Source organism: Bacillus sp. ISL-39 (genome assembly GCF_018613295.1).
In the GTDB taxonomy this organism is placed as follows: domain Bacteria; phylum Bacillota; class Bacilli; order Bacillales; family Cytobacillaceae; genus Mesobacillus.
Map to the genome: position 1 here is coordinate 1 of NZ_JAGGQM010000034.1, position 115343 is coordinate 115343.

At 38.2% G+C, this 115343-nt stretch carries 133 protein-coding genes, 6 pseudogenes and 1 other annotated feature (1 of these 140 running past the window's edge); of the genes and pseudogenes, 115 read left to right on the forward strand and 24 right to left on the reverse strand.

The window, feature by feature from the left end; genetic code table 11:
* Positions 1-375: 375 nt before the first annotated feature.
* Positions 376-564, reverse strand: a complete 189-nt coding sequence (locus J7E37_RS20855; protein ID WP_215026831.1) for a hypothetical protein — start codon at positions 562-564, stop codon at positions 376-378.
* Between the two features lie 153 nt (positions 565-717).
* Here J7E37_RS20855 and J7E37_RS20860 point away from each other — a divergent pair, with 153 nt between their 5' ends.
* From J7E37_RS20860 to J7E37_RS20885, 6 genes are all read left to right on the forward strand, one after another.
* Positions 718-1071 carry a nuclear transport factor 2 family protein gene (locus J7E37_RS20860; RefSeq protein ID WP_215026834.1) on the forward strand — a complete coding sequence of 118 codons (354 nt, stop codon included), beginning with the start codon at positions 718-720 and terminating at the stop codon, positions 1069-1071.
* 321 nt (positions 1072-1392) lie between these two features.
* Positions 1393-1815: a hypothetical protein gene (locus J7E37_RS20865; RefSeq protein ID WP_214783140.1), complete on the forward strand. Its 423-nt coding sequence runs from the start codon at positions 1393-1395 to the stop codon at positions 1813-1815.
* Between the two features lie 81 nt (positions 1816-1896).
* Entirely contained in the window at positions 1897-2304 is a 408-nt protein-coding gene (locus J7E37_RS20870; RefSeq protein WP_215026837.1) for a hypothetical protein, read from the forward strand.
* Positions 2305-2429: 125 nt separating this feature from the next.
* A complete protein-coding gene (locus J7E37_RS20875) occupies positions 2430-3638 on the forward strand; it encodes an MFS transporter (RefSeq protein WP_215026841.1) in 1209 nt (402 codons plus the stop codon).
* 124 nt (positions 3639-3762) lie between these two features.
* The gene (locus J7E37_RS20880; RefSeq protein WP_215027150.1) at positions 3763-4788 is read left to right on the forward strand and encodes a serine hydrolase domain-containing protein; all 1026 of its coding nucleotides are present in this window, start codon (positions 3763-3765) and stop codon (positions 4786-4788) included.
* Positions 4789-4942: 154 nt separating this feature from the next.
* Entirely contained in the window at positions 4943-5584 is a 642-nt protein-coding gene (locus tag J7E37_RS20885; RefSeq protein WP_215026844.1) for a hypothetical protein, read from the forward strand.
* 120 nt (positions 5585-5704) lie between these two features.
* On the opposite strand, the gene J7E37_RS20890 is transcribed toward J7E37_RS20885, so the two are convergent.
* The 4 genes from J7E37_RS20890 to J7E37_RS20905 all read right to left on the reverse strand — a co-directional run bounded on the left by J7E37_RS20890 (position 5705) and on the right by J7E37_RS20905 (position 9399).
* Entirely contained in the window at positions 5705-6493 is a 789-nt protein-coding gene (locus J7E37_RS20890; RefSeq protein WP_215026847.1) for an ABC transporter permease, read from the reverse strand.
* Between the two features lie 3 nt (positions 6494-6496).
* On the reverse strand, positions 6497-7279 hold the full coding sequence (locus tag J7E37_RS20895; RefSeq protein ID WP_215026850.1) for an ABC transporter permease: 783 nt from the start codon (positions 7277-7279) through the stop codon (positions 6497-6499).
* Positions 7276-8256, reverse strand: a complete 981-nt coding sequence (locus J7E37_RS20900) for an ABC transporter ATP-binding protein (RefSeq protein WP_215026853.1) — start codon at positions 8254-8256, stop codon at positions 7276-7278. The genes J7E37_RS20895 and J7E37_RS20900 overlap by 4 nt, the downstream gene beginning before the upstream one ends.
* 114 nt (positions 8257-8370) lie before the next feature.
* A complete protein-coding gene (locus J7E37_RS20905) occupies positions 8371-9399 on the reverse strand; it encodes an ArsR/SmtB family transcription factor (protein WP_215026857.1) in 1029 nt (342 codons plus the stop codon).
* Positions 9400-9664: 265 nt separating this feature from the next.
* Between J7E37_RS20905 and J7E37_RS20910 the strand changes: the two genes are divergently transcribed.
* The 18 genes from J7E37_RS20910 to ftsZ all read left to right on the forward strand — a co-directional run bounded on the left by J7E37_RS20910 (position 9665) and on the right by ftsZ (position 24620).
* Entirely contained in the window at positions 9665-10090 is a 426-nt protein-coding gene (locus J7E37_RS20910) for a nucleoside 2-deoxyribosyltransferase (protein ID WP_214783165.1), read from the forward strand.
* 289 nt (positions 10091-10379) lie between these two features.
* Complete coding sequence (locus tag J7E37_RS20915) at positions 10380-10523, forward strand: hypothetical protein (protein ID WP_214783168.1); 144 nt, start codon at positions 10380-10382, stop codon at positions 10521-10523.
* A gap of 430 nt (positions 10524-10953) precedes the next feature.
* Positions 10954-11430: a GNAT family N-acetyltransferase gene (locus J7E37_RS20920; protein WP_214783171.1), complete on the forward strand. Its 477-nt coding sequence runs from the start codon at positions 10954-10956 to the stop codon at positions 11428-11430.
* A gap of 67 nt (positions 11431-11497) precedes the next feature.
* Positions 11498-12127 (forward strand): alpha/beta hydrolase, encoded by a 630-nt coding sequence (locus J7E37_RS20925; RefSeq protein ID WP_251009804.1) that lies wholly within the window; start codon positions 11498-11500, stop codon positions 12125-12127.
* A gap of 373 nt (positions 12128-12500) precedes the next feature.
* The gene (locus J7E37_RS20930; protein ID WP_215026860.1) at positions 12501-12947 is read left to right on the forward strand and encodes a DUF3916 domain-containing protein; all 447 of its coding nucleotides are present in this window, start codon (positions 12501-12503) and stop codon (positions 12945-12947) included.
* A 57-nt stretch (positions 12948-13004) separates the two neighbouring features.
* Entirely contained in the window at positions 13005-13421 is a 417-nt protein-coding gene (locus tag J7E37_RS20935) for a DUF4279 domain-containing protein (protein WP_215026863.1), read from the forward strand.
* A 94-nt stretch (positions 13422-13515) separates the two neighbouring features.
* Complete coding sequence (locus tag J7E37_RS20940; RefSeq protein ID WP_215026866.1) at positions 13516-13941, forward strand: GNAT family N-acetyltransferase; 426 nt, start codon at positions 13516-13518, stop codon at positions 13939-13941.
* 37 nt (positions 13942-13978) lie between these two features.
* On the forward strand, positions 13979-14749 hold the full coding sequence (locus J7E37_RS20945; RefSeq protein WP_215026869.1) for an alpha/beta hydrolase family protein: 771 nt from the start codon (positions 13979-13981) through the stop codon (positions 14747-14749).
* A gap of 50 nt (positions 14750-14799) precedes the next feature.
* Positions 14800-15360 carry a GNAT family N-acetyltransferase gene (locus J7E37_RS20950; protein WP_215026872.1) on the forward strand — a complete coding sequence of 187 codons (561 nt, stop codon included), beginning with the start codon at positions 14800-14802 and terminating at the stop codon, positions 15358-15360.
* Positions 15361-15561: 201 nt separating this feature from the next.
* Positions 15562-15750, forward strand: coding sequence for a PspC domain-containing protein (locus J7E37_RS20955; protein ID WP_215026875.1), 189 nt, complete (start codon positions 15562-15564; stop codon positions 15748-15750).
* Between the two features lie 46 nt (positions 15751-15796).
* A complete protein-coding gene (locus J7E37_RS20960) occupies positions 15797-16138 on the forward strand; it encodes a hypothetical protein (RefSeq protein ID WP_215026878.1) in 342 nt (113 codons plus the stop codon).
* A 554-nt stretch (positions 16139-16692) separates the two neighbouring features.
* Positions 16693-17289, forward strand: a complete 597-nt coding sequence (locus J7E37_RS20965) for a protein kinase (protein WP_215026881.1) — start codon at positions 16693-16695, stop codon at positions 17287-17289.
* A gap of 203 nt (positions 17290-17492) precedes the next feature.
* Positions 17493-17951, forward strand: a complete 459-nt coding sequence (locus tag J7E37_RS20970; protein ID WP_215026884.1) for a GyrI-like domain-containing protein — start codon at positions 17493-17495, stop codon at positions 17949-17951.
* A 198-nt stretch (positions 17952-18149) separates the two neighbouring features.
* Positions 18150-19757: a putative polysaccharide biosynthesis protein gene (locus J7E37_RS20975; RefSeq protein WP_215026887.1), complete on the forward strand. Its 1608-nt coding sequence runs from the start codon at positions 18150-18152 to the stop codon at positions 19755-19757.
* 81 nt (positions 19758-19838) lie between these two features.
* Positions 19839-21833, forward strand: a complete 1995-nt coding sequence (locus J7E37_RS20980) for a S9 family peptidase (RefSeq protein ID WP_215026889.1) — start codon at positions 19839-19841, stop codon at positions 21831-21833.
* A gap of 285 nt (positions 21834-22118) precedes the next feature.
* Positions 22119-22469 carry a cell division protein FtsK gene (locus J7E37_RS20985; RefSeq protein WP_215026892.1) on the forward strand — a complete coding sequence of 117 codons (351 nt, stop codon included), beginning with the start codon at positions 22119-22121 and terminating at the stop codon, positions 22467-22469.
* 114 nt (positions 22470-22583) lie between these two features.
* Positions 22584-23012, forward strand: a complete 429-nt coding sequence (locus J7E37_RS20990; RefSeq protein ID WP_215026894.1) for a hypothetical protein — start codon at positions 22584-22586, stop codon at positions 23010-23012.
* Positions 23013-23375: 363 nt separating this feature from the next.
* Positions 23376-24620, forward strand: coding sequence for a cell division protein FtsZ (gene ftsZ / locus J7E37_RS20995; RefSeq protein WP_215026897.1), 1245 nt, complete (start codon positions 23376-23378; stop codon positions 24618-24620).
* Positions 24621-24948: 328 nt separating this feature from the next.
* On the opposite strand, the pseudogene ggt reads toward ftsZ, so the two are convergent.
* A pseudogene (ggt, locus tag J7E37_RS21000) lies at positions 24949-26721 on the reverse strand (gamma-glutamyltransferase).
* Positions 26722-27004: 283 nt separating this feature from the next.
* On the opposite strand from ggt, the gene J7E37_RS21005 reads away from it, so the two are divergent.
* The 5 genes from J7E37_RS21005 (at position 27005) to J7E37_RS21025 (ending at position 31095) form a co-directional block, all read left to right on the forward strand.
* Complete coding sequence (locus J7E37_RS21005; protein WP_215026900.1) at positions 27005-27397, forward strand: DUF4440 domain-containing protein; 393 nt, start codon at positions 27005-27007, stop codon at positions 27395-27397.
* A gap of 58 nt (positions 27398-27455) precedes the next feature.
* Entirely contained in the window at positions 27456-27971 is a 516-nt protein-coding gene (gene paiA, locus J7E37_RS21010) for a spermidine/spermine N(1)-acetyltransferase (RefSeq protein ID WP_215026903.1), read from the forward strand.
* A gap of 1020 nt (positions 27972-28991) precedes the next feature.
* Positions 28992-30125 (forward strand): M14 family zinc carboxypeptidase, encoded by a 1134-nt coding sequence (locus J7E37_RS21015; protein WP_251009805.1) that lies wholly within the window; start codon positions 28992-28994, stop codon positions 30123-30125.
* Positions 30126-30290: 165 nt separating this feature from the next.
* On the forward strand, positions 30291-30842 hold the full coding sequence (locus J7E37_RS21020) for a GNAT family N-acetyltransferase (RefSeq protein ID WP_215026906.1): 552 nt from the start codon (positions 30291-30293) through the stop codon (positions 30840-30842).
* Between the two features lie 67 nt (positions 30843-30909).
* Positions 30910-31095, forward strand: coding sequence for a DUF4177 domain-containing protein (locus tag J7E37_RS21025; RefSeq protein ID WP_215026908.1), 186 nt, complete (start codon positions 30910-30912; stop codon positions 31093-31095).
* A 334-nt stretch (positions 31096-31429) separates the two neighbouring features.
* Here the strand turns inward: J7E37_RS21025 and J7E37_RS21030 are convergent, their stop codons facing one another.
* The gene (locus J7E37_RS21030) at positions 31430-32374 is read right to left on the reverse strand and encodes an EamA family transporter (protein ID WP_215026910.1); all 945 of its coding nucleotides are present in this window, start codon (positions 32372-32374) and stop codon (positions 31430-31432) included.
* Positions 32375-32496: 122 nt separating this feature from the next.
* Here J7E37_RS21030 and J7E37_RS22675 point away from each other — a divergent pair.
* From J7E37_RS22675 to J7E37_RS21125, 21 genes and pseudogenes are all read left to right on the forward strand, one after another.
* Positions 32497-32684, forward strand: a pseudogene (locus J7E37_RS22675) (hypothetical protein); the annotation flags it as partial.
* Positions 32685-32769: 85 nt separating this feature from the next.
* Complete coding sequence (locus J7E37_RS21035) at positions 32770-33396, forward strand: histidine phosphatase family protein (RefSeq protein WP_215026912.1); 627 nt, start codon at positions 32770-32772, stop codon at positions 33394-33396.
* 87 nt (positions 33397-33483) lie between these two features.
* The gene (locus tag J7E37_RS21040) at positions 33484-34347 is read left to right on the forward strand and encodes a phosphotransferase family protein (protein WP_215026914.1); all 864 of its coding nucleotides are present in this window, start codon (positions 33484-33486) and stop codon (positions 34345-34347) included.
* 47 nt (positions 34348-34394) lie between these two features.
* Entirely contained in the window at positions 34395-34850 is a 456-nt protein-coding gene (locus tag J7E37_RS21045; protein WP_215026916.1) for a hypothetical protein, read from the forward strand.
* 84 nt (positions 34851-34934) lie between these two features.
* A complete protein-coding gene (locus J7E37_RS21050) occupies positions 34935-35450 on the forward strand; it encodes a hypothetical protein (RefSeq protein WP_215026918.1) in 516 nt (171 codons plus the stop codon).
* 62 nt (positions 35451-35512) lie between these two features.
* A complete protein-coding gene (locus tag J7E37_RS21055) occupies positions 35513-36277 on the forward strand; it encodes a class I SAM-dependent methyltransferase (RefSeq protein WP_215026921.1) in 765 nt (254 codons plus the stop codon).
* Positions 36278-36317: 40 nt separating this feature from the next.
* Positions 36318-36857, forward strand: a complete 540-nt coding sequence (locus J7E37_RS21060; protein ID WP_251009806.1) for an NUDIX hydrolase — start codon at positions 36318-36320, stop codon at positions 36855-36857.
* 382 nt (positions 36858-37239) lie between these two features.
* A complete protein-coding gene (locus J7E37_RS22565; RefSeq protein WP_215026927.1) occupies positions 37240-37476 on the forward strand; it encodes an SdpI family protein in 237 nt (78 codons plus the stop codon).
* A gap of 160 nt (positions 37477-37636) precedes the next feature.
* Complete coding sequence (locus tag J7E37_RS21070) at positions 37637-38560, forward strand: alpha/beta fold hydrolase (protein WP_215026930.1); 924 nt, start codon at positions 37637-37639, stop codon at positions 38558-38560.
* 138 nt (positions 38561-38698) lie between these two features.
* Positions 38699-39118 (forward strand): GNAT family N-acetyltransferase, encoded by a 420-nt coding sequence (locus J7E37_RS21075; protein ID WP_215026933.1) that lies wholly within the window; start codon positions 38699-38701, stop codon positions 39116-39118.
* Positions 39119-39185: 67 nt separating this feature from the next.
* Positions 39186-39353, forward strand: a complete 168-nt coding sequence (locus J7E37_RS21080) for a hypothetical protein (protein ID WP_214783235.1) — start codon at positions 39186-39188, stop codon at positions 39351-39353.
* Between the two features lie 71 nt (positions 39354-39424).
* Positions 39425-39601, forward strand: a complete 177-nt coding sequence (locus tag J7E37_RS21085; RefSeq protein ID WP_214783238.1) for an amino acid transporter — start codon at positions 39425-39427, stop codon at positions 39599-39601.
* A 100-nt stretch (positions 39602-39701) separates the two neighbouring features.
* A complete protein-coding gene (locus tag J7E37_RS21090) occupies positions 39702-39929 on the forward strand; it encodes a hypothetical protein (protein WP_215026936.1) in 228 nt (75 codons plus the stop codon).
* 20 nt (positions 39930-39949) lie between these two features.
* The gene (locus J7E37_RS21095; protein WP_214783244.1) at positions 39950-40657 is read left to right on the forward strand and encodes a class I SAM-dependent methyltransferase; all 708 of its coding nucleotides are present in this window, start codon (positions 39950-39952) and stop codon (positions 40655-40657) included.
* A 148-nt stretch (positions 40658-40805) separates the two neighbouring features.
* Positions 40806-41438, forward strand: a complete 633-nt coding sequence (locus J7E37_RS21100; RefSeq protein WP_215026939.1) for a hydrolase — start codon at positions 40806-40808, stop codon at positions 41436-41438.
* 68 nt (positions 41439-41506) lie between these two features.
* Positions 41507-41749, forward strand: coding sequence for a hypothetical protein (locus J7E37_RS22175; protein WP_251009807.1), 243 nt, complete (start codon positions 41507-41509; stop codon positions 41747-41749).
* A 29-nt stretch (positions 41750-41778) separates the two neighbouring features.
* A complete protein-coding gene (locus tag J7E37_RS21105) occupies positions 41779-42378 on the forward strand; it encodes an aminoglycoside phosphotransferase family protein (protein ID WP_251009808.1) in 600 nt (199 codons plus the stop codon).
* Positions 42379-42490: 112 nt separating this feature from the next.
* Positions 42491-43411, forward strand: a complete 921-nt coding sequence (locus J7E37_RS21110; protein WP_215026942.1) for a DMT family transporter — start codon at positions 42491-42493, stop codon at positions 43409-43411.
* 160 nt (positions 43412-43571) lie between these two features.
* Positions 43572-44396 (forward strand): VanW family protein, encoded by an 825-nt coding sequence (locus J7E37_RS21115; protein ID WP_215026945.1) that lies wholly within the window; start codon positions 43572-43574, stop codon positions 44394-44396.
* Positions 44397-44508: 112 nt separating this feature from the next.
* Positions 44509-45384 carry a proline iminopeptidase-family hydrolase gene (locus tag J7E37_RS21120; protein ID WP_215026947.1) on the forward strand — a complete coding sequence of 292 codons (876 nt, stop codon included), beginning with the start codon at positions 44509-44511 and terminating at the stop codon, positions 45382-45384.
* 75 nt (positions 45385-45459) lie between these two features.
* On the forward strand, positions 45460-45699 hold the full coding sequence (locus J7E37_RS21125) for a hypothetical protein (protein ID WP_215026950.1): 240 nt from the start codon (positions 45460-45462) through the stop codon (positions 45697-45699).
* 141 nt (positions 45700-45840) lie between these two features.
* Here J7E37_RS21125 and J7E37_RS21130 read toward each other — a convergent pair whose 3' ends face one another.
* Positions 45841-46020 carry a hypothetical protein gene (locus J7E37_RS21130; protein WP_214783266.1) on the reverse strand — a complete coding sequence of 60 codons (180 nt, stop codon included), beginning with the start codon at positions 46018-46020 and terminating at the stop codon, positions 45841-45843.
* A 349-nt stretch (positions 46021-46369) separates the two neighbouring features.
* On the opposite strand from J7E37_RS21130, the gene J7E37_RS21135 reads away from it, so the two are divergent.
* Positions 46370-47905, forward strand: coding sequence for a DUF4145 domain-containing protein (locus J7E37_RS21135; protein ID WP_251009809.1), 1536 nt, complete (start codon positions 46370-46372; stop codon positions 47903-47905).
* A gap of 150 nt (positions 47906-48055) precedes the next feature.
* Here the strand turns inward: J7E37_RS21135 and J7E37_RS22380 are convergent, their stop codons facing one another.
* Positions 48056-48181: a hypothetical protein gene (locus tag J7E37_RS22380; protein WP_285290392.1), complete on the reverse strand. Its 126-nt coding sequence runs from the start codon at positions 48179-48181 to the stop codon at positions 48056-48058.
* 203 nt (positions 48182-48384) lie between these two features.
* Between J7E37_RS22380 and J7E37_RS21140 the strand changes: the two genes are divergently transcribed.
* The 10 genes from J7E37_RS21140 to J7E37_RS21180 all read left to right on the forward strand — a co-directional run bounded on the left by J7E37_RS21140 (position 48385) and on the right by J7E37_RS21180 (position 54173).
* Positions 48385-48531 carry a hypothetical protein gene (locus J7E37_RS21140; protein ID WP_214783269.1) on the forward strand — a complete coding sequence of 49 codons (147 nt, stop codon included), beginning with the start codon at positions 48385-48387 and terminating at the stop codon, positions 48529-48531.
* A 141-nt stretch (positions 48532-48672) separates the two neighbouring features.
* Positions 48673-48876, forward strand: a complete 204-nt coding sequence (locus J7E37_RS21145; RefSeq protein ID WP_214783274.1) for a DUF3934 family protein — start codon at positions 48673-48675, stop codon at positions 48874-48876.
* Between the two features lie 168 nt (positions 48877-49044).
* Entirely contained in the window at positions 49045-49536 is a 492-nt protein-coding gene (locus J7E37_RS21150; RefSeq protein ID WP_215026953.1) for a DUF2975 domain-containing protein, read from the forward strand.
* A 10-nt stretch (positions 49537-49546) separates the two neighbouring features.
* Positions 49547-49762 (forward strand): helix-turn-helix domain-containing protein, encoded by a 216-nt coding sequence (locus J7E37_RS21155; RefSeq protein ID WP_214783281.1) that lies wholly within the window; start codon positions 49547-49549, stop codon positions 49760-49762.
* A 381-nt stretch (positions 49763-50143) separates the two neighbouring features.
* Positions 50144-50938, forward strand: coding sequence for a DUF2935 domain-containing protein (locus tag J7E37_RS21160; protein ID WP_214783284.1), 795 nt, complete (start codon positions 50144-50146; stop codon positions 50936-50938).
* A gap of 262 nt (positions 50939-51200) precedes the next feature.
* Positions 51201-51448: a binding site (T-box leader), on the forward strand.
* 65 nt (positions 51449-51513) lie between these two features.
* On the forward strand, positions 51514-52080 hold the full coding sequence (locus tag J7E37_RS21165; RefSeq protein ID WP_215026956.1) for a GNAT family N-acetyltransferase: 567 nt from the start codon (positions 51514-51516) through the stop codon (positions 52078-52080).
* A gap of 85 nt (positions 52081-52165) precedes the next feature.
* Positions 52166-53359, forward strand: a complete 1194-nt coding sequence (locus J7E37_RS21170; protein WP_215026959.1) for a hypothetical protein — start codon at positions 52166-52168, stop codon at positions 53357-53359.
* A 46-nt stretch (positions 53360-53405) separates the two neighbouring features.
* Entirely contained in the window at positions 53406-53531 is a 126-nt protein-coding gene (locus J7E37_RS22570; RefSeq protein WP_353050056.1) for a hypothetical protein, read from the forward strand.
* Positions 53532-53558: 27 nt separating this feature from the next.
* Positions 53559-53855 (forward strand): GNAT family N-acetyltransferase, encoded by a 297-nt coding sequence (locus J7E37_RS21175; protein WP_353050060.1) that lies wholly within the window; start codon positions 53559-53561, stop codon positions 53853-53855.
* A gap of 96 nt (positions 53856-53951) precedes the next feature.
* Complete coding sequence (locus J7E37_RS21180) at positions 53952-54173, forward strand: hypothetical protein (RefSeq protein ID WP_215026961.1); 222 nt, start codon at positions 53952-53954, stop codon at positions 54171-54173.
* Between the two features lie 367 nt (positions 54174-54540).
* On the opposite strand, the gene J7E37_RS21185 is transcribed toward J7E37_RS21180, so the two are convergent.
* Entirely contained in the window at positions 54541-54738 is a 198-nt protein-coding gene (locus J7E37_RS21185) for a hypothetical protein (protein WP_214783297.1), read from the reverse strand.
* Between the two features lie 333 nt (positions 54739-55071).
* On the opposite strand from J7E37_RS21185, the gene J7E37_RS21190 reads away from it, so the two are divergent.
* From J7E37_RS21190 to J7E37_RS21230, 9 genes are all read left to right on the forward strand, one after another.
* Positions 55072-55728 carry an ArsR/SmtB family transcription factor gene (locus J7E37_RS21190; protein ID WP_353050057.1) on the forward strand — a complete coding sequence of 219 codons (657 nt, stop codon included), beginning with the start codon at positions 55072-55074 and terminating at the stop codon, positions 55726-55728.
* A gap of 104 nt (positions 55729-55832) precedes the next feature.
* Complete coding sequence (locus tag J7E37_RS21195) at positions 55833-57059, forward strand: MFS transporter (protein ID WP_214783669.1); 1227 nt, start codon at positions 55833-55835, stop codon at positions 57057-57059.
* Between the two features lie 151 nt (positions 57060-57210).
* Positions 57211-57993, forward strand: a complete 783-nt coding sequence (locus J7E37_RS21200; protein WP_215026967.1) for a class I SAM-dependent methyltransferase — start codon at positions 57211-57213, stop codon at positions 57991-57993.
* A 144-nt stretch (positions 57994-58137) separates the two neighbouring features.
* The gene (locus J7E37_RS21205) at positions 58138-58977 is read left to right on the forward strand and encodes a nucleotidyltransferase domain-containing protein (RefSeq protein ID WP_215026970.1); all 840 of its coding nucleotides are present in this window, start codon (positions 58138-58140) and stop codon (positions 58975-58977) included.
* Positions 58978-59053: 76 nt separating this feature from the next.
* A complete protein-coding gene (locus J7E37_RS21210; protein WP_215026973.1) occupies positions 59054-59581 on the forward strand; it encodes a histidine phosphatase family protein in 528 nt (175 codons plus the stop codon).
* A 77-nt stretch (positions 59582-59658) separates the two neighbouring features.
* Positions 59659-59853: a hypothetical protein gene (locus J7E37_RS21215; protein WP_215026977.1), complete on the forward strand. Its 195-nt coding sequence runs from the start codon at positions 59659-59661 to the stop codon at positions 59851-59853.
* A 115-nt stretch (positions 59854-59968) separates the two neighbouring features.
* On the forward strand, positions 59969-60457 hold the full coding sequence (locus J7E37_RS21220; protein WP_214783312.1) for a hypothetical protein: 489 nt from the start codon (positions 59969-59971) through the stop codon (positions 60455-60457).
* Positions 60458-60550: 93 nt separating this feature from the next.
* Entirely contained in the window at positions 60551-60913 is a 363-nt protein-coding gene (locus J7E37_RS21225) for a hypothetical protein (RefSeq protein WP_214783315.1), read from the forward strand.
* 34 nt (positions 60914-60947) lie between these two features.
* On the forward strand, positions 60948-61301 hold the full coding sequence (locus tag J7E37_RS21230) for a YunG family protein (protein WP_214783318.1): 354 nt from the start codon (positions 60948-60950) through the stop codon (positions 61299-61301).
* A 547-nt stretch (positions 61302-61848) separates the two neighbouring features.
* Here the strand turns inward: J7E37_RS21230 and J7E37_RS21235 are convergent.
* On the reverse strand, positions 61849-63129 hold the full coding sequence (locus J7E37_RS21235) for an ATP-binding protein (RefSeq protein ID WP_251009811.1): 1281 nt from the start codon (positions 63127-63129) through the stop codon (positions 61849-61851).
* A gap of 693 nt (positions 63130-63822) precedes the next feature.
* On the opposite strand from J7E37_RS21235, the gene J7E37_RS21240 reads away from it, so the two are divergent.
* From J7E37_RS21240 to J7E37_RS21280, 9 genes and pseudogenes are all read left to right on the forward strand, one after another.
* Positions 63823-64257 carry a hypothetical protein gene (locus tag J7E37_RS21240; RefSeq protein WP_215026980.1) on the forward strand — a complete coding sequence of 145 codons (435 nt, stop codon included), beginning with the start codon at positions 63823-63825 and terminating at the stop codon, positions 64255-64257.
* Positions 64258-64686: 429 nt separating this feature from the next.
* Positions 64687-65631, forward strand: a complete 945-nt coding sequence (locus tag J7E37_RS21245; RefSeq protein ID WP_215026983.1) for an ABC transporter ATP-binding protein — start codon at positions 64687-64689, stop codon at positions 65629-65631.
* Between the two features lie 4 nt (positions 65632-65635).
* Positions 65636-66391: an ABC transporter permease gene (locus J7E37_RS21250; RefSeq protein ID WP_215026986.1), complete on the forward strand. Its 756-nt coding sequence runs from the start codon at positions 65636-65638 to the stop codon at positions 66389-66391.
* Complete coding sequence (locus J7E37_RS21255) at positions 66391-67176, forward strand: ABC transporter permease (RefSeq protein ID WP_215026989.1); 786 nt, start codon at positions 66391-66393, stop codon at positions 67174-67176. The genes J7E37_RS21250 and J7E37_RS21255 overlap by 1 nt, the downstream gene beginning before the upstream one ends.
* A gap of 90 nt (positions 67177-67266) precedes the next feature.
* A pseudogene (locus J7E37_RS22180) lies at positions 67267-67941 on the forward strand (DUF5694 domain-containing protein).
* A 103-nt stretch (positions 67942-68044) separates the two neighbouring features.
* On the forward strand, positions 68045-68533 hold the full coding sequence (locus J7E37_RS21265; protein ID WP_215026995.1) for an NUDIX hydrolase: 489 nt from the start codon (positions 68045-68047) through the stop codon (positions 68531-68533).
* Between the two features lie 118 nt (positions 68534-68651).
* On the forward strand, positions 68652-69275 hold the full coding sequence (locus J7E37_RS21270) for a phosphate signaling complex PhoU family protein (RefSeq protein WP_215026998.1): 624 nt from the start codon (positions 68652-68654) through the stop codon (positions 69273-69275).
* Between the two features lie 135 nt (positions 69276-69410).
* Positions 69411-70241 (forward strand): aminoglycoside adenylyltransferase domain-containing protein, encoded by an 831-nt coding sequence (locus J7E37_RS21275; protein ID WP_215027001.1) that lies wholly within the window; start codon positions 69411-69413, stop codon positions 70239-70241.
* 73 nt (positions 70242-70314) lie between these two features.
* A complete protein-coding gene (locus J7E37_RS21280) occupies positions 70315-70779 on the forward strand; it encodes a hypothetical protein (RefSeq protein ID WP_215027004.1) in 465 nt (154 codons plus the stop codon).
* 174 nt (positions 70780-70953) lie between these two features.
* On the opposite strand, the gene J7E37_RS21285 is transcribed toward J7E37_RS21280, so the two are convergent.
* The gene (locus J7E37_RS21285) at positions 70954-71370 is read right to left on the reverse strand and encodes a GNAT family N-acetyltransferase (protein WP_215027007.1); all 417 of its coding nucleotides are present in this window, start codon (positions 71368-71370) and stop codon (positions 70954-70956) included.
* A 414-nt stretch (positions 71371-71784) separates the two neighbouring features.
* Between J7E37_RS21285 and J7E37_RS21290 the strand changes: the two genes are divergently transcribed.
* The 3 genes from J7E37_RS21290 to J7E37_RS21300 all read left to right on the forward strand — a co-directional run bounded on the left by J7E37_RS21290 (position 71785) and on the right by J7E37_RS21300 (position 75353).
* Complete coding sequence (locus J7E37_RS21290; RefSeq protein ID WP_215027010.1) at positions 71785-73590, forward strand: S9 family peptidase; 1806 nt, start codon at positions 71785-71787, stop codon at positions 73588-73590.
* Positions 73591-73941: 351 nt separating this feature from the next.
* Positions 73942-74532: a type 1 glutamine amidotransferase domain-containing protein gene (locus J7E37_RS21295; protein ID WP_251009818.1), complete on the forward strand. Its 591-nt coding sequence runs from the start codon at positions 73942-73944 to the stop codon at positions 74530-74532.
* Between the two features lie 62 nt (positions 74533-74594).
* Positions 74595-75353, forward strand: coding sequence for an SDR family NAD(P)-dependent oxidoreductase (locus J7E37_RS21300; protein ID WP_215027013.1), 759 nt, complete (start codon positions 74595-74597; stop codon positions 75351-75353).
* A 78-nt stretch (positions 75354-75431) separates the two neighbouring features.
* Here J7E37_RS21300 and J7E37_RS21305 read toward each other — a convergent pair whose 3' ends face one another.
* Complete coding sequence (locus tag J7E37_RS21305) at positions 75432-75872, reverse strand: cell wall hydrolase (protein ID WP_214783672.1); 441 nt, start codon at positions 75870-75872, stop codon at positions 75432-75434.
* A 311-nt stretch (positions 75873-76183) separates the two neighbouring features.
* Positions 76184-76909, reverse strand: a complete 726-nt coding sequence (locus J7E37_RS21310; protein ID WP_215027017.1) for a hypothetical protein — start codon at positions 76907-76909, stop codon at positions 76184-76186.
* An 87-nt stretch (positions 76910-76996) separates the two neighbouring features.
* Here J7E37_RS21310 and J7E37_RS21315 point away from each other — a divergent pair, with 87 nt between their 5' ends.
* Positions 76997-77449 carry a DUF4362 domain-containing protein gene (locus tag J7E37_RS21315; RefSeq protein WP_215027020.1) on the forward strand — a complete coding sequence of 151 codons (453 nt, stop codon included), beginning with the start codon at positions 76997-76999 and terminating at the stop codon, positions 77447-77449.
* A gap of 74 nt (positions 77450-77523) precedes the next feature.
* A complete protein-coding gene (locus tag J7E37_RS21320; protein ID WP_214783376.1) occupies positions 77524-77901 on the forward strand; it encodes a VOC family protein in 378 nt (125 codons plus the stop codon).
* 160 nt (positions 77902-78061) lie between these two features.
* On the opposite strand, the gene J7E37_RS21325 is transcribed toward J7E37_RS21320, so the two are convergent.
* Positions 78062-78313 carry a hypothetical protein gene (locus tag J7E37_RS21325; protein ID WP_215027023.1) on the reverse strand — a complete coding sequence of 84 codons (252 nt, stop codon included), beginning with the start codon at positions 78311-78313 and terminating at the stop codon, positions 78062-78064.
* Between the two features lie 182 nt (positions 78314-78495).
* Between J7E37_RS21325 and J7E37_RS21330 the strand changes: the two genes are divergently transcribed.
* The 8 genes from J7E37_RS21330 (at position 78496) to J7E37_RS21365 (ending at position 83934) form a co-directional block, all read left to right on the forward strand.
* The gene (locus J7E37_RS21330) at positions 78496-79059 is read left to right on the forward strand and encodes an ATP-binding protein (protein WP_215027026.1); all 564 of its coding nucleotides are present in this window, start codon (positions 78496-78498) and stop codon (positions 79057-79059) included.
* Between the two features lie 66 nt (positions 79060-79125).
* Entirely contained in the window at positions 79126-79575 is a 450-nt protein-coding gene (locus tag J7E37_RS21335) for a hypothetical protein (RefSeq protein ID WP_215027029.1), read from the forward strand.
* 309 nt (positions 79576-79884) lie between these two features.
* The gene (locus J7E37_RS21340; protein WP_215027032.1) at positions 79885-80346 is read left to right on the forward strand and encodes a hypothetical protein; all 462 of its coding nucleotides are present in this window, start codon (positions 79885-79887) and stop codon (positions 80344-80346) included.
* Positions 80339-80575: a glycerol-3-phosphate acyltransferase gene (locus J7E37_RS21345; protein WP_353050058.1), complete on the forward strand. Its 237-nt coding sequence runs from the start codon at positions 80339-80341 to the stop codon at positions 80573-80575. The genes J7E37_RS21340 and J7E37_RS21345 overlap by 8 nt, the downstream gene beginning before the upstream one ends.
* 52 nt (positions 80576-80627) lie before the next feature.
* Complete coding sequence (locus tag J7E37_RS21350; RefSeq protein ID WP_215027035.1) at positions 80628-81359, forward strand: alpha/beta fold hydrolase; 732 nt, start codon at positions 80628-80630, stop codon at positions 81357-81359.
* A 184-nt stretch (positions 81360-81543) separates the two neighbouring features.
* Positions 81544-81945: a hypothetical protein gene (locus J7E37_RS21355; protein WP_215027038.1), complete on the forward strand. Its 402-nt coding sequence runs from the start codon at positions 81544-81546 to the stop codon at positions 81943-81945.
* A gap of 173 nt (positions 81946-82118) precedes the next feature.
* Positions 82119-82517, forward strand: coding sequence for a hypothetical protein (locus J7E37_RS21360; protein ID WP_215027041.1), 399 nt, complete (start codon positions 82119-82121; stop codon positions 82515-82517).
* 373 nt (positions 82518-82890) lie between these two features.
* A complete protein-coding gene (locus J7E37_RS21365; protein ID WP_215027044.1) occupies positions 82891-83934 on the forward strand; it encodes a hypothetical protein in 1044 nt (347 codons plus the stop codon).
* A 120-nt stretch (positions 83935-84054) separates the two neighbouring features.
* On the opposite strand, the pseudogene J7E37_RS21370 reads toward J7E37_RS21365, so the two are convergent.
* A pseudogene (locus J7E37_RS21370) lies at positions 84055-84894 on the reverse strand (tyrosine-type recombinase/integrase).
* A gap of 142 nt (positions 84895-85036) precedes the next feature.
* Between J7E37_RS21370 and J7E37_RS22680 the strand changes: the two are divergent.
* The 3 genes and pseudogenes from J7E37_RS22680 (at position 85037) to J7E37_RS21385 (ending at position 87090) form a co-directional block, all read left to right on the forward strand.
* Positions 85037-85889, forward strand: a pseudogene (locus J7E37_RS22680) (alpha/beta fold hydrolase).
* 83 nt (positions 85890-85972) lie between these two features.
* Positions 85973-86587 carry a hypothetical protein gene (locus J7E37_RS21380; protein WP_215027047.1) on the forward strand — a complete coding sequence of 205 codons (615 nt, stop codon included), beginning with the start codon at positions 85973-85975 and terminating at the stop codon, positions 86585-86587.
* Positions 86584-87090 carry a GNAT family N-acetyltransferase gene (locus J7E37_RS21385; protein ID WP_215027050.1) on the forward strand — a complete coding sequence of 169 codons (507 nt, stop codon included), beginning with the start codon at positions 86584-86586 and terminating at the stop codon, positions 87088-87090. The genes J7E37_RS21380 and J7E37_RS21385 overlap by 4 nt, the downstream gene beginning before the upstream one ends.
* A 290-nt stretch (positions 87091-87380) precedes the next feature.
* Here J7E37_RS21385 and J7E37_RS21390 read toward each other — a convergent pair whose 3' ends face one another.
* Positions 87381-88217 carry a DUF1206 domain-containing protein gene (locus tag J7E37_RS21390; protein ID WP_215027052.1) on the reverse strand — a complete coding sequence of 279 codons (837 nt, stop codon included), beginning with the start codon at positions 88215-88217 and terminating at the stop codon, positions 87381-87383.
* Between the two features lie 171 nt (positions 88218-88388).
* Between J7E37_RS21390 and J7E37_RS21395 the strand changes: the two genes are divergently transcribed.
* Entirely contained in the window at positions 88389-88595 is a 207-nt protein-coding gene (locus J7E37_RS21395; RefSeq protein ID WP_167830650.1) for a ChaB family protein, read from the forward strand.
* An 84-nt stretch (positions 88596-88679) separates the two neighbouring features.
* Here the strand turns inward: J7E37_RS21395 and J7E37_RS21400 are convergent, their stop codons facing one another.
* Complete coding sequence (locus tag J7E37_RS21400; protein ID WP_215027055.1) at positions 88680-89201, reverse strand: DinB family protein; 522 nt, start codon at positions 89199-89201, stop codon at positions 88680-88682.
* 201 nt (positions 89202-89402) lie between these two features.
* On the opposite strand from J7E37_RS21400, the gene J7E37_RS21405 reads away from it, so the two are divergent.
* Both J7E37_RS21405 and J7E37_RS21410 read left to right on the forward strand, forming a co-directional pair.
* Complete coding sequence (locus tag J7E37_RS21405; RefSeq protein ID WP_215027058.1) at positions 89403-89927, forward strand: sigma-70 family RNA polymerase sigma factor; 525 nt, start codon at positions 89403-89405, stop codon at positions 89925-89927.
* The gene (locus J7E37_RS21410; RefSeq protein WP_215027061.1) at positions 89920-91227 is read left to right on the forward strand and encodes a DUF4179 domain-containing protein; all 1308 of its coding nucleotides are present in this window, start codon (positions 89920-89922) and stop codon (positions 91225-91227) included. Before J7E37_RS21405 ends, J7E37_RS21410 begins: the two co-directional genes overlap by 8 nt.
* 127 nt (positions 91228-91354) lie before the next feature.
* On the opposite strand, the gene J7E37_RS21415 is transcribed toward J7E37_RS21410, so the two are convergent.
* On the reverse strand, positions 91355-92767 hold the full coding sequence (locus J7E37_RS21415) for a PQQ-dependent sugar dehydrogenase (RefSeq protein WP_215027065.1): 1413 nt from the start codon (positions 92765-92767) through the stop codon (positions 91355-91357).
* 273 nt (positions 92768-93040) lie between these two features.
* Here J7E37_RS21415 and J7E37_RS21420 point away from each other — a divergent pair, with 273 nt between their 5' ends.
* The 7 genes from J7E37_RS21420 to J7E37_RS21450 all read left to right on the forward strand — a co-directional run bounded on the left by J7E37_RS21420 (position 93041) and on the right by J7E37_RS21450 (position 99564).
* The gene (locus J7E37_RS21420) at positions 93041-93733 is read left to right on the forward strand and encodes a response regulator transcription factor (protein ID WP_214783409.1); all 693 of its coding nucleotides are present in this window, start codon (positions 93041-93043) and stop codon (positions 93731-93733) included.
* Position 93734: 1 nt separating this feature from the next.
* Positions 93735-94721, forward strand: coding sequence for a sensor histidine kinase (locus J7E37_RS21425; RefSeq protein ID WP_215027068.1), 987 nt, complete (start codon positions 93735-93737; stop codon positions 94719-94721).
* Between the two features lie 244 nt (positions 94722-94965).
* Complete coding sequence (locus J7E37_RS21430; RefSeq protein ID WP_215027071.1) at positions 94966-95730, forward strand: ABC transporter ATP-binding protein; 765 nt, start codon at positions 94966-94968, stop codon at positions 95728-95730.
* Positions 95720-97654 (forward strand): FtsX-like permease family protein, encoded by a 1935-nt coding sequence (locus tag J7E37_RS21435; RefSeq protein WP_215027074.1) that lies wholly within the window; start codon positions 95720-95722, stop codon positions 97652-97654. Before J7E37_RS21430 ends, J7E37_RS21435 begins: the two co-directional genes overlap by 11 nt.
* Before the next feature lie 218 nt (positions 97655-97872).
* A complete protein-coding gene (locus J7E37_RS21440; RefSeq protein WP_215027077.1) occupies positions 97873-98661 on the forward strand; it encodes a helix-turn-helix domain-containing protein in 789 nt (262 codons plus the stop codon).
* 42 nt (positions 98662-98703) lie between these two features.
* Positions 98704-99066, forward strand: a complete 363-nt coding sequence (locus tag J7E37_RS21445) for a VOC family protein (protein ID WP_215027079.1) — start codon at positions 98704-98706, stop codon at positions 99064-99066.
* 12 nt (positions 99067-99078) lie between these two features.
* Entirely contained in the window at positions 99079-99564 is a 486-nt protein-coding gene (locus J7E37_RS21450; RefSeq protein ID WP_215027081.1) for an SRPBCC family protein, read from the forward strand.
* A 657-nt stretch (positions 99565-100221) separates the two neighbouring features.
* Here the strand turns inward: J7E37_RS21450 and J7E37_RS21455 are convergent.
* Positions 100222-100551: pseudogene (locus tag J7E37_RS21455) on the reverse strand (redoxin domain-containing protein); the annotation flags it as partial.
* Between the two features lie 15 nt (positions 100552-100566).
* Entirely contained in the window at positions 100567-100743 is a 177-nt protein-coding gene (locus J7E37_RS21460; protein ID WP_215027083.1) for a hypothetical protein, read from the reverse strand.
* Between the two features lie 193 nt (positions 100744-100936).
* On the opposite strand from J7E37_RS21460, the gene J7E37_RS21465 reads away from it, so the two are divergent.
* Positions 100937-101719, forward strand: coding sequence for a manganese catalase family protein (locus J7E37_RS21465; RefSeq protein WP_215027086.1), 783 nt, complete (start codon positions 100937-100939; stop codon positions 101717-101719).
* Positions 101720-102069: 350 nt separating this feature from the next.
* Here the strand turns inward: J7E37_RS21465 and J7E37_RS21470 are convergent, their stop codons facing one another.
* A complete protein-coding gene (locus J7E37_RS21470; RefSeq protein ID WP_215027088.1) occupies positions 102070-102528 on the reverse strand; it encodes a J domain-containing protein in 459 nt (152 codons plus the stop codon).
* A 133-nt stretch (positions 102529-102661) separates the two neighbouring features.
* On the opposite strand from J7E37_RS21470, the gene J7E37_RS21475 reads away from it, so the two are divergent.
* The 5 genes from J7E37_RS21475 (at position 102662) to J7E37_RS21485 (ending at position 105336) form a co-directional block, all read left to right on the forward strand.
* Positions 102662-103186, forward strand: a complete 525-nt coding sequence (locus J7E37_RS21475; protein ID WP_215027090.1) for a DinB family protein — start codon at positions 102662-102664, stop codon at positions 103184-103186.
* Positions 103187-103372: 186 nt separating this feature from the next.
* Complete coding sequence (locus tag J7E37_RS22185) at positions 103373-103498, forward strand: DUF5662 family protein (protein ID WP_251009821.1); 126 nt, start codon at positions 103373-103375, stop codon at positions 103496-103498.
* 35 nt (positions 103499-103533) lie between these two features.
* On the forward strand, positions 103534-103794 hold the full coding sequence (locus J7E37_RS22190; protein ID WP_251009822.1) for a DUF5662 family protein: 261 nt from the start codon (positions 103534-103536) through the stop codon (positions 103792-103794).
* Between the two features lie 40 nt (positions 103795-103834).
* Positions 103835-104263, forward strand: a complete 429-nt coding sequence (locus tag J7E37_RS21480) for a GNAT family N-acetyltransferase (protein WP_215027092.1) — start codon at positions 103835-103837, stop codon at positions 104261-104263.
* Between the two features lie 182 nt (positions 104264-104445).
* The gene (locus J7E37_RS21485) at positions 104446-105336 is read left to right on the forward strand and encodes an acyl-ACP desaturase (RefSeq protein ID WP_214736285.1); all 891 of its coding nucleotides are present in this window, start codon (positions 104446-104448) and stop codon (positions 105334-105336) included.
* Between the two features lie 176 nt (positions 105337-105512).
* Here J7E37_RS21485 and J7E37_RS21490 read toward each other — a convergent pair whose 3' ends face one another.
* Entirely contained in the window at positions 105513-106451 is a 939-nt protein-coding gene (locus tag J7E37_RS21490; protein ID WP_215027094.1) for an acetamidase/formamidase family protein, read from the reverse strand.
* Positions 106452-106463: 12 nt separating this feature from the next.
* On the reverse strand, positions 106464-107399 hold the full coding sequence (locus tag J7E37_RS21495) for a DMT family transporter (protein WP_251009812.1): 936 nt from the start codon (positions 107397-107399) through the stop codon (positions 106464-106466).
* Between the two features lie 1209 nt (positions 107400-108608).
* Here J7E37_RS21495 and J7E37_RS21500 point away from each other — a divergent pair.
* The 4 genes from J7E37_RS21500 to J7E37_RS21515 form a co-directional block, all read left to right on the forward strand.
* The gene (locus J7E37_RS21500; protein WP_215027096.1) at positions 108609-112880 is read left to right on the forward strand and encodes a S8 family peptidase; all 4272 of its coding nucleotides are present in this window, start codon (positions 108609-108611) and stop codon (positions 112878-112880) included.
* A 201-nt stretch (positions 112881-113081) separates the two neighbouring features.
* Positions 113082-113498: a DUF4181 domain-containing protein gene (locus tag J7E37_RS21505; RefSeq protein ID WP_215027098.1), complete on the forward strand. Its 417-nt coding sequence runs from the start codon at positions 113082-113084 to the stop codon at positions 113496-113498.
* Between the two features lie 38 nt (positions 113499-113536).
* Positions 113537-114196: a hypothetical protein gene (locus tag J7E37_RS21510; protein WP_215027101.1), complete on the forward strand. Its 660-nt coding sequence runs from the start codon at positions 113537-113539 to the stop codon at positions 114194-114196.
* A 388-nt stretch (positions 114197-114584) separates the two neighbouring features.
* On the forward strand, positions 114585-115343 hold the 5' portion of the coding sequence (locus tag J7E37_RS21515) for a carbohydrate kinase family protein (protein ID WP_215027104.1). The gene runs 132 nt beyond the window's last position; the window shows 759 of its 891 coding nt (coding positions 1-759); the start codon lies at positions 114585-114587; its stop codon lies beyond the right edge, outside the window.

Genomic DNA, 115343 nt, shown 5'->3' on the forward strand with positions numbered 1-115343 from the left:
ACAAAACCAGGAAGATTTCTATCAAAGTTGTCCGAAGTAGCCCTGGCTTCGGACAAAACCAGGAAGATTTCTATCAAAGTTGTCCGAAGTAGCCCCAGGTTCGGACAAAACCAGGAAGATTTCTATCAAAGTTGTCCGAAGTAGCCCTGGCTTCGGACAAAATCAGGAAGATTTCCTTTAAAGTTGTCCGAAGTAGCCCTGGCTTCGGACAAAATCAGGAAGATTTCCTTTAAAGTTGTCCGAAGTAGCCCCATGTTCGGACAAAACCAGAAAGATTTCTATCAAAGTTGTCCGAAGTAGCCCCAGGTTCGGCCAATAACATAAAGAATTTCATCAAAGTTGTTCAGAGCCGCCCTCACATCAAGAGCTTTAAGATCATTTAAGTAACTTCTCAGGATTTTTCACCTTAATTGAAACCACTTCTCCACAAACTAAACAAACTGTATAAACCCTTTCGGATCCAATACTCATTTTTCTATCGACTGGCCGGAGATTGATATAATCCATTGCCTGGACGAAAGAGTTTCCGCCGCAGCTACTACATTTCATTTCCTTATTACTCATTAAATGTATCCCCTTTCTATATATTTCCTAATACGATTCAAATGTACAGAGGTTTCACTTTTTAACGAGAAATGGCATTCTTTTACATTTAAGAAGGATATTCGCTGTCTTTGTTGAATTAGTCTTCTATTGATTGTAAAGGAGATTTCATCTATGGATCTAAAAGAACATATTAAACATTTAGAGGAAAAATTATTAACGTCAGAAGTCCGTTCATCAAAAACGGAGCTGAAAAGGTTATTGGCCGATGAGTTCTTTGAGTTTGGCAGTTCTGGGAGAGTATTGCATAAAGATGAAAATTTTAAGGACGGCGGAATTGGTATGATCAAAGCTACAATAAGTAATTTCGATATTCATACTTTATCCGAAAATATTGTTCTGGCAACATACCGAACTTTTAATGAACAGACGAAACAGCATGCGTTACGGAGTTCTATTTGGAAACTAAATGAGGGTATTTGGAAAATGGTTTTCCATCAAGGAACGAAAACGGACCCATCATTTTAAAGCTTTGCGAAGAAAGATTAAACAATATATTGAGCAAAAAAGCAATCTGTGTAATAATAAAATGGAAATATTTTACTAACGAGGAGTAAGTGGGAATGGATGATTTAACAAAGAACTAAAGAGAATTACCAAAAAGTATCCGGCTCTTACTACTATATTCTTAACACTTTGGATTTGGTATGCTTCCTATCATCTGGGAGTCAATATGGGAGAGTTCTTCGCCAATATTAGGAATTGAGCATAAAAAGCCGAGCCGCCGGCATGTGAGATCGGGTATATATAGTATGGCACAACTGTCCTTAAGAGTTGAGGTGAAAGCGAGTGAAAAAATACATAGGTTTATTGATTTTAGTTTTGTTGATCCTTAACGCTTGTTCTAATAGTGATGAACCATACTGGGGATTAAGTGCTACTTTTACCAAGGATGGTAAGCACCTGTCCGGAACAGAGGATCAGTTTGGCATGACTAAAATGAACGGAGAAACCGATGAGCCTGAGTTTCCAGCAGGAAAAGGGAGACATTACAAGCTATATTTTCTGGACAATAGCAAAGATTTAACTGGTAAAAAGTATAAGATGATCGGAACACATAAAGATTCGGGTAAAAGTAGGGAACTTTACCAGCAGGAGATTATGAGTATGCAAAGCGAAGCAAAGTTTGGGTTTGACGAAAAAGGTCTTTGGAAGATTGATATATTTATTGATGATGAGGAATATAGCAGTTTCGTAGTAGAGGCAAGATAGTGATCTGGGCAGTAAAATTAAGCAAGTGCCAATCAAGGTGATTGCAAAATGGTTATTGATTGTAAATATTGAGGTATTCTTTTGGGTGAATTACTATACGGCAACGAGGAAATTTATATCATTGTTTATTGCTTTATTTTATTGTGGATCAATCTCGACTACATAAAGGATTATAGAAAGATAAAGACCGGTCTTGACGAAATATCTTCTGTCGAAGAGCTGGAAGTGAATCCAGAAGGCTTGTCTATGATTCTCATTGATTTAGTATTTAATTTTTTCAGAAGATGGTTATTGTATATCCTGGCGGTGTTAATCACTGGAGAAATATTCGTAATAGTCATCTCCGTCATTTTATTTGCAATAAGTTTATATGATGTCTTATTTAATTACAGTCTGGCAAGGTTGAAAAAATCAAACCTTAAGTTTTATCTTGCAGGCCTGGATACGACCTATGTTTCGATTTTTGTTTTTTATCTGTTTCTCTCTTAAATTCTTGTGATAAATCATCCCCCAGATTTATCCGTCATTGAAAGGAGTATTGATGTAGATGAATTGTCCAATTTAAATTTCCCTGCTGTTAAAATAAACGTTCAATTTTAAACGGGGGATAAGATATGAATTGGAATAAGAATTTCACATTATTGTTGACGGGTCAGTCTCTCGCCAATATGGGCGATGTACTATATATGGTAAGCGTGATCAGCACGATTTTTGTCTTAACGGAATCAGCAACGGCAGCGTCTTTTGTTCCATTTACGATCACATCCGCCATGTTCGTATCAAGCCTCTTGACACCGCTTTTGATCGGAAAAGTTAATTTGAATTGGTTAATGGCTGGAACTCAAATCGGGAAAACTTTTTTGCTTGTCTTACTTGGGGTAATTCTAATTGGATTATCAGCATCCGATTTTTACTGGATTTACGTATTGATTGGATTGATAGCCTTCCTGGATGGCTGTGCAAACCCAATCAGCCAGACATTGATTCCTCACTATGTAAAACCTGAGGACTTAGTGCAGGCAAACGGAATTACAGAAACGGTTGCGCAAATACTTCAGGCATTGATGTGGTTTATAGGCAGTTTGTTTTTGCTTGTGTTGAATCCACCGCAGCTAGTCTGGTTAGTTGGAGTCTTATTTGCTATCTCAAGCAGCCTCCTTTGCTTTTTGGAATCTGTCAACCTTACGACGAAAGAGTCGAAGGGGAAACTTGAGCAAATCAAAGAAGGATGGCGAACCTTAGCAGACACGAAAGTTCTGCGGAAAATTGGCTGGATCAATTTATACGAAACACTCGCTAGCACGGTATGGATTGCGGCCATATTATTGGTATTTGTCAGTGATGCTCTGCATACTGCCGAGAAATGGTGGGGTTTTATCAACGGTGCATTCTTTGCAGGCTTGATCCTGGGAAGCATCTATTGTATTAAATACTTCTCATTTATTGAGCGGAAATTAAGTGCTTTTATTTTCGCAGGTTCATTTGCAGGTTTCCTGGCAACGATCTTGTTCAGTCTAAACAGTGTGCCATCTATTGCCTTGGTTCTATCCTTTATAGTAGGAATTTCTGTACAGCTAAAAAGCATTCCTCAACAAACGGTCATCCAAACAAGTGTGCCGAAAGAACGGTTGGCAACAGTCTATACCTCTTTAGGGGCTATCGGAACAGGAGTGTTCGGGATAGGGTCACTTGTTATGGGCTTCCTTGCAGATTTGCTGGGGGTTAGATTCGTATTCATTATTTCAGGTTTATTGCTTATGGTGGTAAGCGTCATTGTTAATAAGAACAACCAGTTGTTTGTTAGAAATTTAATGGAACCATAAGGAAAAGGGAGGGTTTTGCTATTATTGCAAGATCCTTCTTTTTTAAAAAGCTCTGTTAGTATTCATTGTTGATATTTCAACGAAGCATTAAGAGTGAAATATAAAGGGGATAGTGGATTTGGAGATGAATGTAACCTTAAACAAAGATGCATTTAAAGATCTCACCTTAAATACAGAAAAAGTAAGAAGAGATATGAATGCATCAGGTTCTGCATTGGTTATTATGAAAGATAATAAAATAGTACATGAGTGGTATTCTGGAAGGCACCATTATGAGCAAGGTGCAATACAGATAAATAGCAATTCAAGATTCAATGTATATTCGGTTAGAGTTATTTATATTGGATTTGCCATTGCATTAGCTATATATGAAGGCTTATTAAACCTGGATGATAAATTAAGTGACTATTTAGATGATGAATATAATAAAGACACCCTTGGAGAGGCAACAATTAGACATTTGTTAACAAGATGTACTGGTCTAAAATTTGAAAATAGAACAGTTTACCGTGTCTTTGATCTGGGAACTAATATTGAGGGAAAGAGACCAGAAATATTAGCGAAGATCTTATACAAAGCTACTGGCAGGACAGTAAATGAAGTCCTATCAAACAGAGTGTTTAAGCCCTTGAATTGGACAAACACTGGATGGGTTACTGAAGGGAATAAAAATTTAGTCTGTGATATAGATACGTTAAAGAATTATCCTACATTAAGAATTGGCTCAAATATAGGTGATGAAAGAAATCTTTATGTAAGTGCCAAAGAATTAGCATTTTGGGGAAATTTACATTTAAACAAAGGGATATTTGAAAATAGGTCAATACTTCCACAAGAAATATTTGAACTAACTACTACGGTGCAAAGCCCTAATTCCTTACCCCATCAACTTCCGAAATTCGGGTTTCTATGGTGGGTTAAAGATGGTGAAGTATCTGTTGGTTACAATGAATTAGGTTCAGAATTACCAGCAGGTTCCTACCAAATACTTGGGGCATCTGGATGTTCCTGTACTGTCATTCCCGAATATAATGCAGTGGCCGTTAGAATGTATAATAGTTTAAATGCATACGAGAAATTAGGGTTTGATTATATAAAAGATATTCAAATGTTTGACAACCTGGTTATTTCGAATCTAAAAAACTTATAGAGTGGTAGCTATTGTAGTAACGGGGACGTTAAACAAAACAAACGATTAGGCTGTCATTATATGGCAGCCTTATTTAATAGTATAATCAACATTAAACGCTAACACAGCTTTTTAAAAAAGCTAGTTAAATTAAGTTTGAAATAGGAGGTTTGACATGCAGCAGGGTAAAATCGAGACTCTTGAAAAGAAATCTCGGGATTTTAATCCCTTTACACATTTTCATTCGCGGATTCAGGAGATGGAGAACAAGTCCGGTTATGGGAATGAAGTTGCCAGGAAGTGGACTGAGATTGTGAATGAAACTCTGACCAGTGAAACTTACCCAGTCATTCATCCAATCGGACAGGAGACATTTTCCTTGTATGCAGAGTTCCCAACAGGAGTGTTTGAATATGCTTTAGACATTGATGGGGCCACGGCTCTAATAAAAGATAAAGGGATTAGACCAGTAAAGTTTTCACCAATCAATATTATTAATTCAGTTGATCCTGGAAATATAAATCAAGATCCAAATCAAATAAAAACCAATCATAAAAATCCTGTCATGGTCCTTCAAAGTCAGTATCTAACGGATAATAAGGCTTATTGTATTAATGGGAATCACAGGATATACGAAGCCTATCGTAATAATGATCCGCTGATAGAAGTCTTTGTATTTAAAGAGTTTGAGTTTGCACCGTTCTTTTATGACCTTTTAAGCAAAGGGCTCTACTTTTTTGAAATAGATTACGTGAATGTTATGGCGGACCAGAGTGAAAAAGGCCCATTTGCCCACGAGTTTTATAGAAGTATATAGCCCGACTGTCTAGATAAAAAAAGTGTTCCAATGAAGGTTATTGGAACATGAAATTACAATCCAGTTATGAACACAACAAAAGGCATTGCACTTGCAATGCCTTTTGTTGTGTTCAATTAATCAATCAAATTCCATAGTTCCTTTTGATCTCGACTGGTATTCGGCGTATTTTAACAGTAAGAAGCTTATGGCAAAGAAAGCAATGCCTAACAGGATTTCTTCACCTAAAAGGACTGCCACATTTGAATAGTTTCCATCGTTCAATATGTCCTTTGAAAGTTGGACGCCTCTTGTCAAAGGTGTGAACTGCCCGAGGAGCTGCAGCCATTCTGGCATCCGGGAATAAGGATAATTAGCACCACTTAATAAAAGTAAAAGACTTGCCAGTAAGTTTGACCATAGGTGCATAGAAGGGGACCAGAGACAAAAGGTTCCAAGTATAAGGACAAGTCCAGCAGCAGAGAAGATCGAACAAAGCCAAATAATCAGCAGTACGAGACCTTCTTTTAAAGAAATCGTTAACTGAAAGAGGACGATTCCAAACAGCAGTCCGATAGCTGCGGTCACCAATCCATTTAGGACGTGCGCGATGGACCGTGATAGAAATAAGCTTACTTTATTGTAAGGTGTTGCCATGACAAGGGGAAGTGTCCCCATCCAGCGGTCGGAGGTGATTACAGACATAATACCAAACACTGCATTTAATACACAAAGCAGGAGAGCATTGGCTGCTACATAACCTAATAGATTTTCTCCCTTGTACACGTAGTTTACTAAAGTGGAAAAGAAAATTAGCTGGCTGAGAGGACTCAGCACCATTACGAATAAATATACCTTCGGATCCAGCCAGCCAAATAAAGCTTTATACGATAGAAAACCGTGACGTATAAATCGTTGAACAGCTTCCATTCTTTAATACACCCCCAATTTCCCGTGAAATCTAGCCTTTTTATCCATTAAACGATAGAAATACATCCCAATGAAAATGTATAGCGCTGTAAGAGAAACAAGGGCTGTAAAAGAAATCAGCACTGTTTGTGATGAAAGCGTTTCAGTCGTCACATCCCGTAAAAGTTGGATTGCCCAGGTAGGAGGCAAAACGTAAGAGATTCCTTGAACCCACGCTGGCAAATATGAAATCGGAAATAAAAAGCCGCATATTAGATAAATCGGGTACTCGATGAAATTCATCAACGCTTCCGCTTGCCTCGAAAGAGTAAAGGCGAGCGCAAGAAAGAAAGAGAAAACAGCCAGTGACAGCAGGACGAATAGTAATGCTGTTAAAAAGACCCACGGATGATAAAAGACAAGGTCTAATTGGAAGACAAATTTTAAATAAACAAAAGACAAAATCATTGAAAGAAGTCCCCATAATGTATTCGCTATGATTTTTCCTATCAGAGTGACCGCGAACGGAACTGGCGAGATAAAAATGATTTCGAGTGTTCCATAAAATCGTTCTCTGTTTACATCACTGGCCGATGAAAAAACGATTGAGGACCAGAGGGCCATGAATCCAGAGCCTAGCACCACATAATGGAACAAAGTTTCGGGTGAATCTTTCCCGTAAATAAAGATCGCTAATGTTGAATAAAAAAGCGGGGAAATCCAGATGATGAACTTAAACATTGGACGTGCAATCGATAGCTTCATATGGACAAGGATGGTGTGAAGAAGGGACGCAGCTAGATTCATGATGCATTCTCTCCAATCGTTCTTACATATACATCCTCAAGTGTTGGATTCGAAATCGTTAAATTGGTAATCACAGAATCTTTCATTGAATCATAAATAAATGGCACGACAAGCTGAGGTTCTGTTGTCTGGATCCGCAATGTCCAAGCAAAATCATCATGGTCAACTTGTATATGGTGAATACTTTTAAGATTCTTTATTAAATCAATTTGTGATGATAAAGCTCCCAGGAGCGAGCAGTCGATGATGGACAGGTTATCCACCTTTTTCTTCAGATTGGAGGGCGTATCGATGTCGATTATTTCCCCTTTATTAATGAAGGCAATGCGATCACATAATTCGTCTGCTTCATACATGTAATGAGTTGTCAGCAGAATCGTTGTACCTTGGTTATTTAGTTTTCGCAAATTCTCGCGAAGCTGCCTGGCGCTAACAGGATCAAGGCCGATAGAAGGCTCGTCAAGAAACAGAATCTCCGGATTGTTCACAAGCCCTCTAGCAATCTGTAATCGCTGCTTCATTCCTTTTGAGAAGGTCTCAACCTTTTGATGGGCAACATCATGAAGGCCAACGAGCTTCAGTAAATCTTCTATTCTACTTTTCTTGATAGATTGAGGAATTTTATAAAGGTCAGCAAAATACGATAGGTTGTCATAAGCCGATAGCCGCCAGTATAAGTTCCGTTCTCCTCCAAGTATAAAATTGATTTTTGGCCTCAAAAGTCGGTGATCTGCTGCCGGATCTAGCCCTAAGATGGACACATTACCAGAATGGGGGATCAGCATCGTAGACAATATTTTAATCATCGTTGTTTTACCAGCGCCATTAGGACCCAACAAGCCGAAGATTTCCCCTTTCTTCACTGCAAAAGAAACTCCTTTCAGTGCTTCTACCTTCTTCTTTTCTTTCTTGAAAACACCTACTTCCGTTGTGTAGGCTCGAGTAACATTTTTTACTTCAATTACATTTTGGTTCATGTCTTCGCCTCCGATGTAAGATGGTTATCTTATAAGATGATTATATTATGATGTTTGGTAAAGTCAACCATTTTTTGCATAAAAAAAGACTAATCCTTTATTGGGATTAGACTATTAATTCAGATTTATAAATTCTTGCAATTGTTTTAAAGTTGCTTCTGCATGTTCCCGGTTGTAAGAAAAATACTTAATCGTTCCTACTTTTTCTTCTTTCACAAAACCAGCTTTCTTTAAAAGTTCCAGATGGTGTGAGACGGTTGCCGTTGTAATTCCGAGGTACTCGGCAATTTTGGCACCGTATTCCTTATTCCGTGCAAGCATTCTTAAAATAAGGATTCGATTCCGGTCGGAAAGTGCTTTTAATTGCACTTCCAGTTCGGCACTTTTTTTCCGATAATCGACCAGTGGTGCATCAACTCCATAGATGATGATACATGTCTTGGAATCGAAAATCCTGATTCGGTTAGCGGCAAAGAAGTAGGATGGAATAAAGTAATACACTTGATATAAGCTTGTTCGCCTGAACGTTTTTCCCATTATGTATTGAGCTAACGCCAAAGGCTCCATGTCGATCGATTTCACTTTCTCGATGGAATTCTGGGCAGCATTGCTTATGTTTGCTAGTTCGTCTTTGAATGTGCGGGATTGAGAAGCATCTAACAAGAGAGATATAAAGCTTTTTCGAAAATTAGGCAGGTTGTTTAGAATTTCTTGCATCGTTGATTTTTTATCATCAGTTTCCCACCAGATCGTATCCTCGGCAGATTTAAGCTTCTTTGGATTTTTGATCAATTCTTTAATTTGCTTTTCAGGAAGAGACTCGCCAAAAAAGTGATACAAAAAATCAGGATCACTAAGAGTAGAGATCTTTTCAAGAAACAGTTCAACATCATGAAAATAAGGACAAGGCAGAAGGAAATTAAAAAGGAAGGTGAAACTCCAATCGGTTTTTGTTTCCCAAAAATCCAGGAATCCTGCAGAGTTTTTATCCAGTTCCTTGAGTAGTTGACCATATAAGCGGTCCTGTTCTTTTCTTGCATCAAGTAAAGATGAAGTAAAAGCAATATATTCCACAACAGTTGAGTGAAAATGCTCCACTACGACTTCATCAGCTTTTGAGCGGCTGTCCCACTCTAATGACATAACAACACCTCATTTCATACATGTTTATTATAAGGCAATCATCTAATAAAGGAAACATGAAAGGTTCGGAAACCTTGATTAAGGTTTGAATAGGCCTTATTAAGCAAGGCTAATCGGGTTTTTTTACCATAAATAAGCATTCGATACTCAGCTAATGTTAATTGGATTTCCATTTTTCGACATTCCAGAGGAGGATTAATGCTCTTTTTCTTGAATACTATGTATGTAGGAATGAGACGATTAGTTTATTTATAGGGAGAAGAGTATGGAGAAATTTTATATTGCCTCGAGTTTTCGAAATATTGATGCTGTGAACTTAGTGACGAAACAATTAGTAAATAAAGGCTATATGCATACATATGATTGGACGAAAAATGCCAAAGCAAGGGAAGAAAAGACGTTTACATTCCAAGATTTAAAAGAAATCGGGCAAAACGAGAAAGATGCCGTCATAGAATCTGATTTCATCGTAGTGTTACTCCCAGGCGGAAAAGGAACTCATATAGAATTAGGAATCGCGTTGGGCCTGGGAAAGAAAATCTTTCTTTACTCACCAGATGGAGCAATAAATCATTTTGAAACAACTAGCACATTTTATCATTTATCCGAAGTAGAAAAATGTTATGGGACACTGGATGAATTAGTAGAGAAAATCATCACTCAATTGCCTTTAAACCAACAGGTGTGTTAATTCATAATGGTTATAGCTGAAGGGCTGAAAAAGAAAGGAAGATGACCGAATTGACAAAAAACTTTCTTTAATTTTATTGGGGGTATTAGCCTTCGCTGCCTTATTTTCAACTTTTTTATTTTTCAAGACCATTTTTTCAAATCTAGTTCCAGAGTTTATGACAGCTGAAGCAATTCCTTTAGCCATTTTTTCAGGATTAACATGGGTTGCACTTGCTATAACTTTAAGGAGTCTAGAGAAGTAGTTTGCATGCGGTGGTAACATGGAATTTTTTTAGGGGTGATTAATATTGAAATTTATTGATGACTTAGCAGGCTCTATTTATGATATTTTTAAATTCATTATAAAGTCGCTTAGCTATTTTCTGGCAGGTATGATGATCGTAGCAATTCCAATGTACTTGATTGTTTGGGTATTTGGTTTTTTAAAATAGAAGCTGTTTCAGAATAGATTTTTCGATTACTTGTAAAAACAACTGACAACAAAAAGGGGTAGGTTAAGATCAAGAGTCCATTAAGTAAATTACTTTTGTTTGGTGCCTTGTTATCAGCGATTCTTTCTTTTATTCTTGGCACTAAACTCGCTTTACTGTCGGCGGGATTCCTTTTAGCTAATGCAGTATTGCTTCAATCTTTGAAAAAAAGAGAAGATGCAGGAAGGAGTTAAGTGCTTTGGAAAAAGTGAGAACGCACCCATTCATTACTTTTTCGTTAATCCCTAGCTCATTTACAATGACACTATATGCCTATCTATATTTTACTAATCAAGAAATAGAATAGTTTTTTCCTAATTGGATTGGCTCTTTATGGTTTTATAAGGAATCAAAAGATGGACACTAAGAATAGTGACGGTACGGGGGAGTTATGAATACTTACAAAACTGAAGATTTACCAAAAGATAAAATAATAGAGTTTTTTAAGTTGCATTGGGGATCTCCAGAAATGGTTATCTCAAGCGGCGTTTATGATTGCAGTACATTAGATGGTTTTGCCATCGTAAAAGAAAACAACATCATTGGCCTGATTACCTATGTCATTAAAGATTACGATTGCGAAATTATATCATTAGACAGTATTGAAGAGGGTAAGGGTATAGGAACATCGCTTGTTAAAGAAGTAGAAAACCTAGCTTTCGAGAAAAATTGTAAATTCATAAGACTTATAACAACAAATGATAATTTATTAGCATTAAAGTTTTATCAAAAACGAGGATTTGTCATTTCCAAAGTGATCAATAATGCAGTAGAGAAAGCTAGAAAGTTAAAACCAGAGATTCCTTTAATAGGTAATGATGGTATTCCGATAAGGGATGAGATTGAGTTAAAAAAATTATTGGACTAACGTTACGTTGACTGGAAGGGTTAACGCTCTTTCTGTTGAATTACTTTTGGACTAAGGTTGGTTCTTTTTGCTGAAAAAATTAGAGAGTAGTGAGAAAATGACTAAAAGCATCCCTTTTAGATTGATTGAACAAAAAGAAGGAACAGATAACTTAGTTATTGTTTTACCCGGAGCGGGTTACTCTACACATGCTCCATTGTTATACTACACAACAGGGTTATTTTACAATAAAGGCTTCGATGTATTACATATCAATTATTCATTTAGCAGGCAAGAGATTTCTTCTCTAAATGAAAGGGATTTGGCAAGAGATGTACAACTTGTAATCGACAACGCAACAAAGGACAAAAAGTACAGCAACTATTATATAGTAGCTAAATCGATTGGAACAAGAGTTTTAAGGTGTCTGATTGAGCAACCAGTGTTTAAAAATGCCAAATTAGTATGGTTGACTCCCTTGCTGCAAAATGATGACGTATTTAATGCATTGGTTAATAGTGATCATAAAGGACTTTGTATTTTTGGAGAAGAAGATAGTCCTTGCTTTATTGTGGAGCGATTTGAAAGGATGAAAAATAATCCAAATCTTATCTTAAAAGTTGTTGAGGGTGGAAATCACAATTTAGAGCTTGATGAAGATCCTATAAAGTCTATTGATATATTAAAAAGTGTCATTTCTGATATTAAGGAGTTTTAGACTAATCGGACCGTTGATCCAGTTAGGATTAACGATCTTTTTAATGTAGAAGTCTGTTTTTTAAAGGAACAGAGGTTGTTAAGGAGGAGCTTTATTGGAACAACTTAAAACGTTTTTGTTACCTATAATCGCACTTGGAGTTTTGTATATTGCTTTTATTTTAACTGTAAAACCATAGAACTTGTATAAAAGCCGTTGAATTCACTGAGTGAAGAAGAGGGTTATTGACTTCTTTTGCTTAGGGTGGATAATTGAATAAGAATTAATTGGTAGAAGGTGTTGAGCTATATGAATCGATGGAAATTCGAGAGTAAATCTAAGAAAAAGGTTAGAGGTCTAAGAAGAAGGAAAAGGGATTTAATGGATACCTTAAATGACTGAACAATTGCCTAACCCTAGTGATTATGGATTAGGTTATTGGCATTTACATTTACCTTTTGCACAAGAATATTTAGAGTCTGATAAACTTCCCATTAAATTTAGAAAAGAAATCATGCAAATATTGATTAATAGAGTCAGCCATTTGAAAAATTTAAAGACACCATTGCAGGAGCGATATAGAATTTATACTGTGATAAGTCTGCCAAACTTATTCGATTCCCAGATCGCAGTGATACCAGATAGAAGCTGGTTTAATGGATTTTTTGAAAGGGATACTTCAGAACAGAAGTGGCTGCCTTTGAACTTGCATAGAGACGTTATTAAAGAGTGGAAACTTAATCTGCCTCCTGGTTTAGAAGTGATGGGGTTTAAGGAGATAATTTCTGACGAGGATTATGACTATGAAGGAGAACTCTGGTTTATAGGTGAGATAAATTAAACATTTTAATTGATTTGCTAACAGCAAGGGGGAAAAATTCTGGATAAAACAAAGGTTATGGCTTACTTTAGTGCAGTAAGTGGTGAATTTCCATTGGAGGTAGTTACCGACGCACTTGGTATTGAGCCCACAGAAGCTTATAAAAAAGGAGATTTAATTGTAAGGCCAGCTATTGCTATTCATCCGGTATCTACCAAAAACAGATATAGAAAATATTCAGATTGGACTTTTTGTACTGGATACCAGGAATCATACGATATAAATAACCAGTTGAACATCATTCTAAAATCCCTCGAAGGGAAATCGGACCAATTAACATTCCTCAAACGGAAATATGGTTTAGAGTATCTTTTTATGGTAGTAATTCAGATTGAAAATAATGAATCACCCGCTATGTATTTAAAAAAAGAAATCATCGATTTTGCTAGTTTAATTCAAGCGGAGATTCATTTTGATTTATACATAGTTAGTTGATAACCGTTTTTGAATCGAGTACCTTATTGAACAAGCAGTTAATCAGCAAAAGGGATGGAAATATTAATTTATCGTCTTCTCGGAAGGAGAAAATATGATCATAACTCAACCATGGAATCAAGAAGATAATGAATACATTCGAAAGAAGGTAATTGAACATAACCTTTCTAAACTGCCTGATGATGTAAAACATCCAGTTAAGAAAATTAGCTTTATTCTTAGGAATGAAGGAGGAGAAATATTAGGTGGCATTACAGGAACAATTTTTTGGTTTAACCTACATATTGATTATCTATGGGTTGATGAATCAGTTAGGGGTAATGGATATGGGGTAGAGTTATTAAATCGTATAGAAGAAATAGCTAGAGAAAACAGGTGCAATCTAATTCAACTTGATACGTTCAGCTTTCAAGCCCCCAAATTCTATCAAAAAAACGGTTATGAGACAGTCGGTGTAATTGAAGAACATCCGAACAAAGGAAATCAGCAGTATTACTTAAAAAAGATATTAACTTATTGAAATATACAATAATCAAGTTTTTAAGGGGTAGTCTTTAATGTCTAATAAATTCAATATTTTTTATGGGGAACATCAGTCACAATTTGGTGTATTACGTTTGCCTGAAAGTTCAGATCCATGCCCAGTAATAGTCCTAATTCATGGGGGGTTTTGGCAATCGAAATATAACTTAGAAGAAAATACCCCAATCGCTGAAGATTTAACTCGACGGGGTTATGCAACTTGGAACATCGAATATAGAAGATTAGGTGAAGAACTAGAAGGATGGAAAAGCATTTTTAATGATGTTATTGCCGCTATAAATCATTTGTCAATTATTAAAGATTCGTATCATATTGACCTATCCAATGTAACTGTTATAGGTCATTCAGCGGGAGGCCACTTAGCCCTTTGGTTAGCTTCAAGGATTAACGCGTCGAAAACCGATAGTGTATTTCATGAACTTTCTATATCTATTCAAAAGGTATTAAGCTTGGCAGGAGTCACAGATTTACAACACATGTGGGAAATTCATGAGCAAAAGGGAATAAAAAGTCCTGTAGCTGCCCTTTTAGGTGGGGCACCACAGGAAGTTCCTAATCGCTATAAAATGTCTTCTCCAATAGAGTTATTACCATTTGAAGTCAATCAGGTTTTGATACATGGTGAGTTGGATCGTCATGTTCCTGTTGAATTAAGCAAGAATTATTACCAAAGTGCTTTAGAAAAAGGAGATAAGGTTAAGTTAGTTGTTCTGTCTGATATAGAACATTTTAAGATCATTGATCCATCTTCATCTGCTTGGGACATAGTTGTTGATTCAATCTGATTTAGTTTAAGAAGGATATTAGTAAATGAGAATTTTACGAGGGTATATATATGACTGTAATTAATGTTGTCGAAACTGAAAGGCTGATCCTTAGAGAACTTGGTGAAGATGATTTTGAAGATATATATGAATTTAAGTCCGATCCACAAGTTGTTAAATACTTAACTTGGGGGCCAAATAGTAGAGAGCAAACTCTCCATAGCCTTAGAAAGCAAATTGCTTTTCAAAACGAAGAAAACAGACAAATATATGTTTTAGCGGTTGTAATAAAAAGCACTAAAAAAGTTATCGGAAATGCTTTGTTTATGGTAAGAGATCAGGATTATAAAACAGTTGAAATCGGATATTTTCTTAACTCAAACTACTGGAAACAAGGCTATGGGATAGAAATTGTTAATGGCTTACTATTCTTAGGGTTTAATATTTTTGATGCACATAGGTTATATGCCGTCTGCGATGTGGAAAATGCGGGTTCAGTCAAGCTTTTAAGCAAATTAGGTTTCCGGCAAGAAGGGCATTTTATAAAACATTTAAAGGTAAAAGGACAATGGAGGGATAACTATTTATTCGCTATGTTAAGTGAAGAATACTTCAACCTAACCCGAAAATGAAGTGTCTAAATAAACTGGCTGCCAGATGGCAGTTTTTTTGTTTATAAGGGGCAGCGTTCCAGTAAGTAAACTTAATTTCATATTGATTTCAGGAGGATTAAGGGCATTTTTAAAAAATAATGCCGTAATGTTAACTATATGTATTGGTTATTTATGGTATTATTTACTTGGGTAGGCTCCGACATAGGAGGGGGAATTGAAGTGAAGAATAAGTTAAAAAAGTCTTCAACAGATAAGTCTATAAGTGGTGTTTGTGGAGGTATAGCTGAGTATTTTGGTATATCTTCTTTGGCGGTCAGACTAATATTTATTTTATTACCCGGCGCTAATATACTAATCTATTTAGTTCTTGTTAATACGATGGACGATAGTCCTCCCTCGTTATATTAAATGAATGGGTGTATTACTTGAAAAAATATTTGAAAGGGATTTTTCTTTGAAGAAATGGAAATTGCTTACGATACTTTTGACTAGCTTAATAATAGGTATATTACTTTATCACGATGCTCGAACTTTGAATCTTGATCCTTCTGATTTACCTGTCAATGATCAACTGGCGATTACAATCTCTCAACGTTACCTTGCTGGCTATTGGACACATCCAGTAAAGCTGCATTTAACACCTTACGAGAGTAAGAATGTGAAAGAAACAGCAGAAACTTATATTGTCGATATTATCGATGAAAGGGATACGCCACTTTGTAAGGGCTATCAGATAGTTGTTGAGAAGGATACCGGTAAAATTTTAGATAAAGAAGAGGCGGATTATTGCTATTAAAAGCAATAAAATTCCCAACAAATTGGAGCGATTATCCTGCAATAATTTGCGGCCCTTAAATATTAATTCCAAGCGAATCATTGGTAGACAGTTATGATAGAAATTCTTCTGAGGTGCTATAGGTGTGAGATTCATCGTAAGGAAGTTAGCAGTTTTAACACTGATTCTATTTATATCGTGCATTTTTGTTATCTCTACTGTTTTCTTTGACGGAAAAATGATACATACATATGAGGAGTTGGAAGAGAGTTTTCCAATGGCTATAGGATTTCCTATAGAATTTGGAGAACTAACATGGGTGAAAATTGACCCGCGCTTGCCCTATTTTTACGGAATAAGTTGTTGTGGGTCAACATGGCATCTCGATAAATTTCTACTGTCGGTGTTAACAGTGTTTCTCTTTTTATCGTTAATATCTTTAGTTTCCTATTTTGTAATAGTAAATGTTAAAAGAAAAAATTCCTTGGAGTAATGCCTGTTACCAGGATGCCTCTAGATAAGAAGATGAATTTATATTTTAATTACTCTATTAGAAGGGGGCGGTGGTAACTACAATGCTAAAGCCTATAATTCAAAACTGGAAAATGTACTGTAAGAACGAAAACTTTGCAGGGATAGGTTCGACACGGAAAGTATATAGAGTTGCAGATTATGTAATAAAAGTACATTTGCACCCTCTTGGATATAAACAATCGCAAAACGAATTAGAAATTTATACTTCAATGGTGGATAAAGGTTTAGATCCGTTACTCGCTCCGACATATTTCGTTGATGAATTTATATCTGTCCAACAATACTTCAGACCTTTAGAACTAAAGGATAATCAAACCTATGAGATAAAGGTACAAGAACATCAACATTTAATTCCCAATTTATACGAAGAAGTTTTGGCCATTTTAGATCAATATTTCGACTGTTTTGATTTAAAAGATAGTAGCAACTATGGATTGAACGAAGAATGTAAATTGGTCTTTACGGATTACGGAATGACCAAGAGCTTATATGAAAAGGAGTGGGTTCCTTTAGCAGAAGAGGGTATTCTTCCTCAAATACACTATGACTTTTGCAATGAATGTGGAATTGAAAAAGAGCTAAGGATGTACGGGAAAAATGACAAAGATAAACGCTGTTATGAATGCGGCAAGGAATAAGGTGAATATTAGGGTAGGTATTTGAAAAATCGACTTAAATATTGAGTAAGGTGATCCGAGAAGGATTAAACGCAATTTTTAGTAGGTAACTCCTCCGTGGTTGAAAAGGTCAGTAAAGAGCAAAAAAAGACAGGCAAGGTATGGTCAATCTTATTATACTAGACCCTAAGATTGCTCAGAAACTAGTTAATTGGGGGATTGCTATGAAATTTAAGGAAGTTATAAAAAATTCATTTGTTCTAGTAGGTTATAGTGCTGCTGGTAAGTGGGATGGTGAAATGGTTTATCCGATTCCGCAATTATGGGAGATGGCAAACAAATTCATCGATAGCAATATAAATGAAATAGTGGGGGTTTGTTTACCTCCAAGAAGTGACCATTACTTTTATACTTGTGGGATTGAAATCGAATCTGTTAATTTCTACAAAATAGAAAAGGGAATGACCTTACATACCTTTCCGGAACAAAAATATCTTGTATTTACACATGTAGGTCCAGCCAAGAAAATTCCAAACACGTATTGGAATTTATGGAGAGTCTTTGATGAGGAAGGGTATACAATAAAAGAGGGTATGCCTGAAATTGAAATTGTGAAAGTTAATATGATTGGAAAAGAAAAAAGCGAAGAATATGAGATGGAAATATGGGTTCCTGCTCAATGAAACTTGGAATAAATCCAATTAGTTGATGTGAATAAATAGTAAGTTGTAGTGTGCGCTGATCTTGGGAGGATTAGCGCACTTTTAGTTTAGTTGCTAATGAAACCTTAATGGATAAATATGTTAATATAGAGTTAATAAGAGAATCAGCGCAATGGGAAAGAATTGCTAAACATAGTTGTGATTAATTGAGGTGTTTCAGTGGAGAGTAAATTTATAAGAGGGACTTTCTTTTTGACGGCAGCCAGCCTGATATCCAAGATTCTGGGCTTTATTTATATTATCCCATTCACGGCTCTCGTAGGAACTCAAGGATATGTTTTATATAAATATGCCTATGGGCCGTACACGATCCTTTTAAGTATTTCAACAATTGGTCTTCCACTTGCCGTTTCTAAAATCGTTTCGAAATATAATGAATTAGGTAACTATAGAGTGGGTTTGACTCTATTAAGATATGGAATGTATTTAATGGTCATAAGTGGTATTATCTCATTTGCTGCTTTGTATTTATCGGCACCATTCTTAGCAAGTGTACTAATCGGGACTAATGATCAAACAGGTAATTCTGCAGAGGATGTTCAGTATGTAATTCGTCTCGTCAGTTTTGCTTTGTTAATTATTCCAGCAATGAGTATTTTCAGGGGATATTTCCAAGGAAGCCAATCAATGGGTCCTTCGGCATTAAGTACAGTGGTAGAGCAGGTAGTCAGGATTGTCTTTATCTTGGCAGGCGCATATATTACCATCCACATATTTAACCGTTCCGTTACCAATGCTGTAGGGATTGCCACCTTTGCCGCCTTTATCGGTGGGGTAGCAGGATTTTTAGTTTTATTATTCATTTTTTATAAACGAAGAGAATTAATAAAGAAACAAAGAGATATCAGTCCAAATAACAAAGACCTAAAAGTGATCTCAATGTTAAGGGAATTGATTGGATATGCAATTCCATTTGTCATTACAGGACTGGCAATCCCCATCTATCAAAATATTGATACCTTTACCATTAATAAATTGTTTCAGTCTATAGGATACAAGTTAAATGAAGCGGAAACTATTAATTCAGTTATTGGATTAGCGCAAATTCTCGTGATGATACCTGTGTCATTGGCTACAGCATTCGGCATGTCTTTGATACCGGGTATAACCTCAGATTTTATTGGAGAAAGAATACTAGAAGTGCGGAATAAGATTTCTGAAACCATCCAAATAATTGTGTTCTTTACTCTTCCAGCTGCTATGGGCCTATGTATTCTCGGCAATCCAATTTATATCATGATTTTTGGGGTTGAAAACAGTCCTGAGCTAGGCGGGAATCTTTTGCAATGGTACTCTTTAGCCGCAGTATTTTTTGCTATGTTTACAGTAACAGCTGCTATTATGCAAGGAATAAATGAACAAAAGAAATTAATCATAGGAATCCTTTTGGGAGTTTTTTTGAAGATCGTTTTAAACTATATACTCGTACCATATTTTAAGGAAGCAGGCCCGATTTTAGCGACTTACTTTGGCTTTATGATCTCTATTCTATTCAACATTTTCATCATTAAGAAAGCAATTCAATTGAAGTTATCACCTTTACTTAAAACCTTAAAGGGAATTTTCTTATTAGTTTTGACGATGTCAATGGCTGTCTGGTGTGTAAAGCTTTTTTCAGAACTATGGTTGCCAAAAGGTTTGAGTATATATTCTCGTGCTGCAGTAACTTCAATCATCTCCATTTCTACGGGGGTATTCGTTTATTTAGGTATAGGCTACAAGCTAAATTTAGTAAAGAGATTTTCACTGAGAAGTAAGAATAAATAGTAATGCAAATAGCCAGTTAAAATTCTATATAGCTATCATCCAAGTCTTGGACAATAGCAATAAAGATTAGGAGATTTATTAATGACAATGAATGAAAAATCATATCTTACAATAGAAGAGCTTATTTCATTACCAACCTTATCAGGCATAAACATAAGTGAAGATGGCAAAAACGTCGCCTTTGTCAAAAATACAGCTGACTGGGAAGGTAATAAATATAGGAATCACATATGGATATATGAAAAAAGTCAGGGGAAATGTTACGCATTAACAACCAACGGTTTAGAGGGTACATCGCCATTATGGTCACCAGACTCTAGACATATTGCATACCTTAGTTCAGTCGGTGATGGGTATGAGAAGAAAGATCAAATCTTTGTTGAGTCATTAGATGGCTTAGGAGGAGTTCAAATAACTGATGATAAAGAAGGAGTAAGTAGATTCAAATGGGATCCTGCTGGCAAGGGTTTTTATTATGTTGCGCAGTCAAACGAATCCGAGGAAGTCAAGAAACGCACGGAGATATATGGAGACTTCCAACATGTAGGCAAGGAATACCAGAACCATTGTTTATATTACATTGAAATAAAAAATACATATGAGGGTCCAGAAGATTCTAGTTATGCTGGTAAGGTTAATGTAAAAACCGTTCCGCATCAACTGACTGACGGCAAGGATTTTCATATCTATGAATTTGATATTTCTAACGATGGACAAAAGGTTGTGTTTATGGCTGCACCAAGCCCGTCTGGTGAAGATGAGCAGAATTTAGACCTATATATACTAGATATGAAAACTGGCGGGCTGCAAAAGATGAATGTTGATAAACTATTGGGTACGAGTGTTTGCATTTCTCCTGAAGGCAACAAAATATGCTACTCAGCAAGCATAAGGGAGAAAAGTTATTATAAGACGCACATAGGAGACAGTACACTATACATACATGATATTAATAGCGGAGAGGTCATTCAGCCTTTAAAAGATTTTGATAGTACGGTTATTCCATTACGGTGGACAGCTAAAGGGATTTTAATTAAGTGCCAGAATAAAACTAATTATCTTATTGGGTTATTATCTGAGAATGGCACTGTGGAAATGTTAAGCGAAAAAGCTGATGGTTTTATATTGGAAGCATCCATAACAAAGGATGGAAATCATCTATCCTATAGCAAGGCTGCAGCAAATGAAACCTTTGAAATCTATTTAGATGAAAAAAAGATAACGAATGAAAATAGCTTTTTCAAAGGAAAGCTTAAAAGTAACAGGGAAATCATCTCATGGAAAAGCAGTGATGATCTTGTAATAGAAGGGGTTTTATCTACGCCGGCAGACTTCGATCCTAATAAAAAATATCCTTTATTGGTACTTATCCATGGCGGTCCAAATTGGGCATCTTTCCCGATCCATTCAGGCTGCTTCAATGAAAAATATCCTGTTGAGCAATTTATTGAAAAGGGCTTTATCGTTTTAGAACCAAACTATAAAGGAAGTTCAGGATATGGGAGTGAATTTTTAAAAGCAAACTATAGAAATCTGGGAATTGGTGACTACCAGGATGTCATATCCGGGGTAGACAGACTTGTTGACATGGGTATTGCAGATAAGGACCGAGCAGGGGTAATGGGGTGGAGCCAAGGTGGATATATATCAGCCTTCTGTTCTACATATAGTGATAGATTTAGGGCAGTTTCAGTCGGTGGAGGAATTACAAATTGGAGTAACCATTATGTAAATACAGACACACCTAATGTTATTAAGATGTACCTAGGAAATAACCCATGGAATGATCCAGAGATATATAGGAAAACTTCACCAATGACATATATTAAATCAGCCCGCACTCCCACTTTAATCCAGCATGGCGAAATGGATGCGAGAGTTCCAAACTCAAATGCAAATGAGCTATATCAAGGACTAAGGGATATGGATGTGGATACAGAATTAATCATATTTAAAGGTATGGCATATAGTTCTGACCAGCCAGGAATGAATGTGGCTATTATGAAGCAAAATTTGATATGGTTTTCGCACTATATCCTTGGAGAGAGCATCGAAAACTTAAGGTTCTTGGATTAAATATCAAGTGGGCCATAAGTTGAATTAATTCCTGAGATTATTAGTGAACTTTTATAGTGGTTCGTATTTTAATATTTCTTATTCAGTTTTCGATTGAGCACAAGAAACAAAGAAATAACAATCTTATTAACATAACTATTCTTACTTCTTATATATGGACAAAAGTTTTTTTGTAATCTTTTTTGTTTTTTATTCCTGCTAGGTTTGCCGTACTTTTTAATTTATGAAAAATTTTACTTAAACCCGGTTGTAATTGAAAATTGAGCTTAAAGTATAGGGGGGCTTATGAAATTCTTTAACGAAGAGAGTGATTTTTTTGGATTAACAAAACTAAAAGAGAGATTTTACAGTAGTGATCATGATGGCCTTTCAGAAGCAGATAGGGAATATATAAATCGTATTAAAGGTCAAAACCCTTTTGGTATTATATCGATGTTTATAGGTGGGGTTTCTTTTGCCTTTGGACCGATTTATGTTGCTTTTCCCATTATAACCATCATCTTTTGTTTCTTAACTTGTGGAACATTTGATCGAGAAAAAGAAGATAATCCATGGACTTTCATTATAGGTTTTTGTTTAGCTTTAATAGGCTTATTTATGTATTTAAGAGGCGTAGTCCATGAGCTAATAGTATAAAAACTGGCTAAGTGCGTAAATCCCGTAGAGATTACTGCTTCGTGGAGCTTGTTATTGTTCATAAGGGGGCATAACAAGAAAGGTTGTCCGTTAAAAAGATGGGGGGTGAAAATTTTGAGGAGATATTTGTATGGTTCTTTGTTATTAATACTCATTGCCGTCATTTCTTTTAATCTTTATAAATATCGCGTGCAAAATTTAGCTGATTTAGTAGATATAAACCGTGTTGAGAAAATATATATTGTGCTTGGGAATACAAGGCCCGAGGGCCAGTTTGAACTTTCAAAAGCAGACGATGAAACAATGAAGAAACTCGCAGACTTTCTTAGTCAATATCGGGTAAGGCTTACGACTAATGGAGGTTATAGTTCAGATCATCCGAGTGAAAAGTTTGAACTATACCTCGGATATAAAGATGGAGATTTAGGTTGGTATATCTTTGAACGGGATATTGTTGCAGGGGGAGGAATTCATAAGGTATTGAATCCTCCTCTGGATTATAAAGTGATAGAAAAACTTGAACAAGAGATTAATGCTAAGTAATTTCTAAATTCTCCAGTAATGCTTAAATGTCCAAACCCTTGGCAAATATGGGTTTGGACATTTTTTAATTATCCCTTTTTGCTTGGAAAAGGATTAACGCTATTTTTGTTTTATTCCATATTCAGGTAAAAATGCAAGATCATAAGAACCGTAATTCCAAATAAAGTATTTTTTAGTTGTAAGATTAAAGAAGGGAAGAGTAATGTGTGGTACATAAGATTCTTAAACTACTTAATTATTACTGTAGAATTACAGTTCTTTAACAATTCGCAGAAAAAGACGGAATTGCCAATCCGGTCACGAAGTATATAGGTACAGAGAAAAATAGGGGGCAATATCAGAAGCTAATTAGGGGGACTACATATGCTAGAATTTGAAGCTAATATCGATCAATTTGCCACTATAAAAGTAATTGGGGTTGGCGGCGGCGGAAATAATGCCGTGAACCGGATGATTGAGGACGGCGTGCAGGGAGTGGAGTTCATTGCCGTGAATACAGATGCGCAGGCTCTCAACATGTCAAAAGCGGAGGTCACGATGCAAATCGGCGGTTCGCTGACCAGAGGCCTGGGGGCCGGAGCAAATCCTGAAATCGGTAAAAAGGCTGTTGAGGAAAGCAGGCAGCAGATCAGGGATGTCTTGCAAGGTGCTGACATGGTGTTCGTAACGGCCGGAATGGGCGGCGGAACCGGGACTGGAGCTGCACCGGAGATAGCCCATATTGCGCGCGAACTTGGCGCACTAACTATTGGAGTAGTGACTCGTCCGTTCACTTTTGAAGGCCGCAAGCGGGCGCAAAATGCGGCATCCGGAATTGAAGAGATGAAGAAAGCTGTCAATACCTTAATCATCATACCAAACGAGCGATTGTTGGAAATCGTCGATAAGAAAACGCCGATGCTTGAAGCCTTCCGTGAGGCGGACAATGTCCTCAGACAGGGTGTCCAGGGCATTTCCGACTTGATTGCGGTACCAGGCTTGATTAACCTGGACTTTGCTGACGTGAAAACGATTATGTCCCATAATGGAACGGCGCTCATGGGCATTGGAGTGGCTTCAGGCGATGACCGTGCTGCTGAGGCTGCCAAAAAGGCCATCTCCTCACCACTGCTTGAAACAAGCATCAATGGAGCTAAAGGAGTGCTAATGAACATCACCGGCGGAGTGAACCTCAGTTTGTATGAAGTCCAGGAAGCGGCCGATATTGTGGCGGCTGCAACAGATGACCAGTTAAACATGATTTTCGGGTCGGTTATCAATGAAAACCTGACTAATGAAATCATGGTGACTGTAATTGCTACCGGATTCGATCATGATGAGGAGGTAGCACCACCATCGAACACATCGCGCCGTCCTGGAGACATGATTGCCAATTCCCGTGAACAATACCAGGCTCAGTCGAGACAGCGAGAGCCTGTTGCTTATGCAGAATCGAGGGATTACGGTCAACCCCAAAACTACAGCCAATCCGGCAAGTACGGACAGTCCGGCCATTATAGCAAGCAGCCTGCCTACGAGGAGCCAGCAAATTACGACCGTGGTACTCAGCAGCCAGATGACTCGCATGATATTCCAGCGTTCTTGCGGAAGCGAAGCAGAAGGCGGTAAACCTTCGAAAAGAATCCAATCGGGTGTGATTGTTCACAAGATGAGAAATTAAAAGATTAAAGCCTATAATTATAATTAATAGTAAGAGTAGATTAGGTTTGGTAACCAATATAAACAACTTAAAAAATGGATTACATTGTAGTTTCAATGTAATCCATTTTTAAAATTGAACGGAAAAATTTATAGGGGATGATTTTATTATATTATAAAAGATGAATTAAAATAGACCATCAAATACTACTATATTCAATGGTCTATTTCCCTTGCATAGATTAAGCTTTTGACAGGTTAGAGAATCTGTAAGGGAACTCTCCCACCTTCTTTTGGTTTATTTTCGTTTGCCTTTCAGGTTGACTCCGATTGCTGCTCCGTTTCTGCTTGAGTCAGCAACTCCTTTAAAAATACCATTTTCACGATCGATGAGAATGCTTTGTACATTCCCAATCGTTGTTGGACTAGGACCAAATTTATGGCCCATCGTGTTCAGTTGGCTAATCGTATCAGCGCTAATGCCTTTTTCATACCGATAGGAATTAAGATTGTTGGTATAGATTCTTGGCTCTTCGACTGCATCTTTGAGTTCCATATCGTACTCAATTGCATGGATAATGGTTTGCAGTACTGATGTTATGATGGTCGGGCCTCCAGGGGAGCCTACGGTTAAGACTGGTTCACCTTCGTTATCAAAAACGATAGTCGGTGTCATGCTGCTCAGTGGGCGTTTGTTTGGCTGGACTTCATTCGCGCCGCCTGGGACTGCGTCGAAGTCGGTCAATTCATTGTTCAGCATGAATCCATAACCAGGCACCATGATGCCTGTTCCAAAAACCTGTTCAATGGTTGTTGTGTAGGAGACGACATTTCCCCATCTGTCTGTAACCGAAAAATGTGTTGTTTCTCCATATTTCCGATCATTTGGCTGGCTTGCTTTTGCATAGTTGGCTTCGGAATCTTCGTACTTCCAAGGGTCGCCGGCTGTTGGATTTTGATTGACTGAATCCAGACTGATCAGTTCCTGGCGCTCCTTGATATAATCCGGGTGTAGAAGTCCACTCACAGGCACATTGACAAATTCAGGGTCACCAGCGTATGCTGCTCGGTCCGCGTAGGCAAGGTGCATGGCTTCGGCCAGAAGATGATATTTTTCTGCAGATCTAACATCATATTGTGACAGATTGAAATCATCAAGGATTTTCAGCATTTGCAGCAGGAAGACACCGCCTGAGCTTGGTGGTGGCATGCTGGCAATTTCGTAGCCTTGATAGTCTCCCCACACTGGCTCATCCACTGTTACATCATATTTTTCCAGGTCCTCTGAAGTCATTGAACCTCCAAATTCCTGGACAACGTCTGCAACCGCATCGGCGATATCTCCTTTATAAAATGCATCCGAACCTTGCGAGCGAATCAGCTTAAAGGTTTTAGCCAAATCGTCCTGAACAAGAACATCTCCCTCTTGAAGTGGCTCTCCGCCAGGCAGGAAGACCTCACTTGCTGCAGATCTTGATAACTTGTCCTGATTATCCGCAATCGCATCTGCCAGGACCGAATCAATCGGGAATCCCTTGTCAGCGAGCTTAACGGCCGGTCCAATCAGCTGTTGCAGCGGGCGAGTTCCCCACATTTCAAGCGCTGTTTCGAGCCCCTTCAGCGTACCCGGCACTCCCACTGCTGTACCGCCAGTTGATCGAGTGGAGAAAGGAATTGGATTTCCGTTCTGATCCAGGAACATATCTGGTGTCGCGCCTTCAGGAGCACGCTCGCGACTGTTCACAATCTTGGTTTCCTTTGTTTTTCCGTCATAAACCATCATGAAACCGCCGCCGCCGATTCCGGACATCATGGGCTCTACTACTGTCAGTGCAAACTGGATGGCAACAGCAGCATCAACCGCATTTCCTCCCTTGCGAAGAACTTCGGCACCAATCTAAGATGCAAGAGGATGGGCTGTTGCAACCATACCATCTTTGCCAACATCAACCTGGCTGTACTGGTCGTAGCTGAATTGCGGTTTTTTAGCCAGTCCCGCTGCAGGCATGGTACCGGCGAGCAACAGAACACTTAGCAGAGCAAATAGCCCAGTACGTAAGAAACTTTTCATGTGAATCCCTCCTGTTTAATTTTGGAATCATCCTCATGTTAGGGGAAAAGAGAGATTGATAGCAAATAATTAGCTGAATTTTCTCAATTTTAAATCTTTATTACTAGCTGTACTGAAAAGTTTAGTAAAAAAGGCACCTCTACAAGTTAGGGCAAAAGAATGATTAAGCTTTGAGCCTCAATTTAATTGTGTGTTCTAAATTTTCGATTGTCTGGTAAAAAGGAATCCGTAGGTTTCAAATGGAATAAATATACAAGAGGTTTCTTTATATGGAGGTGAATTCATGCTAAACGAAGCGATCAAAGCAGTTGAGGAGTATCGTTCTGTTTTAAACACCAGTGATGTGAATGAAGTGAACAAATGGATTTCAAGTGAGTTTATTGGGTATTTTGGATATTACAATGACCGGGATTACGAGGTTTATAATGGGGACTCTTATAAAAGATCAAATATTGAAACCTTTGAGTCATATAAAGGGCAAAATCCTCAATGGCAATATACAGATTTAACTCGAAATTGTCGGTCGGAAAATGAAATTATTTATTCAACAATAATCGATTTCTATTTATCTGGTGAGAAAGTAGCAAGTGCATTGGCAATTGAAATATTTAAAAAAGAACAGGAAGGCTGGAGGTTATATAGACAGCATATGGAGAGATATTCTTCTGGTTGGTAAAATTCCGGAAAATATTTTTTATTAATTGGGTTATAGCATTGTATAGAGGGGCAAAAAAATGACAATAACACTACAAAACTGTACTCTTGCAGATTTAGAAACGCTTCAAGACATAAGTATCGAAACATTTAACGAAACCTTTAAGGCACATAATTCTCCTGAGAATATGAGTGCCTATTTGAAGAACGCGTTTAACTTAGAACAACTGGAAGGCGAGCTATCCAATCCTTCATCACAATTCTTTTTCGTATATTACCATGATGAATTGGCTGGATATTTGAAGGTTAATACCAATGATGCTCAAACTGAAGAAATGGGTAATGACTCTATTGAAATTGAAAGAATTTACGTGAAAAATAAATTTCAGAAGCTTGGGATTGGCCAGTATCTTTTTAATATGGCTATGGAAATTGCTATGGACAGCGGTAAAAAGAGAATCTGGCTCGGTGTATGGGAAAAGAATGAAAATGCCATCGCTTTTTACAAAAAGTTGGGGTTTATCCAAACTGGAAAGCACTCTTTTTACATGGGGGATGATGAACAAATAGACTTCATCATGACTAAGACACTGTAATGTGACTTGATTAAAACCAATAGATGATCAGCTTTCTTAACTTATGTAAATAACCTATACTTAAAAAAAGCCGACTATATGCCAGTGGTGGATAAAAACCTGCATATGATCGGCTTTTTTCTCACATTATGTTTTTAATGTGACGATAATTTCTATCTCAGACGTTTTATCCGAACAATATTCAATTTAATGTGACGATAATTTCCATCTCAGGCGTATGATCCGCACAATATTCAATTTAATGTGACGATAAATTCCTTCTCAGGCTTTTTATCCGAACAATATTCAATTTAATGTGACGATAATTTCTATCTCAGGCTTTTTATCCGCACAATATTCTATTTAATGTGACGATAAATTCCTTCTCAGGCTTTTTATCCGCACAATATTCAATTTAATGTGACGATAAATTCCTTCTCAGGCTTTTTATCCGCACAATATTCAATTTAATGTGACGATAAATTCCATCTCAGGCTTTTTATCCGCACAATATTCTATTTAATGTGACGATAATTTCCATCTCAGGCGTATGATCCGAACAATATTCAATTTAATGTGACGATAAATTCCATCCCAGACTTTTTATCCGCCCAATATTCAATTTAATGTGACGATAAATTCCTTCTCAGGCTTTTTATCCGCACAATATTCAATTTAATGTGACGATAAATTCCATCCCAGGCGTATGATCCGCCCAATATTCAATTTAATGTGACGATAAATTCCTACCCGAGCGGTTTATCCGCACGATGTTCTTTTGGGTCCTCTGTGCGTCCTGCAAAAATTAATACTGTTATGTATGTAAGCGAAGAATGTCATGCCACCCGGTTAACCCTGATCTTTAAGTGATTAGTAGGTCTAAAGTCCAAATAGAAGTTTGTCTTTTGTTGTCTAAATATTCATTCTTTTTACACTATTAATATAGTACTAACTTAAACTATCATTTATTTAGCGTCCCGAAAGGTATAAAAAGGAGGGGAGATATGAAGGGGGCGACGACTTTTCGGAAGGGGTACATAAATGAAATCGTTTAAGAGGTTAGTAAAAATTACATCGGCTATTATGATCCTTATGGTTGCATTCAGCTCTGCATCATATGCAGCACTTCAGCCTGGGGGACCATCCACGAACGGCAATACGAACATTAACAGCACCCTGTCTTACCAGGAAGTTGTCAAAATCCTTGAAGACCTCGAGAGAACAAGCAAAGGAAAGGTTGATGTCTTTACACTCGACCAGTATGGGAAGTCAGAACAGGGTCGAAGCATTTATGTCGCAAAAGTTGGGACAGGCACTCAGAAAATTTGGATCCAAGCCCAAATCCACGGTAATGAGAAACTGGTTACCGAAGCAGCACTCCAGCTTTTAAAGACTTACGCACAGAGCGGAGAGAAGGATGTTGAGAGGGTTCTGGAAGAGTCTACACTTTATTTCATCCCCATGTACAATCCGGATGGAGCAGAAATGAACCTGCGTCAAACCAAACTTGCGAATAGCGGTAAATTGATTGATCTTAATCGTGATTGGACGGCAGCTGGTTTTGAAGCAGTGGAATCCAGAGTGGTTTATGCCTACTGGGCAGACGTGAACCCTGATTTTGCGATAGACCTTCACCATCAGGGGTTTAAACAAGTTTATGGCACGAACGAATCCACGTCATTCTCCCTTGGAATCTCACTTGCTCCAGACGGGCCAACATTGCCTGGTACCGGCTATAACGAAATCACCAAGCAAATGATGGCGTATGTTTATGATGAGTTGAAAGATTACGGATACACCCATATTGACCGTTACCAGGTTGCTGTGAATCGAGAAGCAGGAATCGGCTATGATATCGATATCAGGGGCGGTGTTGTTTCGGCGATGATGATGGGGCTAAACTACAATAACTTGAATCCTGAAGGCCATAGCCATCCTGCAGTATTTTTCGAAACAAAAGGGAATTCTTCTGATGGCAGCCTTGGCCAAAAGTCAAATGGCTACCTGACAAAGCAGAATTACCTGGCATTGAAGTCATTGGTCCATGGATATGTAACCGGTGAAGTTGAGAAAGTGAACCCAGATGACTGGTATAACATCCCGTATTATCCTCTCGCTGGATACTTTACAGATTATAATGGGGTCGTCCCTGCAGGAGCAGACAACAGGTATTAATATCCTTTTGAGAGAGTGTCGTAAAAGGCACTCTCTTTTTTCGCGGATTTTTTAGGAAGAAAAAGTTAATGGAATAATTGGTATTTTTAGCAATAAAGTTCCAGAATACATTTATAATAGAGTCATAGAGTTTATTTCATGGTTAATTGTATTGGGGGAAGTGGAATGGAAACAACGTTATTCCCAAAGGTAGTTTTAAGGGAGCTAACTTTACAGGATGCTGAGGATCGGTATATCTGGTGTCTGGACAAAGAAGTAACCAAACATTTAAATATGCCAGAGAAATATCCTCCCTTCAGCATGGAAGAGACAGAAACATGGATAAAAATGTGTATGACTAAGACAAATGGATATGAACAAAAAGCTATCATGACCCAACAGGGTAAACACATCGGCTGGATTGATTTAAAGAACATTGATAGGTTAAACAAGCATGCAGAGTTAGGTATTGCGATAGGCGATAAAAGTTACTGGGGTAAAGGGTATGGCTTATCAGCAATGAACGAAATGCTATTATGGGGATTTAAAGAATTGGAGTTAAATAAGATATGGCTTAGAGTGGAGATAGATAATGAAAAAGCCATTAAGTCTTATAAGAAAATGGGTTACATAGAAGAAGGAATCCTGAGAGAAGACCGATTAAGAAACGGTGAATTTGTCGATCGGTTAAGAATGAGCATTCTTAAAAATGAATTTTACAGCAAAGTGGGTATTTAGCGTAAGAAGCTTGAAACGTTTTTAGCAATGGATCGTAATTAAACATACTAGACTTGGAGGTGTCAAAATGTACGAATATCAATTTGTAGAAACTTCACTCGGAGGATTTTTCTCTTCGCCAACACATCAGGAAACTATTAGTGAGTATGCGGCTGAGGGCTGGAGATTGGTACAGGTGTTGCCTTTACAGTACAATGGCCACGGAAAACCTACTTCTTATGAGATCATCTTTGAAAGACCGGTTCAGGATTAGTCTATAAACCGTTCAGTTTGAGAGGCGAACGGATGATCAGATATTCGAGTGGGTATAAGAATGCATAAGCGGAGAATTTCCGGCTATTGTAAAAAATGACGTTTATGAAGAAGAAATAAGCGGAGAATTTCCGTTTAACTGATATAAAACTGAAAAAATCCAACTATTTTGAGTCAATAAGCGGAAAAATTCCCCTTATTTTGAAGGAAACAAGGCTTGTTTCTAATTTAAGCGGAATTCTTCCGTTTATTTTTTATACAACACATTTTTAAAAATTCCTTAAGGAATATATTCATGATTATAGGGTAAAATCATTGCAATATTTGCAATGCCTTTAGCTGACTCTGAGCGGTTCTTCCTTTATAGGGTGCTGGCTGGCTTCGGGACTAGACTCTTTTTTCAAAGCCAACAAAAGAATCATTCCGATGATGCAAGCTGTACCAACCCATTGGAAAAAACCAAAGGGTTCTTTTAGCCAAAAGACCGTGGTTAGTACAGCGGCTAGTGGCTCAATGCTGCCTAAGAGACTTGATTCCTTTGCCTGAAGACTTTGCAGGCTTTCAATATAGAACCAAAATGCAATCATCGTACCGAAGATAATGACAAAGACTAAATATAAATAAGCTTCTAAATTCAATGTCTCAAAGTTCATTTGCCACGGTGGATGGATCAAGCTTAATGCAAACCCACCAATGATCATCGCCCAACCCACAATGACAAGTGAATCAAACTGCTTTAGTAATGGAATGGCATATAGAGTATAAAACGCTAAAGCTCCGCCAGATAACACACCCCAAACAATGGCAGGTGGCGGCACAGATAATTGAGAAATTGAGCCGTTAGTTAATAAGAAGAAACTACCTATTAAAGCCAGGGAAACAGTCAACATATCTCTGCGTGTGAGGACTGTTTGTTTACGTAAAATTAAGTATACGATGATCATTATCGGTGCTAGATACTGCAAGAGCGTTGCTACAGCAGCGTTTCCATGTTTTATTGAGGCCATATATGTGTATTGAACCGCCAGCATACCGAGTAAGCCGAAGATCATCAAAGGGACAGCTGTGCTTCGATTTTTCCAAACACCAAGTATTTGGGAACGATCACCTCTGAAAAATTGAACTGTTAAAAGTAAAAAACCAGCTATAAGCAGCCGGGCCGTTACCAGCCAGTTTACATCGATCTGAAAATCTTGAAAAAGCTTTTTAGCAACTGTACCACCAATCCCCCAAAACACCGCTCCGGTTATGACTAGAAATATTCCCTTTCGTCTATTCATAGTTGGTTCTCCACCTTTAATTATAAGGATAGTATATGATAGTTTATATGATAAGCAGAAAAGCTCTGAATTAATACTTAAATCGAATTAAAAATACAAGAATATTGAGGTGGGAACCAAATTCCACCGTCACAGATGTTGCCTGCCAAGTAGTTTTAACAGCACAAGCTATTTCATTGATAAGTTCCGGAAATCGATGGACATGACACTATTGGGATACAAAAAGCATAAAAATACTTTAGGTGAAAAGAGAAAATCAATATATCAGAAGGCGTGGCAAAACTGTTCAGTTTACACGTCATTTTTTTGATCATTTATAGTTATCCATCTTAAAAGAAGGATTTTTTGGAAAAATAAAAGAATTAAAGAAGAGAGAATATACTAGGAGTCTTTTTATGATAAAACTATACATTACGAGGCACGGAGAAACAATCTGGAATACGGAAAAAAGAATGCAGGGATGGCTGGATTCAAGCCTGACGGACAATGGCAAGAAAAATGCAGAGTCTTTAGGAGAAAGCTTAAAGGTTATTGAATTTGAAGCGGTATACTCGAGTCCTAGCGGGAGAACAAAAACTACTACTGAACTGGTAAAAGGCGATCGAAACATACCTGTTATTTTCGATGATAACCTTAGGGAAATGAACCTGGGAATTTGGGAAGGTCAAACGATGGATTCAATTAAAGAAACAAACCCTGCAGAGATCGAACATTTTTGGAATGCGCCAGAACTTTTTGTTCCAGTTGGCGGTGAAACCTACAGTGATGTTAGAGAAAGAGCGTTAAAGATCTTAGAAAGAATTAAAAACGACCACTTAACAGGTAACATTCTGATCGTTACTCATTCTGTCATGATCAAAACTTTATTTACTATTTTTAAAGATTCACCTATTGAAGAATTATGGGATCCGCCTTTTATTCATGATACGAGCCTATCAATTGTTGAAATGAACGAAGGTGAATATAAGATCGTTTTGGAAGGAGATATTTCTCATAAATCTCCTAGTGCCGTTAATCAATAATCTTCAAATTTTCAGCTGCCATCAAGGTGGCTTTTTCTTCGATAATCGGTGGATTTTAAAAAGGTAATAAATCAGGAGGGATGCTTAATGTTAGATCGAGTCATTCAGCAATTTGGAATTCGGAAACAATCGATGAATGAGGTTGAAGATTCTCATAGTTCAACAGTCTATAGAAGTACTTTGTCAAAAGGTGAAAATGTTTTCGTTAAAATTCCTTATACAAAACTGAAATTTATGCGGGAGCTAGAAGCGTATGAAATATTAAAAGGAAAAGTGGCCATTCCTGAGCTTTTGGATTATTGGTCAGGTGATGAAGAGTTCCCTGGTGCTTTTTTATTATCTGAACTGAAAGGAAGCTCTTTGACATTGGAGTCACCGCCAACAGTAGCGTTTCAAGTGGGAGTCCTTCAAGCTGAGATGCATACCATTCAACCGCCTGCTGATAAGGTGTTAACTGGGATAAAAAATGAATTTATGAACTGGTCTGATTTTGTTGAAAAGCAATTTTACAGTTTTGCTGAGGATGTAAAAGGTGTCTTGGATCCACAATTATACCGACAAGCGATTGAAAAATTTGAGAATATGAAGCATCTGCTGCCATCTCCGGATGGACCAAGCTTTGTGCATATGGATTTCCGACCTGCCAATATCATCGTTGACGGTAATAAAGTGTCAGGAGTGATTGATTTTGAGAGTGTCCGATTTGGTTCTACAGAAGGTGATTTCACAAAGCTGTATCGTGATTTTTTAAGTTTTAATCCTGCCTTCTATCATTCGTATAAAGAAGGATATAACAGCATCAGGCCATTGATTGACTTAGACATTATCCTGCCTTTTTATCAATTCACAGATGCCTTTAATAGCATCGGTTGGTGCAAGCGTCGAGGAATCGAGAAAAACGCTCTGTTCCTGGAAGAAAATTTAGTGAGATTAAACGATTTTTTACAGTAAAGTGATGGGGTATAGAGACCATTACAAGGGAAGCTAAGGAGATTCGTATGAAATCAAGGTTTAAATCAATAGTATGGTGGTTCGTACTAAGTGTTGTGTTTATTTACCTGGTGGATTTATTTACATTTAAACCTCATGTGATATCTGGGAATGGCAATTTAGGGCTTTTATTTGTCGGGCCAGCACTTATCATCTTTATCTTTTTTGCAATAAGTTTGTGGAAAGGTTTAGGCAATCTGAAATTAAAATATAGCCCTACGATGATGATTGGTTTCGGAGCAATTGCTCTTTTTATCATGTTTTGTATTTTAGAATATAAATTTGCTGCTAATCTAATAAACGATTTAGGTGGTACCCCAAAGGAACCTTCTTCAAAAATATATCGTTATCCCTGGTTAAATCAGTTTACGAACACGATTTTCATTAATTTTTACACCCTGGGGATATTGGCAACTGGACTCACTTTTTTGAACATATTAGTTAAAAGAATAAAAGGGAAATAACTTAAATTATTGATAAATTATATGATTTGGAAAAACATCACTATAATGTATAGGGATTTCAGTGCTAGAAACGGGGGAGAAAAAGTGGAAATACAAAATTCAGTTGCCAAAGTGCTCCGCATCATAGGGTTCGCAGTTATGATAGGCGGCTTTATCCTTGCAACGATTGAGGGTCCCGGAGAATCTAATGGAGGGATGAGTTTAACCGCCTTGTTTTCCGGCTTTGTCACAGGTATGCTTTTCATAGGTTTCTCTGAAGTCATTGCCTTGCTGCAAAAAATTCACCTACAACTTTCTCAGAACGGCTCCAGTGCTCATGCTATGGCAAACGACAAAGACGAGGTTGAACAGCCAAAAGTCCAAAAAGATTGGGAACTGTCACCACAAGACCTTGATGCTATTCAAGAACTGTACCCTGGTCAAAATGTAAGAATCTTAGCCACACCTTTTGAAGATTATTGCGTAATACAGATAGAGGGAGAGGTACACATAGAAGTGGTAGAACTCGGTGGTTTCAAGCCAAAGAAAATAACTGCTGATTCCCAACCTAAACTTTTTCACAAAATACAAGAATGGGTTAACAACCGCTCTTCCGATTAAAATCTGCTAAAGGAAGTTAGGATTCTATCAAAATAAAAAAGAATATTTTAAGGTGATGAAAGATGAGCATCAGTAGTGCAAGTGATCAAAACAAGAAAGCCTGGGAACATCGGGCGTATGAATTTTGGAATAGGCGTTATGGAAAACCAGAGGATTTGGCTGAGCGGCTTATTGAAAATCCGCTAGAACACCTAAAGAAACACAAGTCGTATTTTGATAACATTGCTGGAAAAAAGATTGCCAATCTTTGTGGTTCAAATGGCAGAAAAGCAGTGCCTTTAGCTTTATTGGGTGCGGAAGTTATCGTATTTGATATATCAGAGGAGAATAAACAGTATGCTTTAGAGTTGGCGAATCACTCAAAGACATCTATCGAGTATATTGTCACAGATCTATATGATATCGATCAAAACAAATATGGCGGCCACTTTGACATGCTTTATCTCGAAGGCGGCATCTTACATTACTTCCACGATCTTAACCGCTTATTGTCCTTGCTTTTTTCAATGCTAAAAGCTGATGGTTTGTTGGTTTTAAGCGATTTCCATCCTTTTAGAAAATGTATTACGAAGAAAACAGACGGTCAGTACCGAGTTGAAGATAACTATTTTGATGAAGAGATACATAGCGGAGATGTAGCCTTTAAACATTTTTTTGGTGAGCAAGAGCAAGGAAACTTCCCTGAAGTTCGTGTCAGATACTACACGATCAGTGAAATCATTAATGCTTCCATTGCAGCAGGGTTTAAACTGAAAAAATTCGAAGAACATCGAGGGTGGAATGGCGAAAATATCCCATGGGAATTTACTATTGCTGCTAGTAAGTAAACTGGTAAGCCAAATGATATAAAACTGAATGGAGAACATTATGAAATGGAAAATATTAAAGTCAGAGTATCTTTATAAATCGCCTTTTGGAAATTTGAGAATGGATGAATGTCAACTTCCAAATGGATCTGTTCAAAATGAATACTATGTAAATGAATACTCTGATTGGGTTAACGCCATCGTCATCACCAAGGAAAATAAGGTTGTACTTGTTGAACAATATCGCCATGCTGGCGGTGAATTCTATTTAGAAATTCCTGCTGGCAAAATGGAAGAAAACGAAACATACGAGGAAGGAATACTAAGAGAATTAAGAGAAGAAACGGGATTCACATCAAGCATCATGCCAATAAAATTAGGTGAATACATGGTCAATCCAGCCACTCAAACTAATAAAGTCATAACTTATCTTATTACTGATGCTTATAAAGAATCGGATCAAGATTTAGATGACAATGAAAATATTAAAGTCCACTTGATTGATTTCCTTGAGTTTGGAAAGGCGTTAAAAGAAAATTCAATTAAAACCCAGCTCTTTACAGCAAACGCCTATTATATGGCAAAGGATTTTCTTTGCTGAAAACTCCTTGAATTCTATGGAACAACTTAGAATTTTATAATGCTAATTAAATGGGGGGGAGTGCTCATAATTGAAGGGTTATTATTTGGAGCTATTATCATAATTTCATGTTCCAATAGCCACCGTTGGAACACTTTTTACATCTAGACAATCGATTTCATGTTCCAATAGCCACCGTTGGAACACCATTTTCTTCTGGACAATTGATTTCATGTTCCAATAGCCACGGTTGGAACACTTTTTACATCTAGACAATCGATTTCATGTTCCAATAGCCTTCATTGGAACACTTTTTCCATCTAGACAATCGATTTCATGTTCCAATAGCCACCGTTGAAACACTTTTTTATCTAGACAGTCGATAGCTGGGATCATACTATCTTTGTTTCCGCCGAAAAAGATTAATAGCCTTTATGGATCTAGAACTGCGAGTTCAATGAGAAGGGAGAAAAATTGGGATAAAGCAAATAAATATAGCAGCCGTTTAATGATTATTTTCGGAATAGTAATACATTTAATTTCATTTATTTTTAAAAGTACAATTATAAATCTAATAACGCTAGGCGTTTCAATATTACTTATTTTTATTTTAGTTGAATCCAAAATCTCAAAGTCATGAAGTTAAAGATTTTAAATACCGGCTGTAAAAGTTATTGTACTAAGCTGTCGCCAAAATCAGGCGGCATTTTTTTTACCCAGATGGAAAAAGGAAGGAATCATTTTAATTATTATCGAATTATAATCTACAGAGAAAGATTTGGTATTTAATGGAGGGAATAATGAGTTTACCTACGATAGCTAGAAATACATTAGGCATTATTGGTTTGCCCCTTACACTTTGGAACTTATCTATGAATAGAAAAAACAAAGTTAGCCCGCCTGGACAGATCATTAAAACAAAATTGTCAGAGGTTCATGCAATTGTAAGCGGGGATGGACCTGTCACTGTCATACTTGAAGCAGGGTTCAGTTCAACCTCAATTGATTGGTGTTATATACAACCAGAAATTTCTAAGGTTGCTCGTGTCATTTCATACGATCGAGGGAGTTACGGATGGAGCAAGACGAAGAGGAAAACTATGACCTCTTTAGATAGTGTCGAGGAAATAAGGGAAATCCTTCGTCACCTCAAAATAAAACCACCTTATATACTTGTCGGCCATTCATTTGGTGCTCTTTCTATGAGACTCTTTGCAAGTATGTACCCAGATGAGGTTGTAGGCCTTGTTTTAGAGGATGCTGCACACGAGAATCAGTATATGCTTTCTCAGGAGAATATTAAACGTATAAAGAAATTTAAGAGGCTAGTGACATTTGGATATGTGACCTCATTAGTCGGTATACCAAGAGTGTTAAAACAGAAGATAGGCAGGAAGTTCCTTGCAAAGGAATATGATGAATCACTTAACTATATCGGATATACGCTAGGCGCATATAAATCAGCATACCAAGAATATGTGGATTCCATTACATCCGCTTCACAACTATTAGCTGCCAAACCATTGCGGCAGGATTTACCAGTTATTGTGATCAGCGCAAAAAACCAACCTGAAAGCTGGAAGAAAAATCAGCTGCTGTTAACCGAGTTAACCAGCAATACAGAAGAAATTGAAGCAGACACGGGGCACTCAGTCCATCTCGAAAATCCTAAGATTGTAATAGACAGTATTATAAAAATGATAAGAAGAAATCAACCATTCTAATAACAGATGTTAGCGAATCATAAAGCCTGGATAAAAGATTTCTTACTACATTTAGCCTTGTTTTTGCTTTTTCAAATAACGGAGAGACAAGTATATGACGGATATGACTTAATCTTAAAAGTTAAGGGAGATTGCATTTTGAAATCTTTAGAGATAGCTCAACTCCTTGATCTAGACAGTATTGTGAAAATTGATGAGGGAGTAATCGGCAACAATAGAAGGCGTGCATACATAAGGAATTCGATAGAAGACGAGAGATGTATAGTTGTCAAAGATATGAATCATATTGTTGGCTTTTTAATATTTGATACTCGTTTCTTTGATTGTAGCTTTATATCCCTGATCATTGTTAAACCAACTGAAAGACGAAAAGGATATGCTACATCGCTTATTGAATATTTCACAAGCATTTCCCCAACGTTGAAAATTTTTTCTTCAACGAATAAATCGAATCACGAAATGCAAGAAGTTTTTAAGGCAAATGGATTCATACAGAGTGGTTTTATTGAAAATTTAGATGAAGACGATCCAGAGATTATTTACTTTAAATCTATATAATAACTTGTTCGATTTTTTTATACTAAGAATTGTTATGGCGTGTACCATTAAAAAGGAGGAGTTAAGGATGAGAAAAAGTGGAGTTTTTACGTATACAGCATTGGCATTTTCTATGGGTATGGTCTTAGGATTTTTGATCTCTCCAGCAAAGAATGGTTTTGGCAATAATTCTGGTAATAACATAAAAAATTACTATTATAACAACCCTTCAGGAGATGATGAGTCAGCTCGTTAGCTTAGGAAGGAATTGCCCGGAAAGAATTGAATATTAAATATGAGGATGTATCTATATCAAGGAGGGCTAACATGTCAGATAAAAAACCCATTAATGACGCAATGGAGCATATGAGTAACATCGAAGGGTACCCAACCAATGTAGATATAAAAGGTTTACCGAAACCATTAAGATATTTTGGATATTTCATGATCGGCTTCTTTTCACTATCTATACTCTTTATCATTATAGCTAAATTTTTGACGTAACAATCGACTCTCTAACCGGCTGCTTAAAGCCGGCTTTTTATTAAGCGAAAGCGGAAGTTGAGCACAAGAACTGTGATTTTTGAAGACAAAGGGGCAAGTAATGATTAGAAAAACCGGTGTCATTTTATTTGTTATTATCTGTTTTTTGATATGGCTGTACTTTGCAATATATGAATCTTCAATTAATAGCTGGTGGACAGTCAACGAGATAAAACAGGCAAGTGGTGATACTGTTCAAATTGGTGTCTCGTTTGTAAAGGTTTTAGGTGGGGCGGTTTTATTTGTTTTAAGTGGCTTTTTAGTCTATTTAATGAGAAAGAGAAATTAATTTTTAAAAAGAGGTGAAGTATGAAGGATAAAATAAGAGACACCTTCGATAGCCTAGCCAGTGTTTATACAAATACAGTGGACATAGAAAGCTTATATAATACCGAATATGAAAGACCCTCAATGTTGAGACAGTTACCACAAAGTTTAACTAATATGGATATTCTTGATGCTGGTTGTGCTGCGGGCTGGTATACTCAGGAATTAGCCAGCAGAGGAGCCAATGTGGTTGCAGCTGATATTAGCCCTGAGATGGTTCGTTCAACTATAAGGCGTGTTGGAGATAAAGCCACTGTTCTCTGTTTGGATCTGGAAGCAAACTTGCCCTTTAAAGATAACTCTTTTGATTTTATTATTAGTTCTTTAACTCTTCATTATATAAAGGATTGGAGTCTTACTTTTAGTGAATTTCAAAGGGTCCTAAAGCCGAATGGAGTATTTTTGTTTTCCATTCACCATCCATTTACAGATGTGAAATTACTCCAGAATGCTCACTATTTCTCTACTGAAATGATTATTGATAACTGGATCAAAGAAGGGAAATCATTTGAGGTTCCCTTTTATCGAAGACCTCTGCATATAATTTTGAACGAAACTCTGAACTATTTCTCAATTGAAAAAGTCATTGAACCAAAGCCTACAATGAACTTCAAGGCAAAAGCACCAGAAAAATATGAAACGCTTATGAACAGCCCTCAATTTCTCATAATTAAAGCCTCTTTGAAATAATGTCTTTAGCGACCGTGTTATTGAAATATACGACTGGTCAGGAAAAGGTTGTGTTGCAGCTTTTTTAAAAAAATTCGGAAAACAAAGGAATCCTCTATGTTTTCATTGAAATAAAATAGATGATAAGGAATAAAAGGGGAGAGTATTATTGGGATCAAGAATAATGCATTCGATTATTGGGGAAAAAATTGCACAGGCATTATCAATTGAGGACAAGACCTCATTTTTGCTTGGAAGCATTGCTCCTGATGCTGTTTTTTCACACCATGAAAAAAATCTATCACATTTCTTTATAGGGGATGTGCACGATTATTCAAGAAGTGTTGATTATAAAGGGTTTATACATAAATATGGTTCGCAAATAGATCATCCTTATATACTGGGGTACTTTGCTCATTTAATTGCTGATGATATTTGGTTAAGAGGATTTTATCTTTCTTGGTTAAAGGACAGAATGGATGCCGATGAAGGACTATATAAGTTATATCATAATGATTTCCGATTACTAAATGGAAAGTTATTAGAACACTATGGCTTAACAGGTGAATTGAGGAAGTCCTTTATTCATTTTCCTTCAATCATCGACTTGGAAGAAGTCACTTCCAAAGATGTTGAAAAATTTGTTCCTTATGTATTAGGAGACATGGAGTACGATAAAGAAGTCATAGATGAAGAGCTTAATGTCTTTACTTTTAATCAGATGGTGGGTTATATAGAGACATCCGTTGATCAGGGAATACTGAACATCAAACCGATTCTTAAAAAACAAACCTACAGATGACCATAAAGTTATTCACACAAAACGGTTAATTTTGTTTATATATAATCACTTTTTAGGGAGCTTTATTAATGAATAAATTCATCGAAAGTATACAGCGTGTCTACCCTAATCTGATCATTAAGGATTTTTATGTTAATGAAATCGGCCAGAATAATGACGTGATTGTTGTTAATGATTCTCTGGTCTTCCGATTTCCAAAATATGAACAAGAGATCGTGCAATTAAGAAGAGAAACCGAGATTTTGAGATACATAGAAAATAAAGTATCTCTGCCAATCCCAGTTCCAGTTTATGAGTTTTTGACGAGTTAGAACCTGGAAAGGTTTTTAGTGGTTATCACTTGATTGAAGGCAATCCTTTGTGGAAAGACAGTCTGCTCGAAATCAAGAATGATGAGCAGGTTAGAGGGCTGGCATCACAACTGGCTTCTTTACTTGCAGAACTACATTCTGCCTCTGGAGAAACAGCAATTTGTGAATTACATTTGGATTTACGTCATCCACGTGAGGAAATGAGTGATCTTTATAAAAAAATTAAACATAAATTATTTCCTTTTATGAGAAAAGAATCCCAAGAGGCAGTAACAGAATCCTTCGAGAATTTACTAAAAGCGGAGTCACTTTCAAATATAAATCTTGCATTGATACATGGGGATTTCGGTGCATCCAACATCTTATGGAACCAAGAAACAAGTGAAATTTCCGGGATCATCGATTTTGGCGGCTCTGGTGTAGGGGATTCGGCATATGACTTTGTAGGAATACTTGCGAGCTATGGCGAAGATTTTTTAAATATGTGTATTGATCGATATCCAAACGGCAAGGAAATAGCTAACCGTGTTCATTTTTATAAAAGTACTTTCGCGATGCAGGAGGCGCTGCATGGGATTGAAAATGACGATCGACAGGCTTTTGAAAATGGAATCAAAGGCTATAGGTAGGATTCTTCTTCTCTTAAAGGGATTTTTTGCAAAAATCCTAAAGCTGCCTAAGAACATTTAAGAAATCTGTATGATAATAAGTAATAAACTGGGGAAGAAGGGGGAAGAAGAGATGCTCCAGAAACTTGGAAAGGCACCGTATTTGCTGCTGGTTATAGCTGCTTTATTTTGGGGCGGCAATGCCGTGGCGGGAAAGTTCCTCGCTGGTTCCCTTCCGCCGGTGACGATTTCGTTCACTCGTCTGGGGATTGGGGTACTGATTATGTCTCCAGTGATCATCAGACTGTTCAAAAATGAAAGAGCTTCACTCCGGGAGCATTTTAAGCTGCTTTTGTTCCTGGCCGTCACGGGTGTGATTGGCTTCAATCTGCTGATCTACTGGGCTGTCAATTATACGACGGCCATCAATGCAACTTTGTTGAACAGCACGAGCCCATTGTTTATTTTCCTGCTGTCCGCACTCTTGATTGGAGAAAAAATGGAGCTGAAGTATTGGATATCAATGGCGATTTCGATGCTTGGGGTGCTAGTCGTCATCACACATGGTTCGGTTGAAAGAATGCTGGCCTTGCAGTTTAATGTTGGGGATTTAATTATGGTGCTGGCGGTCATCTCATGGGCACTGTATTCCATTTATATAAAAAAGATCTCAGGAAAACTCCCTTCTCTGGCAATATTTGGTTTTACCCTAGCGATCGGATTTATGCTGATGATTCCTGCAGTGGCGGTCGAACTGTCAATTGTTCCGGTTGGTACGGTGGGTCTTGAGGAGTGGACTGCTTTATTTTACATAGGAATCTTTCCGTCGATTTGTTCTTTTTTATTATGGAATCGAGGGGTTGCGATGATTGGACCGTCGAAGGCATCGATTTCCTTGAATCTCATCCCGGTGTTTGGAACCCTGTTCGCCTTCTTTGTTCTTGGTGAGGTGATTTCCGTGCCACAGATCATTGGAGGATGTCTAGTTTTTACCGGAGTGTTCATTACTTCTTTTTCGAAAAAGAAAACAGTACAAGTGGCTGAAGAAGCATAGTATTACTAATAGACTAAGCAAAGAGTGTCTCGTAACGATTGGGACACTCTTTTTTATATGCTCGGCGAAAAAGGAAATGACGCTGTTTAGGCGAATTTATTAGGTATTGAATTAAGTATGTTAGTTTATTTTTAGTATAGAGAATTGTAAGGAGGCCATTATGGAATCTTTAAAGCCAATCAAAAGAAGCCCAATAAGAATTTATCTTGGAAAAAAATATTACCGTTCCAAGAGATATTTTGATTGGATCTTTGGGAACAAGAAATTCTCTTTGAAAAAAGAAGTTCATCCGCTGAAATATCAGGTGTTTGCCCATCAAACTTTACTCCTTCGGGAATTGAAGAATGTAGATATGTGGTTACAGCATAATAAGGTAAAGAATCTCGAAATCGCTACTCAAAAGCTGAACAAAATCATCATCCGGCCAGGGGAAACCTTTTCTTATTGGCGTTTACTTGGCAATACAACGAAAAGTAAAGGGTATGTGGATGGAATGATCCTTCATTATGGCAAAGTCACTACCGGGGTAGGTGGGGGGCTATGCCAACTATCGAATTTGATTTATTGGATGACATTACACACTCCCTTAACCGTCACTGAAAGATACCGCCATAGCTATGATGTTTTTCCCGATTCCAAAAGAAGTCAACCTTTTGGAAGTGGAGCTACATGTGCTTATAATTATCTTGACTTACAGATTAAAAATGAAACGAATAACACTTATCAATTAGTAGTTTATCTAAATGACACCCATTTAGTTGGTGAATGGAGATCAGATTCACCTCCACTCCAAACATATGAAGTATATGAACGTGAGCACGCAATCACTTTAGAATATTGGGGAGGATATGTCAGGCATAATCGAATTCATCGTAAAGTATATAACCATGATAAAATACAGATTGATGATCAGTTCGTTACAGAAAATCACGCGATTATGATGTATGAACCTTTGCTGGAGCAAGACATTGTCAAAAATATTTGATGTGTGTACTTTTGTGTTAGTTTACAAGGTCATACAGAATTTATGCTCATAAATAAGTAGAACGTGTTGCAAGCTTTGGAAATAGTGAAAATAGTATATAGGAGGATTACATATGTACGAAGAAGGTTTTGTTAAGGTTACTGGCGGAAGAGTCTGGTATGAGGTTTACAATAAGGAAGCAGAAGGGACACCTGTGATTATTTTACATGGAGGGCCAGGATCTTCGACTTATTCGTTAAAGGGATTGAAGGCGCTTGGAAAGGATCGCCCTGTGGTAATGTATGATCAGCTTGGCTGCGGAAAGTCGGACCGTCCGAATGATCTTTCATTATGGAAGATTGAACGGTTCGTTGAGGAGCTAGGGCAAGTTCGGGAGGCACTTGAGCTCAAAGAAGTACATATTCTTGGACATTCCTGGGGTACGACATTGGCGGCGGCTTATGTTCTGACAAAGCCAATTGGAGTAAAGAGTGTCATTTTTTCAAGTCCATGCTTGAGTGCCCCGATGTGGGAAGAGGATCAGAAGCATAATATCGCCAAGCTGCCAGTTGAGGTGCAGGAAACCATTTTGCGCTGCGAAGAAAGCGGAGAGACCGATTCTGAAGAGTTTAAGGCTGCAATTAAAGAGTTTAATGAGCAATTCGTTTTCCGCGGTGAGCCAGATTTGGAATGGCTTAAGGCAGGAGCGGGCATGAAGAACCCTGTTGTGTATGAAACGATGTGGGGACCTTCAGAATTTACGGTGAAGGGAAATCTCAAGACATTTGATTGTACCTCTCAATTAAATGAAATCGACAGTCCAACGCTCTATACTTGCGGCCGTTATGATGAAGCGACTCCGGAATCGACGGAGTTTTACGCCAAGTTGACACCAGGAGCAGAGTTCCATGTTTTTGAAAAAAGTGCCCATATGCCATATATGGAAGAGCCGGAAGAATATCTGCAGGTGATTGGTGATTTTCTTATGAAAGAAGATCGGCAGGTGTGACTTTTGCTATACTCCCTTGTGAAACCTTTATGCTATGTTAATAGTGTTAATTAAGTCATAAAGGAGTTTTTTCTCATGAGCTGTGGATGTTCTAGATTAGAAGATGGCAAAGCGATTGTTGACCATGTGAAAAGCAAGGGCAAGGAAAAGATAAAGCCACGTATCGCGCACCAGATTGCTTGCGAATGCGGTGAAATGTTCACGATGGAAACGGTCATCACAAACTGCCCAAGCTGCGGCATGACATACGGCGTTACACCTTGCAGTTCCGGGGATCTCAATAAGGTCAAGGCTGCTGGAATCCAATACGCATAATGAAAAAATCTCTCGAGATGTCGAGAGGTTTTTTTGTTGGTCTTGGAATGATGGGAGTGGATTGGGTTGCGGGGAAGAAAATTTAACTGCGCTAATGGATGCTGCCACCCTAGCGGATCAATATGTTCAAATGGGGAGGGACTAGATAGCCGGATCAGCTTCCTCAACATGTTCAAAGTGAGTTTTGAATACTGTATGCTTTTTGCCAAGTTTATTTGTGACGATATAGGTCGCTTCAAACTCTCGATCAACTTCATATTGGTCCCCTACGTTGAATTCCAGCTCTAAGCCTTCATTATTGATGCATTTGACTTTTCTCATAATTATCCTCCTGGGAAATGAATCCTTGTTTTATATAGTTTCGCCTGGAGAGTACATTTTATGTCTTTTTTTTAGAGTGGGTGAGGGTTTGTAATTAAAATGAAAAATTAGTAATAAACCTGTGGATTTCCGATTCGCCAATAAAAATATGAAAATCGCCAATAAAATCTTTTTATAGCCAATAAAATGAAATTATCGCCAATAAAATCTTTTTTTCGCCAATAAAACGGAATTATCGCCTATAAAATTTCAGAACACCTTAAGAATGACTTCCAATTTACGGTTTACACTTAGATGATCCTATTATTATGATAAAATCATAGTTAGACTACAATCGGGGGACCAATTTATGAGTACAAATACATATTTTTATCAATTTTTAGAGCCGATTTCAAAGGAATTGGCATTATTGGCCAAAGAGTTAGAAAATAGTATTTTTTCAAGCCCAAGAACGATGCTTACGCATTCACGGGTGTTTATTGAAAATATTTTGCAGCAGGTGACGAAAGAAGAGGCAATTGCTGTGGATGCTAGGACTGGTTTGAAGGAGCAGCTGGATTTGCTCAATGACCAGGGTTACTTGATTCCTGAGATTCGCGACGCACTGCATTTGGTGAGGAGAATGGGAAACCAGGCGGCACATGATGCGCGGATGTTTCGCTTTTCTGAGGCGCTTTTATCATGGGAAGCTTTGTATAGCATTGTGAAATGGTATGTTGAGGTGTACGGTCCAGTGGATGTGGTCGTGCCGGAATATCAGGATCCATCCCCGCAGGCAGAAAAGGCGTTCGACATGACCGAGCTTGAGATCAGGTTGAAGGGATTGGAGGACCTGTTGAAAAATCCTCCTCTGCAACAAGCTGAAACTCAGGCACAGGAAGAAGTAGCGGCGGCTGTTGCTGCACCTGCTGCAGAGGTCCAGGAAACACCCGGCTTCACACCGATCCGGACGATCACTTACAAAGGAAGGTCTCTTGAGATTCCATATTTCTTGCGTGATGCATTTCTGTTGCCGCAGCGTTTCGATAAATCGGAAACCTTTCTTATCCGCCTCGGTGCTGAGCAGGAAGCGCGGATCATGAGTGAGCTTCCTGGCAATCTTGATGGCCTGCACAAAAATGTGAAACGATACAACGAGAAGAATGATGAGCAGTTTTTCGAAGAGCTTGGAGCCTTCATCGAAGAAGAGAAAGTTCGCCGGCACCTGACAATGAAGCGTCAGGGGGAGCTGTTCTTCTTTTACAAAGCGAGTCATATTGTTGTGACAGAAGAATTGAAAAAGGTTCCACTAACTTCGGAGGAATTCACAGGAATTCCAAGTTTGTTAAGGCAGTTGAATGAAGATCAAATCTATACTGTTGGCCAGCTTCCAATGGAGCTTGTCATTTTAGCGAAGTATGACAATGTAGGTGTAGGGACTGTTGAGAAATTGTTCGATCAGTTGAAGGCAAAGGTAACGAATAATGCTGACCAGGCAGATGGCGACATTCCAGAGGAGCGGAAAGGTTACAAGAAATGGGAAACATTATATGTGAATGTGAGGCTCAGAGCCCAAAAGTCAGTAATTGAAGGAAATAGCGTTCCGATTATTTGGAAGGAAGCGTTGAAATGGATCGAAGAAAATCGCCTGCCCCTGCATGATCTTGCAGAAAAAGGAATCATTCTTGGTTCTACTGATAATGGCAAGCGTTATGCCATTGCACTTCAGCCGATACATCCTGATCAGCGGCCATTTACGCAGCTTCATACCTACCAATCACAGCTCTCGGGTGAAGTCTACTACTTAGAAACGAAAATCAATCCGAAGTCGGGACTTGAGACACTGGGTAAGGTCTTGACGCGATTGGGAGTCGAAGTGGATATTCCTTTATTGAAGGATGAATAAACATGACAAAATGCCGTGGTGATGCCACGGCATTTTTTCGTTCTTAGGAAATTATTAAATTAATTAGTTGTGGTAACTATATAAGTTATTGTAATCCTGCTCCAGCGCCTAGCACATCGCGACGCTTGCGCTTTTTGTTCTGCACTTTGGTTACTTTCTCTTTTGCGCTTTCAGCTTGTTCATTTCTAGTTCAGCCGAATATTCCTCTTGTGATTTGCCTTGCTTGAAGCTTTCTGATTGAATTTTCCTGAACTTGTTGTCATTTTGATTTGGCATGTGTACACCTCCTTTTGAACATAAGTATTTTGTTCAAAGCAGGAATGTTTATTCTGAATCTGTTCCTATAACCTTGGATAAATTTCTCATAATTCTATATTATTTTGCTATTCCGGATTTAATGAAAGCGCTTTACATGTGAAACTATTCACAAGTATAATAAGAGTGTAAATAAACATTATTCATTTCCGGGAGGAATCGCAATGTTAGCTGACCTTATCTATGAATTCAAAAGCTGGTGGATGGGAGATTTACCAAAGGTCGGAAATGAGGAATTTGAAAGAATCGAATCGAAGCATACAAGGGTTCATCATGATGAAGATATCTATGAAATCATTCGGGTGCATTAACATACTATAACTCAACAAGCAGCAGTCCGATTTCAAGTGAATTGGACTGTTTTTATTTTGTAGATATTACTGTCTGACTGTTGTATGCTTATACTTCATTATGTTTGGTTTTTACTAGAGAGAAATGGTTAAAACTAATCAATGAACGTCCAAGAAGATGGAGATGATTTTTTGAGTAAAGCTAAGGGTAAGAGCGGAACAGGCAGAGGAACTGGTAAGAAAGGCTGGAATCGCTGGCAGGCTAGTGCGAAAAAAGCCAAGAATGCCAAACCGTATAAGAGTAAAGGTGTGAAACACGGGAATGCTTCCAGGGCAGGTAATAATGATGATAGTTCTGAAAAATAATGACTGTTGCACACTAGAGGCGTTGATCCATTAATGGGATTGACGCTTTTTTCTTTATTTTGTTATTATGTTTCAATAAAATAACGATAAGAATTAATAAAAATTTATTGTAAAACGATAAATAACATGGTAAATTCAAATTGACACTATATGAATGAGGTGCTTGTTATGAAAAAAGGGTCAACAATTTTTTTGAAGGTAGCAGTTATTTTAATTGGCCTTCCAGTTCTCGCTTTATGCCTGTTTGTATTGCCTCAGATTGCGTCTGAAGCGAATGAAGCAGCGGAAGGGGGTTCAGATCTGTCTTTTACAGTTTACGCCATTTTAATGGTTATGTATGTTTCGGCCGTTCCATTTTACTTCGCTCTGTATCAATCCTTTAACCTTTTAACGTATATCGATAGAAACCAGGCTTTCTCTGACTTATCTGTATTAGCTTTAAAGAAAATTAAAAATAGTGCGATCATTATCAGCGGTTTATACGTGGTTGCCCTCCCATTCGTCTATGTTTTAGCGGAGGTTGATGATGCGCCTGGCTTGATCCTCATTGGAATGGGCATGATTTTTGCTCCACTTGTGGTTGCTGTTTTTGCGGCAGTCCTGCAGCGTCTTTTACAAGAAGCCATCGAAATCAAGGAAGAAAACGACTTAATAGTCTGAGGTGAAAACAATGGCAATTATAATCAATATTGATGTGATGTTGGCGAAGAGGAAAATGAGCGTAACAGAACTTTCAGACCGGGTCGGAATCACGATGGCAAACCTCTCTATATTGAAAAATGGAAAAGCAAAAGCGATCAGGCTTTCCACATTGGAGGCCATTTGCAAAGCGTTAGAATGCCAGCCCGGAGATATTCTCGAATATAAAGAGGATGAAGAATATTAATAAACACGGGAGAATCGGTAAAGTGCTGATCAAGGTTTTAAAACTGTAAGGAGCAACAATTATAAATTTTTTATGTTAAAAAATAATTCAAGGTATGTGTCTTCAAAAATGGCTATATTAGTGAGTCTTTTCCGTTAAAGATAATAGGATTGAACGGTGATTATCTAGATGGAAAGAATGAACTAAAATACTTACTTGTTCTACAAATATAGTGTGCGGTAATCCAGGGGCAGAAAGGATTACCGTACTTTTTTATTGAAAATTTCAGCTGGACCGAGTTAGATTTAATCGGATAAATATAATAGTTTGAATAGCATGCAAGAATAAGGACATATACACAAACATATTATGGGGGTGAAGTCTGTATAAGGGGTGGGGAAAATGGCTAATCCAATTGTCGCTAGGTCGTTGGACGAAATTCAGTTTTGGTCCAGAATCATGAAGGAACATGCTCTGTTTTTAAGCCTCGGATTTACTTATGAACAACAGCAATTGATAGCTGAGGCTCAGCAATTTATTACTCTCTTTGAACGAATCGAGGAAAAACTGGCAAGGTTTTCTATAAACACGGATATACGCCAAATTCAAGCTTTTAACAATGAAGTTTACCAAGCAGCTGTTGCTATATGGAGTTACAAAAGAAAGGTGCTAGGGCTAACCTTACGCTGTGAAATCAGGACAAATAATTTTCCTTTATTGGTTGACCATGTTAGCAGAGAGGCAGCTTATTTTGCCAACAGGTTAAAAGAACTTAACGAAGGAAAACTAGCCCCCGAACCTGATAAGATCATTCAAGAAAATCTTTTCTTTTTAAAGATTATGGCCGACCATGCAAAATTCATCGGACATCTCTTAGATCCTTCTGAAAGAAAACTAGTAGAACAAGCAAATGAGTTTAGTCATGATTTTGATCAGTTGGTATTCCAGGCGGTTGATTTAGACTCCATGCGACCGCAATCTGAAACAGTGCCAATTCTGGATCAATTCCTGGATCAAAATAGAGTTTCAGTCGCTTCATTAAGGGATTTTAAAAAGACAGCAAGAGAATTAATAGAGGCTTGCCGAATTAAAAGCAATATTCATCCACTCTTGGCGGACCATACATTTAGAGAAGCGGAGAGATTCTTAGAGATTATAGATTTATTTGATACTCACCTTACAACAGCAAAGCAATAACAAAACATTGTTTCAGATTCGGTACAGAGCAGGAATTTTTATTTTAGAAGCCATACTCACCACCTAGGACATATTAATTTCTTTTAAAGTTAAACATTCCTGTTTACTTGCATCACTTATCTACTTAAAAGAAAAGAAAACAGATAAGGATGCAAGAAAAAAGGAGAAAACGAGAATCTATGCTTGCTTTACCGAGAAACCATAGAAAGGAATTTATTGACAACAAATGGATTAACAGCTAAAATATTTAAAAACTCCATTAATATAAGCGTTGAAGAGAAGAGTAGTTATGCTTGAATATTTTTAGAGAGCTCCTGGATGCTGAAAGGGAGTAATATTCTGCTTAATGAATAAAGTCTCGGAGCTTCTTGCCAATCTGATGATAAATCAGGGATCACAAGACGGATTCTTCCGATATAAAGATAGGGTATGAACGTACCTGAAGAGGTTGGTTTGGCGACAAATCAACAAACTGAGGTGGTACCGCGAAGTCAAACTCTCGTCCTCAAGATTCATTTCTTGTGGGTGAGCGTTTTTTTTATGCAAAAATCCATAGAACGGTGAGGGGAAATAAAATGCCAAATCCTATATTATTCGATATTCCATCCCAGATAGAAACAGAAAGATTATTACTTCGGGCACCACATCGTACTGGTGACGGAAATATTGTTAACCAGGCGATAAGGGATTCTTTTGATGAGTTAAAAGCATGGCTGCCATTTGCGCAAAAGCTTCCTGCACTTGAAGAAACGGAGATTAACCTGAGAAATGCCCATATCAAGTTTTTAAAGAGAGAAAGCTTTCGTTTTCTCATATTTCGAAAAGAGACGAATGATTTCATTGGGACTGTCAGCCTTCAAGGGATTGACTGGTCCATTCCTAAATGTGAAATTGGTTATTGGATTAATACGAAGTTTGGGGGAAACGGCTATATGACAGAAGGGGTAAAAGCATTGACTGTTTATGGGCTAAATCAACTTGAATTTAAGAGAATCGAAATAAGATGTGAATCTACTAATCTGAAAAGCCGTGCAATCCCTGAAAAACTTGGATTTGAACTAGAAGGTGTTTTACGTAATGATGATTTATCGGCTGACGGCAGCAGGCTGACCGATACATGCTTCTATTCGATAATTTCATAGACTTGCAGATTACCCAGGAGGATTCATGCGTCTTTTTGTGGAAATTCTTCATTAAAGTACTTTTGGAGCAAGGGGGAAAACTGACATGGAGTATTATACGAACCGAACCTCTAAAGATTTAACAAAATCAAAGCTGGATCAATATTGGCCGGGATTTGAAATGGTAGCTTATGCCTTCTTTGATCGTTCGCACGTATATTTATTCAATCATCCTAAATTCAACCGGGCACGAAAAAAATTAAAATGGGATGAACAGTTTATGGGTTGTACCCATATTCTTTATGAAGAATATCCAACTGCAATTGTAGATTTAGAATTATTTGAGGACTATGAAAGCTTGTTTTCGATTCTCGTACATGAATTATTTCACGGTTATCAATATCTGAAGGGCGAAAAGCGGTTTCCAAATGAAATTCTGGGGATTACTTATCCATTATCAATAGAAAATATTTCTTTAAGGAACCTTGAAAGATTCTCCCTTTACCATGCTTTGCTGGAAAATGACCCTCAAAAGGAGCAGCAATTTCTCTCTACATTCATATTCCTTAGAGATGAAAGAGTTTCAAAAATTAAAGAATACCATTTATATGAAACCTTGATAGAAACGGTAGAGGGACCTGCTTGGTATGTTGAATTCAAGGCATTTATGGAGAAAAGTCCCTTAGAATATGAGACGGTTTTGAAAAAGTACGGAGAATCTTTACTAAACCAATATGAATCTACCTCCCATATACGGAGGAGCTGCTATAGTTCCGGATTGTTTATGTGTTTATTATTAGATGAGTTTTCACCAGGCTGGAAGGTAGATTTTCTGGAAAGAGAAGACTCTTTATATGATTTTTTCAAAAAGACGGCAGGGAATATTAATACCGAACCTCAACACCATATGGAAGTAAGCTTAGACACGGACGCAGCGATCAATTTTACCCTTGAAAGCAGGAGAAATGAATTTATAACCTTTGAAGAACAAGCAGGTTTTCCTCTGACTATTGAGGGTGAAGTGACAGCAGTATCTTTTGACCCCATGAATATCGTATTCATGGAAGATACACTTTTACATAAAAACTTTCTGAAAGTTAAAATGGGCAATCAACATTTTCTGATGCATCAACCTGTTATGACACAGTTCAAAGATAGAATTCAAAACATTACTAAACTGAGACTAGTATTAAAAGAGAAACCTGTCGAAAATATGGACTCGCTCACAGTGGAAGGAGTTGGGGAAATTAAGGGAAGGTATATAAAAGAGGGGGAGAGTTATCACCTATTTGTTAATTAAAAGAAGCGCAAAGACTGTTAACATTCAAGTAGGGAGTTTTAACCAAATGATGAACGAATTGTACTCTAGAGATATTGATCATACAAATGAATGCACTGTGAAATATATAAAATTAAAACCAGGCCAGGAAAGATTCATCGAAACCGTGGACGAGTGTTTAAAAGAAGCTTGACGTTATCATGAATGGCATCCGGCAGCTATATATTTTGATGAGGAAGTCATTGGATTTGCTATGTACGGTTCTTTTGGTCCAAACAAAGATACTTGGATTGATAGGATAATGATTGAAGAAAAATTTCAAGGCAAGGGTTTTGGAAAAAATGCCATGGTGAATCTTATTGATAAAGTTTCAAAAGAGTATGGTGTTCAGGTTGTCTACTATTTAAGTATTATCGAGGAAATCACAATAGCCCATAGATTATACAAAGACTTGGGATTTCAATACACCAATGAAAGAGATCCAAATGGTGAACTCATATTTAAATATACTATCTAATAAATGTCTTCTGGTTAATTTTATTAACTGAATATTGAATCCTTTTTTAACACACTCGTAAAGTTTATATATAAAACGGTACAGGGTGTTGAAATCATGGGATGGGGCTTGGCCAGGAATACAGATTTTAGTGGGCATGAAATTGAAATTGCTGCAATTTTTGCAGTATTCATCGTAATCGGAATTTGGGTGTACTATGATTCTGACAAATATTTTGTGGGGATCAAGAGACATATCTTCTGGGGATTAACAATCTTAACGGGTCCAATAGGTCTGATCATTTATCTAGTACAGAGGAAAAAAGAGGGATTGGTTTAATAGGATTGGTTATTTTAGAAAAAGTACGTTCTGATCTAGTTACTATAATCCTAAAAACGCATTATTGGTCAAATGGATTATAGTACGACTGAAAGTGCCCGGTAGAAGAGCTCTATCGGCCAAACGGAGGCTGTGACCGAGGAAAAGTGTCCAATAGAAGGGTTCTATCGGACAAACGGAAGCGGTGACTGAGGAAAAGTATCCGATAGAAGGGTTCTATCGGACAAACGGAAGCGGTGACTGAGGAAAAGTATCCGATAGGAGAGATTTATCGGCCAATACTCAAAAGTACTGGACGTACCCTGTGATTTTTTGAAGCTTAAATCCTCCCCTATGCTTAATCTAACAAAGCAACCTCATAAAATGATTATAACTCATTTTTTTTAGTGGTCTTTTCCATTTTTTCAATAATAAAAGAACCTGCCAATCCGACCCAAAGGGATACTAAAAACCATAATAAATTCGTTTGAAAGAACTCTTTGCCTATTTCAAAAAAAGATAAAGTTAGGGCTAGTGCTCCAATTCCTCTTAACAGACTAAATAGTCCACTTAATTTATCCTTCATTTGATCCTACCCCCATATCCTTCTTCTATCTTTATATAATTATACAATATTTTCCGTTTTTAGGAATGCCTATCTATTCATGAGACTTTAAATATTAACGGATCAGTTTGGCTACGGACCTAATACTGCTTTTAAATAATCGTCGCCAATGACCCGCCATATGGAGCAGGGCCTCTGAATCTGAAAAACCAATTGTAAATCTTTTTAATTAAATAACAAAAAATAAAACCATTCCAACAAGTCAACACTTTGGCGTGGTTTTATTTAATATTTACAAAGAGAATGTTAGAATGTTACTATTCAACTAATCAGTTGAATAGTTGTTTTTTGGAGGTGATCATTATCGGAGCTCGGGAATTTAAGGATTTCATATATGGCGAGTTTGCGCGGATTGGAAAGGCAATATCCAGTCCAAAGAGGATTGAACTTCTTGACCTGTTGACTCAAGGTCCCAAAACGGTTGAAGCTTTGGCTTTGGATACGAGAATGAGCATAGCCAACACCTCAAAGCATCTCCAGACCTTGCATGACTCTAAGCTTGTCACTTACTCAAAGGACAAAAATTATGTTATTTATCGTTTGGCCAGCGAACAAGTATTGATGCTTGTATTGGAGTTAAGAGGAACGGCTGAGGAGCGAATATCAGATGTGAAGCTTGTAAGGGAAGGCCACATCCTGAGAGAAAATTCACTAAATCCTATCTCGTTTGAGGAGTTAGGTGAAAAGTTGAATAGCGGTGCTGTCACTTTATTGGATGTAAGACCGTTTGAAGAATATAAGCATGGTCATTTGCCTCACGCTTTATCGGTGCCGATTTCGGAATTAGAAGAACATCTGGATTCATTGCCAAAAGAAAAAGAGATTGTAGCATACTGCCGGGGACCCTATTGTGTATATGCAACTGAAGCGGTAGAGTTTCTAAAATCAAGAGGATATCAAGCTACATTGCTGGATGCAGGAATTAATGAATGGAAACAAATACAGCACTAAAAACTTTTTAACACATTTACCTGCTTCATAAGCAGTTAAATTGAAAGTAGCAAATATAAGAGCCGGAAGAATTTATCGGGGCTTTATTTTTGGAGGTGATCAGGATACAGCCGAAAAACGGAATCAAGGAAAACATCGTGCAATTTGTCCTGTTGGTCGTGACAAATCTGTTCGTCGGTTCAATGGTCGGGATAGAGCGTACCGTTTTACCACTGCTTGGAAAAGAGCAGTTCGGACTGGCATCTGCAAGTGCTGCACTATCATTCGTTATCAGTTTTGGATTTTCTAAAGCCATTGTAAACTATTTCGCAGGTCAAATTGCAGATTGGCTTGGACGCAAGAAAGTATTATTGCTCGGTTGGTTTGTTGGCCTTTTCGTACCTATCCTCATTATCTTCGCACATGCATGGTGGGTTATCATTGTTGCAAACATCCTGCTCGGAATTAACCAGGGACTGGCATGGTCGATGACGGTGAATATGAAAATCGATCTTTCGAAACCGAACCAGCGTGGTTCCGCTGTTGGTTGGAATGAGTTTGCCGGCTATTCTGGTGTTGCGATCATGGCTGCTGTTTCCGGGTATATTGCTTCAACATATTCATTAAGGCCTGAGCCATTCTATATAGGAATTGGTATTGTTGTGATCGGAATTATCCTTTCGTTGATCGTCAAGGATACAGCTGAGCATTTGAATCTTCAGATTAAGAATAGTGGCACCGTCAGCCCCGGTAAAACTCGATCGGCAAAAGAAGTTTTTGTTTTGACAACCTGGAAGAACAAGAACTTATCAACCATTAGTTTTGCCGGCTTATCAACCAACCTAAAGGATGGTATGGCCTGGGGTCTTTTCCCTATCTACTTCACTGCTGCAGGATTATCTGTAGGGCAACTCGGTACAATTGTAGCGGTATATCCAGCTGCTTGGGGTATTTTTCAATTGTTCACGGGTACATTAAGCGATAAAATCGGCAGAAAAGTTTTGATTACTTATGGCATGTGGACGCAAGCTGCTGCACTTTGGTTCATACTCGCTGCCAATCAATATTTACTATGGTTTATAGGAGCTATTTTGTTGGGTCTGGGCACTGCGATGGTTTACCCAACCTTACAAGCAGCGATCAGTGATGTTGCCGACCCGGAATGGAGAGCTTCCTCTATGGGAGTATACCGCTTCTGGCGTGACAGCGGCTATGCATTTGGGGCATTAATGGCAGGAATCATCGCCGATCTTCTTGGCGTCAATTGGGCAATAGGATTGGTTGCGCTCCTTCCATTCATGGCAGGAGTACTTTCAAAAGTGCGTTTGAAGGAAACGATTAATCTTGATTAAATCGGTGCATCACCCCAATGTGGTGATGCACTTTTTTAATTCCCTAAGTTATAAGGCAAATTTAAATGTAAGAAAAAATACAAAACTTTGTAAGAACTCCTAATTTTATAGGATTATACTTTGTTTAAAATCCTTATCAGGAGGCTGTAAGATGAATGAAATCGAGTATTGGTATGATCATGAATTTAACGAATGGGAAAGGCTGAATCGCCATAAAATTGAATTTGATGTTACCAAACGATACCTTGATGATTTTATAAAAGAGAAGAATCTAGAAATCTTCGATATTGGCGGTGGACCAGGCAGGTATTCCATCTATTTAGCCGAAAAAGGACATCAAGTAACTCTTTTAGATCTTTCGGAAAAAAATATTGAAATAGCAAAACAAAAATCATTTGAAAGAGGAATTACATTAGAGGGATACATCCACGGCAATGCCTTGGAGCTGGAGGGTTTTGAGAATCAGTACGATGTGATTCTATTAATGGGACCGTTATACCATTTGTTAAAGGAACCTGAAAGGAGAAAGGCAGTCGATGGGGCGTTGAAATTATTAAAGCCCAACGGAATTATGATAGCTACGTTTATATCCAGCTATGCACCTGTACAGGACCATATAATGAATTTATATCCGATTGAATCTGTTCAAGGAATCCTCGGTTATTTACAAAATGGAGAAAATAAAGGAGGAAAAGGTTTTACGACCGCGTATTTTATAAAACCTAATGGAGCAAGAGAATTTATGGATAGCTGTGGATTAAAGGAGTTAACATTTGCTGGTATTGAAAATATACTAGGTTATAAGGAAAAAGAAATAACCTCTTTAGAAGAAAGTGAGTACAGAAAGTGGATAGAAATCGGTTATCGTTTAAGCACCGATGAAAATCTTTTTTGCACAAGTCAGCATTTCTTATATATTGGTCGTAAGGTGTAGATCTTATCAAGCGTTGATCTAAGGATTAACGCTTTTTTTCTTTGAAAAAGAGGACGTGGGTTAATTAAAAAAGGAATTTCATTTCCAAATGTAGAATAGTTCAGCTAGAAAGGTTTTCTAAAAATAAGGAGATGGGAATTATGTGTGGGATTTGTAAGTAAACATTTTGAAAGGGATTTATCTTTGCCGAAACATCGTGGCATTCTTTTGGGGAATGCATTAATGGATTTAACTTCAGATTCAGATGTGTTGGCTATTTATCAAGCGGGTTCGTTAGCGAGAGGGAACTTTGATAATTACTCGGATATAGATTTACACATTATTGTTAATCCAAAACTGAAAGCAGATTTTATTAAGAATAAACGTAACAGGGCAGCTAAATGGGGAAATGTTTTATTTTACGAGGATTTTAATCCTTCGTCACCAGTTATTGTTACCCATTATGATTCCTTTGTAAAAATAGACAGCTGGTATCATGCACCTGAAGATGTTGTTCCATCTATTTGGCTAAAAGGATATAAGGTACTTTACGATCCGAATAATATCATTAGTGAAGTCATTCATGAATCATCTCATAAAGTTTATAAACCTTCAGCAGACGAGGTTGAGTTTTGGCGAGGAAAACTTCTGGCATTCATACACGAAACTTATCGTGCCGTCATGAGGGGAGAAATATATTACGCACTAGCGAATTTAGATCGAGTCCGATGGTTAGTCGTTTCTGGATGGTATATGGAAATGGAAGAACATCTGGATAGCCCTTACGGTGTTTGGTCAAAGATTGAGGGCGAAAGAAGTAAATTGAATCAAGAGCAATTATCGCTTTTAAAAAGTTGGGAATGCGGCCGGAATGCAGATCTGATCATGAAAACAGTTGTCAGTATTGTTCCGGAAATTTTTAGACTGAATAAATACTTAAGCAATCAAGTGGAGATTGCGGAGGATGAAGGGCATATCAGAAAAGTCATAGATATGGTAATTTAATGGATACGCATTAGACGGCAATTTCTCGTAATCATGATGTTTAACAAGAAGAATGTTAAAAAAGGGGGGAATATACTTGATTTATGTAATCAGACATGGGCAAACAGATCTGAATAAAGAACGAAAAATGCAAGGGAGAAAGGGTTTGCCATTAAATGAGCATGGAATAGAACAAGCTAAAGCATTGCGAAACAGGCTGCAAAACATTAAATTCGATTTTGTCTTTTCTTCCCCGCAGGCTCGAGCTTTGCAAACAGCAGAAATAGTTACCGGCCTAAATGCTGTTAAAGATGACAGACTGGATGTTTTTGATTTAGGAGAAGCAGACAGGTTAAGCGTTAACGAGGTTAAGATGGCTGGTCCATTACCTGATTCCAAGGTTTATAAAGGGATTGAAGACCCTGATGCGTTTATAAATAGGGTATTTAGTTTTATGAGGGAACTTGAGAATCAGCATAGAATAAGAGAGTTAAATATTCTTATTGCTGGCCACAGATGCACAACAGGTTGTATTGGAGCTTATTTCGAAGGAATACCAAGTGACAGAAATATATTAAGGTTTTCATCCGATACTGGTGATTATAAAACTTATGAATTTTCTTGATTACAGGTGTACCACAATCTTTATCTTTTTTAGATCATTATCGATAACAAGGCTAACATTAGCAATGGGGTGTAAAAATGATATCCAATGTAGGTGTGCCAGGTTTTATTCTGCTATTTAATATTGTTTTTTTGATTGTAAGTGTCCTTATTTTGTATTTAGTCATTTTAAAAGCAGTCAGGGAAGGGATTAACCAATCTGTTGTTGCCCAATTAATCGAAAAAAATTATGGAATAGAAGCTAATAAAAGTGATGTAGATAATGATAAGTGATTTACCATTTACGTTACCGGGCGGTAATCTAGAAAGGATTAATCGTCTTTTTTTCTGAATAACATATTCAATGCCGCTGGATAGCTCAATAATCAGATAAGGGGGAACAAAGTAAGTGGATAGTAATGACATTAGCAATGCCAGTAAGATATTAAAATCTTTATGTGTTGGGGCAAAAATAGAAGGAATTAATTTTTACGGACTTAAGATACTCCTTTCAGAAAATGATACAAATTCCAAGCGAATTAACGGGCAGGTGTATATCAATATAGAGAGTGAATTTTGTTTATTCGCTTCAATGCCCACAACCATTCCGTCTCATAATCAATTACCTGAATTAGAGTGGGCTGAAGCTTCAAAATTAATATGTGAGTTGAGATTAAAAGAAATCATAGACATCTCAGTACACCATATGAGTCCTCACTTATTATTGACATTTGATACAGGTGAAGTTCTCTTTATATGGGGCTATCACGAAAGGTATGAAAGCTGGCAAGTAGGCGTAATGAAAGATTCAATCGAAGAAGAAAGCTGGGAGGTTATTGCGTGTCCGAATAACACTCTTGCATATATTGGGCCTGAAGATATTGTAGGAGTTATCTAATACTTCTGGGTTGTTGATCTATCAGGTTTCCGTGCTTTGTATGGAATCATTATTAAACAAATGGTGCACCTGTGCTATTAGGGAGAGTGTTTTATGAATAAAAGAAAATGGATTGGCTTGTCTATCATAGGAGTAATTTTGATTGTTAGCACTACATTTGTTTTAACAAAACCAAATGAAGCAGATTATGTAAAATGGATGGAACAAACTTATGATGTTAATTGTTTAGATTATAATTGTGAGGCATTTAAGTTAAAAGTGATGGAAGGCGGGGAAATCAAGGAGATTACAATGCAAGTTTCGAGCGGAGGATATTCACCAGGCACATTGGTAATGAAGAGGGAAGTAAAATATCGCAACTTGGAGAATCCTGCATATATGTTAGATTTAAATGTTATTGGATTTTTGGACAAAATTTCATTGGTAGATGAAACAAAACGATTGACCAATGAGTAATTAATTCTGAAGTTAATAAAGGGGATTTTTCAAAATGCGGAAAATTATATCTAATGCAGATATGCAAGAAGCATTATTAAACTCTTGGTCAATAAATTCAAGTTCAAAATGGACTAAAGACAATCCAGCAAAAGGCCAGTGCGGTGTTACTGCATTAGTAGTGAATGACCTGCTTGGAGGACAAATAAGAAAGACACTATTATCTGGAGGATGGCATTATTATAACGAAATCAATGATGAATATTATGATTTTACGGATTCACAGTTCAATGAAGATATTAAGTATATGGATATTCCGTCGAATAGAGATGAAGCATTCTTGGATACAAATCAGGAACAATATGAGTTTCTAAAACAGAGTGTAATGGATCATTTAAATAGAAGATAAACGGTACGGTAAACTATAACTGGGAATGGAGGTTAGCATAATATATTCCATTATTTCTCTAATAGCATAATGGGAGAAGTTCTAGTGAAAGGAGAAAGATTATGGATAATTGGTTGTTTGTTTTCATCATAACCTTCATAGGAAGTTTTATTTTTGTTTATGGATTGGGTCCTGTATTGGCGGAGAAAATATTGAATTCATTTATTTACTTTTATTTATAGTTCAATTTTCTTTTACCACAACCATACTCTTTCAGATCCTGCATAAAGTAAAACAGATAGAAAAAAGGGAAATGATAAAGAGTAAAGAAATTACAGCGAAGAAGTAATTCCTAGCATCCAAAGAAAAAGTCAAGAAACTGGTGTAATATTTGAATTTCACATAATTTGGTAATAAAACGTTAAAGGCTGCAAAATACTAAAATATCATCCAGAAAAGAAGCAGAGGAGCACTGACTCATTCCTTTGCTTCTTCTTGTGGAAAAATATAAAAAATGCAAGATATACCTTGATCAAAGGTTTCAACTTAATTATTCGACATCTTTCCCCTAAAAACCAAAACCCACACGGTGATTTTCGGATTCCATCTCCCAATCTTTTTTCTTGGATTTGTTATTGGCGGCTTGGAGTTCTGTATAAATATGCTCAATGTCCACAACCTGCTCATAATGATATTGAAGAGCGATTGCTGTGTATAATTCATTCAGCTGTGCAAATGAAAATCCTTTGGAAGCTTGAACGACCCGATCGAAATCATCAGCTGTAATAAATTGTTGGATATTTTTACGTTGTAAGTAAAGAGAACGCATTGCTTTTGATGGCAATTTTAGTTCATAGGCCCGGTCAAAACGTCCAGCCCGGTTTATCAAAGCAGGATCAATTCTTTCTGGATAGTTTGTTGTTCCGATCAGAAAGATTCCTTCTTTAGAAGTGGCTCCATCCAGGGTGTTTAGAAAGTAAGATCGGACGTGTTCTGGCATAGAGTCAATATCCTCAATTACCAAGACCATTGGAGCCATTTTTGACACCGATGTAAAGACTTCCTTAATCGAATAACTAGATGTATATTCTGTAATCTGCCAATAAGCGACCGGTGCGGATATGCTGTTAGCAATCGATTTAACAAGAGTGGTTTTGCCATTTCCAGGCTTTCCGTAAAGCAGGATTCCTCTTTTAAAAGGAATGTTATATTTCGTATAAAACTCTTTACTTTCGGAAAAGAATTCATCAATGGAACGATAAATTTCCTTCTTTATTTTTTCTTCCAAGAATACTTCATTCCTATTCACCAGGTTAGTGATTTTTTCTTTCCCGGTTTCTACTCCATCGTCTGTATCTGTATAAATGGTCACATAGTTGCGGATGTATTCTCGCTTTCTTCTTAGGACATAAGGAAGAAACTCCTCTAAATGATGTCGACTTTCACATAAAACCAAATCATGAGTTGTATCCATGTGATTCTGGAAAATGGGAACACGTGCAAGGGCGACCTTAAAGTCCGGATAATAATAAACGGAATTATCCATTCTGGGCTTGGTAATTAACTCCATGACTTTTTCTGTATGATTAGAAGAAACGGTCTCTGTTTCAATCACATCAAGTATATGGAAGGCCAGATGGACCCTTTCGCTTTTTGACTCGAGGTCTTCTTCAAGGATCTCCCATATCTCGTTAGATGTTTGATCATCAGCAAATAACCCGAATTTTATCCCATAGGTACCAAACAACTTTTCCTTAATCTGATGAATTAAATAGCCATACTCATAATAATTAGGCAGATGATTCGGGTCCATTTCTTTAAATGATAAAACAAATTCTTTATTTTTCATTTGATTCTTCCCTTTTCAATGATAGTAACACTGAAATTATTGTATCTTAGGTAGGGAACCATGAATAGCAGGAAAATTCAACCAAAAGACATTTTTAGTTCCTTTTGAATTTCCAGAAACATTCCAACATAGTTGATGAAATAGGAAAATAGGCAATGTAAAAGGATTAATCATTCTTGCTTAGATACATCGTGTATACCATTTCGTTTCCTTTCCCCGCGGCTCAAAATTTTCAGGAAGCGGTGATACCAGAAGACGAGTGCGATTTAATTGACCTTCCATTAACGAAATCTAGTTAAATTCTTTTTTTTGTCCCCTTAAAGAACCGAAGGACATAGACTAAAATAGATATTAAGAAGTAGGTATAATAAGCGGTAAGACTTTTAAAAGGAACAGGTGGAAGAATGGGGAAAGATTTCTATGCTGGCATTTTCAGCTTTTTAGTCGGAGTTTTTGCAATATATATGTTTTTCCATGCGACAAAAGAGCGATTTTTCAACAATAAAACTTATGACCATATTCGGTATATTACTCCATTGTCTATTTCTTTTAATTTCTGGTTCATTAAAATTTTGTTTATGTTCGGTGGGTTATTATGTTTAATTGTAGGTGGATATGGAATTCTGGCTCCATTCTTTTAGGCTGGATCCTATTCATACATAATTCCATTCATCCATTTTAGGAAGTGAAAAGGTGTTTGTTTATTATTTAATGCTCTTTATGGGAACTTTGTTTGTCATCATTGCCTTATTTAGTTTTATTGCAATGTTTCGCGAAAAATCTTACCCTGTTTTAGAAGTAGGGAAAAGCATTTTAGGTCTTTCAATGGGTGTTTTAATTTTGGCGGTAACTCTACCAAGCATAAAATATGTTGTACTAAAGGAATATGACATCATTAGTGGAGAATGTGTGATTGAAATTGATTCAGCAGGCCGTTCTTCATTAGCGGACTTTAGAATGGTTGATTCAGGAGAAATCTTTATATTCAGTGATATACCTGACCTTGATGCTTATGGAAGGTCAGTTCCTTATTATTGTGAGGTTACAGCTACAAAAGATCATATGGTCGAAATTGATTATAAAATTTATGATATCAAAACAAGAAAGTTAATTTTAACAAGTGAATAGGAATCAGAAGGACTCCTATAAAGAAAAATTGGAGCAACTTGTTTACTGGGCACCCAAAACAGAAGGTGATGATGTATTAACTATTGGGACAAATGAGGTTAGTTTGATTATTAGTAATTTATCATGCACTGAGATAAATGATTTTAAAGGTATGTGGAAGAAATGGTAAAGGTATTTAAGCACAATTTAGAGAATTGATCCAGATGATTATTAGAGGTATTTTATAATTTTCTAATGAATATCTTAGGTTTTGATTAAGCTAAAAAGCGTACTCCTTCTGGAATGCGCTTTTTTGCATTTCTGTAGTTATATACTTTTCCTGCTGTAAATAGAGATGAATTTTTTGTAAGAATATTTAAATAATATATAGAAGTTATGAGAAATTATGGTAATATTTATCAGTAAAGAAAATAGTTTAGGGGGATAAAAATGGAAAAGGTTATTGAGGTTAAGGGACTTTCACGTTCTTATAAATTGAAAACGGGCTTGAAAAATGCCTTGGATGATGTTTCTTTTGATGTGAAAAAGGGGGAAGTATTTGGTTTGCTGGGGCCGAATGGGGCTGGTAAAACGACTACGATCAAAATCTTAACGACTTTATTGCTGCCTACTGCTGGGTTAGCAAAAGTTCTAGGCTATGATGTAGTATCTGAGAGTCATATGATTCGCAATAGGATCAACTTTGTTTACGGCGGCGAAAGAGGCGTTTATGGAAGACTTACCGCAAAAGAGTATATGCATTATTTTTGTACACTTTATAAGATTAAAAATAAAGAACAAGCTGTGTTAATTAAGGATTTATTAAACCTTGTTAAATTAGAGGACGCTGAGGATCAAAAAATCCATACCTATTCCAAGGGTATGACCCAACGATTACATATCGCAAGGTGTTTAATTAATAACCCTGAGATCCTGTTTCTTGATGAACCGACCATAGGCTTGGATCCTATCGGGGCAAAATTATTGAGGGATATTGTAAGAGATTTATCAAGCAAAGGGATTACCATCATCTTAACTACTCATTATATGCAGGAAGCCGATGAGCTTTGCGATCGTATTGCTTTTATTAAAGGCGGGAAAATAAGCCTCATTGGCCAACCAGATTTCATAAAGCAGAGCTGTAACCACCTTAATCTTTACGAAGCTACGATGAGTATTTATGATATTGAAAAGCTAATAGCAGACCACTACCTTAATAAACTCGAAATCGAAGTCATTAAAGAGCCTTATTTTAGCTTGAATTTTGAAGTGAATGAAAATGATCTTGAAAAGGTATCAGCCTACTTAATCCAATATGGAGATATTTTAAAATTGAGTAAGAGAGATATATCGCTTGAGGATGCCTATATCTATCATATGAAGGATGTAGGGTGAGAATATGTATCTGCTTATAAGAGAAATTAAATATTTTACTAACTTTAATAATAAGATGTATCAATTTCTGCTATTTTTCCAGCCGCTTATGTTTTTGTCGATTGTTTACTTTTTAAAGCAAGTAAGGGGAGATATTAATTCAGACAAATTTGTGTTGGCATCTGCTTTGATCAGCATGTGGAGCTATGTATTGTATTCATCAGGATCTGCATTGATCTCCCAGAAGTGGAATGACACACTTAAGCTGCTAATTGCTGCGCCGGCTTCCTTGTTTGCGGTCATTTTGACTAAAGCATTAAGTAATTCTGTTATTGCCCTGATCTCCATGATTTTAAGTTTTATTTACGCACGATTTATTTTTCAATTCAGTATCGGGATCGCCAACTACGGTTACTTCTTACTTTCCATACTCGTTCTGATGTTTTCTTTAAGTGTTGTTGGACTTATTTTAGCCATTGTATTTGTTGCTTCTCAAAATGTTTTCGATTTCCAAAACCTGATTCTAACACCTATGATCTTGCTTTGCGGGGTGTTCATCCCGGTTGAACAGTTTCCAGTTGGGCTAAAAGTCATTACTTACCTAATTCCAATGACCTGGGGGATTAAGTCAGTACAAGATACATTGGTGTTATCCCAAACGATGTTCTTATCTATGGGGATTTCAATTTTGGTTAGCTTGATTTATTTATTGCTGGCTTACTTTATTGTGAAAAAAATCGAGGTAGTGTTGCGTAAGACCGGCAGTCTGGGGGCGATCTGATGTTTTTAATCAATAAATATGGTTTTACTAACCTATCGTATAAAGCGATCTATTCCTTTCAAACGATTCGATTATTTATCTTATTCCGTATTTTAGATCCGTTCATGCATTATATCTTTTTTGCAACATTAGCCAGTTCACTAGTCGGATCGGATTATTTAAAATTCGTTGTGATTGGCAACATTGCTTATTACACTTGTCAGACCATCATGATCAACTATATGAATATGTTCAGGATGGAACGAAGATATGGAACGTTGGAACTGAATATTGCTTCACCGACTCCGACACTGCTAATTATCTTACGGAAGGGGATTGTACCTCTGCTGGATGGATTATTTGTATTCATTGTAGGCTTGATTATAGGGTGGTTGTTGTTTGATATTAAAATGCCGGCCGGCAATATGGATACCCTGCTAATGCTGATCCTGATTACCATGTTTTCTGTCATTAGCTTCTCATTGCTTTTTGCCTCAGTGAGCCTTTTGTTTTCTAATGTTAACTTATTCCTGAATATATCTTTGGCGTTTTTCCAGGTTTTCTGCGGAGTTAACTTTTCAGTCACATTATTACCAGAACCCCTTGAATTGCTAGCCCGTATGCTCCCGCTAACCCATAGCATCGAAGCGCTACGCTCGATCTATAGCCTGGAGAATTATGATGTTTATCTTTTGCTTGGTAAAGAAATTTTCATAGGGGTCTGTTACTTTATTTTGTCAGTATTTCTAGTCTCTGTAATGGAAAAACTGGCACGGAAGAATGGGGCGTTATTGAAGAATATATAACTTTTTATAGGGAGGCCGTTACTTATTAAACCATCTATATTTATTCTGGGTACTGACCATTTTTCCGAACAAGATAATGGCGATCTGTTTATGACTGACAAAGAGGATATTTTATCAAAGACAAGGCAAAAAGAGATTCTTGATCTCATCAACTGTTTGAGAAAATACGAACCAACGAAAGTTGCGTTAGAAGTATTACAAGAGAATGAGGAAGCCCTGAATCATCAATATCAAACTTTTATAAAGGGCGATTATACGTTAACCATTAATGAGATCGATCAAATAGGCTTCCGTTTGGCTAAGGATTGCGGCCATAAAAGAGTTTATGCGGTGGATTGGAATAAAGATGAAGATGGTATTCCGGATTTATCAGGCTTAGACGAGTGGAAAGACACTGATGAGTATAAGGCTTTTACAATTCTCGCAGAGGAAATCATATCTGAATCAAATACATTTAAATAAAAGCACTCGATAAAAGATTTCTTGCTTTGGATGAATGATTCGCAAAATGTTCTAAGAGGACAAGAAATGTATTTGAAATTGTCTCTAGTCGGTGATAAGGATCATCCAGCTGGAGCTGTTTGGACAGCAAAGTATTGGTATTATCGAAACCTGCTAATCTAAAAAAACTTGGTTAGTCTGATCGATTCAAATGAAGACCGTATTTTTGTTTTATATGGTGCAGCACACCTTCATTTATTGCTGCAATTTTTAAAAGAGAGTAACTTGTTTGATGTGAAACTCGTAAGTGATTACCTTTGTTAGTTAAGATAAAAAGAAAAGTGACTCGAAGAAATACTTTCCCTTCAAACGATCAAGCACGTAAGAACTATAATGCAATAAGAGTTCCAAGGAAGGAGGTCGAACCATGTCATTCCCTACGCATATCGTGTCCGCAGGCGGGTTTGTTGAAGATTCGGCAGGAAATATCCTTATAGTAAAAACTCGTGACGGCGGTTGGGTTTACCCAGGAGGACAAGTTGAAGCTGGAGAAAATCTGCTGGATGCATTAATTCGTGAGATCAAAGAAGAAAGTGGAATTAATGTTGAGGTGAGCCATTTAGTGGGAGTGTATTCAAATACAGGAACTTTTAAATGGTATGATGGCGTGACGGATGTTCCTACCCAAGTGATTTTTGATTTCGCATGTAAACCTGTTGGCGGCCAGTTAGCCGTTTCTGAAGAAACAACGGATAGCCGCTGGGTAGAGAAAGACCGCGTTCTTGACTTCATTACACATCCAGCCATTCGGACTCGCTATCAAGCCTATTTGGAGTTTAATGGAGAAGTAAATTACATGGAATATGTGAAATCTCCCAGCTTTACGGTCAAATACAAGACTGGGATAACGAAGTAGTGGGTTTCTCTACTAATATTGAAAAATATTAATTCAATAAGAATTACCGAATGTTTTTTGAAAGTAGGAAAGGAATATGCAGGTTAAATATTCGTAAAAGACTGGGGGATGCAGATCTTTGAATAAAAACTATTTAATTCACAGTTTTATCTTCATTTTGGTATTAGTATTGAGTTCTGGCTGTTCTAATTTAGATGACAAAACCGCTACTATCTCTGTTAATTCCGATTCTGAATATGTGAATACTTTTGAGGATTTGAATTTAGGAATTTTATTTGATTTTGACTTCACTTTGTATAATGCAGATAAAAGCTGGGTGAATCTTTGGGTAGAACGATACAATGATGGAACAAAAGAAACTCCACCGCTAACACAATTATCCTATGGAAACAGTCCAAATAAAGTTAACGAAGGGTCAATGGGTTTTGGAATGATCAATCCAAACTCTGAAGACCCCTTGGTATTTCTTTTTGGTCCTGATGTATGGACTCAACCCCAGATCATTAAAAAAGAATCTACTGCTAATCGTCTCAGTACATGGGACTATGCCATAGGTAAGGAAGAAGTAGAGTTGGAAATGGGTGAAACAAAAATCCTGGCGGTATACAGGGAAACGGAAAATGATTCGCTTCGTGCGGTTAATTTACAGGATGAGGAAACTATTAAAGAAATAATTAACCAAGATGATACGGTGTTAGTGTTAAAAGTTAAGATTGAAGAAAAGAATATAAATCAGAAATAGAGACTGAATTAAATTAAATCATGTGTCACAATCCTCAAAGGATCGAGGTAACTTTTTGTTGATTTTTAACATATAAACTAAATTAATTTCAAATTCGAATTTGTTATTGCAAGTTTTTGAAAAGGGGGTTTAGTAATGGTATTACCTGAGATTGTCGAAAATGTCTTAAAGGATTATATAACCCTATTAAATGAACATCTGCCTGGCACCATCGAAGGGTTATATATACATGGATCCATCGCATTGAGTGCCTACGTTGATGACTCAAGTGACATTGACTTTATCACGTTAACAAATCGCAGGTTAACAGTGCGAGATTCAGAAGCTTTTTCATATATTCATAGAACAATTGAGAACAAATATGGTAAGCCGGAAATGGACGGTGTATATGCTCTTCGCGAGGATATGGGGAAACTCTACAATAGCAGTGACAATAACATTGAATATCCGTACTATAACAATGGTGAGCTGGCATTCGGCGATTACTTTAATTTTAACCCGATAACCTGGTGGGTTTTAAAGAGTAAAGGAATAAAGATTTTAGGACCAGATATACAAGACTTTAATCTAGATACTCAGCCACAGACGTTAACTGCTTTTGTAGTTGAAAATATGAATTCTTACTGGACATACAGAATACAAATGGCAGAAAAATCACTTGATCATTTGGTTCAGCTGCCGACCAGCCAAATCGATTTTGAAATAGAATGGACCGTTCTCGGCTTACTCCGTCAATTTTTCACAATCAAGGAAAACGATATAGTTTCCAAGCTGGACGCTGGTGAATATGGATTAACGGAACTTCCGGTGGAATGGCACAATATAATTAAGGAAGCAATGAATATACGTAATGGTAAAAAAGAAAAGACTTTTGACTCAGAAGTGGATAGATTGGATAGCGCCATAAATTTCTTATTAACTACTGTAATAATGCTTCACCTAAAAATTCCTCAAGGACCTGTCTGATTAACAAGTAATTAGTGAACCGTACATATAGCTATTTTTTATAGTTAGTTTTTATATCAAAGAGGAGAGGCTTATGTCAACTAAAAGCATGTTCTTTCGACTTATAATTAGTGAATTAATTTTCTTTGGTGCTTGTATTCTTATATTCGTTGCACATCTTGTATTTTGGTTAGATGAAGTTGGCATTGCTGAAAGAGTTTTAAACATTCATCTTCCTCCTTCATCATTTCCAATTTTTATTCTTGGGCTGTTCTATTTACTGGCTATTATTGTCTTTGCTGTTGTACTGTCAAAGCAAATAAAAAGGCTTCAGCTATCTAATTTTACCAATTCAAAAAGAGCTTTCCTTTTTTCATTGGGATGCCACTTGTTAGCATTCAGCAGTTCAATCCTTTTATGGATAGCTCAAGATTCTGACACAATGAAAACAGTAATTCCTGGTTTAATAACCTTATATTTTGCAACTATACTTATAATCCTTGTGGCCTTGTATTTTACTCTTTTTGTAAAAATAAATACAAACAAACTGGTTGTCTGATGAGAGATGAACAATGGGTAGAAAGCATAGCGTATGACGATAATTAACTTTAGTAAGAATACAGGTAAATAATAGCCAGGAAAAAAATTCAGTCCGAAACGGGAAGGACTGAATTTTTTTCTTGGATCACTATTGGTTGTGAGAGACTCTGTGATGAAATTTAAATTCATAAAATTAAAATCCTTCCGTACTCCCTGACTGCTTCTCATAATTTCTTAAAAGCATTCCATTCGCTTTTATCATGCCGAGCTTTTCGTAATAGGGGACCAGGTCATCGTCACAACACAAGTCAATCATATATATTTCAGCTAGTTCGTTCATCATTCGATGGACTAGTTCCTTGCCGATTCCTCTGTTTTTGTACTCAGGCCGCACTTCAAGGAAGGGAATATAGGCAGAGAGTACTCCATCACTGATTGCGGTGATGAATCCAACAACTTGGTCAGTATCTTTATCGATCGCTAAGACCACTTTGCTGCTGTTTTTAAGTAATTTTAAATGAGTCTCGGGACTTGACGGTGTCGGCCAACCGACAAAAAAACCTTCAAGCATTTCAGGCGTAATACTCTCAAGTGAATTTTTATATAACATTATCTATCAACTCCTCAATTGTTAGTAGGCAGTTGATATGAATCAAAAGTAAAGTAACAAATCAGTGACCCTCCAGTCGGTATTCTATATTATTAAAATTCAATTTTAAGAGGGGAAATCCTTCAGAAAGTTTGAGAATTATTTCTCGGGAAAGCGCAGGATTTGACTTTATTTTCAGACTTTGTCGCTTTTTTGGTTATTGTGGAAGATTGCGTTATTTTTTTTGCTATATTGTCTATCATAACCCCTATGACGGACACTTTTTCTTTTTTGGGAGTTCTATTTGTCCGTCATGACCCCGATGACGGACACTTTTTCTATTTTCCATTAAGGCTTTAGCTGGACATTTAGCCCTATTTCTGTTTAAGTTTTCTGTATAGATAGAAATTTCAAAAAGATTAGGGGTTGGGGAATGTGATCAAATTTAAGAAGCCGGATGTAAAGAATTTTTATCGTACCTTTAATATTCAGTCTTTTACGGTGAGTCCAGACGAGAAACAGTTGGTTTTCAGTACCAATTTAACAGGGAAATACAATTTGTGGGCGATGGATTTGCCGAACCAGTATCCATATCCGCTGACATTCATTGACCAGACCTGTCAGGCCTTGCGTTATTCGCATGATGGAAGCTTTATGGTGGTTGGTTTCGATAATGATGGTGATGAAAATGGCCAGTTATATGCACTTCCTCCTGCAGGTGGCGAGATGGTGCCGCTCCGCACGGCTGAAGGACACAGGCATATGTTTCCGTTTTTATCTAAGGACGATCAACGTCTATACTATACTTCTACCAAGGGAAATGAGACCTATCTGAATATTTACCGTTATGATATTGAATCGGGTGAGGAGAGCATTGTCCTTGAGGGTGAGGGTGCTGCTTGCTTTTTAGTGGCTGTTGACGAAGAAGAAAATAATTTCGCCTATTTAAAACAATATGCGAATACATATGCGCCAGGATTTATCTTTCAGGATGGAAAATCGTACTCTCTGACACCAGAAACGGATGAGCAATTCACCGTTGGCGAGGGAGTGTTTGTTGGTGAGGAGTACTACTTTGTCACCACATATAGTGAGGATTTTGATTATCTTGCAAAATTCAATCTCAAGACTCATGAGTTCACCAAGGTTCTTTCGATCGAAAAAGAAGAGTTCGGCCCTATCCGATATGATAAGAGCTCAAACAGCCTTTATTTTGTTACTTCAAAAGGCGTCAATGATTATTTATATCAATACGATTTGGCAGAAGGCACATATACAAACAGTCAATTGCCAGCTTCGATCATCCAGGGTGGGACAGTCGCCAAGAGTGGGAATGTATACATTTTAGCCGGCTCTGCAACGAAGCCTAATAACATTTACATGAAGGAAGCGGGCAGTGATGAGTGGAAGATGCTGACGAACTTGGCTGTTCCAGGAGTCAAGGAAGAGGAGCTTGTTGATCCTGAAGGCCTGACATACCCTTCTTATGATGGTATGGTGATGGAAGCATTATTTTTCAAGGCCAAGCAAGAAGTGAGCAATGGCCATATTATCCTTTGGCCGCATGGTGGCCCGCAGGCTGCAGAGAGGAAATTTTTCCGTGCGATGTTCCAGTTCCTCGTGAACAGAGGCTACAGTATTTTTGCACCGAATTTCCGCGGATCAACGGGTTATGGTCTGGCTTTCACGAAGATGGTCGAGGGCAACTGGGGTGAAGGACCACGCCTTGATAATATTGCTGGCCTTGAGTACCTTTACGAAAACGGATTGGCTGACAGAGAGAAAACATTATTGATGGGTGGAAGCTTTGGTGGTTATATGGCATTGCTTTTGCACGGCCGCCATCCGGAATACTTTAAAGCAGTAGTGGACATTTTCGGACCATCCAATCTTTTCTCATTCATTGAATCCGTTCCTGAGCACTGGAAACCAATCATGAATCAGTGGGTTGGTGACCCGGTCAAGGACTTCGATAAGCTGACAGAGTATTCGCCGATCACTTATCTGGATACGATGACAAAACCAATGCTGATTATCCAGGGAGCAAACGACCCTCGCGTCGTTAAACAGGAATCAGACCAAATCGTCAAAGCCTTGCAGGAAAAAGGGCGCGAGGTGAAATATCTCGTACTTGAAGACGAGGGGCACGGATTCTCTAAAAAGGAAAACGAGATTCTTGTGAACACCACGATCCTTGAGTTTTTTGATCAGTTTGTTGAAGCGAAGGTTTTAGCAGAATAAATCTTTACTAACACTCCCCATCCATCGGAGAACATCCCGTGGAGGGGAGTTTTTTTATAGAGCAGCCGAGAGAGAGCACATATTTTAGCAGACATAACCGCCTGGACGCCCAGCTGGTTTTTCTTCATATTATTCCCAAGAGGCTCAAAATTACAATGACACTTTTTCAATGGCAAAAGGAGGAAGTGGATTTTAAGAGTAATGTGAGGCGCATTAGGGAAAATACATTCTGTTATCAGTAAAAGGAGGAATTTTTAATGGCAAAAGTATTAGCTGTTTTATCAAGTGGACATAAGGATGAGGAAAACAATTATGAAAACTGGCTGGTGGGGAGAAGAATTATTCGCCCCTATGCAGCTTCTTGAAGAGGCAGGCCATCAGGTAGACCTAGCCTCACCGCTTGGAGGCAAGCCGGTTATCGATAAAATGAGCATCAGTGAAGAATACGATCCGAAAGGTAAATATAAGAAGCTTTATGAGTCCGGGAAAGCGGATGATACGAGGAAGCTTTCAGATGTGAAGGCTGATGATTACGATGTCGTGCTTGTAGTAGGCGGACATGGTGCAATGTATGATTTGGCGAAAAATGAGGATCTGCACAATATCCTGAACAATATTTACGACGGCGGCGGCATTGTCGCTGCTGAATGTCATGGGCCTGCACCGCTAGTGTTTGCAAAGCGTCCAAATGGCGATAGCTTTATCGCTGGTAAAAAAGTGACCGGTTATCCAGATGAAATAGAGCCAGAAGGTTTGTTAGATATCCTTCCGTTCAGTCTCGAACAGGAAATGCGAAAAATCAGCGATTATGACCAGGGAGACCTTGAAAAGACAGGACATGCTGTCTGGGCGGACGAGCAGCTTGTGACGAGCCGGGATCCATTTTCTTCTGAGTTAATGGGAGAAGAGCTGGTTAAGGCACTGGAGAAGAAGGGGAAATAAATTCAGGCCTTAAGGAAAAAATAACTCAAGTTGGAAAATTCGTTAAGGAGTGTTGATGTAAGATGGCAAACGGGAATAAAGTCGCCGTTATCACAGGAGGCGGAAGTGGATTAGGACAGGCGACGGCAGTTAGATTAGCCGAAGAAAAAGTGAATATTGCAGTGGTTGATATCAGCGAGAAAGGTGGAAATGAAACAGTCGAGATGGTAAGAAAGCTCGGCGTCGAAGCTATTTTCATCAAAGCAGATGTTTCAAAGCAAGCAGATGTTAAAAATTATGTTGATCAGACCGTTGAACAATTCGGCAAAATCGACTACTTTTTTAATAATGCGGGAATCTCAGGAAGCGGTTCGTATTTCCTCGATTCATCCATTGAAGAAATTGAACAAATCGTCGGGATCAACCTTTTGGGAGCACTTTATGGTGTCCGTTATGTGGCGGAGGTTATGCTGAAGAATGGCGGAGGTTCGATTGTGAACACCGCTTCAAGTGCAGGGGTAATTGGTCAGGATTCGGTTGTGACCTATTCTGCTACAAAACACGGAATAATCGGTTTAACGAAGAGCATGGTCGCAGAGTATGGAAAAGATGGACTTCGGGTGAACGCCATTGCCCCGGGACCAACCGAGACACCAATGGTAAAGGCTTTTTACGAGGCAAATCCAGCAATGAAGGAAAACGCAACTAAAGGGATACCTCAGAGACGCTTGGGCAAGCCGGAGGAAGTAGCTGAACTGGTAACATTCCTGCTAATATCCAAAGCAGAGTATATTAATGGAGAAGTCATACGCATTGATGGCGGGTTTACTAACACGAAATAAAATGAAGATGAGCCGGGGCGATAGAGAATTTTGCCCCGGCTATTTTATTTTGATGAATCACCCTTGTTGTTGAGGTGTCTACCATCTATAAGCATTTTCGCATGTATTAGCAATTGGTTCATAGTAACAATGTTGCTTATATTGTCCTGCGAATGGCTGGTTGTACCATGTAGGAGGACAAGGAGCATACGGATTAAAATACCAAAGTGCATACTTGGAAGGTTGTTGTCTCCAATATTCCAAGGTTTGTTTAGCCAATCTCTTTTCTACACTTCTTGCTCTGTTATAAAAAACATTGCCCTTTTGTACAGCCTCGAATGAATAATTTCCTCCTTGAATTTGAAAAATTACGTCTCGTACAGACCTTAAATCTTTAAAATCCAGACAATTCGCTTTCAGTCGATTAACAACTACATTTCCAACCATAAGCATCCCCAGCGGTCCTTCACCTTCAGCTTCCGCCCTCATCATCCTTGCAATCAATGCAACGTCACTCTCGACATATTTTACCCTTGGCATTTTTATCACCTCTACAAGAATTGTATTAAAAACAGCTTGTAATAATGTTAAGAGGTTCAGAATAGCGTGAGATAACATCATTAGAGGTCTGGGACAAATCGTTTGCTCCATTTTGATTTAGCTTCGCTGAACTGAAAACTCAAGGGCTCTAATCGAAGGATGACATGGTTTAGAAATTATAAAAAGCAAGCATGTTAACGTACAAGAGAAGAAACATGACTCGGTCACAAGAATGCCGAACTTGTGCCCGAGAAAGAGGAGATTTACAAATTTAGGTCAAAAACCTAATACCATAAGAGGCGGAGTGTAAATCATTCAATCCCTTCACTCTTATAAAGCGCCGGGTTGGCGGTAGTGTTTAAACTCTGGGTTGACGCCCACAGGTTTCCGAGGAACCTTGGCATCATCTGCTGTGATGGAAGGATGGCATATCTTGAGAAATAGACAAAGAGTTTCAAGTAATTAAGTGCATTGCCAGGAAGGTGAATTTCTTTTGCATAAAACTCGTTTTCTGATACTGTTGCAAAGGATCTGGTCTCGAAACCTGAAATAAAACGAGTTTTCTCTCCTTTGTACTCATTCTCGATAAAATGGATTTTCTTGATAATCGTCGGGTCGTCGCTGCCATCGTAATTGGCTATCCTGGCCTGCTTAAAAGCTGAAACAGAATCCAGCTCAGGGACCAGCGAGAGGACATGGCCATATGCTTTATCGTGTCCTTCGTATATTGGTTTGATATCCAACTTGGCCATTAGATCAATCAGCTTAAGTGACTCATCTTTTAGATAGGGAGGCCTGAAAATCTGCCTCGAAAGCTTCAATTCATCGAGAGTGTCACATTCGAATCGTGTGAAGAAGTACCATTTCCCCTTATCATCGAGACTAATATCATGGGATTGACCATTCTTTTCCAATATGTAATCCTTAAAGCGAGTTTCTTTATCGAATGTAAAATCCCGCTCAGATTCCTTACCTGGAATGAAGCCAAAAGGAGGTTCAATTGGGACAGCAACCTCTGAGAAAAGTTTATCTTTCATATAAACAACACACCTTTATTAAAATCAAAGATACATACAGAATACCCATTATTATTTAAATGAACACTTGGAAGTGGTGATATGGCAATGATGAAAAGATTCAGATTCTTGATCCTGTTAATTTTTGTGCTTACAGGATGTCAACCCGAGGAGCAAGCTATTCCAGAGGAAGCTGCCGATCTTCCTGAACCTCCTGAATACATTCAGGCACCGGATGATATAGTCGATATGCATGGGGACATTACGAATTTAGAGAGGTTTTATACATTTGTGGAGCATGTTGAGCAAGGTGAAAAAGATAAAATCAGGATCGTTAATTATACAACTGAGGGAGCTCCTATGCTCCACGACCTCGAATTTGACGGCACAGAAATCCATTCAATCTATGATTCTACTAGAGACGGATACGGAACAGGGAGTATTGAAGAAGTAACCTGCAAAGGGGTTACAGTGGTTAAGAGAGAGTCACGCACTGACTATGTTTTAGAGGAGTGCAGCAACCAGAAGCAGGATGTAATAGTCCTGGTGATTGAAGATTAATAATTAATGCAGGAGGATTTTGGCCAATAATTGTAGAAACTTTCTAGAGACTATTTACAAGGAGTGAAAATTTCATGATAAAAAAAATCGGTCAAATTATGTTGTATGTAAATGATCAGGATGCTGCTGTAAAGTTCTGGACTGAAAAAGTCGGTTTTGTTGTTAAAGCAGAGGAGGATAATGGGCAAGGGTTTAGATGGATTGAGATCGCTCAGAGCTCAGATTCTGAAACAAGCATCGTACTCCATAATAAAGAATTTGTAGCCAAAATGTCGCCTGGACTCCATCTTGGTACACCATCTTTAATGTTTTATTCCGACAATCTTGAGGAATTGCGCAGTGACTTATCCAATAAAAATGTTATAGTCGGGGAAATTGTAAACATGCCTTCAGGAAAAGTATTTAATTTTGCTGATGATGAGGAGAATTACTTTGCAGTGATGCAAAAATAAAATTGCATAAAGCCAGCTGGCCTTGACCGTTTTCTTTAGAAAGCGGCTTTTTTAATGCCCCTTATTTTACAAGATCATGCTGAGTTTTTACTTTGGTATAAAAATAAATCGAGTATGAAAAGTCCGAATCATACTCGAATGCCAATTCTATTCCAAACAATCACATAAAGTATTCTTTGTACATAAAAAATGTGGCTATCACTGATCCAATTAAATAGAGAATCGAAGCGTAAAAAGCATATGAAGGTGAAAAAGTTTGTTTTGTGTGGTTCATTTTGATTCCCGTTTCACCCTGAACTTGCATATCAATGCTGCGGCTTGCAACTCCGCCTGTAGAGCTGAAGAAATAAATGAGAAATACACTGGCCAATCCCACAAAAACTGAAATATCTATAAAACTAAAATTCGTCAATAAAGTTACCCCAAAGTTAATTAAACCAATGGCTACCAGAGTTGCCAAAAAGCTAATGATTTTACCGATGATGAATACCCCCTTTTGAAGTAGTTACGATTAGCGAGAAGAAAAGTTTCAATTTTTTGTAAATTTATATGATAATTAGCTCAAGAGGGTCATTTTTTTAAGGAGGCAGAAGGTTGAAGAGGCTTATGATTATAACTGTTGGTAAAACTCACAGTGGAAAAACGACATTTGCCCGTGCTTTAGAAAAAGAATTGAGTAACTCTACGGTGATGGACCAGGACACCCATGCGGAATTCATCAATACTTATTATAAAAAGCTTCAACCCAAGGACGGGCCAAATACATTCAAGCACGCTATATCCAGGTTGATTGTCAATTACGCAATAGAACAGACTGATCATCATCTTATCATTTGCAACTCGAACCGAAGTCTAAAAGACCGGTTATACCTGTTTGGTGAACTGTTTCCCAAGGATGACTTTATACATATAATTGTCCATTTTGACATCCCATACCATGCCCTTCAAGCCCGTGTTGCCGAAACCACACGAGGGACCAATATATTCAGAGGTTCCTATACTAATTTTGAAGAAGTATTGAATAAGCAGATGGCTGATTCTTTAAAAGAGGATGTAATCGATCCAGTGGAGGGGGAAGCAGATCACTTATTTGTGATAAAGGACGACACAGAAGTTGAAACTGTTATTCTAGAAATTTTACAGATAGCCCGACAATAAATCGTTGGAGCTATCCTAATTGGGGGAGTTCACATTAATAAACTAGTCATTTTATTTGTTGTCTTATTGCTTGCAGCCTGTGGACCTAGATTAGATGAAAATGCTCAATTAGCAAAAGATTATTTAAAGGAGCAAGGGTACTCCATTAGGTCATATGAAGGGAGATATTCTTATATTATCGAAAGGGAACAATTAATTCATAAGCCAGACAGTTCGTTCTGGGCTGTTCAAACAGTTGAGCCTGATGCCTATATTGGAAAGGAAATCACGCAAGAGAGATTCATTGTAAAAAATCATCCTCTAAGTAAAATATACGGCCCGCAGAAAAGTTTTTCCTACAAGGTATCAGTCAGTGTTTTCATGTATAACGGAGAAATAATTGGCGGCATATCTAGCCCCGTTGGGAATGGGGTTGGAGGCTCCCCTTATTCACTCGATGGCAAAACTGCTGAAGAGGTAATAAAGGGGGACTATGCAGAATGGATTAAACAATGGAATGAGAAATATGGATATTAAGTATTTATCGTGCTGATCAAAAAAGGCAGCATTTTGCTATCAAGTATTTTCAATAAAGAGGAGGGCTGTTTTGGAAAAGAATTTTATATATTTACTCTTAATTATGGTGTTTTTTGTGGGTTATATATTCATATTTGATTATTTCTTTGGATATATTGAAATGATGTTTGCGCCTTATGGGCTTCTGATATTCATTTTACAAATTGGCTTTTCAATTGTGATCCTATTTCCTGCATCAATCATTACCACCAAGAAGATAGTCGAGATTATACAGGGATGACTGGGAAGTATTTATAAAAGGGGGATTGGATGGAAAGATTCGCTATTCTGTTTGTCTGTATTTTATTGATATTATCTGGCTGCACAACTACAAAGGAATACTATCAGTCGTTTAAAGGTACAAGTGAACACTGGTCTGCAGAGTTGATCCAAGAGGGGAAGGTCAAATATAGAGATCATGAGGAATTCGAAAACCATTATGAAATGGAATTTGAACGAAAACATACTTTAAAGCTAAAGTATATTGGCAATGAACCACATTTAGGGCGTACTGTGGAATTTTCATATAATTATGGCAAAGCAACTCAACAAGTATTAGAAGGCGATCCGTTTGATGTCAATGAGGTCTTCACTTCATCAAGTTCCAGCGAAGGCACTACCCATATCCCGAAAGACTCTAATTATAAACCACTCGATAATCAGGATACTACATTTGAAGTAATCATTAAGTGGAATGGTAAAGAGGAAAAAATTAAGTTGAAAGGTGAATGATTCTTTAGGTGTTTTGGTTGGTTTTGTAGTTTTTGTACTAACTTTGTTATCTACTAAGTATGTATCACTAAGTTCAATGTTGGCGAGTTTAGCATTATTTATTTATAGTCTAATATTTGAAGATAAAATTATCATAGCACTTTCTCTACTAATAAGCGTATCAATAATCATTCTTCATCGACAAAATATAAAGAGAATTCTAAATGGAACAGAGAACAAAATAGTCTAAAAATATAGATTATATTTGTTAAGATAGGTTTCCAACCGAGAGGAATGAACCAATGGATAAAGAAATGATTATACAAATAAGTCAATGTAAAATCTATGCTAAATTAGTGGGAGAGAATAATGGAAAGTCAACAGTAATAATGGATGCTGGATATGGAGACTTTTCTAAGGCCTGGAATTCAGTATTAAGGGAGATTTCAATGCTCTCTAGTGTACTAATTTATGATAGAGCTGGACTTGGGAAAAGTGAAAAAAGTAGTAACCCCAGAACCAGCCGTGAAATGGTGAAAGAATTAAAGGAACTACTGAGTGAAGCCCAAATCAAACCTCCCTACATATTAGTAGGTCATTCATTTGGTGGAGTTAATATGCGGATGTTTGCTACAGAATATCCAAATGAAGTTAGTGGTTTAGTCCTGATTGACTCTACGCCTGAAGACTACAGAGAAAGATTTCTCCCCACGATGTCACAAAATTTTCAGCAAGCATATAACAAGCAATTCGTTTACGAAGGAAATTATGATGAATTTATGGAAAGCCTTAAGCAATTAAAAGAAACTAGAAAAAAATTAAACGTACCATTAATTGTTCTTTCGGCGGGTAAGAAAGCTCATTATTCTATGGAATCACAAGGGTTATGGAATGAAATGCAGAGAGAGATTCTTGAAATATCCTCAGATGGAGAAATGATAATTGCAGAAAATAGTGCTCACTATATACAAAATTACGAACCGGAAGTAGTAGTCTCTGCAATAAAAAAGTTAGTTGAGAATAAAAAGGTTTAGATTGTGAAGATTTATGCTTAAACTCTAAGGTGCGTTAATCCACGCAGGTTTAACCACCTTTTTTGTTTAACTCCTTATTGAACAAACGGTGCAGTTTAGCAGTTGAAGAAAGTTAGTGCACATTATTCCATATATTGTATAATTAGTTTATTAAACTAATAAGTAATTCACTTAAGGGGATCTTATGAGGAATTTAGGGTTATTTATAACAATTCTTTTGTTTTCAATAATTTTTATCAACATTACAGCAGTCAAATCACCTACTATAACTCCAGAAGAAACAGTTGAAAATCTACAGAAAGCAATAAATGATGCGGACTCAAAACTTTTTGAGAGGTTGTTTGTCAAAAACTACATTACCGATAATTTTCTTTCAGCAAATATGGATATTCAAGAGTTTTTCAAATATACAAAAGATGTAAGCATTACTAATGTAAGTTTAGTAAGCAAAAATGATAGCGATGCAACTATTAAGTGCATTTTTTATAATAACATTGCTGATGAAGCCTTAAAACTAAATCTAGAAATAAACTTACAAAAAAGTGATTCATCTTGGTTGATTTACAATATGGAAATTAATAAGTAATATTCTTAAAGCATATTAAGTGTTTAATTAAATAAATAAAATAGCCTTGTTGTATAGACTGAATAACGGAAAGAGTTAATACAGAGGCATTATGGGAAGGAGTGGAAAAATACAACTCCATTTTCCTTATTAAGCTGAGTATAATTATTACCTTTTACGGAGGAACAAAATCGTTGATATTAAATCCTGAGGAGTATGCAAAAGTTTGTAAATGTTCATTGCAATTAGCAGAAAAAAGATGTTCTTACTTTAATAATTTATACAACAAGCTCCTTCAAATTATTTGTCCTTCCTGTAAGGCTGATTATACTAAATTGCAGTACAATGATGATGGAAAAAATGAAGATTCAACCTTTTTTATTGAGTGTATCGCTTGTAATGATAAATTTTCTCTTGGTGATTCCAGATTGCGTGATTGGGTAGCTTCAGGAGGTTTGTTTGATCAGGTGTTAGATGTAATCAAATATGGTAAGAGTTCAGTAATGGGTTTTGAATATGGTGATTTATCAGAAGAAGAGTGGATTCAATTTGTAACGGAGTCAACTAAAAAATTATATAATGATGATTTGTAAATAAGTGTGTTTAACCAAAGGGGTGCGACGGTTCAAGGAGGATTATCGCCTTTTTTGTTGAATTCCTTATTGAACGAACGGAGCAGGTTAGTGATCAGGAAGATAATTTTAAGTTTGCTAGTATGGATAAATTAGGAAGTTAAATATTTAAGTGGTATTGTAACCTGTATTAAAAACGCACCTATCTTCTAAATACCGATTCCTAACTGGTTCGGTAAAATGATAGGTGTGTTTTTTTCCAGTAAATAGAAATAATCGTTCCGTTTCGACATATATGTTAATAAAGGGGTAACAAGAAGAAACTCCTTAAGTGGTTGGTAGTGCTTTCTATACTATACTGATTGGAGAGGACTTGATATAGGAGGTCAAAAAGATGGAGAAGTATTGTATGTATTTAAAGAAAACAGAGCCGGTAGTAACATTTAAGTCTGGTGAACACATTTTCCCAGCCGGTATAGGGGGTATTCAGAAACTTCCTATGGAATATGTAAGCCATAATGCTAACAATGCGTTTTCCGCAATGGAAGGGCAAGTTATGAAGAAGTCCCTTTTAGCACTGCCCCGACAATTTGTAGGGCCAGGTAAGAGAGGGAACATAACTAATCCTAAGAAAGCGACACAAGGCGCAGTTAGCTTAATGAGTGGCGTAATTAATCCAAATACAGTTGAATTTGGATATATAAGTTTAGGAAGACCATATAGTATTTCTCAAATCAAAATAAATATAAATGGTAGCTGTCAGTTTATTTCAGACAAGTCTTTCGGTGATGTTGGTCAACAGACCATAGACTTTACTAAGAACTTGGGTAATTATAACGGCAGGTATACATTGCACGAGGATGAGCGATTTAGTCAGGATGAGTTTCTTCTAGGGGTTCATGAAGGTAAATGGTATGTAGGTCTAAGCAATAAAGACCTTGAATTGGAAGTTGCTAATTTTGTAAAGAAATTAGTTGAACAAAAACCATTCGAGAAGCAAACCCCGGATTATGGAACGGTGCATCCAAGAGTACACCAAACACTTGAGTTTGATGATAGGTATTTCAGGGTCTGTGCCAAAACAATCTTCAATTACCTTGCCTTTGTAAAAGGTCGAGACTTCGTATTACAGGTTTGCTTCGATCCTATACGAGATTGGATTGTAAATGGCGGCGAAAACACATTTGCCACATTGACCGAAAAAGAGATGGATTTCTCTGCAATTTCATTTCCTGATCAAGCACATAAACTGTTAATCACTCAGAAAGGGAATATTTTATTTGGTCATATAAGTTTTTACGGTAATGGGTTCGAAACCGTAGTGAAACTAAGTGATAACTTTGAGGGTTTGTTCAATTTAGAGGGTTTTATCTGTGACTGGCAAAACAGGCAAGAGTATAAACTCCTTGATTATCTTAATTCAAGAGTTGAACGGTAATAGGTTGAAGCTGCCTGGACAGCATTCCGATGATAAAACTAAGTTTGTGAAGTAATGTACTTAAACAAACGGGTGCAAGAGTTCAAAAAGCAACGCAAATTGCGTTGCTTCTTCTCATGGTTAGAAGTATTTCTGGTAAAACTCCTGTCTGAGCCTACCACTTAATTGAGCATATTTTCGAGTGGTTTCACTTTTCTCGTGGCCCAAAAGACTCTGAATGACTTCTACAGGTGCTCCATTTTTTAATAAGTGGGTAGCATAGCTGTGTCTCAATTGGTGTGAGTGAATTTCCATATCGATGCCGGCACGGGCTGAGATTTTCTTTATGTAATACCTCATTTGCGCAATACTCATCCTGTGTGGCTGCCTCTCCGTTACAAAAATGGCTGGATCCTAATCCTTGCGGCTATCGATGTATCGCTTGAGCCATAATTCTGCTCGAATATTAAAATAGACTTCACGTTCCTTATCACCCTTTCCCCTGACGATTGCGGAACGGTTAGACCAATTAATGCAATTGCGATCAAGAGCAGCGATTTCTCCAATTCTGCAGCCAGTTGAAAACATAAATTCGAAAAGTGCTTTTTCCATAGGACTTAGACAGGCTTCACGTAAAAGTTCAATCTCCCTTTCTGATAGAAACTTTGGAATTCTCTAGCCCGCTTTAGGCTCCTTGATCTTTGCTGCTGGATTAAGGGGTATATGCCTTTCCTCGTGACACCAGCGAAACAATGACTTCATAAATCGAATCCTGTGAGCCATACTAGAGGGTTTTAAGTCCTTACCTTGAGTAGCAAGATATTCCTTTAACCTTTCTGTGTCGAAACTATCAATATTCGGATCATTAAAATAACCAATGAGTAGCCTTGCTTGGATTCCATATGCTTTTAAAGTATAAGGAGAAAAGCCTTCTATACGTTTATCAGCTTCATAGGATTTCCACGCAGTTGATAATAACAAATAAATTCCTCCCATTTAATTGGATACTAAGAGGAATTATTGCCTGTTTTATAGAAATTAAGACTCAAGGTATTCAATAGTAATGAAAGATTTATTCCAAGACTATTAATGTAAAGATATAGCTAGGTAAGGAGAGTTAGAAATGACCTACTGGGAAACGAAAACAATTAATACCACACGCGGAAACTTTGAGGTCTTTGTAAAAGGAGAGGGTAACAATTTGCGTCACTCATCATTATTCAGAGTTTAATCATACAGGTGATTACTTTGCAGATTCTTTGACAGAGAATAATACAGTTTACCTTGTGAATTTAAAAGAAGCTGGAAATTCAAGTAAGGCTAATGAAGCTCATGAGTTGAGTATGTTTGATGCTATTTACGACCTTGAAGCAATCCGAGAGGCGTTGGGTTATGCCGAATGGACATTTGCCGGGCACTCGACAGGAGGTATGATAGGAGTCATCTACGGTATTCATTTTTCTGCGTCTCTTACTTCGCTAATAATTGTCGGGGCAGCTGCAAGGAAATATGCTAATTCATCCTCTGAATGTATCTATCATCCTGACCACCCACAGTTCGATCGAATGCAGCAACTTATTGAGACTTTAAAACGCTCTGATTTATCACCTAGTGAAAGGGAGATTTTCTCAAAAGAGAGAACGAAACTGTCTCTATTTCACCCGGATAAGTATGATGAATACTTTTCTTTAGGCATACATAAAAAGGTGTCTGCTCCAAGAATGAACTTTTTTATTAGGGAAGAAATGAAATTTGATGTAACTCGTTAGTTAGATAAGGTCTCAACAAATACTTTAATACTGAGTGGCCGATACGATGTACAATGCCCGCTTTCTTTCTCCGTAGAAATTAATGAGTTAATACCAAATTCACAACTATTTGTTTTTAACGAAAGCAATCATTACCCCTTCCTTGAAGAAAAGTCGTTGTTTAGACAAGTCATCTTAACTTACTTAAAAGAAAAGGTGTCTTATTGAACTATAGGGGCAGTAATGTTGAAGAAGGATTTTCATTATGCACATCGTATTTAATTAGAAACTATATATGGAGTATATACAATATGAACCAGTACCTGATAGGTATCCATAAAGGTGAATTATCAAATCTTCAGCTTAATGAAATAATAGAAATCACTTCAAATTTTTTAAAGAATTCAATAACCACGATATCAATATCCTCTCCAGAAATACTGACCTTAATAGTAAGTGAAGAAAAGTCACAATTATCTGCTGGACTTACCGACCAGTATTACTTACTAACTAATGAACTGCAAAGACTCAAACAATATGAAGATAATTTCTATTTCGTTTACGATTACAGAAATAGAAAGTTAGTGGAGAATCCTTTGGCAAAGTGTTTTCCGCTAATAAAACTAACGATAAGTGGTACTCAGTTGCAAAATGTGATTCAAACAGTTAAAGACATAAAACAAGACGTATTTGCAGGTTTCAAAATAAAGTCTGAGGAATCTGGCTTACTGACTGTTGAAGTTCTTCTTACTTCTCCATTTTTAGAGATGATTTATAAAGGTGAAGTAATACCTGAATCGTTGCGAAGCAATAAGCACTATTTATATTTAAGCCGACTAACAGAACTACTTTCAGTTCCTACATTAAGTAACTCTGTCCAAACAAATTACATTAGAGATTTAAGACAAAAAGGGGTGTTTTTATGATAGAAGTGAAAAAGGCAGAGATTGAGCATATAAACGGAATTATCAAGGTTTGTTCAGAAGGTTATAAAGATACATATATGGAAACCCATTCAGAAGTATATATAGAAAGAATTATCAAAGAATTTTACAACTATGAACGGATACATAATGAAGTCATACATACAAGTAGCGGCTGGGATGGATGGTATGTAGCGACAGAAAAAAACATCGTTACTGGAGCAATAGGCGGTGGTCTTATCAGCAAAGACCAAAGTGAAATATTCGTGCTTTATTTAGATCCAAACCGTCGTGGAGAGGGAATTGGGACAAGACTTTTACAAGCGATTACAGAAGTTCAAAGAAGCAAAGGTGCAACAAATCAATGGGTTTCGGTTGCCAAAGGTAATACAAAAGGGATCCCTTTTTATGAGGCAAGACAATTTCAATTTGTCCAAGAACAAACAAGTTTCGCTAATACGGATGGTGAAAGTTATGTATCATTGAGGTATTGCAGAGCTATATAATGATATCAAAGTGTGGAATTTGTTAGTTGATGTTCTTAGTTATTCATTGCCGTTTCAAAAATGAGATTGTGAACAAATATACTTAAACTATCGGGTGCTTATCTTCAATAACGTGCTACTATAAAGAAAGCTCAGAGCATAATGGCTCCGAGCTTTTTTCGTGTTAATTTTATTGCTAAAGTGTTCTGCTAATTCAAATACGAATTACAATGCGAAAAGCATTGCAAATTCGAATTTTGTACTTCAAAACCGAACCCGTTAATCTAATCCTTACAAGCTTTTAAATTATCCTATCCATAATTCATATGTTGGTAGCGGCCTTTGATAATTTGGTAGATGCCGTATAAAATCAAACCAGCTGCCACAATTGCCAGTAAAATTTGTCCGAATGGCTGGTTTGCGAGTTCTGTTAATGCACCGCCCAATCCTTTTGATTCATTTGGATTGTGTGTATATGCAGTGCGGATGAAGAAAAACCCAACCATACTTAAAACAATTCCCCTGGAGATTAGACCAATTTTACCTGAAAGGAGTGCGATTTTGCGCTCCTTATCATTCATTTCATAGGTTTTGAATCTGGATATGAATTTTCCTTTTGCACCACTATATAGTTCATAAAAGCCGTAGCCCATAATAATCGCGCCGACTATCCCCACCAGCCAAACGCCAAATGGCTGCTCCATTAACTTGGCCGAAATCGTTTTCTCCGAATTCCCTTCGTTGGCTGAACCAGTATTGCTGGCTAATTTTATTGCACCCAAAGCTAAATTCGTATAAATAAGTCCGCTTAAGAAATAGCCTGTCCTTTTAATCAATCCCTTGGGATCCGTTCCTTCATTTTCAGGATCTTTAATCGCTTTGATAAAATCCCACATAATGTAACCGATTAAGCCAATTCCAATGAACAATAGGGCAACTTCACCGAATGGAATTGCAGCGAGCGATTGAAGAGCACCCGAGGTTCCGGTCGTGTTACCGCTGGATCCGAATGCAGCTAAGGCAGCCAGCACTCCAACCATAACGTAGACAAGACCTTTGGCAATGTAGCCAAAACGAGCAAACCGCCTAACCCACGGTTTTACTTCCCTCAGTTTACTTCTGACTTCTATAGTTGACTGCGTATTCATGGATTGAACACTTCCTCTATGAATCTCTGATTAATAAGATGTTCCCCTTTTGCCTTAAAAAGAAACCTGCGGCCGTATCAAGTCGGGTTTTCCTCATACAACCTGAATGGTTTCAACACTCTCCATTGCGGGAAAAGTAAAAGATACATTCTATCTTAGGAGGTTCGCACTATGCCATATAATTCATTAAAAGACCTGCCAGATGCAGTAAAAGATAACCTGCCACATCATGCCCAGGAAATTTTCAAAGAGGCTTTCAATTCAGCCTCAGAGCAATACGATGAAGAAGAAACAGCCTTTAAGGTGGCATGGAGTGCCGTTAAAAATGAGTATGAAAAGAATGAAGATGATGAATGGGTAAGGAAAGAAGAAGATTAATAGATGGTATAGTTTTAAAACTTAATAGATAAGGGCTTCCCACAGGGAGCCCTTTTTACAAAGAATTTTGCCATCGGATCTTTTTTAATTGTGTTGCTGGAGTTTTCTTTTTATAATGCGAATCTGTCCTCGGTGGCTGATTTCGTCTTCAAGCACGTGGAACCAAAGATAGTAATAATTATGTCGCACACCATTATCCCACTGTCTTTCTTCGAATAACCAATCATCGCTATAACTCTTTAATTGAGACAACGTTCGTTCTCTAACTAGTGCGAGCTCATTTAAGTAAAAATCAAGATGATTAAACTTTATAGTTTCTCTGGCATGGTGTCCAAGTTCTAATGCAGCCTGCCACTTCAATAGCTCTTTGCTGTTAATATCACGTTCCTCAAACGTAATTACCTGATGGACAAATTCAATGGAGGCTATATGCATCAACAGTGCTCCAATTGAATTTGATTCTTCATCTGTGAGATAATCTAAATCCATTTGAGTTAGATCACTGATATCCTTTAGGGTAACTGCTCTGGTGTGTTCAAGCATTGAAACTAATTCGCCGATCCTTTCCGAGTAACCCTCAACGGAGCTAATCCTATAATTAATCATATAACATCCTCCTTGCAGTCTAACTTAAGGGTAACAGCAATTAGGAAAAATAATAGACTGATAAAAAATGGTTAGATATGGTATAATTTAAATATACAGAGCAAACTGATTTTTTCAGTCTTGCTCTTTTTTTATGAAAAATTATTGAAACGTTTTACATATCCCGTTTGTCTAACAGTGGAAGAAGGGAGGGGCACTGGTTTGGCAGATATCAAAAAGGTACGCCGTGCAATCAAAGGGAACAAAAAGGCATTCCAGGAATTAATGGAAGATGAGAAAGCGAAACTTTACAAGATAGCGTATGTTTATATGAAAAATGAAGCCGATGCGCTGGAAGTTTTTCAGGAGACGGTTTATAAAGCTCTTGTGTCGATTGGAAATTTGAAGGAAGAACGATATTTCTCTACGTGGCTGACGAGGATTCTCATCAACAATGCCGTTGATCTTTTACGGAAAAAGAAAAGGGTCATCCCGATGGAACGGGATGCGCTTGAAAGTAAGAGTCCCGCCTATATCGAGAGTGACCGGCACTCTGAATTGCTTGAGGCTGTGATGGAGCTGGAGGAAAAGTATAAAGAAGTGTTGATTCTTCGGTTCTATAAGGACTTATCGGTAAAGGAAATCGCTGAAATCCTCGACTGCCCTGAGGGTACAGTTAAAACGAAAATCCACCGGGGCGTGAACTTATTAAGAGGTAGATTAAAGGAGGATTGTGTGAATGAGTAGACAATTCCCGGATTTAAAAAATGAAATGGACCAAATCTCCGTGCCAGTCGAAAAACTAGATAACATTATTGCACAGACAGTTAGTGGAACAAAGATGAAGAAGCCTAAAAAGCGAATAGTTTGGTACTCAATGAGTGCTGCGGTTGTAGGGTTTGGCTTATTTATCGGCTCAGCGATGGTCTCCCCTGCGATGGCGAAGGTTGCCTCAAATATCCCGGTCGTTGGAACCTTTTTCAATGATATAGGAGATGAGGGGCTAAAGATAGCTGGACAAAAAGGATTAACGCAGGTAGTTAATCAGACAGCAAAGGATAATGGTATCACATTGACCATTAATGAGGTATTTTACGATGGAACGCGATTGACATTAGGATACACGCAGGAATCCCTTTTGCCGCTAGGCGAACTTGAGCGCCCGGTAATCAAAGCAGATGGAAAGGAAATCAACTTCAGTTCCGGTTATTCTGGTGAATTTATAACACCGCAGAAATATAAGGGAGTAGTTGAAATTACGCCGACAGAGGAACTTCCTGAGCAATTTGATATGAAGGTTCAATTTGATTCAGTAGGTCTTGTGCCGGGTATTTGGTCGTTTCAGTTCCCTGTCAGACAATCAAACGAGGTCAAGGTAATCAGGCTTTCCGAAGTGTTAAAGCTTAAGGGTGCTGAGCTAAATGTTGACTCATTGAAGGTGGGGCCTGCTGGCACAGTTCTGAATATGAATGTCATTGCAGACTCGGGATTGTTTGATCCTCATAATCTGGAATTCTACTTGATCGATGATAAAGGGAGTGTCATCAACTTCTTGAATGGCAGGGTTAATAGTGAGACAGTCGATGGAAAAGAGTATGCCGCACTTCAAAGACTCTATGAGCCTCTTGATGATCGTGTACGGAGAGTTAAAGTTATACCTTATCGTATAGAATTTCCGCTGGAAGATTTAAAAGAAGAATCGGTTAAGCTGGATAACATCCAGTTGCCTTTTACGATGAGCCAGGGAGAATTTGGTGAGATTATTATTACGGATATCGATTATACAGACAACCGTACAATCGTTTACTATGATGTCAAAAGTGAAGCGCTCCTTGATAATTATGCATCCATGAACCCGCTTTGGATTGAAGATTCAAATGGAAAGAAGCTGATACTGGATGAAAAGCCTTTTGCAGAACGAATCAAGGATCAAAGTTTTAAAAAAGAATTCGATACTGGCAAAAAGAAGGGATTGACACTGAAAACACGTCACCAGCCTTTACCGGAAATGTTTGAAGGATTTGAAATTGAAATTCCTGAGAAATAAAAGAAGCAGCAAAGGAATGACGTATGCAGTTACGCATACGTCATTTCTTTGTAATGGGTCTAATCCACTTTTTTTCGATTAGACTAAGTTTTGATTGCCCATTTAAATTTCAAAGTCGAGCAATTTGTTAGACTGGAACAACTTCAAATACAGTTCCCTGGTTATAATCCGTCACTTTCATTGAGCCATAGACTCCTAAAAACATCCTGGATTGATCGAGGTTTGTTCCTAGACTGACATAATAAGCAGATTGAGAGCCAAAGTCATAATCTGTTTCAATGATACTAAAATCATTCAATATACCATCTGGCCTGAACCAGGTATAAGCTAAAAACCCCTGATCTGGTTCTTCATTGTTTTTAGCCCGGGAAAGGTCGGTGAAGACCACGCTTCCTGATAACTCAGGGATTGATTTTCCCATATAGGGCTGGACACCAGTAAGTGCAGTTCCTCCATATTTATCAGATCGAGGTTCTTGATGAAAATAATTCGTCAAAGGGGGCAGACGCCTGACTGAAGTTTTTACTGCTTCAGCATAAAAAGCAATTGTTTTCTCATCCAGAGTCGAATTCTCAGAACAGCTTTTTATAATTGGAGTAGGGAAAGCACCTTCCCAACCTCGCCAGCCAAAATTAATGAACCCTTCGTTCTTCGTTCTCCCCGAAGAAGTATGAGTAAGCTGGGTTACAGGAATGGGCCGATAATGAGTGAATGAAAAAATGGACTCGGCAAAATCCTGTCCGACATTTCCGGCATACTTGATGTACTGGTTATACAATCTTTGATAGGCGATACCTGGAATATTACGGACCCCTTTGGCTATGACAGTAAGTGTCTCCTGAATAGAAGGGGGAATCTCATCAAACCGGGTAACTGAAGGTGGATTTGAGCTAAAAGCATTTTTGCTTATATCGATTTCGATGATCTTACCGGCAATCTCCATTTCATCCTGGCTTAAATTAAAGGGATCATAACCAGACCCGCCATCACCTGTAGTTAAAACAAGTCTGCCTGTTTCAGGTGAAAAGTTTAAGCTATTGACCCCATTATGATTAAAAAAAGGCCTCTTCAGATTAAGCAGTTTCCTTCGTCTTTGAGTTTGGCCATTCGATTGAAAAATCCATTCTTCAACTGTATCGATATGATCGTATTCCGTTTCTCTATTCTTCCACTTAAGATTTAAGGTTTCCGGATCACAGGGCTCGGGCTGAAAAGAACCAGAACGAGCCCCAGGCCCTTGAGTTCCAGCAACTGAATAATGAAGGTAAAATAGACCGTTGTAATTAAACTCGGGATGAAACGCTAGTCCGAGCAGCCCACGTTCATCATATCCTCCATTGGAAACACCCAGTTTAATTACACGTTGGCGAATATCCAAAAAAGTTCTTATAACTCCGTTGCTTATATAAAATATTTCCCCTGGCTGGGTCGCGATAAATAAGCTATCAATAGAGTCACCCGGCAGGACAGCTGTTTTTATGACAGTGGGTAAATTTATCCTGCCTGCAATGGGACGTAATTTAACTTTAACTTTCCTCATCTTTTTCGCCTCCTTGTTAATGGTTTTTTATAAGAATATGAGCAAGACTAATCCGTAAGTACCGAATCAAGATGATGTTTATAACGGAAGCGTTTCGTGAACGTTGTTGGCCCGCCTTTGATGAAATTAAAAAAATCGAGATGGACTGTCAAATAATTGTGACGTGAGGGTACAATGGCTTGTCTCTTTTTTTAGTGGAAAATTCTGCTGATTTTATAATGGAAAAAATTTATACTATTGATAGAGAGTTATAGATTAAGAGGAGTTCTGAAAATGTACAAAGTTATGCTAATAGAAGATGATCATCAGCTTTGTGGACTAATCAAGGAAAGTTTGGAGCGCTATGGATACGAAGTAGTGTTACCAAAGCATTTTACCAATATAGAAGAAGAGTTCTTAACAATCAATCCGGATTTAGTCTTACTGGATATAAATCTGCCATATTATGATGGCTATTATTTGTGCAGAAGTTTCCGTCAGAAATCTACCGTCCCGATCCTGATGATCTCTGCCCGAAGCCAGGAAATGGACCAAATCATGGCGATTGAACTAGGGGCCGATGATTTTATCACGAAGCCTTTTACATTTGTGATGCTGCAGTCAAAAGTCAAAGCTACATTGCGAAGAGTGTACGGAGAATATTCTGTGAAGGATGACAAAAACATCTGTGCAGGTTCATTATGCCTGGACGAAAAGACAATGAGTCTTGAGTATAAGGGAATGAAAGTTGAGCTTTCCAAAAATGTTTTTAAACTGCTGAAAAAAATGATGGAAAACAAGAATTCGTTTGTCTCTAGAGAAGAGCTGATTGAAGAAGTATGGGATTCGGTCACTTTCGTGGATGATAACACGCTAACAGTAAATGTGACGAGAATTAAACAAACTCTTTCAGATCTTGGTTTAAAGGATTTAATCAAAAGCAAAAGAGGAGTAGGGTACATGCTTCAGTATCCTGAGGGAGATTAACATGCTCAAAGCTTTTTTAAAGGACAGGCTTCTGCTGATTATGATATACATATTGAATTTGGCCAGTATCCTGCTGTTTTTCTATCTTATTGTACCGGCGGATATGGAGTTTTTCTACCCGGTGTCGATTGGCCTGTTTTTGCTGGTGGTTTATTTGGTGATGGACTGGCTGCGATTCTACCCTGCGAACTCTGCAGTTGCACAACAGTTTAGGAATCAGGACGCAGAGCTCAAAGCTCATACGGAGGAACAGAAAGCTTTTACGAATTTGATATCCAAGACAGTTAGTGAAAACTCAAAAAAATACAACGAATTGAAGGAGCAAAATAAAGAAAGAATCTATTTTCTGTCCCACTGGATGCACCATTTAAAGACACCAGTATCAGTGATCGAATTGATCATCAATAAAGAAGAAACATCAGTGGTGCTTAATAAGATTCAACAGGAAAACAAACGCCTGCAGTCTTCTATAGAACAAGGTTTAACAATGATCAGAATGGACAGCTTTGAAAATGACTATGAACTTAAGAGTGTTGATTTGCTCTCAACATTGCGTAAGCTGATTAACGCCCGAAAAAGAGAGTGCATTTACCAGTCCATTTTCCCTTCAATTGAGTTTGAGGAAGAGCAAGCAATTATTATCACCGACCCAAAGTGGAATGAGATTTTAATTGACCAGATTATTTCCAATGCCATTAAGTACTCTGGGGAAAAGGAAGGAAACAAAAAGCTTGTTTTTCAGATTGAAAGAAAGGGCGAACACATTTGTCTATCACTTGTTGATCAAGGAGTGGGAATCCCAGACTATGATTTAGAGCGGGTGTTCCAGCCATTTTTTACAGGTGAAAATGGACGTAAGTATCCAAACTCAACTGGAATCGGATTGTATCTTAGTAAAAAAATTGCCGACAAACTCGGAGCTGCGATTGAGATCCAATCCAAGTCAGGCAAAGGGACGACGGTCCGAATCAAGTGGCTAGCCGGTTAAAGTGATTGAATACCTTACAAAAGTGTAAGGTATTTTTTGGCGTCATCGATGGCTGCCTGAAAATGAACCAATTAGGATGTAGATATAAGGGTCAGGTTAGCGAACTGGTAACTAGTTCGGACAAAAATTGGGGAAGAACTGATGGAATCTCCTAAGTCAGTGACACCTTGGTTAAAGATTGCGGGGTGAGCTGTTAAATGTCCGAACCCGGTGCAACTTGGAAAGAAATTTAAGGGGGAAAAGGATGGCTATTTTAGAAGCAAATAATATAGTGAAGGTGTATGGTGGGTCGAGTGGAGATAGTTCAACCACTGCTTTGGATGGGGTCAGTTTTACGGTTAAAGAAGGAGAGTTTGTTGCTATAATGGGGCCTTCTGGCAGCGGTAAAACAACTTTGCTGAACATTCTTAGCGGCATTGATCAGCTTACTTCTGGGGAAGTGAAAATTGCCGGTCAGGAAGTAAGCGAAATGTCAGGCGATGAACTTGCCCTATTCCGCCGTAGGAAGCTAGGGTTTGTGTTTCAGGAGTTCAATCTTTTGGACAGCTTGACGGTTAAGGAAAATATTATGCTGCCAATGGTGCTGGAAAAGAAATCGGCGAGCGAAATGGAAGTGAAAGTACAGGAGTTGGCTCAACTTTTCGAAATTCAATCTACCTTGGATAAGTACCCTTACAACATATCTGGCGGACAGCAGCAGCGAACCGCGGTCAGCCGCGCGCTGGTAAATGAGCCTGCCATCATATTCGCTGATGAACCAACAGGGAATTTAGATTCTAAAGCCTCCGCAATCATCATGGAGTGTTTTGAAAAAATCGTTTCCGAATTTAAGACAACAGTCCTCCTTGTCACGCATGATGTTTTCGCAGCCAGTTATTGTCAAAAGGTAGTTTTTATCAAAGACGGGAAGATTCATTCGAGTATCGTGAAAAAAGGGGACAGGAAGGAGTTCCTGGATCGAATCATGGATAACTTAGCCGTCCTTGGAGGGAGAACCTATGACATTTAACCAAATTGTCTGGAAGATGGCGAAAGTTAATTATAAGAAATATATCTTTTATTACCTATGCAACAGTTTTGCGGTGATGTTCTTCTTTATGTTCTCGACCGTTTATTTTAACAACAGGGTTGAGCAAGGGAAGAAATTGGAGAGCCTTCAGGATGCTCTTTCTATACCTGGTGCTGCACTGATCATTTTTACTGTTTTCTTCATCAGCTATGCCCACAGTGTTTTTATCAAACAGAGAAGAAGTGAGTTTGGGCTGTTCATGACTCTGGGTATGGCAAGAAGAGACATCACTAAATTGCTGCTCCTTGAAAATGGTGTGATTGCAATACTCTCCATTCTCTCGGGTTTACTTGCTGGAGCCGTATTCTCCAGACTATTTTTCATGCTGTTAATGAATTTAATCGAACTTAAAGGTGTTCCATTTCATTTCTCTGGTAAAATGTTTGTTTTCTCAATAGGAGCTTTTCTGGCAGTGTTTTTGCTGGCTGTCGGAAAATCATTGTTTGAGACGCTAAGAAGCAGCCTGATCTTAAGCATGAAAAGCAACAGATTTGCGGAGACGCTTAAAATGAGAAGTCCTTTCATAGGAGCATTTGGTCTGCTTATAATGATCGGTTCTCTATTGATTCTGCATTTTACCTTTGAGGAATCCTCAGGGGCACTCCTCCCGCTTTGGACAATAGCGATGTTTTTGGGTTTATATATTTCCCTTAGCCAATCTGGCAGTTTCCTTATCAATATAGCGAAAAAATTCCCAGGATTTTATTATCGCAGATTGCTTTTCCTGAGCAGCCTTGAGTATAAGTTTAAACAACTGACATCCATTATTATGCTTTTGACTGTGATGATCATGATTACGATTCTTTATAGCGCGTTATTATTGACGTTTTACAAGGGTTCGGAAAAGGATGCTGTTAATAACAATCCATATGACATAGCTTTTTTTCAGTCAGAAACAAAGAACTTAATTTCAGATGCTGAACTTAAAGAAACATTTGAATGGGAAGAGCATTTAAAGATTCCGATCTTCAATTACTATGAAAAAATGATTTATGTTGAAGGATATCAAACTTATCACTTTATGTCACTAGAGGACTTCAATAAATTGACGTCACAGCGGGCAAAGCTGAAAAATACAGAATTTCTGTTTTATTTAAATTCTGAACCAGAATTTGCTCATACTGAAATTACCGAATCCCTAAAGCTCTCAATAATGGGCGAAGAGAAAACTTTTACCCTGAAGGATAAGGTGATTGAAAGAAATATTAACCTTCTGCCCAAGACGCATGAATTCATTGTGGTGAATACGGAAGTGTTGGAGAATTTAAGGCAATCAGTTAATGGATACGAATTGATGCTTCATTTATTGAACCTATCAGATTGGAAAGAGAGCGAAAAGGCAGTTGAACAATTAAAAGGACAATTCCAGGCCGGGAATCGAGAAACACCTCCAATGGATTATCCTGATATACCTTATACTTCCGAAGAAGATCTTTTCCGTATTGCTTCTAAAATAGGGGACTATCAAACAAACAAAACAACCAACGGAATGATGTTCTATGTTACCACATTCTTAAGCATCTTGTTCTTTTTTGGCACCTTTGTACTATTATATCTAAATCTATTTTCCGAAATGGATACTGAAAAAATGAAGTATCGGAAACTAAACAAAATAGGGATGTCTTCAAATGAAATCAAGCAAAACGTAACAAAAGAATTAGCCACGATATATTTCGTTCCAACCATACTAGGAACAACGCTGGCCTTTTTGTACCTGGCAATCTTGTCAACAGATGTCGGAGGAATTATGCAAAATCCAGAAATGTTGATGCACTTCCTGCAGATTGGCGGAATTTACGTGGTGAGCCAGGTGGGGTCCTTCTTTTATGCGAGGAAAAAGATGTTGTGGCAGATGATAAATTAGAACTTAAGCCGCCGCTTTCCAAAGAGGAAGGCGGTTTAATTTTTCTGCCAACATCGACTGATTTATTTTTTATTAATGGTTATCCTTTAAATCGAATGAAATCTCAACTCTACTAAAGGGTTGGGATTTTTTAGTGGGTTTTTAAAAGGATTTTATATGTCATCAAGCGAATAGGTTAAAGGTTAATAATATACTGATAGGGAAAAACGGTGTTAAAAATGGAGCAAGCAACTGAACATATCAGAGCAGTTACGAAAACAATAGAATATATGAAGGAAAACATTAATGAAGAGCTAACTTCGGATAAGCTGGCAGCGGTTGCAGGGTACAGTCCTTATCATTTTTCGAGGGTGTTCAAGGAGGTCACTGGTGTTTCTCCAAGGCATTATCTTTCTGCATTAAGAATCGAAGCTGGGAAGGAGATGCTGATGGAATCATCCTCGCACTCCATTCTTAAGACATTGCTTAATATCGGTTTTCATAGTCTGGGGACTTTCAGTTCAAAATTCAAGCAATTTGTTGGTCAGTCACCTAAGCAATTTCAAAAAGATGCATTGAAGCTCCATCGGTTTATGAACGAGATGGATGAAAGGGAGAATGCAGTTCCTAATGATGTAATGCTGCCTGCCGTCCAATGCAGGATAGAAGCTCCGGAGAACTTTAGAGGGCTTATTTTTGTCGGGTTATTTCCCCGTCCGATTCCCGACCAGACACCCATTGCAGGTACAGCTTTAAGACACACACAACGTAATTACACCTTCACTAGAGTCCCAAATGGTACCTATTATGTTTTGGCAACTGCGATTCCAAGGAGCTTGAATCCCCGGGATTACTTTTTGCTGTCTAAAAGCTTGCGAGGAAAGGCTGAAGGGTCTATTGAAATCTCAACCGGCAGCTGGATAGAAGTACATATAAAACTAAGGGAACCCATGCCTTATGATCCTCCTATTCTCGTCAATTTGCCGAGTCTCTTATTTGAAAAAGATAGCAAACTAGAAGAAAAATAATCGATTAGATTATGGTAATTTTATGAAAAAGGAGTGATGGTAATGTTAAACAAAGTTTGTGTATTAACGATAAAGGTTCACGACATCGAAAAAGCGCTTGAGTTCTATACCAAGGTGCTAGATTTCGAAGTCTCTAAACATTATGGGGAAAATATCGTTTCATTGCTACATAAAGAGATCCCTATTGTGCTGGAGAAGACTGAAGGATCTATTTCTGCTGGAGGTCAGAAGGTTCTGATAGGCATACTGTCTGATAATCTTGATGAGGATGTAAATCGTCTGCGAGAAAGAGGCGCACATATCTTGTTTGATGAATCCAGACCGTGCCCGCCAGGAAGATACAACATTGTTGAGGATCCATTCGGCAATCAGCTGGAGCTCGTGGAGTTTTCTAATTTTCAATAGGGGGCCAAGTTTATGGAGAATATTTTGGCAGAAGTTAAACAAGAAATTACAGTTAATGTGCCTGTTGAATTAATTTGGCATGCCTGGACAATATCAGACCGGGTTGCCCTGTGGTTTGCGCCAGAAACAAACATTGAAGCAAAAGTTGGCGGAGCGTACGAGCTTTATTTTATTCCTGGCAATAGAACGGGAATGAATACGAAAGGATGCAAGGTACTGAAGCTGAATTTTTTTCGAGAGCTGGTATTTGAATGGAAGGGACCTGATCAGTTCAGTTCACTGATGAACGTGGGAGAACAACTGACAATCGTCTCAGTAAATTTTGAAAAAATAGAGGACAATACAACAAAGGTGACTGTACGTCACACAGGCTTCAAAGAGGACGATGCATGGACTGAAGCGGTTAAGTGGCATGAAATGGCCTGGTCGGGAGTTTTAAAAAGCCTGAAAAATGCCTTGGAAACAGGAAAAGGTGAGCTTTGCTGCCAACCGGAATAAAGCCGTAAAATTATTAAAGAATTCTCTTTGGAAGTGCGAAATCATAAAAAAACAGTACAAGTAATGTAGAAAAAAGCATGGTGATTAGCAATTAATCATCATGCTTTTTAACTACTTAATTTTTTAATTCAAAGTCATTATGATTGGAATTACAATTTCATTTGAGTTTTCAAAAGAAATACCCGAGCTGATAAATAGTCGGAAAAATTCCGCTTAATAAGTAAATTGCACTGAAAATAGACTAAATAAACGGAGAAATTCCGTCTATTAACTCGAAAAACACTAAATTGGTGGATTTTGCTTGGCATAACCGGAAAAACTCCGCTTATTTAGCCAAAAACGTTTTTCATTCTGAATATAACCGGAAAAACTCCGCTTATCTAAGGACCAAACTTCATTCTCCTAGTGCATCTATGTTATGTACGGAAATTTGCCATTCCCATATAAACTAACAGCATGAGAATGTTCATTCTAACTTTACTAATTGGGATGCTAATTACAGTATTAATTATCAAATAAAATTGGTCATAAACACGTCCCTATACTAATTAAAAATAGCATGCTAGATCGTAAACGATTTAACATGCTATTTGATTTGATTTTCGCGGTTTGTACTCCAAGAGGACCCGTTAGGAAAATTATAGGCGGTGCTTTCTTTTACTCCTCAGGTTTCTCCCCGTTCGCAATATCAGCAGCGTATGGGATTATTCCTTCCGCTTCTGTACCGAATGTATCGATTTGCTGCGAGTGAAGAACAGTGCCGTCTTTATCAATAACAGCGAATCCTCTGACCGATATTGGAGACTCAGGGTCCAATAGGTTCACCTTCTTGATCAGCTTCAAGTCCTTGTCCGATATAACGGGATATTCCAGTCCGAGCTCTTCTTTCATTGCTTTATGTTCTTTAACTGATGATGCGCTTACTGCATAAATGTTTCCTGGAAACTGGCTGAATGATTCTTTTCGGTTTTGCAGCTCGACCAGCTGCGATTTACAGAAGTCTCAACCAACTCCGGTGAAAAAGAAAACAAGCGCTGGCTCATCCATATTCTCAAAGGATACTTCCTCACCGGTTTCATCCGGAAGGGAAAGTCCTTTTGATTCAGGTTCATCTCCAGAACAGCCGCTTATAATAGCACCGATCATCAATAGCATGATTAAAAAGATTGATTTTTTCATGGATGCACCTCCTTATGTATGTTAATAAGTATATCGTCTTTTGCTGAAATCTCATTATATCATTTATGAAGGTTTTGTTTCGAGTAACGGGCTTGTTATGAGATATTTTTAAAAATCTGGAAAATAGACGTTTATACAAACCCCACTCGGGAATGAGTCTAAGTGTAAAAATATACTTGATGGAGGCTGAATAATGTACATTCACAAAAAAGAATTATTGTTCCCTGTCCAAGTTAAAAGCCCCAATCCAGCACATGCAGCTGCAGTACTTGAACAATTTGGCGGTGCCAACGGTGAACTGAAAGCCTGTCTTCAATACTTTGCCCAAAGCTTTAGCACTCCTGACCCGGCGATCCGAGATTTACTGATGGATATTTCTACAGAGGAAATTTCCCATCTTGAAATGGTTGGTGAGTGTATCACCCAGTTAATGGGTGGTCCTGATATGGAGCAAAAGAAGGAAGAGATGGGTGCAGATGAACGGAAGATGTCCGGTGAAGGGAATATTCTGTCTGATGCCAAGAGCCATATCAACAATATGATGCACTTCAACTTTAATTCTACTGTTCAGAAAAGCATGATTCTAGATGGTCACGGACTAGATTTTGTGGATTCTTCAGGAACTCCATTTACAGGTAATTTCATCAATAACGTTGGCGATCTCGTCGCCAATCTGCATTCAGATTTAGCGGCTGAACTCCGCGCGAAAAAAGTATATGAAGAGTTATATCGTCATGTAGACGACCCGGGGGCAAGGGAAATGTTCCAATTCCTGATTGATCGTGAAGCAGCCCATGCGGAACTTTTCGAAGAAGCGATCATCCGCGCAAAAGAATTGGAAAACAAAAAAGCCCATCAAACAGGCGACCATGTTAATATGTATTTTGACTTATCACTCGGAGGCCTGGCCAAGAATGAATTCAGTTTTGCCAAACAAGCAAAAGTATTTGAAGGCCCGGTCGAACCGAAAGAATAAATTTTATAGAACCCTCTGAATCGTTGGATTTGGAGGGTTTTTGCTTACTCTTTGGAAATTTTAGCAGTGAACCATTCAATGGGACGCCGGAAGTCAGCCTTAAACATGGAATCTTCTCCTAAATAAAGGGTATTTTCATGTTCTTACAGAAGTAATTTAGTAAAACAAAGATAATGGGAGTCAGCATGAAAAAAGGTAAATTTTTATTCCTTGTAGGATTGTTCACATAGATGTCCGGCATCTATTTGTCCACAATATGGGTTGCAGCAGGCGCAGCCATTGGTATTTCAGGTGGTCTGATCATGGGAATCAGTACATATTATTTAGCAATGAAAAATTGATTTCCATCATCACAATTTCTCATAATGTTCTTTGAACACTTTAAAGAGTCTTTCGTCACCACCGCGATCGGGATGAAGGGCTTTAAGTATTTTTTTGAATTCTTTTTTGAGTGAATGAGCGCTGCTATTCTGTTTTAACCCCAGCAATTGCTCAAGCTCAGAAGTGGGCGCACCCGACGCCTCTATATGGGCATTGAGCATTTTTTTCAATGTGCGAACCTTTGATTGTTCGATATGTAATCTTGTATTTAAAAGATCAAGCTGTTCGTTCAGTTTGTAATTTTCACGACGAGACTGTTCCAATAGGTCGGTATTTTTCTTGATAACAAATTCTGCGAGATTCCTGGGATTTATTTTATCAGATTCAGCGTTTAATAAGCCTGTCTCTATCCAGGTTTTGACTTCCTGTTCAGTCGTTTCCATCCCATATGTAGTTAATTGTTCTGCAGCTTCTTTGATTGTCAGCATCTATTTCACTCTCTTATCTAAAAATAATCAGACAAATCTATCATACCATTGATTTTTTTCAGAAAAAGAACAGAAGTATGACAATGTATTACATCTAATTGTTTTTAAAAAAATAAAGGGGGCCCCAGAAAGAATGACATTTAACTTATCAGAAGCAATTGAAGTACTGGAACGGACACCAAATGTATTGGAGCAATATTTAGTAGGTTTATCTGGCGATTGGCTAGAATCTAATGAAGGGGAAGGAACCTGGAATCCATCCCAGGTCATTGGCCACCTGATCGATGGTGAGAAATATAACTGGATCCCTAGATTGGAGTTAATGTTAAGCGATACAAGTGATAAAAGATTCCCCATATTTGACCGGTTTTCACATTTGCAGCAGTACAATGAATGGTCGATTGAAGAAAAGATTTGTGAATTTAGCACTTTAAGGTATGAAAGTATTGAAAAACTGAAAAAGTTGATCAAAGATGACAGCCAGCTTGAATTGGAGGGAATCCATCCAGAGTATGGAGAAGTGAAAGCGCGCGAATTGATTTCTACTTGGGCCGTTCATGATTTAACGCATATTTCCCAGATTACCAGAGTGCTGGCAAGGAGATATGAAGAGGCAGTAGGTCCATGGAAGAGTTATTTAGGGATTTTAAAAAAGTAATCATGATAATTTGCAACCCTCTTTCATACGGACTGGGTTGCTTTTTTATGACTTCTCATCCTGTCGGAGTTTAAGGAAGGAAATGTAAACATATAAACAGAATATAGAATTAAGACTATTAGATTGGCAGGTACTTTTATGCTGAAACCCTATTGGAAGTATGTGCTTTACCTCCTTGATCACAAAATGAATGTACTGGTTGAATGTTGGATTGAGGGATTATACATCCAGGGGATTACCCATGATCTATCAAAATTTTCCCCTGGAGAGTTTTTTCCTTATGCCAGGAAGTTTTTTCTGGGAAAAACTTAAGTGAAGAAGAGGAATTAAGATGGCGGTATGCCTGGCTGAATCACCAACATAAGAACAAACATCACTGGGAATATTGGGTTGTAGATCACAATAAAAAACTGGCATTGCCAATACCCCGGAAATATTTACTGGAAATGGTCTGTGATTGGCGGTCGTTGTCAAGAAAGTGGGGAAGGAGGGTAAAGCCAGGGACCCTAGACCTTACTGAAAAGGCCATCCTTCACCCCGACACAAAGAAAGAACTTGAAACCATAATGCGTCATAAAAGGGATAGTAAAAAGACTTCTATGCTGTAAAACGAATAACAAGTAAGAATTCCAAAAGAGGTGCACAAAAATGATCCGTGAAGCTGAAGGTACTGATCAAATGCAAATTTATGGGCTATATAAAATGTTAGTGCCCAACAGTAAGAAAATGTGTGTTCTTGAAGACCAGATAGAAACTATGAAAAGGGACCGACACAACTTTTTGTTAGTATATGAGGAAGAAGGAGAAATATTAGGAACACTTACACTGAATATTTGTCTTCAGGCTCTGCACGGGTTAAGGCCTTACGCAGTAGTAGAAAATATCGTTGTTCATGAGAACTGCAGGGGTCAGAAAATTGGCGAGAAACTTCTACAATATGTGGAGAAATATTGTAGATCAATCGATTGCCATCGGATTATGCTTCTAAGTGGTTCTAAACGAGAAAAAGCCCATATTTTCTTTGAAAGAAACGGGTACAGCGGCTCAGTAAGCAGGGGATTTAAGAAATATTTATAATAGTACACCATTTGTGGGGTTTCTTACGAATAGAAGAATTTATACTACAAAGGACCTATTTATTAATATATAAAACTTCTAATCGAGTAAAATTCAGAAAATATGTTAAAATTTAAATTAGTAACAGGTCATAACATCTAGTAATTAACCAAATCGTTTTCGAAAAATAACGGAGGGACTAAATGTTAACAAATCATTTGGATTTTAGACTCGAACCAAGGATTAGGGAATTGTATGAAGAGCACAAAATGCGGGCGGAAAAAATAGATTGGGGGTATCATGAATTTTTACCGTGGGACAAGGCGATGGACTTTAAACGGGTCCCATGGGATGAAAGCCAGGTAACGCTGCCGGCATCGGTCATTACTGCGATTGAAACTGCGCTGTTGACCGAGGTGAATTTGCCGTGGTTTACGTCCTATCTGGATCAGACTTTCAAAGGATCATTGTCGGTCATCAAGGATTTTGTCCATACCTGGACGGCGGAAGAGGATCAGCATTCAAATTTGCTAGAGACTTATCTTTTGATTACAAGGAATGTTGAGCCAATGAGGCTGCATCAGTTACATAAAATGACGCTTGAGAATGGCTGGGATCCTGATTTCCATACTCCATTTGAAACGATGGTTTACACATCGATGCAGGAGCTCGCAACAATGGTGTTTTACAATAATGTCGCTAAAGTGGCAGGAGCACATGACAGGGAATTAGCAACATTGCTGCGCAGACTTGCTAAGGATGAAACCTTGCATTATGCGTTCTACCGCGAGGTTATTAAGTATCATCTAGAACTTGAACCTAATTATTGCTATTACCTGGGGAATGTCATCATGAATTTCCAAATGCCGGGAGCTGTAATGCCTGATTTCGATAATCGGATGTCAATCATCGCGAAAGAGGCGAATTATGGACCGCTTGAATATTTCGATCAAGTCCTTGATGTGATCATCGATTACTGGGATATCGAGAATTTAAGGCCAATCGCTCCGGAGGCAGAAAAAGCAAGACTGGATATTTTAAATTATCATGCGCGTTTGAAACGAGTCCGAGATCGATTTTATAAGAATAAGTAAAAAAATCAGCGGGGCAGCCCGCTGATTTTTCTTAGAGGAGAGATTAGTATTTATAGGCTTTTCAAATAGAGCAACTTAACTGAATTCTCCAGCCGGTTTTGAGTTGCATCGAAAATTTTCCATCATCGGTTTCCGCCTGTGTTCATATTCAGTTACGGATATGAACGATTACAAACTTATAAAGCTATGCTGGCATCCGGCAATACGGCGTGCACACCTTTAACACCGTTTACTACTTGTGTAACTCGCAGATCAACTGTTACACTGGCCAGCGCCAGTGCTTGCGATCGTTCCATTTTGTAAAGCACACAGATTAATTCGACCATTTCGTCAAGTGCTTGAGCAGCTGCTTGATTTAAATCTTCATTAAATCCAAATGTTATCCATCCAGCAGGTGTCTTTGCCCTTGGCATTGTCAGCTGCATATCGTCTCTAACAGTTAACGTGATATCGACCAAGTCCATCGGGCACTCGATTGCTGTACCGGAAACTTCACCGTCTCCCTGTGCGGCATGGCCGTCCCCGATTGAGAATAAAGCTCCTTCAACAGAAATCGGCAGGTACAGGGTGCTGCCTCTTTTTAGCTCCTTGCAGTCGATATTCCCGCCGCAATAGCGGGGAGGAGAGGTGTGGTGCACGCCATGTTCTGCTGGTGCGACCCCCATCAAACCGATGAAAGAATTAAGCGCTACATTTACTGGACGGGAACCTACTTCAGTCCTCGCAGTCATCGTATCTCGGTCTAATTCCCAGTCAAGGCGGATTTTCTCAGTTCCTGTCAAACCGACTGCGTCATTTTGCCAGGTTTTTTTGCCCCCTGCCCAGTTCGTTCCATACCAGCCTGGCACAACATCATTCAACTTCACTTCCAGCACCATTCCTGGCTTTGCGCCCATCACTTCAATGGGTCCAACCATCGGGTGCAGTGGAGTTTCTTCATTTACAGCAGACCGGAAAAACGCTCTCTCAATTCCTTTAGATGCTGAATACCCCCATTCAATGTCGGGAGTCTGCATGCGGATTGAATCGCCGGATTGGACTGTAAGAATTGGTTTATATTTATTACTAAAAGAACCATGCAGGTTTTCGGACTTCAGATCGATACTGTGGATCATGTTCGCCACTCCTTATGCGATTTCATTTTTTACTATCTCAGCTTTGGGCTTCCTTTTAAAAAGCCTCGGGTTCGTTCCAATATAAACTCCTGATAATACGAGAGCAGCTCCGATTGCATGAGCGGCAGAGAAATTTTCACCTAAAAACAAAGTAGCCATTATTACCGCAGATACCGGCATAACATTGATGAAAATCGATGCCTTTGCTGCGCCAACTTCTTTGATTCCGTTGTAATACATGACGAATGACACGACCGTAACCAAAACGCTCATATGGATAATCGCGGCCCAGGTTGTACTCGATGCCTGCTGTACATCCTGCCATGACGTTTCTGCCAGGGCGAAAGGCAGTAAAAAGAGCGTACCGAATGCTACTGCATAGGTAGTCGACTCCACAGAGCTGAACTTCTTCAGTACGATTTTGCCCACTACACTGTAAAGCGCCCAGCTTACAACTGCACCCATCAAAACGAAATCAATGGGCTCAAATCCAAGTTTAATTAAATTCATAAGATTTCCATCGGTAATGATGAAAAAGGCACCTGAAAGGGCAATAGCTAATCCAATCACGTTATTGCGGGTGATGGTTTCTTTTAAAAACAAAGCTGACAAAAGCACGATCAGCACCGGGTTGGAAGCAATGAACAGAGAGCTTTTGATAACGGGTGCATGTTTGCTGGCCAGGAAAAAAAAGATATTATACAATGCGATCCCCGTAAGGCCCAGAACGGCAAATAAGCTGATATCCTTCCAGTTCGGTTTCTGACGGTTTTTCTCCATCATGAACATGAGAGGAAATAGGAGGATGGCAGCCCCGAAAAACCGAAAAAAGGCTACAGTAGCCGGTTCGAAGCTCTGGACCGCGTATTTTCCGGCAATGAATGCACTGCCCCATGTTGACGTGGCAAAGGTCAACATGCCATATGTAAGCCATAATTTTTTGTTCATTGTAGTCCCTTCTTTTTGAAAGTGATTTAAATAGTATTGTAGCATCTTTTTCGAAAAGCGAAATAAAAATTTAGTAAGTTCTGAAACTTTTTCTTTTATACCAGCTTAAGACAGGTTTGGCGGAAAAAGAGGAAAAGCTGTCAAAAGAAAGCCCAACTTAAGACAGGTTTGGTGCGAATAGAGGAAAAGTTGTCAAAAGAAAGCCCAACTTAAGACAGGTTGGGTGCGATATGAGGAAAAGCTGTCAAAAGAAAGCCTAACTTAAGACAGGTTGGGTGCGAATAGAGGAAAAGCTGTCAGAAGTAAGACCAACTTAAGACAGGTTTGGTGGAAAAAGAGGAAAAGCTGTCAAAAGAAAGCCTAACTTAAGACAGGTTTGGTGCGAATAGAGGAAAAGCTGTCAGAAGTAAGACCAACTTAAGACAGGTTTGGTGGAAAAAGAGGAAAAGCTGTCAAAAGAAAGCCTAACTTAAGACAGGTTTGGTGCGAAAAGTAGAAAAGCTGTCAAAAGAAAGCCCAACTTAAGACAGCTTTGATGAGAAAAGAGGAAAAGCTGTCAAAAGAAAGTCCAACTTCTGACAGCTTTGATCCGAATAGAGGAAAAGCTGTCAAAAGAAAGCGTAAGTAAACAAGAGGGACATATGAACTCAAAGTTTGGTTGGAGTCTGATTTGGAAAAGTCCTTTAATCAGAAGATACCTTCACAATTAAATAAAAGCATTACGAAACAGAGGCCCAAAACCTCTGTTTTTTTATTCGATAAATAACCTGTGATCTGCAAAATTGAGGCTAAATCCGCCATGTGCTATACCCGTTGGTGTTTTATTATAGGTCCTTTTGTATTAATAAATGGGGTTTTAGTGTAAGTTTCAGAATATTTTACCCAGGGATAGATGTTTGATTTAGGGATAAATAACCATTTTTCGATCTCTTCCACTTCTAGCTGGGAGATTGCCATATGGAAATAATTAGAAAGTTATAGACCTTAGCTTGTTACAAAATTGGTTTACACTCTATAGGGATTATTTTAAAAATTTCCCAATAGCAACTAAATAATCATTTTCTGAATATTCAGTTTTATACACTAAGATTCGACAAAACTACCACCCACAAAAGGCTATGGTTGATTTAGCATCTATTTTCACATAGAGTGTGCGACGAAAGGAGGGCAGGTAAGAAATTCAAAGGAAAATACTTAGGAGGTAGATGGATGAAACGTAAAAATTGCCGATTATTATCCGTACTTCTATCAACTGCACTTGTTGTACCATTGTTGCTTCAGCCACAGATCCAGACAGCTGCAGCAACAAACGGAGTCAGTGTTTCTGCAAAGGAAGCAGTCCAGACTGCAGAGCAGAAAGTGAACAAAAAGCTTTATATGCAATTTGAGAATCAAGATAAAGTTACGTTCCTGGTAAAAATGAAAGAGCAGGTGGACACGAACGCTGTCGCTAAAGAGGCTGAGAAGAAAGCCAGCCTGAATAAAGCCACACCTGCAAAAACGAAATCGATAAAGCGTTCTACGATTGTATCAGAGCTAAAAGCAAAGGCACAAGAAACACAGTTCGATCTGATCGAATTCCTTAAGGAGCAAGAAAAAAACGGCGGGGCTAAGGATATCCATTCTTACCATGTCGTGAATGCGATTGCGGTAACAGCTACGAGAGAGGTAATGGATAAAGTGGCTGGTTTCGCTGAGGTCGATAAAATTCTGCCAAATGAAACAAGGCAGCTGTTCATTCCGGAAAAGTCAGCAGCTGTTCAGGAACCTGCTGCTAAAACGAATTCAATTGAATGGAATATTGACCGTGTTGGAGCACCTGCAGTCTGGGAAATGGGGATTGATGGCAGCGGAATTACCGTAGCTTCGATCGATACGGGTGTTCAATGGAATCACCCTGCATTGCAGGAGAAATACCGGGGGTTTGACTCAGCTACTGGGCAGGCGTCACATGAAAACCACTGGTTTGATGCCGTTCGCGGCCAATCTGCACCTTATGATGATCACGGTCATGGAACGCATGTGACTGGGACGATGGTGGGATCCGAGCCGGATGGATCAAATGCAATCGGAGTTGCCCCTGGCGCCAAATGGATTGCTGTAAAAGCATTCACATCCTCTGGAGGTACAGATACTGACTTGCTGGAAGCTGGTGAGTGGATCCTTGCTCCAAATGGGAACCCTGATTTAGCACCTGATGTTGTCAACAACTCATGGGGCGGCGGACCTGGATTGGATGAGTGGTATCGTCCAATGGTTCAAGCATGGAGAGCTGCTGAAATCTTCCCTGAATTCTCTGCTGGGAATACGACTTTCAGCAATCCAGGGGGACCAGGTTCCGTTGCGAACCCTGCCAATTATCCAGAATCAGTCGCAACAGGAGCGACAGATATCAATAATAACTTGGGAAGCTTTTCACTCTTAGGCCCGTCACCTTATGGCGAAATCAAGCCTGAACTGACAGCACCTGGTGTCAACATCCGTTCATCTGTTCCTGGAAGCGGATATGAAGGAGGATGGAATGGGACGTCAATGGCCGGACCGCATGTTTCAGCAGCTATTGCCTTATTGCTGCAGGCCAATTCCAGTCTGACTGTTGATGAGTTGGAAGAGATTCTATTAACTACGGCACTGCCATTAACAGACAATGCTTATCCTGAATCACCGAATAATGGCTATGGTTCTGGATTGTTGAATGTATTTGATGCAGTTTCCTCTGTTGCGTCTGGATTGGGGAAATTAAAAGGACAGGTAACAAAGGATGGAGACGACAGTGAAGCGCCGGTGTTGGAGCATTCCCAACCTGCCACGGTTTTCGCAGGAATGCCACTGACTTTAGAGGCTTCAGCTGCCGACAACATCAGTGTAACAAATGTTGAAGTGGAATATCAATTGGAGGATGGGTCCTGGACTGCTGTTTCAGCCGTACGTACTGGCGGAGACTATAAAAATGGAACGTACCAGGCAAATATCCCAGGTGAAGCGGTCTCCGGAAACGAATTCGTATATAAATGGAGAGCAGTGGACTTCGGAGGGAATGAAACGGTAAGCGAATTTACCGTGACAGTCTTGCCTGGAATCACTGTAGGCTATGAACAGAACTTCGAGAACGATGCTTCTGGCTGGACTTCTTATGGAGACGCCAACAGCTGGGAGTGGGGCACGCCGACAAGTGGTCCTGGCTCTGCTTTTTCAGGCGAGAAGGTCTATGGAACTGCCCTTGCTGGAACGTATCAAAACCGGGCGAACATGTCATTGCAAATGCCGCCAATCGATTTACCGGAAGGCAGCAGCTACCTGCAGTTTAAGCAATGGTATAACCTGGAGAGAAATTATGACTACGGCCATGTATTTGTCTCCACCGATGCTGTTAACTGGGTGCAAAAACTGCGGGTAAATAATCTTTCGAATGGCTGGATCGATGGTGAAGTCGATTTAAGTGAATATGCTGGCCAAAGGATTTATGTCGCTTTCAACGTAACAACTGATGGCAGCGTCGTCAGGGATGGGTGGTATCTGGATGATGTGGTTTTATCCGATACTCCGATCGCTGAACCAGTGAAGGCAGAAACAACTGTGGCTAAAGACGACACGAAAGATAGGATGAAAGAAGATGTGGATCCAAATAAAATCCAAATGTCATTGCCTAAGCAGCCTAAGGCAGACAGTTCAGCAAGTCTGATGGCATTGCCGATGCAGGCTTCAGTGACAGTTGTTGAATCAGGCCGTTCCGTAAAAACCAACCCTTCAAATGGCAGTTTCGAACTGACACATGCAGCCGGTACCTTCACGGTTGTAGCAGAAGCTTATGGTTTCCGTCCACAGACTCAAACAGTTGAAATTGAGCAGGATGGAGAGGCAACGGCAAACTTCAATCTCGAGGAATTGCCAAAAGGCACATTAACTGGTTCGATTACGAACAAAGCCACAGGTGAACCTGTTGAGGGTGCGACCGTTTACTTGCTTGAAGATGCGAACATTGCACCAGTGGCAACAGATGAAAATGGTCAATACTCGTTGACTGCATATGAAGGGGAATACACTGTAAAAGTAATTGCTCCGCATTTTTACAGTCAAGAGGCGTCCGTGACGCTTGATGGGGATGTTGAGCAAAACTTTGAAATCAAACCGTTCATCGGTTATCCAGGCGAAATCGGATATGATGATGGCAGCGCTGAGAATGCGCGTGCATTCTATGACGCTGGCAATGGCTGGGCTGTAAAAATGTCATTGGCAGAAGGCAATGACAAAGCATTAGTTACTGGCGGACTGTTCCGTTTCTGGGATACAGAATGGCCAGTTCCGGGCGGTACGGATTTCAAAGTGGAAGTATACGATGCAAGCGGCACTGACGGTGCACCAGGAAAGAAGCTGGCGGGACCAATTGATGCCAATGCATTGAGAAACGGTGAATGGACACATGTTGATTTAAGCAGCCATGGAATCGTGGTAGAAGGAGATTTCTACCTGGTTTACATCCAGGCAGGAATCAACACAGCCTCACCAGGGCTGGCTACTGATGAAAACGGTGAAAATGCATTAAGAAGCTGGCAGATGGTGGGCGGAAGCTGGTCGCCTTCTCCAGAGGATGAAGGAAACTATATGATTCGTGCGGTGGTTGATTATGAAGTGACAGCACCAAGCATCGCTTCACCTGCAGATGGTTCTTTTACAAATGAAGCTACTGTAACAGTAGAAGGATCGGCAGCTCCAACAACCACTGTCCATATCTATAATGATGGCGAAGAGGTTGCAACCACAGCTGCAAACGATGATGGCTCTTATGCTGTTGAAGTAACCCTAAATGAAGGTATGAATGTACTGACAGCCAAAGCATCGACAGAGCAGGGAATTACTGATCCATCAGCACCAGTAACAGTGGTTTATGATCCGAATGCACCGGAATTGTCCATCTCTTCTCCTGCTGATGGAAGCAAAATCAATAAAGAAACGGTAACGGTTACCGGCGCAATTGCTGATGCAAACCTTGACGCTGTCACGGTTAACGGATCGGCATCTATGGTTGAGAACGGAACCTATTCAGCAAGGGTCATGCTGGATGAGGGGAAGAACGAAATCCAAGTAATTGCGAAGGATAAAGCAGGAAACGTCACTGAAGAGTCTGTAACTGTCGACGTAAAATACACCGCTCCAGTGATTTCAGACTTGAAACCAGACCAGGATCAAACATTGAAGAAAGGGGAAAGTGTAAAACTCGAGTTCATGAGTGAAACTGACCTGGATGCAACATTTGTTATTCATATGCCATTAACGAGCAATTCTCAGATAACGAATGCGACAGAGCTTCCAATGCGTGAAGTTTCACCAGGATACTATGTAGGATACTATACAGCCACTAAGGATGTCGTCGCAGACGGGGCCGTCGTTGAGGTCAAAGCAGTAGACTCCTATGGCAACGAAACAAGGAAAACGGCAGATGGCAAGCTTTTCATCAATGTGAAGAAAAACGGCAAAAAATAAAATCAAAGGACCTTCCGCTTTTTATGGGAAGGTCCTTTTTATGGGAGTTTAATTGCTTGCAAGGAAATTTATACAACATTTGAAAGAAGAGGATGTCATGATAGAGACTGAATCTCCGTCCATAACAATGTTGCATAAAATTAACACTGCTATTTTATTCATTGGAACAAGATGGTAACATGATAGATAAGGAGGGAGTTCATGGAATTTTTAATCCTAATTGGTTTGATCGTTGCAACCATCTGGTTGATGAAATTCATTTTGAGAAAAGCGCTCAATATTCCAAAAGTTAAAAGAAAAGCATTTTCATATAACCATATAAATAAAACACATCGAAACTTAGAGTGGGTCCTCCGTATTGCGACCGTGATCGCTTATGTATATTTATTTTTTCAATTAATGTATGAAGATTTTCCAGGAAATCTTTTTCTACTAATCATGACCTTACTGTTCACTGCACAAAATTTTCTGAGGGCTTATTTCGAATGGAAAGCCTGGGAACAGCCTAAGGAATCCATCCTGTCCATTGCAGAAGGAGTTATGTTGATTGGAATCGTGCTTCTGCTGATCCAGTTTGATGTACTATATAAGCATCCCCCAATAATTTATCGCTCATAAGGCCATTTTAATTCTTGCGTGGAAAGGAATGAACCATAATGATTAAGAATAAAAAATATTTGATCCTGGCCATGCTCTTTTTCTTTATTTCGATAGCACTGAATTTTCCGTTTCATCATGAATATCCTGTAGGGCAGGAACGATCGTCAGCTCTTGGATTCCCCCTCACTACCATGGATGGAGTCAGTTATATTGGAGTATCTGGCCTTGTTTTATTTATCATCAGTCAGTTTTTTCTCGTGAAATCGCTCAAAATATACCATAAGCGCCTTGTTTTAATTTCTATGGTATTAGTAGTCTTCCTGCCTCTTGAAATGGTAAATGCCTATCAAAAAACGTTCGCGACAGGTATTTACGCTGTCGAGTACGAAAGAGGAGAGAGTTTTTACCGTTTTGAAATGAAAGACGATACAACATTATATGCGGTCTGCCATCTTCCATTTGAAAATCACAGCAATCAAACAGTTCAATTCGACATCGACTTCTATGAAAAATACCTGTTCGAAGATGACTATCCGATTCTATCTCTCATGAATGAAGGAGGACCATACGAGGTCACACTCCATGGAAAAGGGAGACAAATGGTCAGAATAGACACTGAAATCGATTTATCCAAGTTAGGAAGAGATTCTTTGAGCGCGGAAGGCTTGGGAATCAATTTGATGATTGTGGATGGGGAGAAAGTCAGGAAGCTATGAATAAAGTCTCCTAATATTATAGAAAAATTAAAAAACCGCAGAAAAGTCTTGTTTCGAGAAGTGTGAATAACGCTTCTTTTTGCTTGATAAGGTATTTAATAGGTGTTTTCCCTTATATCTGCTTCAAGAAAAAGTCTAAGATTCTCCAAAAGTTTGTGGAGTTTTAGACAAAAATGGATATAAATAAATGACTTCGCACTGTTATTCTAAAGTTATACATACAATCCAAATTTAATTGTGCACTAGTTACCAGATTTCATGAATAACATCATGCTTCTGGTGTCAGCTTGCTCGGACCAATGCTTATCTGCATAATCTGGTTTTTCGATTCAGTTGAGGAGCTATAGATTTCAACTTAAGTGAAAGTTGATAGAAGGAGGAGAATGAGTTGGGAAAAGTTCTTATAATAGGTGGAACTACATTTGATTCGATCATTCATCTGGATAAACTTCCAGAACCGGTGCCACAAACAATCCACTATGCCGCTTTTTCTGAGACATTAGGATCTACTGGTGCAGGCAAAGCATTGAACCTTTCGAAACTGAATGTGCCGGTAACACTTCATTCTATAATCGGGAATGATGAATATGGGGCGAAAATCCGTAAGAAACTGAATGAGGGCGGTGTTGACTTTGTTTATGACCATGATCCTCGGGGGACTGAGAGACATATCAATTTGATGAGTCAGCAGGGAGAAAGGATATCGATATTTGTTACCCAGTCTTCATCTGAATTGCATCTAAACCTGCACAGGATCGAGCAGCTAATCAAAGAGGCTGATTTGGTTGTTTTGAATATCATCGAGTACACCAAGCAGTTAATCCCGATGATAAAAAAATATAATAAGCCTGTGTGGACCGATTTACACGACTATAATCCCGGCAACCCGTATCATGAGGATTTTATCGCAATCGCAGATTATATCTTTGTCAGCTCTGACAATATGCCTGATTATAAACCTATGATGGAGAAGTGGATATCCATGGGTAAACAGCTGGTTGTCTGTACACACGGAAAGAATGGGGTGACAGCTCTGACAAGTGATCAGGAATGGCTGGAATCTTCGATTATCAACGAGTATGAATACAAGGATGCGAACGGCGCAGGAGACAGCTTTTTTTCAGGTTTCTTGTTCGGGTTTTTAAAG

Coding starts and splice junctions, on each gene's coding strand:
- J7E37_RS20855 (WP_215026831.1), bottom strand. CDS start 564: ATGAGTAATAAGGAAATGAAATGTAGTAGCTGCGGCGGAAACTCTTTC.
- J7E37_RS20860 (WP_215026834.1), top strand. CDS start 718: ATGGATCTAAAAGAACATATTAAACATTTAGAGGAAAAATTATTAACG.
- J7E37_RS20875 (WP_215026841.1), top strand. CDS start 2,430: ATGAATTGGAATAAGAATTTCACATTATTGTTGACGGGTCAGTCTCTC.
- J7E37_RS20880 (WP_215027150.1), top strand. CDS start 3,763: ATGAATGTAACCTTAAACAAAGATGCATTTAAAGATCTCACCTTAAAT.
- J7E37_RS20885 (WP_215026844.1), top strand. CDS start 4,943: ATGCAGCAGGGTAAAATCGAGACTCTTGAAAAGAAATCTCGGGATTTT.
- J7E37_RS20890 (WP_215026847.1), bottom strand. CDS start 6,493: ATGGAAGCTGTTCAACGATTTATACGTCACGGTTTTCTATCGTATAAA.
- J7E37_RS20895 (WP_215026850.1), bottom strand. CDS start 7,279: ATGAATCTAGCTGCGTCCCTTCTTCACACCATCCTTGTCCATATGAAG.
- J7E37_RS20900 (WP_215026853.1), bottom strand. CDS start 8,256: ATGAACCAAAATGTAATTGAAGTAAAAAATGTTACTCGAGCCTACACA.
- J7E37_RS20905 (WP_215026857.1), bottom strand. CDS start 9,399: ATGTCATTAGAGTGGGACAGCCGCTCAAAAGCTGATGAAGTCGTAGTG.
- J7E37_RS20910 (WP_214783165.1), top strand. CDS start 9,665: ATGGAGAAATTTTATATTGCCTCGAGTTTTCGAAATATTGATGCTGTG.
- J7E37_RS20920 (WP_214783171.1), top strand. CDS start 10,954: ATGAATACTTACAAAACTGAAGATTTACCAAAAGATAAAATAATAGAG.
- J7E37_RS20930 (WP_215026860.1), top strand. CDS start 12,501: ATGACTGAACAATTGCCTAACCCTAGTGATTATGGATTAGGTTATTGG.
- J7E37_RS20935 (WP_215026863.1), top strand. CDS start 13,005: ATGGCTTACTTTAGTGCAGTAAGTGGTGAATTTCCATTGGAGGTAGTT.
- J7E37_RS20940 (WP_215026866.1), top strand. CDS start 13,516: ATGATCATAACTCAACCATGGAATCAAGAAGATAATGAATACATTCGA.
- J7E37_RS20945 (WP_215026869.1), top strand. CDS start 13,979: ATGTCTAATAAATTCAATATTTTTTATGGGGAACATCAGTCACAATTT.
- J7E37_RS20950 (WP_215026872.1), top strand. CDS start 14,800: ATGACTGTAATTAATGTTGTCGAAACTGAAAGGCTGATCCTTAGAGAA.
- J7E37_RS20965 (WP_215026881.1), top strand. CDS start 16,693: ATGCTAAAGCCTATAATTCAAAACTGGAAAATGTACTGTAAGAACGAA.
- J7E37_RS20970 (WP_215026884.1), top strand. CDS start 17,493: ATGAAATTTAAGGAAGTTATAAAAAATTCATTTGTTCTAGTAGGTTAT.
- J7E37_RS20980 (WP_215026889.1), top strand. CDS start 19,839: ATGACAATGAATGAAAAATCATATCTTACAATAGAAGAGCTTATTTCA.
- J7E37_RS20985 (WP_215026892.1), top strand. CDS start 22,119: ATGAAATTCTTTAACGAAGAGAGTGATTTTTTTGGATTAACAAAACTA.
- ftsZ (WP_215026897.1), top strand. CDS start 23,376: ATGCTAGAATTTGAAGCTAATATCGATCAATTTGCCACTATAAAAGTA.
- J7E37_RS21005 (WP_215026900.1), top strand. CDS start 27,005: ATGCTAAACGAAGCGATCAAAGCAGTTGAGGAGTATCGTTCTGTTTTA.
- paiA (WP_215026903.1), top strand. CDS start 27,456: ATGACAATAACACTACAAAACTGTACTCTTGCAGATTTAGAAACGCTT.
- J7E37_RS21015 (WP_251009805.1), top strand. CDS start 28,992: ATGAAATCGTTTAAGAGGTTAGTAAAAATTACATCGGCTATTATGATC.
- J7E37_RS21020 (WP_215026906.1), top strand. CDS start 30,291: ATGGAAACAACGTTATTCCCAAAGGTAGTTTTAAGGGAGCTAACTTTA.
- J7E37_RS21025 (WP_215026908.1), top strand. CDS start 30,910: ATGTACGAATATCAATTTGTAGAAACTTCACTCGGAGGATTTTTCTCT.
- J7E37_RS21030 (WP_215026910.1), bottom strand. CDS start 32,374: ATGAATAGACGAAAGGGAATATTTCTAGTCATAACCGGAGCGGTGTTT.
- J7E37_RS21035 (WP_215026912.1), top strand. CDS start 32,770: ATGATAAAACTATACATTACGAGGCACGGAGAAACAATCTGGAATACG.
- J7E37_RS21040 (WP_215026914.1), top strand. CDS start 33,484: ATGTTAGATCGAGTCATTCAGCAATTTGGAATTCGGAAACAATCGATG.
- J7E37_RS21045 (WP_215026916.1), top strand. CDS start 34,395: ATGAAATCAAGGTTTAAATCAATAGTATGGTGGTTCGTACTAAGTGTT.
- J7E37_RS21055 (WP_215026921.1), top strand. CDS start 35,513: ATGAGCATCAGTAGTGCAAGTGATCAAAACAAGAAAGCCTGGGAACAT.
- J7E37_RS21060 (WP_251009806.1), top strand. CDS start 36,318: ATGAAATGGAAAATATTAAAGTCAGAGTATCTTTATAAATCGCCTTTT.
- J7E37_RS21070 (WP_215026930.1), top strand. CDS start 37,637: ATGAGTTTACCTACGATAGCTAGAAATACATTAGGCATTATTGGTTTG.
- J7E37_RS21080 (WP_214783235.1), top strand. CDS start 39,186: ATGAGAAAAAGTGGAGTTTTTACGTATACAGCATTGGCATTTTCTATG.
- J7E37_RS21085 (WP_214783238.1), top strand. CDS start 39,425: ATGTCAGATAAAAAACCCATTAATGACGCAATGGAGCATATGAGTAAC.
- J7E37_RS21090 (WP_215026936.1), top strand. CDS start 39,702: ATGATTAGAAAAACCGGTGTCATTTTATTTGTTATTATCTGTTTTTTG.
- J7E37_RS21095 (WP_214783244.1), top strand. CDS start 39,950: ATGAAGGATAAAATAAGAGACACCTTCGATAGCCTAGCCAGTGTTTAT.
- J7E37_RS22175 (WP_251009807.1), top strand. CDS start 41,507: ATGAATAAATTCATCGAAAGTATACAGCGTGTCTACCCTAATCTGATC.
- J7E37_RS21110 (WP_215026942.1), top strand. CDS start 42,491: ATGCTCCAGAAACTTGGAAAGGCACCGTATTTGCTGCTGGTTATAGCT.
- J7E37_RS21115 (WP_215026945.1), top strand. CDS start 43,572: ATGGAATCTTTAAAGCCAATCAAAAGAAGCCCAATAAGAATTTATCTT.
- J7E37_RS21120 (WP_215026947.1), top strand. CDS start 44,509: ATGTACGAAGAAGGTTTTGTTAAGGTTACTGGCGGAAGAGTCTGGTAT.
- J7E37_RS21125 (WP_215026950.1), top strand. CDS start 45,460: ATGAGCTGTGGATGTTCTAGATTAGAAGATGGCAAAGCGATTGTTGAC.
- J7E37_RS21130 (WP_214783266.1), bottom strand. CDS start 46,020: ATGAGAAAAGTCAAATGCATCAATAATGAAGGCTTAGAGCTGGAATTC.
- J7E37_RS21135 (WP_251009809.1), top strand. CDS start 46,370: ATGAGTACAAATACATATTTTTATCAATTTTTAGAGCCGATTTCAAAG.
- J7E37_RS22380 (WP_285290392.1), bottom strand. CDS start 48,181: ATGCCAAATCAAAATGACAACAAGTTCAGGAAAATTCAATCAGAAAGC.
- J7E37_RS21140 (WP_214783269.1), top strand. CDS start 48,385: ATGTTAGCTGACCTTATCTATGAATTCAAAAGCTGGTGGATGGGAGAT.
- J7E37_RS21145 (WP_214783274.1), top strand. CDS start 48,673: ATGAACGTCCAAGAAGATGGAGATGATTTTTTGAGTAAAGCTAAGGGT.
- J7E37_RS21150 (WP_215026953.1), top strand. CDS start 49,045: ATGAAAAAAGGGTCAACAATTTTTTTGAAGGTAGCAGTTATTTTAATT.
- J7E37_RS21155 (WP_214783281.1), top strand. CDS start 49,547: ATGGCAATTATAATCAATATTGATGTGATGTTGGCGAAGAGGAAAATG.
- J7E37_RS21160 (WP_214783284.1), top strand. CDS start 50,144: ATGGCTAATCCAATTGTCGCTAGGTCGTTGGACGAAATTCAGTTTTGG.
- J7E37_RS21165 (WP_215026956.1), top strand. CDS start 51,514: ATGCCAAATCCTATATTATTCGATATTCCATCCCAGATAGAAACAGAA.
- J7E37_RS21170 (WP_215026959.1), top strand. CDS start 52,166: ATGGAGTATTATACGAACCGAACCTCTAAAGATTTAACAAAATCAAAG.
- J7E37_RS22570 (WP_353050056.1), top strand. CDS start 53,406: ATGATGAACGAATTGTACTCTAGAGATATTGATCATACAAATGAATGC.
- J7E37_RS21180 (WP_215026961.1), top strand. CDS start 53,952: ATGGGATGGGGCTTGGCCAGGAATACAGATTTTAGTGGGCATGAAATT.
- J7E37_RS21185 (WP_214783297.1), bottom strand. CDS start 54,738: ATGAAGGATAAATTAAGTGGACTATTTAGTCTGTTAAGAGGAATTGGA.
- J7E37_RS21200 (WP_215026967.1), top strand. CDS start 57,211: ATGAATGAAATCGAGTATTGGTATGATCATGAATTTAACGAATGGGAA.
- J7E37_RS21215 (WP_215026977.1), top strand. CDS start 59,659: ATGATATCCAATGTAGGTGTGCCAGGTTTTATTCTGCTATTTAATATT.
- J7E37_RS21225 (WP_214783315.1), top strand. CDS start 60,551: ATGAATAAAAGAAAATGGATTGGCTTGTCTATCATAGGAGTAATTTTG.
- J7E37_RS21230 (WP_214783318.1), top strand. CDS start 60,948: ATGCGGAAAATTATATCTAATGCAGATATGCAAGAAGCATTATTAAAC.
- J7E37_RS21235 (WP_251009811.1), bottom strand. CDS start 63,129: ATGAAAAATAAAGAATTTGTTTTATCATTTAAAGAAATGGACCCGAAT.
- J7E37_RS21245 (WP_215026983.1), top strand. CDS start 64,687: ATGGAAAAGGTTATTGAGGTTAAGGGACTTTCACGTTCTTATAAATTG.
- J7E37_RS21250 (WP_215026986.1), top strand. CDS start 65,636: ATGTATCTGCTTATAAGAGAAATTAAATATTTTACTAACTTTAATAAT.
- J7E37_RS21255 (WP_215026989.1), top strand. CDS start 66,391: ATGTTTTTAATCAATAAATATGGTTTTACTAACCTATCGTATAAAGCG.
- J7E37_RS21265 (WP_215026995.1), top strand. CDS start 68,045: ATGTCATTCCCTACGCATATCGTGTCCGCAGGCGGGTTTGTTGAAGAT.
- J7E37_RS21275 (WP_215027001.1), top strand. CDS start 69,411: ATGGTATTACCTGAGATTGTCGAAAATGTCTTAAAGGATTATATAACC.
- J7E37_RS21280 (WP_215027004.1), top strand. CDS start 70,315: ATGTCAACTAAAAGCATGTTCTTTCGACTTATAATTAGTGAATTAATT.
- J7E37_RS21285 (WP_215027007.1), bottom strand. CDS start 71,370: ATGTTATATAAAAATTCACTTGAGAGTATTACGCCTGAAATGCTTGAA.
- J7E37_RS21295 (WP_251009818.1), top strand. CDS start 73,942: ATGCAGCTTCTTGAAGAGGCAGGCCATCAGGTAGACCTAGCCTCACCG.
- J7E37_RS21300 (WP_215027013.1), top strand. CDS start 74,595: ATGGCAAACGGGAATAAAGTCGCCGTTATCACAGGAGGCGGAAGTGGA.
- J7E37_RS21305 (WP_214783672.1), bottom strand. CDS start 75,872: ATGCCAAGGGTAAAATATGTCGAGAGTGACGTTGCATTGATTGCAAGG.
- J7E37_RS21310 (WP_215027017.1), bottom strand. CDS start 76,909: ATGAAAGATAAACTTTTCTCAGAGGTTGCTGTCCCAATTGAACCTCCT.
- J7E37_RS21315 (WP_215027020.1), top strand. CDS start 76,997: ATGATGAAAAGATTCAGATTCTTGATCCTGTTAATTTTTGTGCTTACA.
- J7E37_RS21320 (WP_214783376.1), top strand. CDS start 77,524: ATGATAAAAAAAATCGGTCAAATTATGTTGTATGTAAATGATCAGGAT.
- J7E37_RS21340 (WP_215027032.1), top strand. CDS start 79,885: ATGGAAAGATTCGCTATTCTGTTTGTCTGTATTTTATTGATATTATCT.
- J7E37_RS21350 (WP_215027035.1), top strand. CDS start 80,628: ATGGATAAAGAAATGATTATACAAATAAGTCAATGTAAAATCTATGCT.
- J7E37_RS21355 (WP_215027038.1), top strand. CDS start 81,544: ATGAGGAATTTAGGGTTATTTATAACAATTCTTTTGTTTTCAATAATT.
- J7E37_RS21365 (WP_215027044.1), top strand. CDS start 82,891: ATGGAGAAGTATTGTATGTATTTAAAGAAAACAGAGCCGGTAGTAACA.
- J7E37_RS21380 (WP_215027047.1), top strand. CDS start 85,973: ATGAACCAGTACCTGATAGGTATCCATAAAGGTGAATTATCAAATCTT.
- J7E37_RS21385 (WP_215027050.1), top strand. CDS start 86,584: ATGATAGAAGTGAAAAAGGCAGAGATTGAGCATATAAACGGAATTATC.
- J7E37_RS21390 (WP_215027052.1), bottom strand. CDS start 88,217: ATGAATACGCAGTCAACTATAGAAGTCAGAAGTAAACTGAGGGAAGTA.
- J7E37_RS21395 (WP_167830650.1), top strand. CDS start 88,389: ATGCCATATAATTCATTAAAAGACCTGCCAGATGCAGTAAAAGATAAC.
- J7E37_RS21400 (WP_215027055.1), bottom strand. CDS start 89,201: ATGATTAATTATAGGATTAGCTCCGTTGAGGGTTACTCGGAAAGGATC.
- J7E37_RS21410 (WP_215027061.1), top strand. CDS start 89,920: ATGAGTAGACAATTCCCGGATTTAAAAAATGAAATGGACCAAATCTCC.
- J7E37_RS21415 (WP_215027065.1), bottom strand. CDS start 92,767: ATGAGGAAAGTTAAAGTTAAATTACGTCCCATTGCAGGCAGGATAAAT.
- J7E37_RS21420 (WP_214783409.1), top strand. CDS start 93,041: ATGTACAAAGTTATGCTAATAGAAGATGATCATCAGCTTTGTGGACTA.
- J7E37_RS21425 (WP_215027068.1), top strand. CDS start 93,735: ATGCTCAAAGCTTTTTTAAAGGACAGGCTTCTGCTGATTATGATATAC.
- J7E37_RS21430 (WP_215027071.1), top strand. CDS start 94,966: ATGGCTATTTTAGAAGCAAATAATATAGTGAAGGTGTATGGTGGGTCG.
- J7E37_RS21435 (WP_215027074.1), top strand. CDS start 95,720: ATGACATTTAACCAAATTGTCTGGAAGATGGCGAAAGTTAATTATAAG.
- J7E37_RS21440 (WP_215027077.1), top strand. CDS start 97,873: ATGGAGCAAGCAACTGAACATATCAGAGCAGTTACGAAAACAATAGAA.
- J7E37_RS21445 (WP_215027079.1), top strand. CDS start 98,704: ATGTTAAACAAAGTTTGTGTATTAACGATAAAGGTTCACGACATCGAA.
- J7E37_RS21450 (WP_215027081.1), top strand. CDS start 99,079: ATGGAGAATATTTTGGCAGAAGTTAAACAAGAAATTACAGTTAATGTG.
- J7E37_RS21460 (WP_215027083.1), bottom strand. CDS start 100,743: ATGAAAAAATCAATCTTTTTAATCATGCTATTGATGATCGGTGCTATT.
- J7E37_RS21465 (WP_215027086.1), top strand. CDS start 100,937: ATGTACATTCACAAAAAAGAATTATTGTTCCCTGTCCAAGTTAAAAGC.
- J7E37_RS21470 (WP_215027088.1), bottom strand. CDS start 102,528: ATGCTGACAATCAAAGAAGCTGCAGAACAATTAACTACATATGGGATG.
- J7E37_RS21475 (WP_215027090.1), top strand. CDS start 102,662: ATGACATTTAACTTATCAGAAGCAATTGAAGTACTGGAACGGACACCA.
- J7E37_RS22185 (WP_251009821.1), top strand. CDS start 103,373: ATGAATGTACTGGTTGAATGTTGGATTGAGGGATTATACATCCAGGGG.
- J7E37_RS21480 (WP_215027092.1), top strand. CDS start 103,835: ATGATCCGTGAAGCTGAAGGTACTGATCAAATGCAAATTTATGGGCTA.
- J7E37_RS21485 (WP_214736285.1), top strand. CDS start 104,446: ATGTTAACAAATCATTTGGATTTTAGACTCGAACCAAGGATTAGGGAA.
- J7E37_RS21490 (WP_215027094.1), bottom strand. CDS start 106,451: ATGATCCACAGTATCGATCTGAAGTCCGAAAACCTGCATGGTTCTTTT.
- J7E37_RS21495 (WP_251009812.1), bottom strand. CDS start 107,399: ATGAACAAAAAATTATGGCTTACATATGGCATGTTGACCTTTGCCACG.
- J7E37_RS21500 (WP_215027096.1), top strand. CDS start 108,609: ATGAAACGTAAAAATTGCCGATTATTATCCGTACTTCTATCAACTGCA.
- J7E37_RS21505 (WP_215027098.1), top strand. CDS start 113,082: ATGGAATTTTTAATCCTAATTGGTTTGATCGTTGCAACCATCTGGTTG.
- J7E37_RS21510 (WP_215027101.1), top strand. CDS start 113,537: ATGATTAAGAATAAAAAATATTTGATCCTGGCCATGCTCTTTTTCTTT.